The following is a 115,343-nucleotide window of genomic DNA, read 5'->3' on the forward strand; positions in this document are numbered from 1 at the left end:
CACGCTCGACAGCAGTATGATCAAAAACAGCGTTGGCATACCTGACCAAACCTCAATGAATCGTTGCCCCCACAGATCCACCTTACCGCCATAATAGCCCTGGATTGCGCCAGCCATGATCCCCATCACGCTGGAGCACAGGGTTAGCATTAATCCGAACAGGACAGAAATACGTGTGCCGTAGAGGATCCGTGCCAGCACATCACCACCGTTGGCGTCCGTTCCCAGCCAGTTTTGTGCAGAAGGCGGGGAAGGGAAGGGCTTATCAGTGGCAAAGTTAATGCTGGTGGCTCCAAAGCGTATCGGCGCCCACAGGATCCAGCCCCGGTTTTCCAGGCGCTGCTGTAACCACGGATCCTGATAATCAGCCTGGGTCGCCAATGGTCCGCCGAAGTCACTTTCACTGTAGTTTTTGAACAGGGGGAAATACCAGCTACTGTCGTAGCGCACCAGTAGCGGCTTATCATTGGCAATCAGTTCTGAACACAGGCTAAGGCCGAAGAGCAGTAGAAAGATCCACAGCGACCAATAGCCGCGACGGTTATGGCGAAAACGCGCCCAGCGGGCCTGATTGACGGGGCTTAATCGCAACATTAGCGTCCCTCAAAATCAATACGGGGATCGACCAGCGTATAGCTGATGTCGCTGAGGATATTCAGCAGCAGACCGATCAGGGTGAAGATATAGAGCGTGCCAAACATTACCGGGTAGTCACGTGATACGGTGGATTCATAACCCAGTAGTCCCAGACCGTTAAGCGAAAACATCACTTCAATCAGCAGCGAACCGGTAAAAAACATGCTGATAAACGTTGCCGGGAAGCCAGCGATTACCAGCAACATGGCATTGCGAAACACATGTTTCCACAGAATGTTTTTCTCGCTGACCCCTTTGGCGCGCGCGGTGACGACATACTGTTTGCGTACCTCATCCAGAAATGAGTTTTTGGTCAGCATGGTTAGCGCGGCAAAACCCCCAACCACCGTCGCCAGCACTGGCAGGGTAATATGCCAAAGGTAGTCGGTCACTTTCTGATACCAGGGCAGGGAATCAAAATTGGCGGAAACCAGTCCGCGAAGCGGGAACAGGTCGTAATAGCTGCCCCCGGCAAAAAAGACGATCAGTAAAATCGCAAACAAAAAGGCCGGTATGGCATAGCCAATAATAATGAATGCGCTGCTCCAGACATCAAATCGGCTGCCGTTGTGAACGGCTTTGCGGATCCCAAGCGGTATCGACACCAGATAGATAATGAGCGTACTCCATAGCCCCAGCGTGACGGAAACAGGCAGGCTGTCTTTGATAAGCGTCAGCACTGAGGCGCTACGAAACAGGCTGTCGCCGAAATCGAAACGAATATAGTCCCAGAGCATTTTAAAATAACGCTCATGAATGGGCTTATCGAACCCGTAACGGCGAGTGATTTCGGCGATCACTTCCGGGTCAAGACCACGGCCACCTCGGTAATTACTGTCGCTGATATTGCCTACGCCGGTTTGCGCGTGGCTGGCGCGAATGCCTTCACTACCCGCGCCGGGTAATGCCCCGCTTTGTCCGAACTCAATAGCGGCGACGGCCTGCTCAACCGGACCACCGGGGGCAATCTGCACGATAAAAAAGTTGATGGTGATGATGGCCCAAAGCGTTGGGATCACCAGTAGCAGACGTCGAATCAGATAAGCGCCCATTTAGTCTCCCTGCCGTCTGGCTGCTGGCAGTTTCGCCGCTTTGTTAACGTCGTACCACCAGTTGTCGAGACCAATGGTATAAATGGGGCGAATAGCTGGATGCGAAAACTTATCCCACCAGGCGATGCGATCCTCTGCCATAAACCACATCGGCAACATGTAGTAGTTCCAGGTTAATACCCTGTCCAGTGCCCGACCGAGTGGGATTAGTTTGGCTTTATCACCCTGCGCCGCGATGATTTGGTTGATCAGTTTATCAATCACTGGGCTTTGCACGCCCGGGGCGTTATAGCTGGAGTCAATATATTCAGAGGCCCAGAGAATTTGCAGGTCCGAACTTGGCCACGGCATTGCGCGATACAATCTCGGCATCATGTCATAGTCACGACTGCGCAGCCGGTTTGTGATTTGTGAGTTATCAACCTGGCGGATGTTCATTGTAATGCCTAAGCGCTGCAGGTTGTGCTGGAACGGCAGCACCCACTGACTGTTACTGCCCGCCGGGAGCAACAGTTCAAAGCTCAGAGGTTTACCGTTGGCGCTGTTTACGCGCTGTTGTCCCTTAAGTACCCATCCGGCCTGCTCCAGCAAGGCATCGGCTTTCAACAGGTTGTCACGATCGTAGCCATCGCCTTTTGATTTCGGCGGCTGATAAATTTGGCTGAAGACCTCAGGGGGGAGATCTTTTTTCAAGGGCGCAAGTATTACCAGTTCATCTGCATCGGGGTAATTTTTAGCGGCATACTCGGTATTCTGAAAATAGCTGTTGGTCCGGCTCCAGGCGTTATAGAACAGAGCTTTATTCATCCATTCAAAATCAAATGCCAGGGTGATGGCTTCTCGCACCCGTCGGTCGCTGAACACCGGGCGCTGAATATTAAACGCCAGCCAACGCGTATCCTGGGCGGATTCGTTTTTTTGCTCATCTTTGATGATGTAATGATTCGCGAAATTTTTACCGGTATAACGTGTCGCCCAGTTTTTGGCATCGTTTTCAAGACGCAGGTCAAACGCTCCGGCCTTAAACGCTTCAAAGGCGACGTTGTCATCCAGATAGTAGTCGTAGCGGATGGTATCAAAGTTCCAGCGCCCACGGTTGACGGGCAGATTAGCGGCCCAATAATCTTTGACGCGAGAATAGACAATGTACTGACCCATCTTCCATTTCGTGATGCGATAAGGACCGCTGGCGAGCGGAGGCGATGATAAGGGATCGCTGAGCTTATGATCTTTCCAGTACTTCTCTGGCATCACGGGTAATGAAAACAGGCTGAGCATGTCCTCTTTACCCGGTTTGGCTAATTCAATACGTACGGTTAATGGCGCGATCGCTTTTACCGTTGTTCCCTTGTAGACCAGGCGAAATTGCGGCACGCCTTCAGTCATAAATTTGTGGAAGGTGAATGCGACATCGCTGGCAGTAATGGGTGAGCCATCGTGAAAACGCGCTCGCGGATTGATGGCGATTTCTACCCAGGAATAGTCATCAGCATAGCGTGCGCTGTCGGCGATGAGCGGATAATAGCTGCCAGGTTCATCGTCAGAGGTAGTAAACAGCGTATCGTAAAGCGTTTCGGTACGTGCTCCGGGATTACCGCGCATCGCATAGCGGTTGAAGTTATCGAACGTGCCGATGGCGGAGAGGGTGATTTGCCCGCCTTTGGGGGCCGCAGGGTTGACGTAATCAAAGTGATTAAAGTTAAACGCGTACTTCGGTTCGCCCAGTACGGCAAAAGCATAGCTTTCTTTGATGGACTGCGCCTCAGCGCTAAACCCGATGAGGGCGATAAACAGCAGCAATACGCGAGGGATCATTAAAAGCGATTTCCTTTTCCTGCCACAACCCGACGGGCATCATGCCTGAAAGATAAGGGATGTGGCGGCGAGTGAGAGTATATGATTCGCATACTGCGATCACCACGTCGGCTTATTGGGCTGCGCCATCCAACGCACGAAATCAGCAAGTTTTAATGGTCGGCTAATCCAGTATCCCTGGAAAAAATGCACTCCACGATCGCGCAGCCAACGGGCTTGCTCAGGCGTTTCAACCCCTTCAGCAACCGTCAGCATATTAAGACGCTTAGAGAGTGTCAACACGGCGTCCAGAACCGGAGAGGTCAGGGTCTCTGTTCCAATGGCGTTAATAAACCCGCGATCGATTTTCAGGTAGTCAACGGTAAAGCGTTCCAGATAAATCAGCGCGCTATGACCGGTGCCAAAATCATCAATGGCAATTTCAAAACCTGCGGAATGAAGCCATTCAAAAAGCTTTGTGGCCTCGTGTTGATTAAGCATATCCCGTTCGGTGATTTCCAGCACCATCTGGAAATGGTTTGCGGGAAGCGAGGCCTGCAGGTGATGAATGTCGTCTTTAAACGTCTCGCCGTGCAGATGCGTTGGCGCGATATTGATCCCCAATTTTGCTCCAGCGGGTAACACTTTTTGGAGCATCGGTGCGTCCTGGGCTATCAACTTAAAGAGATGCTGGGTCAGCGGGACAATCATTTTCTGGGATTCGGCGTAGTGAATAAAAGCATCCGGAGGGATCTCACCCGTTGTTGGATGATTCCAGCGTAATAACACCTCTACACCTTTCACCTCCAGTGTCTGCACCTCTACCACGGGCTGGTACACCACATAAAACTGGTTATGTTTGATAGCGTTGAGGATATCTTTGCCAGGACGTAAACGGATGGTGTAGATGTAGTACCAGAGAAGAAGCGCGGCAATAATCCCCGCCATGCATCCCAACATAATCGAATACCAAATGTCGGTATAGGTCCACTCATCGGCATATAAACGAATCTGTAGCGGAATACCTTCCACGGTCGCCTGCCGCCAGTGAGAGTGGGGCAGAGCGGAGGCATCAATAATCCGTGATGAAAATGTTGAAATCGCGTTATCACCGACGACTATGGCAATACCGTTAAAATCATCCTGTCGGGCGGTATAAAGCAGATAAGGGGCCAGATTAATATTCAGTGAGGTAAACACGCCGCTATCAGTGAACGATGGGTTCCGGTGCCAAATCATTATCGCCGGCTTGTTCGGCATCATGGGTGTACCGGGGAGTAATTCCACATCAATATTTCTGCTGATATCGAGGCTTGGGACCAGATCTAAAATCGGGGTGAACATTGCGCCCGTTGCGGAGGAGCAGAAAGCAATGCCGTTTTTGACCAGTAAAAATGCGCGAACGTTGAGGCTAAAGGCTGCGCTGGAGGTCAGTTGGGCTGCGACTTGTTGGCAACTGTTGGCGACCAGTGGCTGAAGGTCATCAGTAGTGGATTTGAGATCGGCGAAGTAGCTGCTGACATAATTCTGGATATCGGAAAGGAGCGTGTCGTACTTAATGTCTCGTTTATGCCAGGTCACGAAAAATTGCAGGGTACTCACCAGGAGCGCGACGATAAGCCCCGTTAACATACAGGAAAGCAGGATTTTCTGATTGGATGAAGAGGAGCGTTTAAACATAGTTCCTTATGTTTACCTGAGTTAACCGCTTATTCTGTATGAATATAACCTGAAATGACTCACCTTGTGAGATTTTTCTTAGTCACAAGACAAAGCAAAAAAAAAGCACCGCCGAAGCAGTGCTTTTCAAAATGTCTCATCAGGATAGCCAAGGGATAGCTGCCAAACGAAATTAACTGCGGCTCAGGACCCGGCGAGCTTCGTTGTAACGTTTTTTCCAGTAAGGTTCGTTCATGCTGGAAATGATAACGCCGCTGCTGGTCGAGGCGTGTACGAACTGGTTGTTGCCGATATAAATACCGACGTGACGGCCAGTGGAGCCTGCACGGAACAGAACCAGATCGCCTGTGCGCAGGTTAGTGCGCGAAACGGATTTACCCGTTTCCTGTTGTTCGTAGGTTGAGCGTGGAAGCTCTAAACCAAATTGCTCGCGGAACGTACGTTGTACGAAGCTTGAACAATCAATGCCTTTTTTGGTGCTGCCGCCAAGGCGGTAACGCACGCCTTTCCAGTCAGCATACTGGTCCATAATACGTGATTTAACATCGATATTACGGACCATGTTTTCAAATTCATCCTGAGAGGCTTGCAGTGAAGAGTTATCTCCATTGCCCACAGCATGCGTCTCAGAATGCATATTCCTGGCGGTGTTCGTTGTGCTACATGCAGAAAGCAGAACCGCAACTGCTATCGCGGGTATGCCCCGCAAGATATATCTCAAAATCGGTTGAGATTTGACCATTTTGTTTGTTTTCCCTTGAAGTCCTTAACGATAAATATCGTTATAAAAAATGCCAAACGTGACGAGACTAATTACCATCGCACGATGAGACAATTCTTTAAGGTCAAATCTGTGGCAGAACGCACAAATTTATTCCTGAAGAGAATAATTATCCCGCGAGGCAAAACGAGTTCGAGATTACCCGATCGGTCCGGTCATTGCGAGTGAATTTACGTGATTTCTTATAAGAAAAATTGATACAGAAAGTGAATAACCGGCATTGCCTAAATTAAGAACAATCGGGATAAAAAAGACGCAACCCAATCATTTTAAAGATGAATAAGATGACGGGAGAATGACAGCCAGAATGATGAAATATCGACAAGCATCATCAGGGAATCAGAGTTTTCCCTGATGATGTTAATTACTGTGCGTTATTTGTTTAAAAAATGTTTGTTTTTACCGGGCAGATAATTCGCAAACAGAGTGACTAATCGGTCGCTTAACGGTGTCATTAGCCACCAGGGCAGACCAATCAAGACGACAGTCATGGAACCGATCACGATATCGGTGAGCCAGTGGGCGCCAATCATTATGCGTGGAAAGGCAAAAACCACAGCGATAATAAGGCCGATTATTCCGGCGACTTTTCCGAAATAACGCAGCATAAATGCGGAAAAAATAAGCAGCATCATACCGTGATCGCCGGGGAAACTGTCTCTGGACGCATCTTTAGTCGGAATATGCAGCAGTTCGCTGACGCGATAAATATTATCCAGCATCAGAGTAGGGCTGGCGCGTTTAACGGGAATAAGCGCCTGGCCTAACTGATTTAATACCACTGCGGTGAGCAGCATAACCAGGCCAATAGCGACAATGCGTCGGCGACCTTCCGACGTTTCTTTCAGCCAAAAATGCAGCATCAAGGCGCCCATTGCCAGCAATGAGCACCCATCAAATGCCCGGTTATTGGTGATAGCAACAATCCACAAGAACAGCGGGCTTTCCACCAGTTTCTGGTTAAAGAAGCGGAAAACGCCCGTATCCAATGAAGACCAGATCCCATGTCCGGCAGGAAGATACCAGGACAGAAACAGCGCCAGTCCCGCAATATTGAGTAGGAGAATAAGAGGGTATCGGGTTTTCATCATCGTTTACCATTGCTATAAAAACGAAGGCAACCTTACGCGTTAGCGTCTAAACGAAGTCTCAACAATGCACTCTGTAGCGTATTCCAGTCGGTCTCGGTATCGGCGATGAGTTCAATACGGCTATCCGGTGGCGCGACGTTTTGCGTCTCAATATGCCAGTCCTCTCCCTGGCGGTTAATGCGCACCAGCCCTTCCTTTATACGCATGACACCTTTCACGCGCCCCACGGGGGCAAGACGAGACCATTCCAGCAGACCGATGGTATCGAACACCGTATCGGCGTCAAAAATCCAACCGCAGGCCTGATGGCCCTGGCCGCTGTTCAGGCTGCGCCGCCAGCGCTGCTGTGACGGCAGACTCAATGCCGCCAGTCCCTTTTTGTCTGCATGGCTATGGGCGTGCTCTGCGCTTGCAGGAAGCTCTGCCAGGTTTAGTCGGGGTAAATCCAGTAACTGCCCGTCAATTTGCCCATGGTCGGCATGAACCAACTGGCGATTACCGCCGTAGTGTTGCCACCATGTTTGCAAGGCGTTTTCGCTTTCCGCTGTGGCGCGGTCGGCTTTATTGGCAACAATGATATCTGCGGCGGCCAGCTGATCGCGGAAATTGTCATTGGCGACGCTTTTTTCATCCAGTAACAGCCGGGGGTCAAGAATACAGAGGGTCGCGCGCAGATCGATCCACGGTTCGTAAACCGGTGCGGTGAGTAAATCCAGAATTTGTTTAGGGTGTCCGAGGCCAGTGGGTTCAATCAGCAATCGATCGGGTTTTCCCTGACGCAGCAGCGTATTGAGGCCAACCTGCATCGGTAGACCGTTAACGCAGCACATACAGCCGCCGGGGATCTCTTTTAGTAATGCGCCGCTGTCGGCTAACAGGGCGCCATCAATACCTACTTCACCAAACTCATTGACCAGCACGGCCCACTTCTCTGCGGGATCCTTGTTCGCCAATAGATGAAGAATAGAGGTGGTTTTGCCACTGCCGAGAAAACCAGTGATGAGATTGGTTTTAGTCACAATTACTCCAGAATCATAAATTACCGTAATGGCATTTAACAATCCTGGCGAAAAATGGGGAAAAAGAGAAGGGGGGAGGGGACGAAGACGTGCTTCGTCCTGTTTAATGGCAGAAATCGTTAATTTTTTAACGTTTCAATGACAGCCTGATGCGCACCGTATTGGGCAATACGTTGCCAAGCCTGTTGAATGGCCGCGACAAACTGCGGATTCTGTACGAGATCGGCGGAGAAAATCTCATGCAGCGAAAGCAGGGCGCTGACGCGTTCTGATTCAGTGCTCTGTGCCACCAGAGCGGCAATTTTCTCACTGAGCGGGTCACGAATATCAATCGTAGCGCCTGAATCATCCACACCGCTCACGTAGCGCATCCAGCCTGCGATGCCGAGCGCCAACAGCGGCCACTCGCTTTGACGTGCTAAATGCACGCGGATCCCTTCCAGCATTCGCTGGGGTAATTTCTGGCTACCATCCATCGCGATTTGCCAGGTTTTGTGTTTCAGCGCCGGATTGGCAAAGCGGTCCAGCAGGCTTAAGGCATACTGGTTTAAATCAACATCGGTAATTTGCAGCGTGGGGGCCTGTTCGGTGAGCATCAGCCGGTAAGCGGCTTCACGAAATGCGCTATCCTGCATACAGTCGCTGATGTGCTGGAATCCGGCCAGATAGCCGAGATAAGCGAGAAACGAATGGCTGCCGTTCAGCATCCGCAGTTTCATTTGTTCCCACGGCAAGACGTTTTCAACCATCTGGACACCCGCGGTTTCCCATTGCGGACGGCCACAGACAAAGTTGTCTTCAATCACCCACTGAATAAACGGCTCGCAGCTGATTGCGCAAGGATCGGCAACGCCCAGCTCGTGGGCGATTTCAGCCAGCGACTCTTCGGTGGCGGCGGGAACAATCCGATCCACCATAGTACCCGGGAAACTGACGTGTTCCTGGATCCAGTGCGCCAGCTCAGGAGAGCGTTTTTCCGCCATCCCCAGTACGGCATTTTTTACCACATGACCATTGTCCGGGATGTTATCGCAGGAGAGGACGGTAAACGGCTGCAGTCCACGTTCACGTCGGCGGTGCAGCGCTTCAACGATAATACCGGGGGCGGAGTGCGGTTCAGCCGGTGTCTGCAGATCGTGAATAATACGCGCATTAGAGAGATCTAACGAACCCGTCGCCGGATCGATGCAGTAGCCTTTTTCAGTGATGGTTAACGAGACAATCGCGACCTGAGGCTCGCAGAATTTTTCAATAATGGCCGCCAGCGAATCCAGTGTGGCGTTTAGGCATTCGTTAACGGCACCGATAACAATAGGCTGGTTGCCGTTAGCCCCTTTTTCTAACACGGTAAATAAATGATCTTGTTCGCGAAGCTGACGCATCAGCCGATCGCCACTGAACAGACTGATCTCGCAAATTCCCCAGTCTCCGCCCTGCGCATTCAGCACCCTGTCGGTTAATAACGCCTGATGGGCGCGGTGAAAAGCACCGAAACCAAAATGTACAATCCGCGTTTTTAATTGTTGGCGGTCGTACTGCGGCATCATGACATTTTCCGCCAGTGGCGCTGAGGCAATAGTTTTCATTAAATACACCTGATTAACCATTAATTAACAATGGCAGTATAAAGTTATATGACAGCAAATTGAATTGGTGTGCCTCATTTATCCGGGGAATGTGAGCTGGATCAATCAATGATAGGCCATCTGTTGAACATCTACGGGATGGCTGTATGGTAGTCGTCATTCAGATAGTTTAATTTGGTATAACAACTTGTGGGGTGAAACAATGGAACAAACCTGGCGTTGGTACGGACCTAACGATCCGGTATCGCTTGATGATGTGCGTCAGGCTGGCGCAACGGGTGTTGTGACCGCCTTGCACCACATTCCCAACGGTGAAGTGTGGCCGGTACAAGAGATTCAACAGCGTCAGGCTATTCTGGCTGAAAAAGGGCTGACCTGGTCGGTGGTGGAAAGTATTCCTGTCCACGAAGATATCAAAACGCGTTCAGGCCAGTACCAAACGTGGATTGCCAATTATCAGCAGAGTATCCGTAATCTGGCGACCTGCGGCATCGATACCGTGTGCTATAACTTCATGCCGATCCTCGACTGGACACGTACCGATCTCGAATATCAGCTGCCGGACGGCTCCAAAGCGCTACGTTTTGACCAGATTGCTTTTGCAGCCTTTGAACTGCATATTCTTCAGCGCCCAGGCGCCGCAGCGGATTACACCGCAGAAGAACAACGCCAGGCGCTGAATTACTTCAATGCTATGAGCGATGCCGATATCGAAAAGCTGACCCGCAATATCATTGCCGGCCTGCCCGGTGCGGAAGAGGGCTATACGCTGGATCAGTTCCGTGCGCGCCTCGCTGAATATGACGGCATCAGCAAAGACGATCTGCGCGATAATATGGCGGTATTCCTGCGGGCGATTGTGCCTGTGGCGGAAGAAGTCGGCGTGCGTCTGGCTGTTCACCCTGACGATCCGCCGCGTCCGATCCTCGGCCTGCCGCGCATTGTTTCGACTATCGAAGATATGCAGTGGCTGAAAGAAACCGTCGACAGCATCAATAACGGTTTCACCATGTGCACCGGTTCCTACGGCGTGCGCGCCGATAACGATCTGGTGAAAATGATCGAAACCTTTGGCGATCGAATCCACTTCACGCATCTGCGCTCCACCTGCCGTGAAGATAACCCGAAAACCTTCCACGAAGGTGCGCACCTGCAAGGCGATGTGGATATGGTATCGGTGGTTGCTGCCATCCTGAGCGAAGAACAGCGCCGTAAAAAGGCGGGCGATTTGCGTCCTATCCCGATGCGTCCGGATCACGGACACCAGATGCTTGACGACCTGCACAAGAAAACCAACCCAGGCTACTCCGCGATTGGTCGCCTGAAAGGGCTGGCGGAAGTTCGCGGCGTTGAACTGGCGTTAAAACAAACGCAGTTCCGCGATCTGCTGTAAGGTTAACAACAGGGATTGTGCCGCAGGCGCGATCCCTGAAATTCATCAAGGCTGCGCTAGCGCCTGCTCCAGTACCGACAGCACCTTTTTGATCTGCTGTATCTGCAATCCGCCAAACCCGAAAAACATAACAGCATCGCTGTTCTCCCTACGCCATGCGGCTCCTGAGCCATTTTCAATATCTGGCAGAGTGTCAAAGCGGATCCCTGCCAGCAGGCAGCGCTGTTGCAGCCTGGCTATCATATCTGGGTGTCTGTCAACGCGTAACGAGAGGTGCAGACCCGCCGTTGCGCCAGCGATTTTCCCTGACGGAAACAGAACAGAAAGGCCATCGCGTAACAGATTGAGGCGCGCCGCATAGTTGCAGGCCAGCTTGCTGATGTGCGAGTAAAACACCTGATTTTGCATTAATTCGGCTAAAAATTGCTGCAATAACCACTGACTGCCATTGTTATTGAGTGCTTTCATATTCTTTACTGCCGGGAGCAGTTCATCAGGACAAATGAGATAGCCAAGACGCGTTCCCGGCCCCAGCGTTTTGGAAAATGTCCCCATGTAGATAACCCGGTTGTGATAATCCATAGCTTTCAGTGCAGGAAGGGGGTTCTCGCCATAGGTAAAAACAGCATCGTAGTCGTCTTCAAGGATATAAGCGCCGACGCGCTGCGCCCACGTCAATAATGACTGACGGCGCTCCAGCGAAAGGACGCTTCCCATTGGATACTGGTGAGCCGGAGTCACATAGCAAAGCTGGGTTTCATATTCGGGTAATTTATCTGTTTGCAGCCCGTGGTTATCTACAGCAATTGACGTAATGTCTGCACCGTAATAATTAAACAGATGCCATGCGCCAGAATAGCAAGGGGATTCGGCCACAACGTGGCACTTTTTTTGCTGACTGACGGCATGATGAACAATAAATATTTGACTGAGCAGCGACAATCCTTCCTGAATCCCATTGGTAATGATGATGTTCTCCGCCCGGGTATTAATGCCGCGAGATAAATTAAGGTACCTGGCTAGTTGCTCACGCAGTGAAAATAATCCATTTGATGAATGATATCGGGTAAACAATTGCTCTTTAAGTACGCTTGGCGCGTTATTCCATTTTCGCCAGCTTGCCCAGGGAAAAGCATTGGGATCGGGGACGCCCATCCGGCAGTAGCACTCCCGCCCAGGCTCTGCGTAAACATCGGTAGAGACCCCGGCCGCTTTTGGTGTTACTGGCGGAGAGCCCTGGGGTACGGACACATGCGCTGGGGTTACACGTACAGGCGTGGTGAATATCACCTCATAGCCAATGCCGTGTCGGCTCTTAATTAATCCAGCCGCCATCAGCTTATCATAGGCCATCACTACCGTTATTTTGGCAATGTTCAATGCCTGAGCCTGCTCGCGAATAGAGGGGAGTTTATCTCCACACAGCAAATCACCCCGCTGAATGGCCTGTAAATAAAATTGAAATATCTGCAACTGCAGCGGAGTCCGGCTTTCTCTATCGAGAGTCAGTTTGAGCATGATAAATTCCTTATTTATAGATGGTAATTATATTACGGACTTCTGCTCATTACTATTTGACGAACCTCATAGAGTGGATGCTGTTCCTATAATCTGCATTCGCTGTCTCTATTTTTGATTTTTATTATCCCTTAGCGTGTCGCTATTAAAAAAATGGAGGCAAGCATGTCGTGGATAAGAAAAAACGCACTATGGTGCGCATTCGCCGGGGCGGTAGCAATGGCCCTGGCTATTTGGGGAACGTGGCAAGGCGTTCATTACACCAGTTCTACCGAGTTTTGTTTATCGTGTCACTCGATGCGCACATCTGGCGAGGAGTATAAAACCAGCGTGCATTTTCGTAATGCTTCAGGTGTGCGTGCGGAGTGTAAGGATTGTCATATTCCGCCAGGCATCGTCCCAACGCTGGTTCGTAAAACGCAAGCCTTAAACGACCTCTACCACACCTTTATCTCTCCTTCGATCGATACCCCGGAAAAATTTGCCGCAAAGCGGGCGGAGTTGGCCCAGCGAGAATGGGCGCGCATGAGCGCGAATAATTCAGCGGCGTGTAAATCCTGCCATAGCTACGAGGCGATGGATCACGGCAAGCAATCGGCAAATGCAGCGGCGCAAATGACCGCGGCGGCGGCAAAAGACAGTAACTGTATCGATTGTCACAAAGGCATTGCCCATCACAAACCCGATATGAGCAGCGGTTTTCGCGATCGTTACAAGCAGCTGCAGCGTCAGGGAGAGCAGTTACCCACGGCGACGAAGCTGTATTCGTTAGGCGAAAAATCACTGACTGCGACAGCAGAGAGTCCGGCAGGTAAAGCCATGCTGTACCCGGCAACGCAAGTGCGTGTGCTGAAAAGAGAAGGGAAAAACGTTCAGATAGAGCTGACCGGCTGGCGGGAAAGCAAAGGACGTGGACGGGTGATTACCCAGTATATGGGTAAACGCGTTTTTGCTGCCGTATTAGATGCCTCGCTGATGAGCAATGTGAAGGTTGAGCAAACACAGGTTGATCCGGAGTCACATCAGGAGTGGCAGCAGGTAAGCGTGACAGCCTGGAGTTCGGCGGAGGGGTTTACCGACAATATTGACCCCCTCTGGCAATACGCCGATCAGATGTTGCAATCCACCTGTAGCGCTTGCCACAGCACGCCGCCGCCGACCCGTTATTCCGCGAATGGCTGGATCGCCGGACTGAAATCCATGTCCACCTACTACCGGCTTAATCCGGTGGAAGACCGTACGTTGTTGAAATATCTCCAGACTCACGCCAGCGATATACCTCAACCTAACAATTCAAAAGGATAATTTATGGATATTCATGATTTTAATCCGTCACGTCGACGGTTTTTAAGCGGAATGCTGGCAGTCGGTGCCGTCAGCGCTTTAGGGCCAAATCCACTGATCTCAAAAGTCTGGGCAGCGGGTGAAAACCCGGAGCAATGGATCCAGTCTGGCTCGCACTTTGGCGCTTTTGAAGCCAAAGTCGTGAACGGTGAATGGGTCGATACCCGCTCCTTCAAACATGACAAATACCCCTGCGATATGCTCAATGCCGTTCGGGAGGTGGTCTACAACCCATCGCGCGTGCGCTACCCGATGGTGCGGCTGGACTGGCTGCGCAAGCGTGAAAAGTCAGATCGCAACCAGCGCGGCGATAATCGCTTTGTCCGTGTGAGCTGGGATCAGGCGTTGGATCTGGTTTATGAAGAGCTGGAGCGGGTACAAAAGACCTACGGATCTTCTGGTGTCTTTACCGGGCTGGCGGACTGGCAAATTGTTGGCAAATATCATAAGGCCGGCGGCGCGATGGATCGGGGACTCGGCTTACACGGTAGCTATGTAACGACCGTCGGCGACTACTCGGCAGCCGCAGCGCAGGTGATTTTGCCGCATGTGATTGGTTCGCTGGAAGTTTATGAGCAGCAAACGTCGCTCCCGCTGGTTATCGAAAATACCCAAACCATCGTGCTGTGGGGCTGCGATCCTATCAAGAATCTGCAGATCGAGTTCCTGGTTCCCGATCACGATGCGTTTGGCTATTGGCAGCAGATTAAAGAAGCGGTTGCGCAGGGTAAGATGCGCGTTATCAGCGTTGATCCGGTGCGTAGCAAGTCGCAAAACTATCTTGGCTGTGAGCAGCTGGCGCTGCGACCGCAAACGGATGTCGCGTTATTGCTGGCGCTGGCGCATACCCTGTACGAAGAAAAACTGTATGACGTGGCGTTCATTAACGATTATACCGTGGGCTTTGAACAGTTCTTGCCGTATCTGCTTGGGGAAAGCGACAAGCAGCCGAAAAACGCCGAATGGGCGGCGGAAATCTGCGGTCTGACGGCGGAGCAGATCCGCGACTTCGCCCGCCTGCTGGTCAAAGGCCGGACACAGTTTATGGGCGGCTGGTGCGTGCAGCGTATGCACCATGGCGAGCAGTATCCGTGGATGCTGGTGGTGCTGGCCAGCATGGTTGGCCAAATTGGCTTGCCGGGCGGCGGAGTAGGGTTTGGCTGGCACTATAACGGCGGCGGGACGGTCACTTCTGCCGGTCCTGTCCTGTCCGGCCTCGGGAGCATCAACAATCCCCCGGCCGCGAAATACAAAGCGGATTTCCGCGGCGCTTCAGAGCATATTCCTACCTCGCGAATGATCGATTGTCTGCTGGCGCCAGGCAAAAAGATCGCTTTCAACGGTGAAACATTAACTTTCCCTGATATCAAAATGGCGATTTTCAGCGCCGCCAATCCGTTCCATGCGCAGCAGGATCGTAACCGCATGATCGAAGCGTGGAAGAAGCTGGAAACCGTGGTCGTTCTGGATCATCAGTGGACAGCATCCTGTCGTTTTGCCGATATCGTCCTGCCTGTGACCACGCGCTTTGAGCGTAATGACATTGAGCAGTTCGGTACACACTCGAATAAAGGGCTGATGGCGATACATCAGGTGGTTAAACCGCAGTTTGAAGCGCGACATGACTTTGATGTCTTTGCCGGTCTGTGCAAACGCTTTGGTCAGGAAGAGACATACCGCGAAAAGCGGGATGAAATGCAGTGGATAAAAGCCATTTATGATGAGGGCGCGAAAACAGGAGCGTCCCTTGGCGTGAGTATGCCGAACTTCGAGAGTTTCTGGCAGGGCGAAGGATACATTGAATATCCTGCCGGGAAGCCGTGGGTGCGTCACGGAGAATTTCGCGAACAGCCGGATATCAACCCGTTAGGAACACCCTCTGGTCTGATTGAAATTTACAGCAAAACCATCGCGGGCTTTGCCTACGATGACTGCCCGGGGCATCCGGTGTGGATGGAACCCTTTGAGCGTACCCATGGCAGCAAAACAGATAAATATCCGCTGCATCTGCAGTCCTGCCATCCGGATAAACGTCTGCACTCCCAGTTGTGCTCAAGCGAGGCGTTTCGCAACACCTATGCAGTGGCAGGAAGAGAGCCGCTGTACATGAGCGAGTCGGATGCCCGCGCACGTGGCCTGAAAGCCGGGGATATTGCGCGCGTGTTTAACGCCAGAGGCCAGGTACTGGCCGGGGTGGTGATCAGTCCGGATTACGCGCCTGGCGTCGTCCGGATTCATGAAGGCGCGTGGTATTCGCCGCAGGAAGGCGGGAAAGCGGGCACATTATGCACTTATGGCGATCCGAATGTGCTGAGTGCGGATATCGGTACATCACAACTGGCGCAGGGGCCTTCGGCGCATACGGTGCTGGTCGAGGTGGAGCGGTACCAGGAGAATGCCCCGCAGGTCACGGGCTTTGGCGGGCCGGAGGTTGTGAAAGAGGAGGGGGCAAGTGCAGCATAATCACATTCATCGACAGCGGGCGGCGGTGTACCAGTGGTTTTCGCAACTGCTGTTCCGCGAGCTGGACGAGGAGCAACTCATCCGTCTGGAAAGTGGGGAAAGCCGAAAGTGGCTGGCGTCGTTGACGGCTATCCCTGGGTTATCCGTTGATGTTAAAAACCTGGAACGTAGTCTCGTTCGGGCGCTGCGCCGGGAAAGCCGACAGCTGGAGCTGGCGGCGGACTATGCCTCGTTGTTTTTACTGGCACCTCCTGGCGGCGTTTCTCCCTATGCGGGGCATTATCCGCATACGACCGCGCCTGAAGAACGCAAGGAAATGAATGTGCTGTTAGTCGAGTATGGGCTGACACCGCAGGACAACGAGCCTGCCGACCATATTGCTGTACAGCTGGCACTGATGGCGAGAATGGTTACCAAAAAGGAGACGTTATCGGCGCAATATTACTTTTTGCATCATCACATTATGTGCTGGGCACCCCTGCTACGGGAAAGTTGTTTACACCGGGACGAAGAGGGGGTTTATCCTCAGGCGGTTAACGTCATAACGCATTTTATGCGTGAGGATGAGCTGTATCTGGAATCTCTGTTGGTGGATGATTTTTACCTCAGCAGCCAGGGCTGAAAAGAACAAAGGGACAGCAAATGCTGTCCCTTTTCACCGGTGTCGCAGCAGAAAAGTTAGTCTGCGCGGCCCATATAGCGACGTTCTTCGATATGAATACGTATTTTTTCACCTGCACTCAGATATTCAGGAACCAGGATAACCAGACCGGTGCTCATGGTCGCTGGTTTGTTACGCGCACTTGCTGACGCGCCTTTAATGCCCGGAGCCGTTTCAACGATTTCCAGGTCTACCGTTTGCGGCAGTTCAAGCGCCAGCAGCTGGCCGTCCCAGGTCAGTACCTGCATATCCGGCATTCCGCCTTCCGGGATGAACAGCAATTCTTCTTCGATCTGGTCTTTGGTGAAGGTATACGGGGTATAGTCTTCTTTATCCATGAAGACGTATTCGTTGCCATCGACATAGGAGAAATCAACGCCACGACGGCTCAGGGTGACGGTATCAACGATGTCATCACCTTTGAAGCGCTCTTCAACTTTCAGACCGGTACGAACATCAGAAAAACGCATTTTGTACAGCGTGGCGGCGCCACGTGCGGTTGGTGATTGAATATCAATATCTTTTACAATCAGCAGTTTGCCGTTGTAATTCAGTACCATACCTTTTTTAATTTCGTTCGCTCTTGGCATCGAAAAAATCCTGTAATGAGGAGTGTCTAAAATATCGCGTAAAACTACTCGCGCCGGGGCATTCAGGCAAGCGGAATTGATGCTTTTGCTGGTGCCCAAAAGGTGTTACTGTGCGCTTCCTGCACAATCCGATGGTTTACGATAAAGAGAGTACTGTATGGAATGCCGTCCGGATTGTGGTGCATGTTGCACCGCGCCTTCAATTTCCAGTCCCATCCCCGGCATGCCTGATGGCAAACCCGCTAACACACCATGCGTTCAACTGGATGAATCCCTGCGTTGTAAAATTTTTGCTTCGCCTCTGCGGCCAAAAGTGTGCGCCGGTTTACAGCCCAGTGCGGAAATGTGCGGACAGACGACGCACCAGGCCATGGTCTATCTCATTGAGCTCGAGGCGCTGACCGCACCTTAAACGTCTTTGATGCGCGTCAGACACGCGACGGTGGCGACGATCATCATCAACGCAAACCAGAATACCGCGTGATAGTTCCAGATTTCAGCGGCAATACCCGCCAACGATCCGGCAATAATCCAGCCCACGCGAATGGTATTTGTATAGAGAGTTGTGGCTGAACCCGCTTGTCCCGGCATCAGATCCTGGAAATAGAGCATGCCAATCCCGCCGAGGATGCCGATGTAAATCGCGTTCAGCAGCTGTAAGCCAAGCAATATCGCCGGAGAGTGGGCCAACAGCATGCCGGCATAAAAGAAAAATCCGGCGACAACGGCGATTCTCATCAACAGGCGTTTGCCCAGACGCTTCGCGAAGTATCCGGCAATCAACATGGTTGGGATTTCCATCCCCGCGGCAGTTCCCATCATGATGCCCGCCAGCTTTTCCGGCAGATGCAGTTCGTTGATAATAAACAACGGCATATTAATGATATAGAGACTGTTAGTCCCCCACATTAATGTGCAGATAACAAACAGCAGCAGCGTGTCGCGTCGATTGCGGCGCGGGGCTTCTACCGCGCCTGTCGCGAGAGGCACATTTTTACTCATCGAGGGTAAGAACAGCCAGACCATTACGCCGCAGACAACAAACGCCACCGCCGCGCTGAGGTACATCACCGTAAAGCTAAACCCCATGGCCAGCGCGTAGGCCAGCGGCGGGCCAATCACCCAGGCCAGCGAAACCTGCGCACGTAATATTGAACTGAACATGACGGCTTCCCGACCCGTACGGTCGGCGTGCTCGCGGGCGAGAGCAAACATTTGCGGGTTGGCGGTCGAACCAAAACTGCTGAGGAATACCCCGACAAACAGCAGAATAAAATAGTTACGGTTCCAGGCGAACAGCACGCAGGCCAACATCCCCAGCACGCAGCAAAACACAATCAGGTTTTTGCGATCGCCTTTTTTATCCGAACGTCCGGCCAGAAACTGACTCACCAAAATGCCGATTACGGCGCTACCGGTAAAAAAGAACCCGACCATGCCGGGACGGGCATGGACTTCATCCGTCAGAAAAAGGCTGAGCGTTGGCGTCTGCAACGCACCGGCGATACCCGTCAGAAACGCGACAAGCAGGAACGCCGAAGACGTTAAATCAAACGCCTTGGGTGTGGCGGCTACGGGGGTGTTGTGCATGTTTTGATATCAATAATGTGAAGAGACGCGGAGTTTACGCTGCTTGTCAGAAAATAAACAGGGAGCCAAATCAAAATCGGCATCAAAAATCAAAATAGCATTTCAGTCAGAGAAAGCAGTTTGCTGACGCTGCTGAATCTGACAGGCTGACGCCGTTTTTGCGTCAGCAATTTTTTCTCCTCCGCGGAGAAAATGTGCGTTATCTCTAAATTCAGCAAGTAATTTGTCAACTTTACTTGTGTGCTGAAGAAAAAAGAGCAAGACTTCTTGAAACGTTTCAGCGTCATCTCGCCATAACTGATGGAGTCAGGTGACGCCTTTTTTCTCATGTTAGCTGAATCGTTTCAAATCAGCGGGAGAGGAGAACCATGTTCCAGTTATCTGTTCAGGATATTCACCCGGGCGAACAGGCCGGGAATAAAGAAGAGGCTATTCGCCAGGTTGCCGCTGCCTTAGTGCTGGCAGGTAACGTAGCGGAAGGCTACGTCGATGGCATGCTGGCGCGTGAACAACAGACGTCCACGTTCCTCGGCAACGGTATTGCTATTCCTCACGGTACGACGGACACGCGCGATCGGGTGCTGAAAACCGGCGTGCAGGTGTTTCAGTTTCCGCAGGGCGTGATCTGGGGTGAAGGGCAGGTTGCTTATGTGGCAATCGGCATCGCCGCCAGCTCTGATGAGCACCTCGGTTTACTACGTCAGCTGACGCATGTGCTGAGCGATGACTCCGTCGCTGAACAGCTGAAATCTGCGACCACGGCGGAAGAGTTGCGCGCGTTGCTGATGGGGGAAAAGCAAAGCGAACAGCTGAAGCTTGATAACGAAACGCTGTCGCTGGACGTCGTTGCCAACTCGCTGGTCACGCTGCAGGCGCTCAACGCCGCACGGCTGAAAGAGGTCGGCGCGGTTGACGCCACCTTTGTGGCCAGAGCCATTAATGAGCAACCGATGAATCTCGGTCAGGGGATCTGGCTGAATGACTGTGCTGAAGGCAATGTGCGCAGCGCCGTTGCGGTCAGCCGCGCAGCAACAGCGTTCGATGAACAAGGTGAAGCGGCAGCCCTGCTGGTGACCGTCGCCATGAATGACGAACAACCGGTTGCGGTGCTGAAGCGCCTTGGCGATCTGCTGCTGAATAATAAAGCTGACCGTTTGTTGAAAGCCGATGCGGCAACGGTGCTGGCGCTGCTGACCAGCGATGATGCCTTAACTGATGATGTACTGAGCGCCGAATTTATTGTGCGCAATGAGCATGGTTTACACGCCCGCCCGGGCACCATGCTGGTGAATACGATTAAACAATTTAACAGTGAAATTACCGTGACAAATCTTGATGGAACCGGCAAGCCGGCGAATGGACGCAGTCTGATGAAAGTTGTGGCATTAGGCGTGAAGAAAGGACATCACCTGCGCTTTACCGCCCAGGGTGAAGATGCTGAACAGGCGCTGAAAGCGATTGGCGAAGCCATCGCGGCGGGTCTTGGGGAGGGCGCGTAATGAGCAGACGTGTTGCTACTATCACCCTTAACCCAGCCTACGATCTGGTAGGTTTCTGCCCGGAAATTGAACGCGGTGAAGTGAACCTGGTTAAAACGACCGGTCTGCACGCGGCAGGTAAAGGGATTAACGTCGCTAAGGTTTTGAAAGATTTAGGTATCGATGTAACGGTGGGCGGTTTCCTCGGTAAAGACAACCAGGATGGTTTTCAGCAGTTGTTCAGCGAGCTGGGTATCGCCAACCGTTTTCAGGTTGTACAGGGGCGTACGCGTATCAACGTCAAGCTGACCGAAAAAGACGGCGAAGTGTCCGATTTCAATTTCTCCGGCTTTGAAGTCACCCCGGCTGACTGGGAACGCTTTGTGAATGACTCGCTGAGCTGGCTGGGCCAGTTCGACATGGTGTGCGTCAGCGGCAGTTTGCCGACCGGCGTTAGCCCGGAAGCATTCACCGACTGGATGACGCGCCTGCGCAGTCAGTGTCCTTGCATTATCTTTGATAGTAGTCGTGAAGCACTGGTCGCCGGTCTGAAAGCGGCACCATGGCTGGTGAAACCAAACCGTCGTGAACTGGAAATCTGGGCAGGCCGTAAGCTGCCAGAAATGAAAGATGTGATTGAAGCTGCACATGCGTTGCGCGAGCAGGGTATTGCTCACGTGGTGATTTCACTTGGCGCGGAAGGTGCGCTGTGGGTTAACGCTTCGGGTGAGTGGATTGCTAAACCGCCGTCAGTCGAGGTGGTAAGCACCGTAGGCGCGGGTGATTCAATGGTTGGTGGCCTGATTTACGGCCTGCTGATGCGTGAATCCAGTGAACACACCCTGCGTCTGGCAACCGCTGTTGCCGCCCTGGCGGTAAGCCAAAGCAATGTGGGCATTACCGATCGTCCTCAGTTGGCCGCAATGATGGCGCGTGTCGACTTAAAACCGTTTAACTGACAGCAGGAGAGGCATAATGAAAACGCTGCTGATTATTGACGCTAATCTCGGCCAGGCTCGCGCTTATATGGCGAAAACCCTGCTTGGAGCGGCGGCGCAGAAAGCACATCTGGAAATTATTGATAATCCTAATGATGCCGAACTGGCAATTGTTCTGGGCGACACGCTTCCTGCCGACAGTTCGCTGAACGGCAAAAAAGTCTGGCTGGGCGATATTGGTCGTGCGGTTGCGCATCCTGAACTTTTCCTCAGCGAAGCGAAAGGCCACGCAAAACCTTATAGCGCTCCGGTTGCGACAGCGTCCGTGGCCAGTAGTGGTCCAAAACGCGTGGTGGCGGTGACGGCTTGTCCAACTGGCGTTGCCCATACGTTTATGGCCGCTGAAGCTATTGAAACAGAAGCGAAAAAACGTGGCTGGTGGGTGAAGGTTGAAACCCGTGGGTCTGTTGGCGCAGGCAATGCCATTACGCCGGAAGAGGTGGCTCAGGCGGATCTGGTGATTGTGGCGGCTGACATTGAAGTTGATCTGGCGAAGTTTGCCGGAAAACCAATGTACCGTACTTCTACTGGCCTTGCGCTGAAGAAAACGAAGCAGGAGCTGGATAAAGCGCTGGAAGAAGCAACGCCGTACCAGCCAGCCAGCAAAGCGCAGTCTGCAACCACTGAAGGTAAGAAAGAGAGCGCTGGCGCGTATCGTCACCTGCTGACGGGCGTATCCTACATGCTGCCGATGGTGGTTGCTGGCGGTCTGTGTATTGCACTCTCATTCGCTTTTGGTATCGAAGCGTTCAAGGAGCAGGGTACGCTGGCGGCGGCGCTGATGCAGATTGGCGGTGGTTCAGCTTTCGCGCTGATGGTGCCGGTTCTGGCGGGCTACATCGCGTTTTCCATCGCTGACCGTCCGGGTCTGACGCCAGGTCTTATCGGCGGTATGCTGGCGGTGAGCACCGGTTCCGGCTTTATTGGCGGGATTATTGCCGGTTTCCTTGCCGGTTATGTGGCGAAGCTCATCAGCACGAAGCTGAAACTCCCGCAGAGTATGGAAGCGCTGAAACCGATCCTGATCATTCCGCTGCTCTCAAGCCTGGTGGTTGGTCTGGCCATGATCTACCTGATCGGTAAACCAGTGGCGGGCATTCTGGAAGGTCTGACCCACTGGCTGCAAACCATGGGAACCGCGAATGCGGTGCTGCTTGGGGCGATTCTGGGCGGCATGATGTGTACCGATATGGGCGGTCCGGTTAACAAAGCGGCGTATGCTTTCGGTGTGGGCCTGCTTAGTACGCAAACCTATGCGCCGATGGCGGCGATTATGGCGGCGGGTATGGTGCCTCCGCTGGCCCTGGGGCTGGCAACGCTGGTGGCGCGTCGTAAGTTCGACAAAGCGCAGCAGGAAGGCGGTAAAGCTGCGCTGGTACTGGGCCTGTGCTTTATTACCGAAGGGGCTATCCCATTTGCTGCCCGTGACCCGATGCGCGTTCTGCCTTGCTGTATCGTTGGCGGCGCGATTACCGGGGCTATCTCGATGGCGGTGGGGGCTAAGCTGATGGCGCCGCACGGCGGTCTGTTCGTGCTGTTAATCCCTGGCGCAATCACTCCGGTGGTTGGATACCTGCTGGCCATTATTGCCGGTACGCTGGTAGCCGGTCTCTCCTACGCGGTGCTGAAACGCCCGGAAGCAGAGGTTGTGGCAAAGGCGGCCTGATTTAACGCTGACATCCGGGGCAGAGATTTCTCTGCCCCTTTTTTTATCCATTAAATCTGCCCGGTAGTGTTAACCGGTTCAGGCAATCATTGGCGCGATGATAAAACCAAAGGCAACGCCAGCAATGATCCCGCCAAGCCCTGGCAACATAAACGGATGGTTTAAGACATACTTACCCACGCGCGTTGTCCCGGTGGTGTCGAACTCCATTGCCGCCAGCGAAGTCGGATAAGTTGGCAGAACAAACACGCCGGTCACTGCGACATAGGAAGCCAGAATGGCCCATGTAGGTACGCCGAGCGCGACGGCAAGAGGGATAATCAGCGGCGTGGTGGCTCCCTGCGAATAGAGAAGCGCGCAGGTACCAAACAGCACCAGCGCCAACAGCATCGGATAAGCCCGTAGAATATCGCCCGCGATATCCTTTATCCCCGTTAAGTGGGCATCAATGAAGGTTGTGCCCAGCGTAACAATCCCCAGAATCACAGCCAACGAACTCATACCCGCGCGAAACGTGGATGTCAGGACAATCGCGTCTGTTGATGTTTTGCATAGCACCACCATCAGACATGCGGCAGCTAGCATGCAGATAATGATAATATCCCGGGTATTCATTGCGTTACCTGCATCGAATCCAGGGCGCAATTGAGGGCATGCGGCAAGAATAACGATGACCACCGTTGCCAGCATAAACAGGGCGACTGACAGTCTGGCACCTGGCGTTGTGCTGTTTTGCCCTGCATATTTACGCACCAGTCCTTTTTGCAGGCGTTCCAGATAGACTTCATCATCCTGTAGCTCACATCCCTGACGTGAGGCGATAAAAGCGGCGACCATCGCGGCGACAAATGAGGCAGGCAGACATACCGCCATGACCTGAATAAAGCTGATACCGTTGCCTTCCATAATAGTCAACATAGCGGCCATTGCGGCACTGATCGGCGAACCGGATATCGCCACCTGAGAAGCGACTACGGAGCCTGCGAGCGTACGGGAAGGGCGAATACCTGACTCTTTGGCAACTTCGGCAATCACCGGCAGAGTAGAAAAGACGATGAACCCTGTTCCCGCCATAATCGTCATCGACCAGGTAATAATCGGCGCAATAATATTGATATATTTAGGGTTACGGCGCATAAAATTACCGGCAATGCGAACCAGATAATCCATGCCTCCGGCGGCCTGTAGCGCCGATGCCGCCACCACCACCGTCATAATAATGAGAATAACGTCAACGGGTGGCGAACCAATTTGCAGCCCAAATCCCAGCGTTAAAATAGCCAGCCCCAGCCCGCCGCATAAACCAATACCAATTCCGCCAAGGCGGATACCGAAAAATATTGCGCCCAACACTACGATAATTTCTAGCCAAATCATAATGGCCTCCGCCAGAGAGTAATTTGTAATTAAAATGGGTTTTTATTTAATGCAACAATTAAACAGGTATGGATATTCATTGCGCCAAAAGGTGATTTTTACCCACGCGTTTCTCGTACCATTTAATACCGGCACGAACCAACGAACCGGTTGAATCAATATATTTCTCAGGTGACTTGTTGACTGCTTCGGCAAGAATGACAGGAACTTCAGTACATCCGAGCACGATGACTTGTGCCCCGCGTGAGAAGAGTGCTTCAGCCTGTTCATTCATCAGCGTTTGCGCCCGCTTAGCATCACCAGCTTTTAAGCAATAAATGCTTTCCATCACTTTTTCCTGACTGGATGAGTCAGGGCTGATGCAGGTTAACCCAAGAGATTCTATGCCTTTTTGATAGAGGCCCATGTATAAAGTGGCGTTGGTGGCGAGTAATCCGATTTGCGATTTCCCGCAGTTTTTAACCTCATTGATGGTCGTTTCAACGATACTGAGCAGCTCTGTATGGCAGCACGCTTTTAATTCATTAAACCAAAAGTGGGCGGTGTTACAGGGGATCACAATACACTCGGCGCCAGCATCTTCGAGTTTATGCATATAATCGCGCATTGCCGGAAGTGGGGAATGACCATGATGCATTAACGCGTCGGTTCGGTCAGGAATGTCAGGAATAGATGAAATAATTAAGGGGATATGTTCCTGGTCACGTTGCGCAGCGGTAAAAGTGACGAATTTATTAAACAGATCGACCGTTGCAGCAGGTCCCATACCACCAAGCACGCCAATTAAACCTTTCACGATATATACCTCAATTCACCGATAATTAATATTCAGAGCCGGGTTGTGTCTGCTGATAATGTTTAACAGCAGTGAGACGTGAGGAGAAATGCAATAATGTATGGTTCAATGCAAAAACCGCATGACTGTGGTTTATTGTGTAACCTCAGCAGGCCGGTATTCGGCCAGAGGCTCCGCGTTACGCGGCGGAAAAGCGGTCGTAACCGATAGGGAGAGAAGTATGTTAATGTTAAAAATGAAGCCTTGATGCAAAAAACGAATCACCAGGCGCTAATGATGAATGTCATCTCCGGAACTATTCAGGCATGATGCTTTAAGGCTAATAGGCATATTTAAATATCCGCGTGATAAGCATGAAAAATATTGAGACAAAATGGTTATATGACTTTCTGACGTTGGAGGCATGCCGTCATTTTTCCCAGGCGGCTGAGGAGCGCAACATATCCCAACCGGCATTTAGTCGGCGGATCAAGGCGCTCGAATCAGCCGTGGGTGTGCTGCTTTTTGATCGCACAACGAGCCCACTGCAACTCACGGAGGAGGGCAAGCTATTTCATTCGCAAACCCGTAGTTTGTTGCAACAGCTGGAATGTAATCTGGATGAGCTAAGCGGCCACAATTTACTGGGTGTACCCAATATCAAAATAGCGGCGGCACATTCTCTGTCGCTGACGATGTTGCCCAGATTGGTGCACTCAATGGCGGCCTGGGGTGAGGAGTTTGTCTATCACGTTGAAGCTATTGATGTTGTTCAGGCGGTGAATACTCTGCGCGAGGGGAAAAGCGATTTTATTATCTCCTTTCGGGATGAAGACTTAATGCAGTCACCTTTCTGCGGCTTGAAGGTTTTTGAGTCTGAACTGTACCCCGTGTGTGCTGCTGATGCGCAGGGTAAGGCGTTGTTTGATATCTATCAGTCGCAGGCACCAATTCTGAACTATACCAGCACATCCTACATGGGAAGATTGGTAAACCGTCATCTGGCGGAAGTAGGCGGCATTTCAGCCCGAACGCTGTTTATGTCTTCGATGAGTGAGTTATTAAAAAATATGGCATTGGATGGGCATGGTATCGCCTGGCTGCCGGCGTGGACAATCGTAAACGAACTGCGCGAAAAGCGGCTGGTTTGTCTGCAGACGCCGGAACTGATGGTGCCTATTCAGGCTTATATTTACCGAATGGATACCCGGTTGAATAAAACGGCTGAGCACTTCTGGCGGATTTTGTACAACCATATGCCAGAGGACCTTGTTTCGCTCAGTTGATACGAACCGGATCGTCTGGCGCATCTGAAAAATCTCCGGTTATGCCGGAGTTAAACTCTTTAGACTGCTTGAATTGTGTACTACCTCTCATTTTCTCTTTCCTTTACAGACTGTATCTATAAAAAATTGTGATTCTGTTCATATCTATTGAGTTTAGATCTTGAATATGGATTTACTTTGTCAAAAACACGCTTACTATTAACATGTGTTTGATAGTGAACATGTGCTCTAATAATCTGATGTGTGGCGTTGGTTATTTTTAACGAACTCATTTGTGGCAAGTTAATTGCCAGGGGACGTGCTATGCGTGAAAAGGAATACATAGTAACTATTGGCTCGGCCAATATGGATGTTGCTGGGTATTCGCATGCTTCTCTAAATTATGCGGATTCGAATCCAGGAAAGATAAAATTCACCCCCGGCGGAGTTGGACGTAACATTGCACATAATCTCGCGCTGCTGGGGAAAAATTCATGGTTACTGACTGCGGTTGGTAATGATTTTTATGGACAATCGTTATTGGCGCAAACCAATCAATCCGGAGTTCATGTTGATAAGTGTCTTATCGTTCCCGGAGAGAATACGTCCAGTTATTTATCATTGCTTGATAATACCGGTGAAATGTTGGTTGCCATTAATGATATGAGCATTACCGAACATATTTCAGCAGATTTTTTATCACAGCATCATGATTTTATTCGGCAGGCGAAAGTCATCGTCGCCGATTGCAATATCAGCGAAGATGCCCTGGCATGGGTGCTGGAAAATGCCGGAGAGGTTCCGGTGTTTGTTGACCCGGTATCGGCATGGAAATGCGTCAAAATTCGCGAGCGGCTTGGACAAATTCACACTCTTAAACCCAACCGGCTTGAAGCCGAAACGCTAAGCGGTATTGCGCTTTCCGGGCGTGATGACGTGGGTAAAGTCGCCGCCTGGTTTCATGATCGCGGCTTAAATAGGCTGGTGCTCAGCATGGGCGGTGACGGTGTTTATTACAGTGATATTGCGGGGAGTCGTGGTTGGTCGCTGCCGATTAAAACTCACGTCATTAATGTTACCGGGGCTGGCGATGCAATGATGGCTGGACTGGCTTCCTGCTGGGTAGACGGCATGCCCTTTATTGATTCGGTTCGATTTGCGCAGGGTTGTTCATCAATGGCGTTAGCCTGTGAATATACCAATAACCCTGATTTGTCTGTTGCGAATGTAAGCTCATTAGTGGAGAACACAGAATGTCTGAATTAACTCTTTCCTCTGAATTATTACAAATATCTCCAGAAGTACAGGAAGCATTAAACAGTAAGAAGCCGATTGTTGCACTTGAATCAACCATTATTTCTCATGGTATGCCATTTCCGCAGAATGCCCAGACAGCGATTGAAGTAGAAGAAACTATTCGTAAACACGGTGCGGTTCCTGCGACCATTGCCATTATTGGCGGAATAATGAAAGTTGGTTTAAGCAAAGATGAAATTGAGCTGCTTGGGCGAGAAGGTCATAGCGTTACGAAAGTAAGTCGTCGTGATTTGCCGTTTGTGGTCGCGGCAGGAAAAAATGGTGCAACGACTGTTGCCTCAACCATGATTATTGCCGCCCTGGCGGGAATTAAAGTATTTGCGACAGGGGGAATAGGTGGGGTTCATCGTGGTGCTGAACATACCTTTGATATTTCCGCGGATCTGCAAGAACTGGCGCATACCAATGTCACGGTAATTTGTGCCGGGGCGAAATCTATTCTTGATCTCGGCTTAACTACTGAATATTTAGAAACCTTTGGTGTGCCGTTAATTGGTTATCAAACCAACGCGTTGCCAGCATTTTTCTGCCGTACCAGTCCGTTTGAGGTCAGCATCCGTCTGGACAGTGCGAAAGAGATTGCCCGTGCCATGGCGGTGAAATGGCAAACGGGTCTCGACGGCGGTCTGGTTGTTGCGAACCCCATCCCAGAGCAGTTTGCGATGGCTGAAGAGAAAATTAATGCGGCAATCGATCGGGCGGTAAAAGAAGCGGAAGATCAGGGCGTCGTGGGCAAAGAGAGTACGCCGTTCCTGTTAGCGCGGGTTGCAGAGCTGACCGGTGGTGACAGCCTGAAATCAAATATTCAGCTGGTGTTCAACAATGCGGTACTGGCCTGTGAAATTGCGAAGGAGTATCAGCGCCTCGTCTGACAGAATTTCCCGGGCAGAATGCGGTCGCCCGCGAATATCAAACCTACCAAAACCTGGCGATAACGCCGGGTTTCCTGGCATGAAGGGAATTTCATTATGGATATAATGAGAAGTGTTGTGGGTATGGTGGTATTACTGGCCATCGCGTTTCTGCTGTCAGTAAATAAAAAACGTATAAGTCTGCGCACGGTCGGGGCTGCACTGGTACTGCAAATCGCAATCGGCGGCATTATGCTGTACTTCCCGCCGGGAAAATGGCTGGTTGAACAGGCTGCGCTCGGTGTCCACAAGGTGATGTCATACAGTGACGCGGGAAGCGCATTTATCTTTGGCTCCCTGGTTGGGCCAAAAATGGATGTGCTGTTTGATGGAGCCGGGTTTATCTTCGCTTTTCGGGTGCTACCGGCCATCATTTTTGTGACCGCACTGATCAGCCTTCTCTACTACATTGGCGTGATGGGGCTGTTGATCCGCATCCTCGGCGGTATTTTCCAGAAAGCGCTGAACATCAGTAAGATCGAGTCATTTGTCGCCGTAACGACGATTTTTCTCGGGCAAAATGAGATCCCGGCGATCGTGAAGCCGTTTATTGACCGCCTGAATCGCAATGAGCTGTTTACCGCTATTTGTAGTGGGATGGCCTCGATTGCTGGCTCAATGATGATTGGTTACGCCGGAATGGGCGTTCCGATTGACTATTTGCTGGCGGCATCGTTGATGGCAATTCCTGGTGGTATTTTGTTCGCGCGTATGCTGAGTCCGGCAACTGAAGAATCTCGCGTCACCTTTGAGAACCTGTCATTTACTGAAACGCCACCGAAAAGCATCATCGAAGCAGCGGCGAGCGGAGCGATGACCGGGCTGAAAATTGCTGCTGGCGTGGCGACGGTCGTAATGGCATTTGTCGCCATTATCGCGCTGATTAACGGCATTATTGGCGGAATTGGTGGGTGGTTTGGCTTTGGTCACGCCACTCTGGAAGGGATCTTTGGCTATGCGCTAGCCCCGCTGGCGTGGATTATGGGTGTGGACTGGGGCGATGCGACGCTGGCAGGCAGCCTGATTGGGCAGAAGCTGGCGATTAATGAGTTTGTCGCTTATCTCAACTTCTCGCCGTATCTGCAAACGGGTGGAACGCTGGATGTGAAGACCATTGCGATTATCTCGTTTGCGTTGTGCGGTTTCGCTAACTTTGGTTCGATTGGCGTTGTCGTCGGGGCATTTTCGGCGATAGCGCCACAGCGTGCCCCGGAAATCGCGCAGCTTGGCATGCGCGCGCTGGCAGCAGCAACGCTGTCAAACCTGATGAGCGCCACTATAGCCGGTTTCTTTATCGGGCTGGCATAGCGAAAATAATGCCGGATACGCGTAGCGCCATCCGGCATTACATTTAAGCAGTTTGCAGCAAATACAAGGCGTTATCTGCTGAGAGGGTTGGGTTGTTGATGCTGACGCTGGCTCGCGATAATGCCGCGCAGGCCATGGCAAAGTGAGCGCTTTCACGAAATTCACTACCTTCCAGAAAGCTGTACAGCAATCCCGCCATAAAAGCATCGTCGGCGCCAAAACTGTCTACAACCGTATGCTCAGGAGGCGTCAGTAAAAACTGTTCTCCGTCCTTTTCGCTGCAAAAAACGGATTCATCTTCCAGGCAAACAAAGATTCGTTTTACCCCTTGCTGATGGAGACTATTAACGGCCAGTACGCGATCGGCATCTGAATGAATAGGTTGACCCCACAAAATCGCCAGCTCTTTCTGCGTTGGTTTTAGCGTATGAATACGCGTAAACCAGGTCTTCATTTTTGCCGCTTTGAACTCTGAAACGGTGTCAATGAATACCGGAATATCATCAGCAATAGTAAAGACCCACTCAATGGCTTCGGCAGTCAGATTGCAATCTGCCAGTACGACACCGGAATGGCGGATCAAATCTCGCGAACTGTTCAGTAACTGCGGCGTCAATTGTTGCAGGATATGGGTATCGTTAATTGCCAGTACGGTCTCTTCCTGCTGATTAGCGATCGACAGGTAAGTTGAGGTGTTATGTCCATGCAGGCGTATGCAACTGGAAACGTTAACACCGGCCTGACGCGTTTGTTCCAGCAATGTTTCGCCATAGAAATCACTGCCAACAGCGGAAATTAAGTGGACGTCACGGCCCAGCAGCGCCAGGTTGTGGGCGATGTTGCGTCCCACGCCGCCTGCCGAGCAGTGAATGTTACCGGGGTTAGAGGCAGCCTGAGGATAGTGGATGTCAGCAACACCACGAATATCCATATTGATCGCCCCGACAACCACGCAATAATCCTGTTCGGTAAGGATATAACCTTTACCTTTAATCATGCCTTTACGCATCAAATCCATAATATGCGCAGCAACGCGTGAACGGCTGATCTGCAAAATATCGGCGATTTCATTCTGCTGAATCAACGGATTGCGACGCAGGATCTTAAGGATCTGCTTTTCCCTGTCGTTCATGATTATGCCACCGCTTTTTCTGTTTGCTGGGCTTTCAGCCAGGCAATCTCTTCTGCCCAGATATCCGGATTAATCGTTTCGAGCACCAGCGGAATGCCGTCAAAACGTTTGTCCTGCATGATCCAACGGAAGGCATCGTGGCCAATATTGCCTTCACCTAAGCTGTGGTGACGGTCAACGCGACTGCCAAATGCGCTCTTGGCGTCGTTCAGGTGCATACCGCGTAGGTACCTGAAGCCGACAATACGTTCAAATTCCGTAAACGTCTTTTCGCATTCCTCGACGGAGCGCAAATCGTAACCGGCCGCGAAGGCATGGCAGGTATCAATACAGACACCGACGCGGGACTTATCTTCGACGCCGTCGATAATGGCGGCAAGGTGCTCAAACTTAAATCCAAGGTTGCTGCCTTGTCCGGCGGTATTTTCGATAACTGCCGTAACGCCCTGGGTCTGAGCAAGGGCGATGTTGATGGATTCGGCAATGCGCGCCAGACACTCATCTTCCGGGATCTGCATCAAATGGCTACCCGGGTGAAAGTTCAGCAAGGATAAGCCCAGCAGTTCACAGCGCTGCATTTCATCTATAAACGCATCACGTGATTTTTCCAGCGCATCGCTAACCGGATGACCGAGGTTAATCAGGTAACTGTCGTGAGGCAGGATCTGGGCGGCAGTATAGTGATACTTCTCGCAGGCAGATTTAAAATCATCAATGATTTCGGTGGTCAGCGGCGCGGCACGCCACTGGCGCTGATTTTTGGTGAACAGGGCGAATGCGGTCGCTTCGATTTCTGCGGCTCGAATAGCGGCGTTAGCCAGACCGCCAGCGGCGCTTACGTGCGCTCCGATATATTTCATAAATTTAACCCGCCATACTCAAATACAAAAAGGGAGAGTATAGCGGGTTAATAGAGGTGAGTCGTGATCGTTTATGCCATCAGCGCGTGGATAGCGACGTTAATCGCACCGCCACCCACAATCAGCCAGACAAACAGCAGCAGGGCCATCAGTAACGGTTTGGCACCGGCTTTTTTCAGCGCGCTAACGTGCGTGGTCAGCCCCAGGGCCGCCATCGCCATTGCCAGCAAAATGGTGTCCAGCGTTACCAGCATGTTCACTACTGACTGTGGCAGCAGGTGGAACGAGTTAAAAATTGCGACCACAATGAACAGGATGGCAAACCATGGAATGGTTATTTTGCTCTTCTCACCGCCCGTGGCCGGAGACAGTTGTTTAACGCGTGCGGCCAGGAGGATAAGGAACGGTGCCAGCATCATGACGCGCAGCATTTTGGCAATAACCGCGGCGTTTTCCGCATCCGGGCTAATGGCGTGCCCGGCAGCCACAACCTGTGCAACTTCATGCATGGTGGAGCCAATGTAAATGCCGTAGGTTTCTGGGCTAAACCAGTGTGAAAGCAACGGATACATCGCCGGATACAGGAAGATAGCGATAGTACCGAAGATAACCACGGTGGCGACAGCGACGGTCACTTTACTGGCTTCTGCTTTCACCACTGGTTCGGTTGCCAGCACGGCGGCGGCACCACAAATGCTGCTACCCGCGCCAATCAGCCAGCTGGTGTGACGGTCCAGACCAAATACTTTCTGCCCCAGGAAACAGGCAATCATAAAGGTGCTGCTTAGCGTTAACACATCAATCACGATACCGCTGACGCCGACGTCAGCAATTTGCGCGAAGGTGAGGCGGAAACCGTAGAGGATAATCCCCAGACGTAATAAATGTTGTTTCGCGAACAGCACGCCGCCGTCACAGCTTTTCCAGATGTGCGGATAGACGGTGTTGCCGAGAATCATCCCCAATAAGATGGCTAAGGTGAGGGCGCTGAACCCGGCACCTGCGACGGCGGGAATGGATCCTCCCCATAAGGCGACCCCAGTGATAACTGCACTCAGGGCAAGCCCCGGAATAAAATGCCACGCTGTACGACGATGAGTCTGTAAGGTGAGTTCTGTCATATCCTTCTCCTTTATCTGGGTAAAAGAGTAAGGCGAAGTGGTTTAAAAATAAAATTGATTATATATTTATAATTAATCTATATAAGTGGTATACCCGTGATACTTCAAGTTGCATGTGCGTTGGCTGCGCTCGTTCACCCCAGTCACGTACTTAAGTACGCTCCGGGGGATGCTCTCTCTTGCCGCCTTCCTGCAACTCGAATTATTTAGGGTATAAGTAACGGCTATCCGGTGGAAAACGACTATGCATATCACCCTGCGACAACTTGAAGTGTTTGCTGAGGTACTAAAAAGCGGCTCAACGACCCAGGCATCTGTCATGCTGGCATTGTCGCAGTCGGCGGTGAGTGCGGCGCTTACCGATCTGGAAGGGCAACTTGGCGTGCAACTATTTGACCGTGTCGGCAAACGGCTAGTGGTTAACGAACACGGACGCTTGCTTTATCCGCGCGCGCTGGCGTTACTTGAGCAAACGACCGAAATCGAACAGCTTTTTCGCAAAGATAATGGCGCCATTCGGGTCTATGCCAGTAGCACCATCGGTAATTATATTCTGCCCGCCATGATCGCCCGTTATCGCCAGGACTTCCCCGATTTGCCGCTGGAGCTTAGCGTGGGCAACAGCCAGGACGTGATCAATGCGGTGCTGGATTTTCGGGTAGACATCGGGCTGATAGAAGGGCCGTGTCACAGTACGGAAATCATCTCTGAACCGTGGCTGGAGGACGAACTGGTGGTGTTTGCCGCACCGTCGTCACCGCTCACAAAGGGGCCCGTTACGCTGGAACAGCTGGCTGCTTCGCCGTGGATCCTGCGTGAGCGAGGATCGGGTACGCGTGAACTGGTGGATTACCTGCTGTTGTCTCATCTGCCAAGATTTCAGATGGCGATGGAGTTGGGGAACTCCGAGGCCATTAAGCATGCGGTGCGCCATGGTCTCGGGATCAGCTGTTTGTCGCGTCGGGTCATTGCGGAGCAGTTACAGGCAGGGACGCTGAGCGAAGTTACCGTGCCACTGCCGCGTTTAGTGCGCACACTCTGGCGCGTTCATCACCGGCAAAAACATATCTCCAATGCCATTACGCGTTTTTTATATTACAGCGACCAGGTTGAGTAGGGCGAATAGCGCGCTAACTCTCGTCAGGCCACCCTATCCATAATGGCTGTTACGTCTTAACCGCCTTGTGCCGCCCGTTTTCTGCTTTACTTATAATCCGCGGCCAGTCATGAAGGTCTCTTATAACAGCGCATTTGTGCCGGAAGAATGCCATTTCGTCTGCTACAATCGCGCCTCATTTTTTGGATGGATAGCATTTTCACATGGTTTCCGAAACTAAAACCACAGAAGCGCCCACGCTACGTCGTGAACTGAAGGCGCGTCACCTGACGATGATTGCCATTGGAGGCTCCATCGGTACAGGTCTTTTCGTTGCATCTGGTGCAACTATTTCTGCGGCGGGTCCTGGCGGCGCGTTGTTCTCTTATATCCTGATCGGTCTGATGGTGTACTTCCTGATGACCAGCCTCGGTGAACTGGCTGCCTATATGCCGGTTTCCGGCTCGTTCTCCACTTACGGTCAAAACTACGTAGAAGAAGGCTTTGGCTTCGCGCTGGGCTGGAACTACTGGTACAACTGGGCGGTAACGATTGCCGTTGACCTGGTGGCCGCACAACTGGTGATGAGCTGGTGGTTCCCGGACACGCCGGGCTGGATCTGGAGCGCACTGTTCCTCGGCGTTATCTTCCTGCTGAACTACATTTCCGTTCGCGGATTTGGTGAAGCGGAATACTGGTTCTCGCTGATCAAAGTTACCACTGTAATTATCTTCATCGTGGTTGGCGTGATGATGATTTTCGGTATCTTCAAAGGCACTCAGCCGGTGGGCTGGAGCAACTGGACGACCGGTGATGCTCCGTTTGCCGGGGGTTTTGCCGCTATGATTGGCGTGGCGATGATCGTCGGCTTCTCCTTCCAGGGAACAGAGCTGATCGGTATCGCGGCAGGCGAATCTGAAGATCCTGAAAAGAACATTCCACGTGCGGTGCGTCAGGTGTTTTGGCGAATCCTGCTGTTCTATGTGTTCGCGATTTTGATTATCAGCCTGATTATCCCGTATACCGATCCGAGCCTGCTGCGCAACGATGTGAAAGACATCAGCGTTAGCCCGTTCACGTTGGTATTCCAGCATGCGGGTCTGCTGTCAGCCGCAGCAGTAATGAACGCGGTTATCCTGACGGCGGTACTGTCAGCGGGTAACTCCGGGATGTATGCCTCCACGCGTATGCTTTACACCCTGGCATGCGACGGTAAAGCGCCGCGTATTTTCGGCAAACTGTCTCGTGGCGGTGTTCCGCGTAACGCGCTGTATGCGACGACTGTGGTGGCGGGGCTGTGTTTCCTGACCTCGATGTTTGGTAACCAGACCGTGTACCTCTGGCTGCTGAACACCTCCGGGATGACGGGCTTTATCGCCTGGCTGGGGATCGCGATTAGCCACTATCGTTTCCGTCGCGGTTATGTACTGCAGGGGCACGATGTGAAGGATCTGCCGTACCGTTCTGGCTTCTTCCCACTGGGTCCGATCTTCGCCTTTGTGCTGTGCCTGATTATCACTCTGGGCCAGAACTACGAAGCGTTCCTGAAAGATAGCATTGACTGGGGCGGCGTGATGGCAACCTATATCGGTATCCCGCTGTTCCTGATTATCTGGTTTGGCTATAAGCTGGCGAAAGGAACTCATTTTGTTCGCTACAGCGAAATGAAATTCCCGGATCGCGTGAAGAAATAACAGTATAAAAAGCATAACAAAAACCCCGGCATGATGAGTGCCGGGGTTTTTTTATTGCGCCAGACTTAGAAGCTGTAAGTCAGGCCAACCGTGTAACGACGACCATCGAGAACAGTGTCGTAGGTATCGTAATCGATTTGCTTATCCAGCACGTTATACACGCCAGCGGTCATCAGCAGATCTTTGTTTGCATAATAGCGCAAACCAACATCGACCTGAGTATAGGACGGGGTGCCCTGCGCCATGGAGGTACGGCTCAGGTATTCAGACGTTTTCCCGCGCAGATTCAGACGGCTCCAGAAACCGAGATCCTGCGTGGCCTGCCAGTCCAGCGTGGTGTTGAACATATGCTTTGGCATTTTGTTCAATGGCTGACCGGAGAACTGACCGCTTTTCTGTTCAGATTCCGTGTAAGTGTAATTCGCCGTCCAGTTGATGTCGGAAGTCATCTTCCAGCCGAAAGTGGATTCTACGCCGCGCATATTGGCTTTATCGACGTTAACGCGATCGCTGACGAAGTCATAGTGGGTATTGCCGATGGTACAGGCCGGATCGGAGCTGCTGTTACAGCGGCGCACTTCGGTGATTTTGTCTTTGAAGTCAGTATTGAACAGCGTGACGCCCGCGTTGAGATCGTTGCCGTTATCCCACAGTAAACCGATCTCTTCGCTGAGGCTTTTCTCCGGCTTCAGGTCCGGGTTGCCGACAATGATTCCGTTCAGTCTACCGCCGCCGGTGACCTGTCCCCAACTGGCAGACGACTGGCGCAGATCCGGTGCGCGATAGCCCGCTGAAACGCCGCCTTTTAAGGTCCATTGATCGCTCAGATGCCATACGCCATAACCGCGCGGCGTCCAGTTGTCGCCGTAGTTTTCATCTTTATCCATACGCAGACCGCCAGTCAGCGTGAAGGTATCGGTAACGGCCCACTCATCTTCAGCAAACAGCGCCCAGCTCCAGCGGGTCAGTTTGTTCAGTCCATCAGCAGCTTGCAGCTGGTTGCCGTTATCACTCAGTTTTTCATAACGGTATTGCCCGCCCAACGTCAGGGTGTGCGCCCCAAGGAAGACCTGGTTCTGGTTATTGAAAATCGTGTTGTAGGACTTCATCTGGCGACCTGGGTTTTTGGTCTCTTCCTGCTGGACATAGCTGGTGGAGTTGAAGTCGTCGTAATAACCGCTGTGGGTTAGTGAATACGTTGTGTGCACATACTTGTTTTCGCTTTTACTGTTGGGCTTGCAGCTTCCGTTGCGGCAGCTTTCCTCGGCCATGGATTTGCCTGGCGTACTGTCGCGATCCTGCAGTTCACGTGCGTAATCGAAGTCGATGTCATTTTTATCATCTGGCGTAAAGTTCAGGGTTAAGCCCCCGTTACGCATACGCTGTTCATTGTAGCCATTGAGGATTTTGTCCTCCGCCCGATGAGAGAATAATCCGGTCACTTTCGCGCCGAGTAATCCGTCAATCAGGGGCCCAGACGCATAGGCGTTGGTCTGATAAATATCGCCGGAGTCTCTGTCTTCCTGGAAAGTGGCATCGCCGTGCAGAGAGCCGGTCCAGGCTTTGGTATTCGACACTTTCTTGGTAATGACGTTGATGACGCCGCCCATCGCATCGGAGCCGTACAGAGATGACATTGGGCCACGGATTACCTCGATACGCTCGATGGATTCCAGCGGCGGCAGCCAACCTTGCTCAATACCTGAGTTGTCGCTGTTAGGACGTGTGCCGCGTGTGCTGATGCGTTTACCGTTGACCAGGAAGAGCGTGTATTGCGAAGCCATACCACGAATACTGATATCACTGCTGCTACCCCCGCCGGTGACGACGACGCCAGGGACATCTTTTAGCGCATCGGTAACATCGCGATAGGCTTTGTCCTCAATCTGCTGCTTGGTAATAACAGATATCGAAGCGGGGGCGTCCTGAATTTTCTGTTCGAAGCCGGTGGCGGTAACCACCACGGTGTCTTGTTCAGCGGCATGCCCGAGTGATGGGAGACTGGCGACGCATACTGCGGCAGCTACAGCCTTAACGTGAGGTATAGTCATTTGTATCATTCCATTTAAATGAATTTACCCGGCATACTTCAAGTTGCAGATGCGTTGGCTACGCGCGTTCATACAACTCGAATTATTTAGGGTAACGATCAGCGCGTCATGTGAAAGGCCATGACAATTGTATGTATTTGTCTTTTAAGGACTCTTTTCAGTAAAGAAGCGAATGGATTGTACAAAAGTATGAATGTTTGTAAACACAAATGATAATCGAAATCATTTGTGTTTGATCTTGTTTTGAGGGTAATGCTTTTTAAATCAATAGGATAGTGGAGAAAGAAAAAAGGAGAAAAAGTGAAGGAATGATGGAGATATGAAGAGGGCTGGCGCCCTCACTCAGGCGTTACTTCAACAAATACTGGGCGTGGAAGCGCAGGTGATCCTCAATAAACGACGCAATAAAGTAATAGCTATGGTCGTAACCTGGCTGGATGCGTAGCGTCATTGGCCATGCGGTTTGACGGGCCGTTTCGGCCAGCACCGCGGGTTGCAGCTGATCGGCGAGAAACTGATCGCTGTCTCCCTGATCAATAAGCGTCGGAATCGCGTCTGCGGGCTTGCTGGCCAACATTAACTCGCAGCTGTCCCACTCGGCCCACTGTGATTTATCTTCACCCAGATACGCGCTAAAAGCCTTCTCCCCCCACGGAACGCGGCAAGGATTTACGATCGGTGCAAAGGCGGAAATGCTGGTGTATTTCCCGGGATTTTTCAGCGCCATAATCAATGCGCCGTGACCGCCCATGGAGTGTCCACTGATGGCGCAGCGATCGCTGACGTTAAACTGCGATTGAATCAGTGCCGGCAGCTCATCACGCAGATAGTCATACATGCGAAAATGCGTTGCCCATGGCTGTTGGGTAGCATTGAGGTAAAATGCCGCCCCCTGGCCTAAATCGTAGCCATCATCATTGGCAACCTGTTCGCCGCGCGGACTGGTGTCCGGCATCACCAGTACAATGCCCAGCTCAGCCGCGATGCGTTGTGCGCCGGCTTTAGTCGTGAAGTTTTCATCATTGCATGTCAGACCCGACAGCCAGTACAGCACCGGAGGTGGAGTGTTATCGCGCGGGGGAGGAAGAAAAATACTGAAGGTCATGGTGCAATTTAACGTGGCGGAGTCGTGACGCCAGCGTTGCTGCCAGCCTTCAAAACAGCGGTGCTCTTCAAGCATTTCCATGCGGGGCTCCTTGTTGTGTTGAACCTGAATATGTTTGCGAACTCACCATAATACAGATTATTCATGGCACTGTGAGCAACTTTCACTTCCGCATTGAGCAAACATACTTCATCATCTATATAACTTTACATTAACACTCGACGTCGCCGGGTAGAACGACAAGTGAAATCGCTACGCTGAAAGGCTGTGCCAATTTCAATAATTATCGCGGTGAATACTGGATTATGTGCGCCGCCTCACGCACAATGTTCTGGCTGTGTCACAGCCTAAAAACTTTGCCCCATGCAGGGCAGAGGCGCCCCACCTGCAGGAGAAGAAGAAATGTCATCACTCAGTAAAGAAGCGGCCCTGGTTCATGAAGCGCTGGTCGCGCGTGGTCTTGAAACGCCACTACGCCCGCCCGTGCAAGAGATGGATAACGAAACGCGCAAACGTCTTATCTCGGGCCATATGACCGAGATTATGCAGTTGCTCAATCTCGATTTGAGCGATGACAGTTTGATGGAAACTCCGCATCGCATAGCGAAAATGTATGTCGATGAGATTTTCTCCGGCCTCGACTACGCCAACTTCCCGAAAATTACCGTCATTGAAAACAAAATGAAGGTGGACGAGATGGTCACGGTCCGCGATATCACGCTGACCAGCACCTGCGAACACCACTTTGTTACTATCGATGGCAAAGCGACGGTGGCGTATATCCCGAAAGATTCGGTTATTGGTCTGTCGAAGATTAACCGCATTGTGCAGTTTTTCGCACAGCGTCCGCAGGTACAGGAACGTCTCACCCAGCAAATTCTCACCGCGCTGCAAACGCTGCTCGGGACGAATAATGTGGCGGTGTCGATTGATGCGGTACATTACTGTGTGAAAGCGCGTGGCATTCGCGATGCGACCAGTGCGACGACGACCACTTCTCTTGGCGGATTGTTTAAGTCCAGCCAGAACACGCGTCAGGAATTCCTGCGCGCAGTACGTCATCACAACTGATTAGGGCAGGGACCATGGAGCGTAATGTCACGCTGGATTTTATTCGTGGCGTCGCCATTCTTGGTATCCTGCTTCTCAATATTAGCGCCTTTGGCCTGCCAAAGGCGGCATACCTCAATCCCGCGTGGTATGGCAACATCACCTTATCCGACGCCTGGACCTGGGCGCTGCTCGATCTCTTTGCGCAGGTAAAATTCCTCTCGCTGTTTGCGCTGCTGTTCGGTGCCGGTCTGCAAATGCTGCTCCCGCGCGGCAAACGCTGGATCCAGTCGCGGCTTACGCTGCTGGTTCTATTGGGTTTTATGCACGGTTTACTCTTCTGGGATGGCGATATCCTGCTGGCATATGGCTTAATCGGCCTGATTTGTTGGCGGTTGATCCGTGATGCGCCGTCGGTAAAAAGCTTATTTAACACCGGCGTACTGCTTTATCTGGTGGGCGTTGGCGTATTGCTGCTGCTGGGGGTAATCTCCGGGAGTGAAACCAGTCGTGCCTGGACGCCGGATGCCTCAGCGTTGCTGTATGAAAAATACTGGAAAATAAACGGTGGAATGGAAGCCGTCAGCAATCGCGTGGATATGATGTCCAATAGCTTGCTGGCGCTGGGCGCACAGTACGGCTGGCAACTGGCGGGGATGATGCTGCTCGGCGCGGCATTGATGCGCAGCGGTTGGTTAAAAGGGCAGTACAGCTTGCAGCATTACCGACGCACCGGTGTACTGCTGGTCATTCTCGGGATGGCGATTAACCTGCCTGCTATCGTCGCTCAGTGGCATCTGGACTGGGCATATCGCTGGTGTGCCTTCTTGCTACAAGCCCCGCGAGAGCTGGGCGCGCCGTTGCAAACCATCGGTTACGCCGCGCTGATGTTCGGCTTCTGGCCGCAGCTTAGCCGCTTAAAATGGGTCATTGCCATCGCCTGTGTGGGGCGCATGGCATTAACTAACTATCTGTTACAAACCTTAATCTGCACCACGCTGTTTTACCAGGTCGGCTTATTTATGAAATTTGACCGACTGGAGCTGCTGTATTTCGTCATTCCGGTTTGGGCCGTTAACCTACTTTTCTCCGTCATATGGCTACGTTTTTACCGCCAGGGCCCGGTGGAATGGCTGTGGCGTCAATTAACCCTGCGTGCTGCGGGGACATCATTGCCGCGTACATCCAGATAACGATCTGGATCACATTCATTAACAAAACGGATGTAAGCGCTTTCATTCCTGTGACATCTCTCACGCAGTGCGTTTCATTGTGCTGACAAAATACCCAGCCTGGGGTGTCTGCGGGCAACCGCAATCTAAAACAGGGCAGTGAATATGATCACCATACGTGATGTGGCACGACAGTCTGGCGTTTCTGTAGCGACCGTTTCCCGCGTACTGAACAACAGTGCGCTGGTGAGTCCCGATACGCGTGAAGCGGTAATGAAGGCAGTTACTCTGCTGGGCTATCGACCTAATGCCAACGCGCAAGCGCTGGCGACGCAGGTGAGCGACACGATTGGTGTTGTGGTCATGGATGTATCAGACGCCTTTTTTGGCGCGCTGGTAAAAGCCGTGGATATGGTTGCCCAGCAGCATCAGAAGTATGTCCTGATTGGCAACAGCTATCATGAGGCTGAAAAAGAACGTCATGCCATTGAGGTGTTGATTCGTCAGCGCTGTAACGCACTGATTGTACACTCGAAAGCACTGAGCGATCGGGAACTCGCCGAGTTTATGGATCAGATCCCCGGTATGGTGCTGATCAACCGTCTGGTGCCGGGGTACGCCCACCGCTGCGTCTGTCTAGATAACATCAGCGGTGCCAAAATGGCGACCCGAATGCTGCTGAATAATGGTCATCAACGCATCGGTTATCTGGCGTCAAGCCATCGCATTGAAGATGACACCATGCGCAAAGAAGGGTGGTTAACAGCCCTGAAAGAGCAGGGGATTGTTGCGGCAGAAAGTTGGGTCGGCACCGGTTCGCCCGATATGCAAGGCGGAGAGTCTGCGATGGTAGAACTGCTGGGACGTAACTTACAACTGACGGCGGTTTTCGCCTATAACGACAATATGGCTGCCGGCGCGCTGACCGCGCTAAAAGACAACGGCATCGCTATTCCATTACACCTTTCTATCATTGGCTTTGATGATATTCCTATCGCGCGTTACACCGATCCGCAACTGACCACCGTACGCTATCCCATTGCCTCAATGGCAAAAATGGCGACGGAGCTTGCGCTACAGGGGGCTGCAGGCACGTTAGACCTGGAGGCGACGCATTGCTTTATGCCGACGCTGGTGCGTCGCCATTCAGTGGCGCTACGGCAGAATGCGGCACCGATCACTAACTCATAACGTTGCGCGATGTAACCGCTTTCAATATGTGAGTAAATTCACAGTATATTAACAATGCGATAGCTATGATGACACTGTTTGTTGCGCTGTAACTACTATGTAACGGTGAATAATCACTTTCACCGAGGTAAAGGTGCCTTAAACAAAAATTAAAGCCTGTTTTTGGAGCGTTGCCAGACACGGAAGAAATATTTTTTAAAAGTGAGCTTCGGCGTTCAGTAACACTTCAGTAACGTTCTGCCTGCCGAGCATTTATCTCAAGTACTACCCTGCATAATAAAACCGGAGATACCATGAATAAGAAGGTGTTGACCCTGTCTGCTGTAATGGCAAGCATGTTATTCGGCGCGGCTGCGCACGCTGCTGATACCCGCATTGGTGTGACTATCTATAAGTATGACGATAACTTTATGTCTGTAGTACGTAAGGCTATTGAAAAAGATGCCAAAGCGGCGCCAGATGTACAGCTGCTGATGAATGACTCGCAGAACGACCAGTCCAAACAAAACGACCAGATCGACGTGCTGCTGGCAAAAGGCGTTAAGGCACTGGCGATTAACCTGGTTGACCCGGCAGCGGCAGGCACGGTCATTGAAAAAGCACGCGGGCAGAACGTACCGATCGTGTTCTTTAACAAAGAACCTTCTCGTAAGGCGCTGGACAGCTATGACAAAGCGTTTTACGTCGGTACTGACTCTAAAGAGTCCGGTATTATTCAGGGTGATTTGATCGCCAAACACTGGGCAGCGAATCCGAACTGGGACCTGAACAAAGACGGCAAAATTCAGTTTGTTCTGCTGAAAGGCGAACCGGGACACCCGGACGCTGAAGCACGTACCACTTACGTGATTAAAGAGCTGAACGATAAAGGCATTAAAACTGAGCAACTGCAGTTAGATACTGCAATGTGGGATACCGCTCAGGCAAAAGATAAAATGGATGCGTGGATGTCCGGTCCGAACGCCAACAAAATTGAAGTGGTTATCGCAAACAACGATGCGATGGCAATGGGCGCAGTTGAAGCACTGAAAGCGCACAACAAAACCAGCGTACCGGTATTTGGTGTGGATGCGCTGCCTGAAGCGCTGGCTCTGGTGAAATCTGGCGCAATGGCTGGTACCGTGCTGAACGACGCCAACAACCAGGCGAAAGCCACCTTCGATCTGGCGAAAAACCTGGCTGACGGTAAAGGTGCGGCAGATGGCACTAACTGGAAAATTGAGAACAAAATTGTTCGCGTTCCGTACGTAGGTGTCGATAAAGATAATCTGGCAGAGTTTACCAATAAGTAAATATTCCGTCTTTGGGCGCAATGTCATTGCGCCCTTAATAACGCACTCTGCAAGGCCAACAAGGTATAATTATGGTCAGCACACATACTCAGTCGTCAGGCGAATACTTGTTGGAAATGACCGGCATCAACAAGTCCTTCCCCGGCGTTAAGGCTCTTGATAATGTCAATTTAAAAGTCCGCCCACATTCCATTCATGCCTTAATGGGGGAGAATGGCGCGGGGAAATCAACATTATTGAAATGTCTTTTCGGTATCTATCAAAAAGATTCCGGTAGTATTTTATTTCAGGGTAAAGAAATCGATTTTCATTCTGCTAAAGAAGCGCTTGAAAATGGTATTTCGATGGTACACCAGGAATTAAACCTGGTATTACAACGTTCTGTGATGGATAACATGTGGCTGGGACGCTATCCCACCAAAGGCATGTTTGTCGATCAGGACAAAATGTACCGCGATACCAAAGCGATATTTGATGAGCTGGATATTGATATCGATCCGCGTGCGCGCGTTGGTACATTATCCGTTTCTCAAATGCAGATGATTGAAATTGCGAAAGCGTTCTCCTATGACGCAAAAATCGTCATCATGGATGAGCCAACGTCATCGTTAACCGAGAAAGAAGTTAATCATCTGTTTACCATTATCCGTAAGCTGAAAGAGCGTGGATGCGGTATTGTTTATATTTCTCACAAGATGGAAGAAATCTTCCAGCTATGCGATGAAATTACCGTGCTGCGCGATGGCCAGTGGATTGCGACCCAGCCGCTGGAAGGGCTGGATATGGATAAGATCATCTCCATGATGGTCGGCCGTTCACTGAACCAACGTTTTCCGGATAAAGAAAACAAACCCGGTGAAGTCATTCTGCAAGTGCGTAACCTGACCTCGCTGCGTCAGCCATCGATTCGTGATATCTCGTTTGATTTGCACAAAGGGGAAATTCTCGGGATTGCCGGGCTGGTCGGCGCAAAACGTACTGATATCGTTGAAACGCTTTTTGGTATTCGTGAGAAATCATCGGGTACGATTACGCTACACGGCAAAAAGATTAATAACCACAGTGCAAATGAGGCTATTAACCATGGTTTTGCGCTGGTCACGGAAGAGCGCCGCTCAACCGGTATTTACGCGTATCTGGATATTGGTTTTAACTCGTTAATCTCCAATATCCAAAACTATAAAAATAAAGTTGGTCTGCTGGATAATTCCCGCATGAAGAGTGATACCCAGTGGGTAATTGACTCAATGAGGGTGAAAACGCCGGGCCATCGTACACAAATCGGTTCACTGTCCGGTGGTAATCAGCAAAAGGTGGTTATTGGTCGCTGGTTATTAACGCAGCCAGAAATCCTGATGTTAGATGAACCCACGCGTGGTATCGATGTTGGCGCGAAATTTGAAATTTATCAGCTGATTGCCGAACTCGCGAAAAAGGATAAGGGGATTATTATTATTTCCTCTGAAATGCCGGAGCTGCTAGGTATTACCGATCGTATTCTGGTGATGAGCAATGGTCTCGTTGCCGGAATTGTTGACACTAAAACAACAACGCAAAACGAAATCCTCCGTCTTGCGTCTTTGCACCTTTAAGATTAGGGGCTCCTCATGAGTGCGTTAAATAAGAAAAGTTTTCTTACTTATCTGAAAGAAGGCGGAATTTACGTTGTTCTTTTGGTTTTGCTGGCGATTATTATTTTCCAGGATCCCACTTTCTTAAGCTTACTGAACCTGAGTAATATTCTGACGCAATCCTCGGTGCGTATTATTATCGCATTGGGTGTGGCCGGGCTGATTGTTACCCAAGGGACAGATCTGTCGGCGGGACGTCAGGTTGGCCTGGCGGCAGTCGTGGCGGCAACCTTGCTACAGTCGATGGAGAACGCCAACAAGGTGTTCCCGGAAATGGCTACAATGCCAATCATCGTAGTCGTGCTGATTGTTTGCGTGATTGGCGCCATTATCGGTCTGGTGAACGGTATTATCATTGCTTATCTGAATGTGACGCCGTTTATTACCACCCTGGGTACGATGATCATCGTTTACGGGATCAACTCCCTGTACTACGACTTTGTCGGCGCATCGCCAATTTCTGGCTTTGACAGCGGATTCTCCACCTTCGCGCAGGGCTTTATTGCGCTAGGTAGTTTCCGCCTCTCCTACATCACCTTCTATGCGCTGATTGCGGTGGCGTTTGTCTGGGTGCTGTGGAACAAGACCCGCTTCGGTAAAAACATTTTCGCCATCGGCGGAAACCCAGAAGCCGCGAAAGTGTCCGGGGTCAACGTTGCGCTGAACCTGCTGATCATCTATGCGTTGTCTGGCGTGTTTTATGCCTTCGGTGGTTTGCTCGAAGCCGGGCGTATCGGCTCGGCGACTAACAACCTCGGCTTTATGTATGAGCTGGATGCGATTGCGGCGTGCGTGGTTGGCGGCGTGTCGTTCAGCGGCGGGGTCGGGACCGTGTTTGGCGTGGTGACCGGTGTGATTATCTTCACCGTCATCAACTACGGTCTGACCTACATTGGCGTGAACCCTTACTGGCAGTACATTATCAAGGGCGGCATTATCATCTTCGCGGTCGCGCTGGACTCATTGAAGTACGCGCGTAAGAAGTAATCGTATACCGCAAAAAGCCCGGTGCAGCGTAATCTGTACCGGGCTTTTTTGTCAGCGTTACAACGTTAACGCATGCTCTTTCTCACCGGATTTAAATTTCACCTCACCCAGCTCAATACAGGCTACCGGGCAAACGTGACCACACAGCAGGCATCCCACACATTTTTCTGTGTTGCAGTGCGGTGTGCGGGTTTCCTCATTCCATTCCATCGCCTGATGTCCACCGTCATAACAGGAGATGTAGCAGCGGCCACAGCCAACGCATTTATCAAGATGAATGTTCGGGTAGACGATGTAGCTTCGGTCAAGATCCTCCGCGGGGATGATATTGGCATTGGCAAGACCAACCATCTCCTCCAGTGAGTCAAACCCTTGATCGGCGAGGTAATGTGACAGCCCGCTGGTCATGTCCTCCACAATCCGGTAGCCATACTGCATGATCCCGGTGGTCACCTGCAGCGTGGCCGCGCCTAACAGTAAAAACTCGGCGGCATCTTCCCAGGTCTCAATTCCCCCGATGCCGCTGATCGGGAAATCGCGCAGTTCAGGGTGCATGCGCAGTTGTTGGATAAATCGCAAAGCAATAGGTTTAACGGCCTTGCCGGAGTAGCCGGAAATACTGGATTTACCGTTGACGACCGGCATCCCGATTTTTCGGTTCAGGTCGATATTCGTGATGGATTTAACCGTATTGATGGTCGCGATACCGTCGGCACCTCCGTGTTTTGCTGCCAGAGCCACCTCACACATATCACCAATGTTCGGTGTCATTTTCGCCAGCATCGGCAGGGACGAGCCGCGTTTAACGGCCCGACAATACTTTTCAACCAGCTCAGGGCTTTGCCCGACATCGCTACCCATGGCATGTGAGGTCATTTGCGGGCACGAGAAGTTACACTCGATCATGTCGGCACCCGCGTCTTCAACCAGGCGGGCCAGTTCCTGCCATTGCTGCTCATTTTCCCCCATAATCGACGCAATCAGGACTTTGTCCGGGTAGTCCTGTTTCAGTCGGCGAATTGCGGCCAGATTCTCCTCCAACGGATGCTCGGCAATTTGTTCCATGTTTTTGAAGCCAATAAAGCCGGTATCTTCTTTGGTGAGATGGTCAAAACGTGGGGAGACTTCATTAGCAATAAAGAACCCGATCGTTTTAAAAACAATGCCACCCCAGCCGCTATCATAGGCTTTGGCGCACATTTCATAGCAGTTGCCCACCGGAGAGGAAGAGAGGCAGAACGGGTTGGGGAATTTGACGCCGCAAAAAGTAATAGAAAGATCTTTCGTTAACATGAGCAAGCTCCCTCTAAATAGTGATGAATGGCCTGAGCGGCTTCTTTTCCCGTTTTCACGGCGTAAACAACGGTTTTATCGCCTTTAACAATATCGCCCGCAGCAAACAGAGCCGGATCGGCGGTTTGATAATTGTGCGTATCGATAAGATTGCGCTGTGGCTTTAACATGGCGAAATTATCAAGCTGAGCATGTTGGCCGACGGCGAGAATAATCTGTTCGGCTTCAAGCGTGAGTTCTCCTGGCAGGCGTACGTGCTTAAAGGTGACTCGATTTCCGCTAACCGCCACGGGCGTGAAGCCGTCAATTATCGACACCCCTAAAGCCTGTGTGCTGCTGAATTCTTTGTCGCTGGCCGGGAAGTCGGCGAGTTCTTCACGCGCGACACAGGTGACTGACGGGCAGCCAAGCAGCTTCAACGTACTGGCGACATCCATCGCCACGTCGCCACCGCCGATGATTAATGCACTTTGTGCGACGGTAATATCGCCGTTGGATTGCCGGGCTCGTTGCAGAAAATCGACGGCGATTTCGACGTGATTCGCCCTCTCAAACAGAGGCAACGTTGAACCGTAAGACATCCCTACGGTAACCAGTACGGCGCGGTATTCTGCTTTGAGTTGCTCAACGGAAAGGGCATTGCCGACTTCACAATTGCACTTGATGGTCACGCCCATTTCAACGATACGGGCAATTTCAAGATCCAAAACTGCTTGCGGCAGACGAAACTCAGGAATGCCATAACGCAACCAGCCACCTGGCTGGGCCTGTTTTTCGAAGATTGTGACATCATAACCAAGATTACTTAGCGTTACGCTGGCCTGTAACCCTGCCGGACCCGCCCCGATGATAGCTACCTTGCCGAGCGTTTTTGTTGCCGGCTGATAGATTTTCATTGCGGTCTGCTGTTCAAAATCGGTAATAAAGCGTTGCAGACGTGCAATATCGATAGGTTTATCAATTCCTGAGCGCGTACATCCGCGCTGGCATAATTTTTCGGTTGGGCAAACCCGGGCGCACACCGCACCGAGCGCATTATTTTCGCGGATAGTTTCGGCAGCGCCTTTAAAATTACGAAAATAAATAGAGCGAATAAATTTCCCTGGGTCTGTTTGCGCCGGGCAATCATGACTACAGGGGGCGTCGTGACATAATAAACAGCGAGAAGCCTCTTTTATTGCTAATAATGGGGTAAAAGCAGGCGTGAGCTCATCCAGATAATTTTGTTGTGGCATATTTTCTTCCTTAATGCTTGAGTAAATTAAGGCAAACCGTTAATAACAAAATATAAAAAGTGAAGGCTATTCTTAAGGCTAAGCACTGCAGGAAGAGTATTCTGTGAAAGGATTCACAAATAGAAGATAGTCTGAGGGAAATGCTGGCGGGCAGCATTAATCCCTTACATTGAAATGGTAACTATTATCAAAATATTAGCTATTCTCAAATGCTAATATAAAGGAAAATTCTCTATCGATAAAAGACTAAGTAAATAACCATCCCGAAGGATAAACATCCGCACCCGGCATAAACCAGCACATAAGACCAAAATTGCAGGGGCTCTTGATTGCGATAAGCGTAAACCGGTTCGCGTGCATTCTTTTTAATTTTATCTACGGCCCCAGAACGCCAGCCTTTCCATGCTTCGCGAAAACAAAATACGGGAATGAGCAGAAAGGCCAACACGACGAAAAGGGTTTGTACATCCATGCTTATTTTCCTTGTTTCTTTTGTAATTCGAGTAGTTGTTCAGGCGTGACCGCCGGATATCCCTGTGCATCGTCCGGTACCTGATGCATGGTAGGGATGGGCACCAGCGGGCCTAAAAAGCGGGGTTCACGTTTGAAAATATAGAGATCGGCCAGTGCGCCAAAGCGGGCGCCAAATTCACGTACCCGCACGGTGAGCATATCTTTTGGTGAGGGCACTGCATAGCACTGGGCCTGGATGCCCATATGCAGCGCAATAAACAAGGCGCGCTCACAGTGGAATCGCTGAGTAATAATGATGAAATCGTTGGTATCGAACACCTTGCGGGTTCGTACAATCGAATCGAGCGTCCGGAACCCAGCGTAATCAAGCACGATATCAGCGGGATCGACACCTGCGGCAATCAGATCTTTACGCATCGTCATGGGTTCGTTGTAGCTTTGTTGTGCGTTGTCGCCGCTCAGCAGCAGATAGTTTACCTTTCCGCTGTTATAGGCGTTCAATGCGCCCTGAATGCGGTAGCGGTAATACTGGTTGATGACGCCGGTGCGATAGTATTTCGCCGTGCCCAGGACCACACCGACCTGGCGGTAGGGTAAATCCTGCAATTCGTCGTAGATGTAGGGAGCGGTCTTCCAGCTCATCCACCTGTCGAGCCCAAGCACAGTCAAAAGCAGCAAGCCTACCAGGACTAACAGGCTGTAAAACACGCGCTTTAACATGCAGAAAACTCGTTATTTGGATGGAATTTCAATCAGGCTACTGTACCGGAAGACGTAGCGCAAGAAACAGCAATCTGATTGAGGGGATTTTCAGCAAAACGGCCCTGTTGGATGGTAGCAACAGCAAATCTGGCCGACAACCTCGAGCGATTGCAGGCCAGATAAGCGTAGCGCCAGGCAATTAACCGAGCAGCACGCGCTCAATATTATTGCAGCCCAGCGCTTTCAGGGTAGCGGAGGTCGCATCCCACTGAATCAACGGCGCATCGGCTTTTTCAGCCAGCACAGCACGCTGGATATCCGGGTAGTCATAACCGTTAAGGTTCAACAGGTTTAACGCGCCTTGCAGCGGCGGCAGGGTCGGGTTGAAGGCGGCATTTTCCGCATAGCTACCGCTAAAAATTCGACCATCTTTACATTCCAGCGCCACGCCGCTTGGGGAGTTGCTGTACGGCATATGACATCTGTTGGCGGCGGTGATAGCCGCTTGGGTCAACGCATCGCCCTGCAGCGCGAAGCCGTGATCCTGATCGTCCATCAGCAGCGTTTTAATCTCCAGATCTTTCGGTCCGAAGGCGTCTGGCAGGTAATCGCGCAGCACGTGTGGCGCACGTCCCGGCAGATGAATACGTAAATCCAGTCCGCTGTTCAGTTCGTTCATAAACTGGCGACAGTGGCCGCACGGCGTGTAGTTGACGGTGATGGCGGCGAGCCCTTTTTCACCGCGCAGCCAGGCATGGCTGATGGCGCTTTGCTCGGCATGAACGGTTTGCTGCATGGTCGCCCCCAGGAACTCCATGTTCCCACCGAAGTACCAGGTGCCGCTGATGCCGCGAGAAATTGCCCCAACGTTGAAGTTGGACAGCGGAGTACGCGCGCAGGCCGCAGCCAGCGGCAATAGAGCGAATGCCAGCGCGTCTTCGTCCAGTCCCGATTCGCGTTGCAGCAAAGAGACCTGCTCAGCAGTCAGCATGGCGGGGAAATGCGCATCCGCCAGAACAGGCGCCAGGGCTGATTGCAAGTTATCCGCGAGTTGGGCAAAAGCAGTTTGAAAACGTGGATGCATGGCGATGCCTCATAACAATGTAATGGAATCGTAGTTTACGGGCCTGTTACGGCTTTATATGTGATCCAAATCTCATTGTGTATGCAACTTATGAAACTTAAATTAAAAATGTGCAACGCATCGCAAATAATTAGCCAAAAACTGAAGGTTAACCGACCAGGGCCAGAATAATCGGGAACAGGAATGGGGCGACCAACGAGGTGATAATGCCGCAAATAACCAGCGCCAGAGAGCTAAACGCGCCTTCCTGATAGTCCAGCTCTGCACAGCGTGCGGTACCCAGGGCGTGCGAAGCGGTACCCATAGCCAGTCCACGTGCGGCTTTGGTGCGAATACGCATCGCATTGAGCAAAGTATGACCAAACACAGCCCCGAGGATACCAACAAAAATGACGCACACGGCGCTGATGGCCGGAATACCACCAATGCTGCCTCCCACTGCCATAGCGATAGGCGTGGTTACCGATTTCGGCATGATTGACGCAGCAATTTGCGGCGATGCGCCCATCAACAAGGCGATTGTTGTACCTGTAACCATCGCCACAACGCTCCCCGCAAAGCAGATGGCAATAATTGATTTCCAGCGAGCGCGAATCTGGTGCAGCTGTTCGTATAACGGATAGGCCAGCGCGACCACGGCAGGTTGGAGTAAATCGTTCAGGACCTCACTGCCTTTGAAATAGTGATCGTAGGGAATTCCGGTCAGCATCAGAATGGGAATGATCACCACCATGGCGACCAGTAGCGGGTTCAATAGCGGCATTTTAAATCGTGCAGCCAGCTTACGTGCGCCAAAAAATACCGCCAGCGTAAGGGGTAACGACCACCAGATATACGACATCATTCTTTAGACCCTTTTTGCCCAACGATTTTGCGCTCACCGTGCACAATGTGAGAACTCCAGCTCACCACCAGGAAAACGACCAGCGTACTGATGGTACAGGACACCACCACCGGACCAAATTGTGCACGGAGCAGATCAAAGTACTGCATGATCCCCACGCCAATCGGGACAAACAGCAGGGCCATATAGCGAATCAGCACATAGCAGCCGGGGTTAACCCATTTTGCCGGTAGCACCTGCAAAGCCAGTAAGACAAACAGAATCAGCATGCCGATAATGCTGCCCGGAATGGTGATGGGGAGTAGCGATGCAAGAAAAATACCTGCATAGAGGCAGGCATAAATCAGGACGAATGCGCGCAAATATTGCCAGATAATGTTCAGTGCTTTGCTCATAGTTGAAACCCTTGACGAGACTGATTCATCATACAATTAAACTTCAAAACGTGCTACCGATCACATCATGAATTCTAAGCATAGAAGAAATAGATATCTGGAACATCGGGCGATGGCCCTAACTGTTCACGTTAAACCTGTGCCAGGTAATACAGAAAACGATTCAGGGCGGTCGTGGGTGTTTCATTATTGCGCCAGAACACGCCTACGCTGCCTTTTTGTTCAATCTTCGGCAGATTCAGGATAGCCAGCTGTCCCTGGGCGGCATAACGCTGCGCCAGGCGTAGAGAAAGAATAGAGATCATGTCGCTACTTTGCAGCAGGTTGGTGCTGACGTTTATCGACGCCGACTCAATGATGTTTTCCGGTAGCATGACGCCGTTATCTACCAGCGCGTTGTCAATGCTTATCCGGATGGGCGTTCCCGTCGGCCAGACAATCCAGCGCCAGTTAGCCAGATCATGCCAGGTGAGCAGGGGATATTTTGCCAGTGGATGGTCGGGGCGCGCGACGAAACAGACCGGCTCGGTATACAGCACCTGGTAATTGAGCGGCAACTGAAGCGCCCGGCCACCGACGCGTCCGACCACCACATCCACCGAACCCGCGAGCAGATCGTGCAGCAGCGGGGTCATCACCTTCTCTTCAATATTAAGATGCAAGGTCGGCAGCTCTGTGAGCAAACCCAGTATCGCCTGTGAAACGCAGTCCGTCGCCACCGGCGAGCAGCCAATCTTCAGACTCCCTACCAGGCCTCCCTGCTTAAAACGGGCGATTTCATACTGTGAACGTTCCATATCATTGATCAGGCGTTGGGCATGCTGCAGTAGCAGCTTGCCGCCTTCTGAAGGGCGTAAGCCTTTGCTATGACGTTCAAAGAGTGTGATACCCATCTCATCTTCGAGCTGTGATAACCATTTTGACAACGCTGGCTGGGTGATATTCATCATTCGGGCGACGTGAGTCAAATTCCCCTGTTCGCCCAGCGCAATAAGCGTTTGCAGGTGGTGTAACTTAAGTTTCTGCGCCCAGTTAGCCATTTGCTATAACCTCCAGGTTATGCCTCTGCATGAAAAGCCATTGTACATTTCATCTCCAAACATACAAAGTCGCAACATACCTAAAACAAAACAGACATCTACTCTACCTGCACTGAGGCATTCACTATGACTCAACAACGTGATTTACAAGCACTGATCGATTCCGCCCCCGTCGGTAAGACCCAGTGGCGCGTTATCATTTGCTGTTTTTTGGTCGTCATGCTCGACGGTTTTGATACTGCAGCTATTGGTTTTATCGCGCCCGACATTCGCACCCACTGGCAACTGACGGCCGGAGATCTGGCGCCGTTGTTTGGCGCAGGCCTGCTGGGTCTGACCGCTGGCGCACTGCTCTGCGGTCCGCTATCGGATCGTTTTGGCCGCAAACGGGTGATTGAACTCTGCGTGGCGCTGTTCGGCGCACTGAGCCTGATTTCGGCTTTTTCCCCCGATCTGCAAACGCTGGTTTTTTTGCGCTTCCTTACCGGGTTAGGCCTGGGCGGCGCGATGCCAAATACTATCACTATGACCTCAGAATACCTGCCAGCGCGTCGGCGTGGCGCACTGGTCACCATGATGTTCTGCGGTTTTACCCTGGGCTCGGCGATGGGCGGGATTGTCAGCGCACAGCTGGTGCCGGTTATTGGCTGGAACGGCATCCTGGTGCTGGGAGGCGTGCTACCGCTGATGCTGTTTGTGGCTCTGCTGTTTGCGCTGCCGGAATCCCCGCGCTGGCAGGTTCGTCGTCAGTTGCCGCAAAACGTGATTGCCAGAACCGTCAGCGCCATCACCCGGGAGCGTTATGACAATACCCAATTTTATCTCAACGAGGGCACCGCGATTGCCAAAGGCAGCATTCGCCAGCTGTTCGTCGGGCAACAGTTGCCCATTACCCTGATGTTATGGGTGGTGTTCTTTATGAGCCTGCTGATTATTTATCTGCTCTCCAGCTGGATGCCAACGCTGCTTAACCATCGTGGAATTGACCTGCAGCATGCCTCATGGGTGACCGCCGCCTTTCAGATTGGCGGTACGCTCGGTGCGCTGGTGCTGGGAGTGCTGATGGATAAATACAATCCTTTCCGCGTGTTGGCAGTGAGCTATGCGCTGGGTGCGGTGTGTATTGTCATGATTGGCCTGAGCGAGAACGGCCTGTGGCTAATGGCGCTGGCCATTTTTGGCACCGGCATCGGCATCAGCGGTTCGCAGGTGGGCCTGAATGCCTTAACCGCCACGCTTTATCCGACGCAGAGCCGGGCCACGGGCGTCAGCTGGTCTAATGCGATTGGCCGCTGCGGCGCGATTGTCGGCTCGCTCTCCGGCGGCGTGATGATGGCGATGAATTTCTCATTCGATAACCTGTTTTTCATTATTGCCGTTCCGGCGGCCATCAGCGCGGTGATGCTTATGCTGCTGACGGTTGTTATCCGCCAGTCGGCCTCTGTCCCTGACGCGTTGTCACGCGTAGGCATCGTGAACAAATAAGGAGAATCTCTATGTCAGAACTTAATCAGGATGTTAAGAACAGCCGTCAGCAGTTTTACCAGCATATTTCCGGGCAGAATCTGACCCCGCTGTGGGAGTCGCTGCACCGCCTGGTACCGCCAACGCCGAACGCACATTGTGCTCCTGCATACTGGAACTATCAGGAGATCCGCCCGCTGCTGCTGGAAAGCGGCGATCTGATTGGCGCGAAAGAGGCGATTCGTCGCGTACTGGTGCTGGAAAACCCCATGCTGCGCGGACAGTCTTCAATCACCCCAACGCTGTACGCCGGATTGCAGTTAATCATGCCGGGCGAGGTTGCCCCGAGTCACCGGCATAATCAGTCTGCGCTGCGCTTTATTGTCGAAGGGAAAGGGGCATTTACTGCGGTGGATGGCGAGCGCACCCAAATGCATGAAGGCGATTTTATTCTGACGCCACAGTGGCGCTGGCACGACCACGGCAACCCAGGCAGTGAACCGGTGGTGTGGCTGGACGGTCTGGATCTGCCACTGGTGAATCTGCTGGGTTGCGGCTTTGCGGAAGATTACCCGGAGGATCAGCAGCCGGTCACGCGTAAGGAAGGGGATTACTTACCACGCTACGCGGCCAATATGCTGCCGCTGCGTCATCAGAAGGGTAACTCATCGCCAATTTTCAACTATCGCTACGATCGCAGCCGTGAAGCGCTGCATGACCTGACCCGCATGGGCGACGCCGATGAGTGGGACGGTTACAAGATGCGTTACGTCAACCCGGTAACCGGTGGTTATCCCATGCCTTCAATGGGGACCTTTTTACAACTGTTGCCGAAGGGCTTTTCCTCGCGGATGGCACGTACCACCGACAGCACTATCTATCACGTGGTGGAAGGAAGCGGGCAGGTCACCATCGGCACCGAGATCTTCAATTTTTCGCCAAAAGATATCTTCGTGGTGCCAACCTGGCACGGCGTGTCATTCCAGGCCCACGAAGATGCCGTCTTATTTAGTTTTTCGGACAGACCGGTTCAGGAAGCGCTGGGGTTGTTCCGTGAAGCACGTTATTAATTTGGGAGAGAGAAAATGACGCAATACGTATTCGAACCACAAGCGCCTGTTACCGTTCCGGTCGTTGGCAGTAATGAACAGTTTCCCGTGCGTCGCGTTTACTGCGTGGGCCGCAACTATGCCGCTCATGCGCGTGAAATGGGTTTTGATCCGGATCGCGAACCGCCGTTCTTCTTCTGTAAACCTGCCGATGCGGTGGTTCCGGTGGCGGCCGGTCAAACCCTCGAGCTGCCATACCCGTCGCAGACCGATAACTATCACTATGAGATAGAGCTGGTGGTGGCGATCGGTAAAAAGGGCAGCGATATACCGCTGGAAAAAGCGCACGAATATATCTGGGGCTATGCCACTGGTCTGGATATGACCCGCCGCGACAGGCAGATGGAGATGCGCCAGATGGGGCGTCCGTGGGAAATCGGCAAAGCATTTGATCTCTCAGCCCCCATCGCGCCACTGCATAAAGCCAGCGAAAGTGCGGATGTTAACAACGCGCCTATCTGGTTGCAGGTCAACGGCGACGATCATCAGCGTAGCGATATTCGCCACCTCATCTGGTCCGTTAATGAAACGATTAGCTATCTGTCCGGCTTTTTCGAACTACAGCCGGGTGATTTGATCTACACAGGCACGCCAGAGGGCGTGGGCGCAGTGGTGAAAGGAGATGTGATCACCGGCAATGTAGACGGTTTAACCCCCATCGCTGTGAAGATTGTCTGAGGTGGATGATGACGCTGTACAGTTTCTTTAACAGCTCCGCGTCATATCGCGTACGCATTGCGCTGGCGCTGAAGGGGCTTGATTACCAGACGGTGGGTGTCAACATTCGCATCGGTCAGCAGAACGAGCTGGCCTACCGGCGGATGAACCCGGTAGGGCTTGTACCGACGCTGGTCACTGATGAGGGAGAATCACTCGGGCAGTCGCTGGCGATAACCGACTGGCTGGATGGTCACTTTCCGCAGTCGCCGCTGCTGCCAGCCGACTTCCCGGCGCGCAGCCGGGTGCTGGAAATTGTTTATGCCATCGCTTGTGATATCCATCCCGTGAATAACATGCGGGTACTGCGCTACCTGAGCGAAGAGCTAAAGGTCAGTGAAGAGGATAAAAAACGCTGGTATGCGCACTGGATCCAGCAAGGGTTAAGCGCGGTTGAACAGATGCTGCGCCAGAGTCAGTCGGGGACGTTCTGCGTGGGGGATGCGCCGACGCTGGCGGATTGCTGTCTGATCCCACAGTGGGCGAACGCGTTACGTATGGGCTGTGATCTGAGCGGGTATCCGCGCTGTAAGGCAGTATATGATGCCTGTACCCAGCTTCCGGCGTTTATCGCCGCCGCGCCCGAGAATCAACAAGACAAAATTCCAGCCTGATAAGGAGAACGACAATGGCTAAAGTGACACGCGCAATTATCGTGGGTGGCGGGATTGGCGGCGCGGCGACCGCGCTGTCGCTGGCCCGTCAAGGCATTAAAGTGATGTTGCTGGAGAAAGCGCACGAGATTGGTGAGATTGGTGCGGGCATTCAGCTCGGGCCGAACGCGTTTTCTGCTCTGGACAGCCTTGGCGTGGGTGACGTCGCTCGCAAGCGCGCCGTTTTTACCGATCACATCACCATGATGGATGCGGTAAACGCGAAAGAGGTTGTACGCATTGAAACCGGGCAAGCGTTCCGCGATCACTTTGGCGGTCCTTATGCGGTTATCCATCGGGTTGATATTCATGCTTCTGTCTGGGAAGCAGCACTGGTTCATCCCAACGTTGAGTATCGCACTTCAACTAACGTGGTTGATATTCGCCAGACAGAAGATGATGTGACGGTCTTTGATGAGCACGGTAACAGCTGGACAGCGGATATTTTGGTGGGCTGTGACGGTGTGAAGTCGGTTGTGCGTCAGTCTCTGATTGGCGATGCGCCACGCGTGACCGGGCACGTGGTCTATCGCGCGGTGATTGATTGCGATGATATGCCGGAAGATTTGCGCATTAACGCGCCGGTGCTATGGGCCGGACCGCACTGCCACCTGGTGCACTATCCACTGCGCGGCGGCAAGCAGTATAACCTGGTGGTGACCTTCCACAGTCGTCAGCAGGAGGAGTGGGGGGTGAAGGATGGCAGTAAAGAGGAAGTGCTCTCCTATTTTGCCGGTATTCATGCGCGTCCGCGTCAGATGCTGGATAAGCCGACCTCATGGCGTCGTTGGTCCACCGCTGACCGCGAACCGGTAGAGAAATGGGGGACCGACCGCATTACGCTGGTGGGTGATGCTGCGCATCCGGTGGCACAATATATGGCGCAGGGCGCCTGTATGGCGCTTGAAGATGCCGTCACTCTCGGTAAGGCGTTACAGCAGTGTGACGGCGATGCGGCTGATGCCTTTGCCTTGTATGAGTCGGTGCGTATTCCGCGTACTGCGCGCATCGTCTGGTCGACGCGCGAAATGGGACGTGTGTACCACGCCGCAGGCGTCGAGCGCCAGGTGCGTAATCTGCTGTGGAAAGGCAAATCTCAGGCGGAATTTTATCGTGGTATGGAATGGCTGTACGGCTGGAAAGAAGATAACTGCCTGTTGCCGCGCTGAGCCTCTTTAATCTCCCGAACGGAGGCGCTACCATAGCGCCTCTTTTTTTGCGGGTGACGATATGCGTGTTTTACTGGCGCCGATGGAAGGCGTGCTCGACTCACTGGTGCGCGAGCTGCTGACTGAAGTGAATGATTACGATCTGTGCATCACCGAGTTTGTGCGCGTGGTGGATCAGCTCCTGCCGGCAAAAGTATTCCATCGGCTCTGCCCGGAACTGCATAACAATAGCCGGACGCCATCCGGCACGCGGGTGCGCATACAGTTGCTGGGGCAGTATCCGCAGTGGCTGGCGGAGAACGCGGCGCGCGCGGTAGAACTGGGCTCGTTTGGTGTCGATCTGAACTGTGGCTGCCCGTCGAAGCTGGTCAACGGCAGCGGCGGTGGCGCAACGTTATTAAAAGATCCTGAACTCATCTACCGGGGCGCAAAAGCCATGCGCGAGGCGGTGCCTGCGCATCTGCCCGTGACGGTGAAAGTGCGTCTGGGCTGGGACAACAGCGACAGGCAGTTTGAAATTGCTGATGCCGTTCAGCAGGCTGGCGCCAGCGAGCTGGCGGTGCATGGCCGAACCAAGGAGCAGGGCTATAAGGCCGAGCATATCAACTGGCAGGCGATCGGTGAGATCCGCCAGCGGCTTACCATTCCGGTTATCGCGAATGGCGAAATCTGGGACTGGCAAAGCGCCCAGGACTGTGTGGCTATCAGCGGATGCGATGCGGTGATGATTGGCCGTGGGGCATTAAATATTCCGAACCTGAGTCGTGTGGTGAAGTACAACGAGCCACGTATGCCGTGGCCTGATGTCGTGATGCTATTGCAAAAATATACCCGTCTTGAAAAGCAGGGTGATACCGGGCTGTATCACGTGGCGCGGATTAAACAATGGTTAGGGTATTTGCGTAAAGAATACTCAGAGGCAACCGCGCTGTTTCAGGAAATCCGCGCATTAAACTATTCACCGGATATCGCGCGCGCGATTCAGGCCATTGATATCGCTAAATTGCATTAACACATTAATCGGCCACTGGAGTGGAAGTACTTGTCGATGAAGAATTATTGAGGACATGTGATTCTTGCTCAGGGTTCCGTTCACCTCAGCGGAGTCATTTCTCTGAAGCGCAGATAACCGTGAACGCGCAAGGGAGACTCACGGCGGGAAAATCGTCGCTACGCGATTCATTCGTCTTATCGCCTCATCGATTTTCAGCCGGACCGGGGTCATCGCTGCAACGCACTGACTTCCAGTTAACTCTGTTTTGCTGTTCAGATAAAAAACGCAGGTGGTCAGGTGTGGGCTGGTCCGGCTGAAAATTGCCGACGTGTTTCCGTAAGGCCGGGAGAACCCGCAGGGATGCGGGTTCAGGGCGCGTTTTGCAGGGAGGCTACCTCGCGCCCGGCCCGGTAGCCTGGAGGAATAAACGGAGGGGACCACGAAGTGGCAATTTTCCCGCCGGGAGCCGGGATTGTTAAGGGTACGGCGATAGTACCCTTAACACGTTCACAGGGAGGATCGTTTCAGAGAAGTGAAAAACATAAGGTGAACGTAGCAATACACCGGAGGCAACAAATTCATCACCAACGGAATAACCTTTTTCAAAAAATCATCTTAAACACGCCAGTTACCACCAATAACCCAATCAGAAAAATAACTAAAATAATCCACAGTAAGATTTTCATCAGCGTTCCTTTTTTGGTGAGTTCAGGTTAAGTATAGGAAAGCCTCTGAAAATCTTCCTGTAATGACCTTACTCCGGTTTACGTGCGCTGAGCAGAAACACCATTGGCCGCTCTTTTTCTTCATCCAGCGCCGGGTTTTCAGCAATCTGTTCAGCGGACGGTCCCCATTCATCGACACAAACGATTTCGAATCCGGCAGCTATCAGCGCATTAATCCAGGTCGCCAGCTTACGGTGCTGTTTTTTGACGCCCTCCGCGAACCAGTTACTGATGCGTGTGCCTTCCTGCTGATAATGATTGACCGGCCAGGACTGTTGCCCGGTTTTATCTTTTATCCAACCCTGGTTAAGCGGTGCCGTGTAAATTGGATGCTCGGCAGAGAATACCAACATGCCTCCCGGTGTTAACGACTGGTAAATCGTTACGAATAATCGCGCGATATCGCGCAAATAGTGCAGGGCAAGTGAGCTATAAACCAGGTCAAAGGAATTTGGCGACAGGCAAAGCGTCTCGAGATCTTCACGGCGATAAACGATGCCATTACCCTGCGTCATGCTGTGCGCCTGAGTTAACATCTTTTGTGAAATATCCAGTCCCACTACGCTGGCCGCCTGGTTATCGTGCGCGTAGCGGCAAAACCAGCCATATCCGCAACCCAAATCGAGGATATTTTTTCCCTGTAGAGCGGGGAGCATCGCTTGTATTGTCGGCCATTCTGGCGCACCGTCGAGCCCTTTTACTGAACGGTCCAGTGTGGCATATCCGGCAAAGAACTCGGGATCGTCATAGATATTCTGTGACATAATGTCTCCATCCATAAATTATTAAAATTAATTAATCTAAATTATTTGCTGGGTGTATATTTTTCCGATTATATATTTTTATTGCCAAAGGTGTATTGCCACGCGTAACTAAAAAAGGAAACGCGACAAGTCGTAATCTCAGCACATCTTTTCTTACCTGTGTCTCTCCATGAATCGTAATTCTGCTTTTGTCACGACGGCATTGTTGCCGCTTTTTATTTTGATGTCAGGTTGCGCGCCGATGCATGATGACCGCCAGTCTCTGTCACAGCAGACCCCCGCTGCGAATGTCGATACCACATTGCCTGCGGCGTTAAAAAATGGCTGGCCGGACAGCCAATGGTGGAAGGCATACCATGACCCCCAGCTTAATGCGCTGATTGACAGCACGTTACGAAACTCCCCTGATATGCAGGTCGCAGAACAGCGCATTCAACTGGCGGAGGCGCAGGCTAAGGCTGTGGAGGCGCAGGATGGCCCGGAGATCGATTTCTCTGCAGATGTGGAGCGTCAGAGAATGTCAGCTGAAGGGCTGATGGGTCCGTTTGCCATTACCGATCCGGCCGCCGGGACGACCGGGCCGTGGTACACCAACGGCACCTTTGGTTTAACTGCTGGCTGGAATCTGGATCTGTGGGGTAAAAATCGGGCCGAAGTGACGGCACGTATTGGGGCCGTTAAGGCGCGTGAAGCCGAGCGCGAGCAAACGCGACAGGTGCTGGCGAGTGGTGTGGCTCGTCTTTACTGGGAATGGCAAACGCAGGCCGGGCTGAAAACCGTGTTGACGCAAATCGAAACCGAGCAGCAGAACGTCATTAACGTTGATCGTCAACTGTATCAAAATGGTCTTACTTCTTCGGTGGAAGGTGTTGAAACCGATATCGATTCCAGCAAAACAGAGCAGCAACTGAACGATGTCAGCGGTAAAATGAAGGTAATTGAAGCGCGGTTGAGCGCGCTGACCAACTCGCAGTCCACAGCCCTGAAACTCCATTCGACCCCGCTGCCCGCGGTGGAAAGCCAGCTCCCGTCCCAGCTAGGTTATTCGCTGCTGTCCCGCCGACCGGATTTGCAGGCGGCGCACTGGTACATTGAGTCATCGCTGAGCAGCATTGATGCGGCGAAAGCGGCGTTTTATCCCGATGTAAATCTGATGGCATTTTTACAACAGGATGCGTTACATCTGAGCGACTTGTTTCGCCATTCCGCGCAGCAAATGGGCGTAACGGCCGGGCTGACGCTGCCTATCTTTGATAGCGGCAGGCTGAACGCGAATCTCGACATTACTCAAGCGCAAAGCAACCTGACGGTGGCGAATTACAACAAAGCCGTGGTGGATGCGGTGAATGACGTGGCGCGTGCAGCATCGCAGGTAGAAACACTGGCGCAGAAGAATCAGCATCAGCAGCAGATTGAGCATGATGCACTGCGCGTAGTGGGTCTGGCGCAGGCGCGCTTCAATGCCGGAATTATTGCGGGCTCCCGGGTCAGTGAGGCAAAGATCCCGGCATTACGTGAACGGTGCAACGCTCTGCTTTTACAAGGGCAATGGCTGGATGCCTCAATTCAGTTGAACCGTGCGCTGGGGGGCGGCTACCACGCTTCGTAACGCACCCGCCCGGTAGACATCGCGCTATCGGGCCGTACTTTTGCTGCTGCGTTTTTTTAACCACCACCGAACGCCAGGCACCAGCACAATCACCAGAACCAGCCATATCCAGTGCTTAATATGCTGGTCGAGATTGTGTAGCCACGGCGCAATGACTTCTCCCCCCACATAGCCCAGCGTGGTAAATATCAGCGCCCACGCCAGTGCCCCCAGAATATTCAACGGCAGGAAAATTTTAGGCGGCAAATGACTTGCGCCAATCAGCAACGGGCCGATCACGCGAAAACCATACATAAAACGGGTGCCAATCACGAACAGATAAGGACGGCGCTGGATCATTTTCTGCGCCCGGCGGATTTTGTCGCGATGTTTTGAGAAACGACGCAAAATTTTTCCACCGTAACGACGCCCAAGCAGATACAGCAATTGATCGCCAATCATCCCGCCCAGGGCCACAGAGATAACCACCAGAGGAAATTTAAGTAATCCCTGATGTGCCGCCACGCCGCCCAGCAGGGTAATGGTTTCACCTTCGGCCAAACTGCCAATGACCAATGCGGCGTAACCGTAATGTGCAATAAGACTGTTTATATCCATATGTCTGGATGACCTCCCGACGTTAAGCATACACCCTGTGAATCATCGTGGGGTTTAAAAGCGCTGAATTAGCGGTTCGTCATTTTTGTTGTTGTACAAAAATTAATCCAAAGCTGAATTATACTTGAACTGTTGAGGTCCGGAGCTGACAAGAAGGGGGCGGTATGAACCATGTCTGGGGGCTGTTTTCCCATCCCGATCGTGAAATGCATGTGATCAACAGCGAAAACGAAAGCGTTTCGCATCACTATACCCACCATGTACTGCTGATGGCGGCAATCCCGGTTGTTTGTGCGTTCATCGGTACCACACAAATCGGCTGGGATTTTGGCGATGGCAATATCCTGAAATTATCCCTGTTGACTGGATTTGCAATGGCGATTCTGTTTTACGGGGTGATGCTGGCGGGCGTTGCCGTCATGGGCCGGGTTATCTGGTGGATGGCGCGTAACTACCCGCAGCGTCCGTCGCTGGCGCATTGTATGGTCTTTGCCGGATATGTCGCGACGCCGCTGTTTTTAAGCGGGCTGGTCGCACTATATCCGCTGGTCTGGCTGTGCGCATTAGTCGGGACTCTCGCGCTGTTTTACACCGGTTATTTACTTTATCTCGGTATTCCGACGTTCCTGAATATCACTCGTGAGGAAGGGTTGAGTTTTTCCAGTTCGACGCTGGCAATCGGTGTGCTGGTACTGGAGGTTCTGCTGGCTATTACGGTAATTCTGTGGGGTTACGGCTATCGGTTATTCTGACGGATAAACCTGTCTACGCTGCGTTGTTGACGTAAAAGTCAGCAACGCAGCATTTCGAGACGATTCTCCTGTGGCAGCAAACCTGCCGGATCGCTATGATGCCTGAGCTAGCTTGAGATAATACTTAATCTCTGGCGGTGTGCGTTGTGACGTGCGTGAACCATTATCAGAAATCTCATCATGCTGAAATTCCGAGTTTCATTATTAAGCCTTGCCCTGGTGCTGGCCGTTCCTTTTGCACCCCAAGCCGTGGCGAAAACGGCAACTACCGCAGCGGCTTCTCAACCTGAGATAGCGTCCGGTAGCGCGATGATCGTTGATCTGAATACCAACAAAGTTATCTATTCGAACCACCCGGACCTTGTGCGTCCGATTGCGTCGATTACCAAATTAATGACGGCGATGGTGGTGCTTGATGCACGACTGCCGCTGAATGAAAAGCTGAAAGTCGATATTAGCCAGACGCCGGAGATGAAAGGCATTTACTCTCGCGTACGACTGAACAGTGAAATCAGCCGTAAAGACATGTTACTACTGGCGCTGATGTCATCAGAAAACCGCGCGGCGGCGAGCCTGGCGCATCATTACCCGGGCGGATACAACGCGTTTATCAAAGCCATGAATGCCAAAGCGAAAGCGCTCGGCATGACTCAGACACGCTTTGTGGAACCCACTGGCTTGTCGATTCACAATGTCTCGACCGCCCGTGACTTAACCAAGCTGCTGATCGCCAGCAAACAGTATCCGCTGATCGGCCAGTTAAGTACTACGCGTGAAGATATGGCGACGTTTGCCAACCCTGCGTATACGCTGCCGTTTCGTAACACCAACCATCTGGTATACCGCGATAACTGGAATATTCAGTTAACGAAAACCGGGTTTACCAATGCGGCAGGCCACTGTCTGGTGATGCGCACGGTGATTAACAACAAACCGGTGGCGCTGGTGGTGATGGATGCCTTTGGCAAATATACTCACTTTGCCGATGCCAGCCGTTTACGTACCTGGATTGAAACGGGCAAGGTGATGCCGGTTCCGGCGGCGGCGCTGAGCTATAAAAAGCAAAAAGCTGCGCAGATGGCGGCGGCAGGTTCGGCGAAGGGCGAGCAAACCGCACAGAACTATTAAATAAGATGTCTTATCCGGCCTACGCATAGCGAATGTAGCAGTAGGCCGGGCAAGCAAAGCGCCCCGGCAACATGCCCGGTAGCGCTTATCTTTTTCATATTTACGATTCTTTCCAGAACTTCTGCTTACTCGTTTTCCCAATACCCGGATTCATACTGTTGGTGGGGTCATTCTCACGGTAAAAACGGGTCAAGGTTTCCGGTGCCTGATACAGATGCCCGACGTTATGCTCTGCCGGATACTGCGCCCCACGCTCGCGCAGGAGTTCCAGCATCTGCTCTTTTAGCGCATGCGCATCCACGCCTTTTTTCACGATGTAATCCTGATGGAAAACGTAACACATAAAGTGACCGTAATAGAGTTTGTGCACCAGTTGACTGTCGATCTCTGGAGGCAGATGCTCGTACCATTCGGTGTCGTTACGACGCAGCGCGATATCCAGCGCCAGAATATCTTCCACCTCATCCGCATGTACGGCCTGATAACGAATAGCCGCGCCAGCCGCCGCAAATCGGTGCAAAAACGCCTTGCTGCCTTCTTCCGCCGTACAGGCAAAGAAGTCGCCTTCAGCGGTTTTGAAATACTCGCTTAGCCAGTTTTGGGCTTCAGCCACGCCGCCACCGGCCATTTTTAACAGCAGGTGATGCTCGTACTTATCGCGCCAGCTTTTCATGCGCGCCGGTAAGTGACTGGGGAATAAATGACCAAATTTCTGCATTGCCCGGTCGGTGAAGTGAGGACGGAAAATTTTCACTTTTTCCAGCATCGCATCGGTGCGGCCTTTCAGGGTGAAGAAGAACGGCATTTTGTCGGTGCCGAGCTTGTCGATCATCAGAAACGTATCTTTGCCGTATTGCTCAGCGATATCGTAAATATCGCGGTGCATATATTCACCGGCGACCGGCAGATGCTCGAATTTTGCCAGAATATGACGGCGGATCTCCGTCAGCACCTCTGGCTGGTTGGTGCCGATGTAAAAGACCTGCTGGTTTTTTTCGGCTTCGAAGGTGTCCAGACGCACGGCAAAGACCGCGAGCTTGCCTGCACAACCGGACGATTCAAACAAGCGATCCGGGTCGGCGTTATAGCGTGCGGGCGTGTCTGCGTCGATATCTCTGACACGGGTAACGTAGTCGTGATCGTGCGCGTGACGCCCGTCGTGGCGAACATCGTCATCTCTAATACGCTCGTCATCCAGTTTGCTCAGGATCTGCTCCGGGGTCTGGCCCAGCTCAATACCCAGATGGTTAACCAGCTGTAATTTTCCCTGTTCGTCAATACGCGCAAACAGCGACATCTCCGTGTAGGCCGGGCCGCGCTGTACCAGCGAGCCGCCGGAGTTGTTGCAAATGCCACCGATAACCGAAGCGCCGATACAGGAAGATCCGATGACCGAATGCGGCTCACGGCCAAACGGTTTGAGCGCTTTTTCCAGCGAATAGAGCGTGGTTCCTGGATAGGCCAGCACCTGTTCACCTTTGCCGATGACGTGCAGCTTATCAAGACGCAGGGTGCTGATAATGACAATCTCGCGGTCGTAATCATTACCGCTCGGCGTAGACCCTTCGGTCAGGCCGGTGTTAGCGGCCTGCATCAGGATAATTTTATCCGCGGCGACGCAGGCGCTCAAAACGCGCCACAGTTCTAAAAGCGACCCGGGGAACACGACGGCAAGCGCATCGCCCTGGCCGGAGCGGAATCCCTTGCGATAGCGGGCGGTTTTAGCAGGTTCTGTCAGCAGGTGTGAATGACCCACCAGACGGGTCAGTTCATTCAGGAAAGCTTTATTATCTGTTGTAATGGAAGACATTCTCCACTCCTTGTGGTGGGACTCAATATCAGGAACAAGCATAGCGCTTTGTATGACAATACGCTTTCTCATTCATATTGTCTCTGGTTCGTCTTTTACTGATTCGCGCTGGTTTCGAAAATTAGGAGAATAACCTTAGCTTTCTTTATCTCTCCCGTTTAGTCTTACGGCAAACTGCGGTTTTTGTTATATTTTCGCTGCCTCGTCGGGAAAAAATAAAGAGAGAATCAACATGAAATGGCTATGTTCTGTAGGTGTCGCGGTGAGTCTGGCATTACAACCAGCGTTGGCGGACACTCTGTTTGGTAACCATCCACTGACGCCAGAGGCGCGGGATGCCTTCGTTACCGATTTACTCAAGCAGATGACCGTAGATGAGAAGATTGGGCAACTGCGTTTGATAAGCGTCGGGCCTGATAACCCGAAAGAAGCCATCCGCGAGATGATCAAAGACGGGCAAGTTGGGGCAATTTTTAACACCGTCACGCGCCAGGATATCCGCAAAATGCAGGATCAGGTGATGGATCTCAGCCGCCTGAAAATCCCTCTCTTTTTTGCCTACGACGTATTGCACGGTCAGCGTACCGTATTCCCGATAAGCCTCGGTCTGGCGTCCTCCTTTAATCTTGATGCGGTCAGAACCGTTGGTCGAGTGTCTGCGTATGAAGCCGCCGATGATGGTCTGAATATGACCTGGGCGCCGATGGTCGATGTCTCGCGCGATCCGCGCTGGGGCCGCGCCTCGGAAGGGTTTGGCGAAGATACGTATTTGACCGCCACGATGGGCAAAACCATGGTGGAAGCGATGCAGGGTAAAAGCCCGGCCGATCGCTATTCGGTGATGACCAGCGTCAAGCACTATGCCGCCTATGGCGCGGTTGAAGGCGGCAAGGAATACAACACTGTCGATATGAGCCCGCAGCGTTTGTTCAACGACTATATGCCACCGTACAAAGCCGGACTGGACGCCGGTAGCGGTGCGGTGATGGTGGGGCTTAATTCGCTGAACGGTACGCCGGCGACTTCGGATGCATGGCTGTTAAAAGACGTGCTGCGCGATGAGTGGGGCTTTAAGGGCATTACCGTTTCCGATCACGGCGCGATTAAGGAACTGATTAAGCACGGCACCGCCGCCGATCCTGAAGATGCGGTGCGTGTGGCGATCAAGTCCGGCATCAACATGAGCATGAGCGATGAGTATTACAGCAAATACCTGCCGGGGTTGATTAAGTCAGGTAAGGTGACGATGGCGGAGCTGGACGACGCTGCGCGTCATGTGCTGAACGTGAAATATGATATGGGGCTGTTTAACGATCCGTACAGCCATCTGGGGGCTAAAGAATCTGACCCGCAGGACACCAACGCGGAAAGCCGTTTGCACCGCAAAGAGGCGCGTGAAGTGGCACGTGAAAGCCTGGTGCTGCTGAAAAACCGTCTGGAAACATTGCCGCTGAAAAAATCCGCCACCGTAGCGGTTGTCGGTCCGCTGGCCGACAGCAAGCGTGATGTGATGGGGAGTTGGTCTGCTGCCGGGGTTGCCGATCAGTCGGTAACGGTGCTGACGGGGATTAAAAATGCCATCGGCGAGCAGGGCAAAGTGGTATACGCCAAAGGGGCGAACATCACCAACGACAAAGGCATTGTCGACTTCCTCAACCAGTATGAAGAGGCGGTGAAGGTTGACCCGCGTTCACCGCAGGCGATGATTGATGAAGCCGTTAACGCCGCGAAGCAGTCTGACGTGGTGGTCGCGGTAGTTGGTGAAGCGCAGGGAATGGCGCATGAAGCCTCCAGCCGCACCGATATCACCATTCCGCAGAGTCAGCGTGACCTGATTACCGCGCTGAAAGCCACGGGTAAACCGCTGGTTCTGGTACTGATGAACGGTCGTCCGCTGGCGCTGGTTAAGGAAGATCAACAGGCCGATGCGATCCTCGAAACCTGGTTTGCCGGGACGGAAGGCGGTAACGCCATCGCCGATGTGCTGTTTGGCGATTACAACCCGTCAGGTAAGTTGCCGATGTCTTTCCCGCGCTCTGTCGGACAGATCCCGGTCTATTACAGCCATCTCAATACCGGTCGCCCGTATAATGCCGATAAGCCGAATAAGTACACGTCGCGCTACTTTGACGAAGCGAACGGTCCGTTGTATCCCTTTGGCTATGGCCTGAGCTACACCACATTCACGGTTTCTGATGTGAAACTCTCTTCTCCGACGATGAAGCGTGACGGGACCGTGACGGCCAGCGTGCAGGTGACCAACACCGGCAAACGCGAAGGTGCGACGGTGATTCAGATGTATTTGCAGGATGTTACCGCTTCAATGAGTCGTCCGGTAAAACAGCTGAAAGGTTTTGAGAAGGTGAATCTTAAGCCGGGTGAAACCCAAACCGTTAGCTTCCCAATTGATGTTGAAGCGCTGAAATTCTGGAACCAGCGTATGCAATACGATGCCGAACCGGGCAAGTTCAACGTCTTTATCGGCGTGGATTCTGCCAGAGTGAAGCAGGGCGAATTTGAACTGCTGTAATTGATATCATGCCTGATAGCGTGACGCTTATCAGGCCCGCGAAATCGTACCATCCGGTAAACTCACTTTGGGTTTGCCGGATTTTTTTTATTGTATTATCGCCTTACCGCGAGTAACTCTCAGTGTTACTACCCAATTGCCAGGCTAAGGCTTGATTTTTCGACTATGCTTTTTCCTCAAGTCTCTGAAAAGGGCCGTAAAAGAATGAGGAGTGCAGCATGATAATTTCAAAAGTTTGGGTGGGTTCGCTGGCGTTATTAGCCGCGATCAGCTTGCCCTTACAGGCCGCGTCACCCGTCACGGTCGGTTCAAAAATAGATACCGAAGGGGCGCTGCTCGGCAACATTATTTTGCAGGTGCTCGAAAGTCACGGCGTGAAAACCGTTAATAAAGTACAGCTGGGTACCACTCCGGTGGTGCGTGGGGCAATTACCTCTGGTGAACTGGATATTTATCCGGAATATACCGGCAATGGCGCATTCTTTTTTAAAGATGAGAATGATCCTGCGTGGAAAAATGCACAGGCCGGTTATGACAAAGTGAAAAAGCTGGACGCAGAGCAAAATAAGCTGATCTGGCTAACGCCTGCGCCCGCCAACAACACCTGGACCATTGCGGTTCGCCAGGATGTCGCGCAAAAGAATAAGCTTGAGTCCCTTGCCGATTTAGGCCGTTACCTGAAAGACGGGGGGACGTTCAAACTTGCCGCCTCTGCGGAGTTTATCGAACGGGCTGACGCGCTGCCTGCCTTTGAAAAAGCCTATGATTTCAAACTGAACCAGAATCAGCTGTTGTCGCTGGCGGGGGGGGATACCGCGGTGACGATTAAAGCGGCGGCGCAGCAGACCTCAGGGGTCAATGCAGCGATGGCCTACGGTACCGATGGTCCGGTTGCGGCGCTCGGTCTGCAAACATTAAGCGATCCGCAAGGCGTACAGCCCATTTATGCGCCAGCGCCCGTTGTGCGTGAATCGGTGCTGCAGGACTACCCGCAAATGGCAGAATGGCTACAACCGGTATTTGCCAGCCTGGATGAAAAAACGCTGCAACGGCTGAATGCCAGTATCGCCGTGGAGGGGCTGGATGCGAAAAAAGTCGCAGCAGACTACCTGAAGCAAAAAGGATGGGTGAAGTAACGGAGTTTGCAGCAGGTGGGTGTTTTGTCGAATATTTCAGTAAATCGGGTGCTGTTGCTGCTGGTGTTTCTTACCATCGCGGCGGCAGCGCTTCCTTTCATCAGCTATGCTCCCAATCGCCTGGTTTCCGGTGAAGGGCGTCAACTCTGGGATATCCAACCCGACATGGCATGGGGATTAGCGGCGGCCTGTGTGTTGCTGTTTCTTCTATGCTTTGTACCGGGAAAATCCGGCAATATATTGACGCTTATCGTTAGCCAACTGTTGGTGATTGCGGCGCTGGTCATCGCCGGCACAACGGCAACGTATCTGGCTCAGACGGGTAGCCCGCTGGCCAGAACCAGCCTGGGCAGCGGGTTCTGGTTAGGGCTGGGACTGATGCTGCTGGCAGCCAGTGACGCCATTCGTCGCATCACCGAACAGGCGTCGTGGCGTTGGTTATTGCACGCACAAATATTCATTTTGCCGCTGGTGTTACTGCTCTCCGGTACGTTTAACGATCTTTCTCTGCTTAAAGAATATGCCAATCGCCAGGATGTCTTTAACGACGCCCTGGCGCAGCATCTGACGATTTTGTTCGCTACCGTAGTGCCCGCGCTGCTCATTGGCGTGCCGCTGGGCGTCTGGTGTACTTTTTCTGTCTCCCGTCAGGGGCCGGTATTCGCGGTACTGAACATCATCCAGACTATTCCCTCCGTCGCGCTGTTTGGCCTGTTAATTGCGCCGCTTGCCGGACTGGTGAAGCACTTTCCCTTGCTGGGTTCGCTTGGCGTAGCGGGAACCGGTCTGACGCCTGCGCTTATTGCGTTGGTGCTGTATGCGCTCTTACCGCTGGTTCGCGGCGTAGTGGCTGGATTGAATCAGGTTCCACGCGATGTACTTGAAAGCGCCCGGGCGATGGGGATGAGCGCGCGTCAGCGGTTTATCTCGGTGCAGTTTCCACTGGCGCTGCCGGTCTTCTTGCGCAGTTTGCGAGTGGTGATGGTCCAGACGGTGGGGATGGCGGTGATAGCCGCGCTGATTGGTGCAGGGGGATTTGGCGCGCTGGTCTTTCAGGGATTGCTCAGTAGCGCCGTTGATTTAGTGCTGTTGGGCGTGATCCCGGTCGTTGTGCTGGCTGTGTTGATTGATGCGCTGTTTGATTTAGGGATCGCGCTGCTAAAGGTATCGAATAATGATTGAATTTCGCCATGTCAGTAAAACCTATGGCCAACAAAAAGCTGTCGACGACCTTAACCTGCAGTTAGGAGAGGGCAGCTTTTCGGTATTAATTGGCACGTCAGGTTCGGGCAAGTCTACCACGCTAAAGATGATCAACCGGCTGGTTGAACATGACAGCGGGCAGATCCGTTTCGCCGGGGAGGAGATCCGCAGCCTGCCGGTGCTGGAGTTACGACGGCGCATGGGGTACGCGATTCAGTCTATTGGTTTGTTTCCCCACTGGACCGTCGCGCAGAATATTGCCACCGTACCGCAGCTGCAAAAGTGGTCACGTTCACGTATTGATGACCGAACAGATGAACTAATGGCGCTACTGGGCCTCGAGGCGAGTTTGCGTCACCGTTATCCGCATCAGCTTTCCGGTGGACAACAGCAGCGGGTTGGGGTTGCGCGTGCGTTGGCGGCAGATCCGCAGGTGCTACTGATGGATGAGCCTTTTGGCGCGCTGGACCCGGTCACCCGCGGCGCGCTGCAGCAGGAGATGACGCGTATCCACCGTTTGTTGGGACGTACCATTGTGCTGGTGACGCATGATATCGACGAGGCGCTGAGACTGGCGGAGCATCTGATTTTGATGGATGCAGGAAAAGTTGTGAAGCAAGGCACGCCGCTGTCGATGCTCACTGCACCAGCGAATGATTTCGTGCAAACTTTTTTTGGCCGCAGTGAACTGGGCGTAAGGCTGTTGTCACTGCGTACGGTAGGGGATTTTATCCGTCGCGGCGAACACTCAGACGGCGAGCCGCTGGTGGATGAGATGACGCTACGTGATGCATTGTCGGTGTTCGTGGCGCGTGGCTGCGATGTCTTGCCGGTCGTGACGCCGCAGGGGTTACCCTGCGGGACGCTTCATTTTCGCGATTTGCTTTCGGAGACGCCGACCCGTGAAACGTCTTGCTGATCCATTGCTATGGCTTGTTGTGCTGTTTCTGATCCTGTTGGTGGGATTGCCTCACAGTCAGGCCCTGTTTAGTTCGCTATTTCCGGCGCTGCCGCGTCCCGTGTATCAGCAGGAAAGTTTTACGGCGCTGGCGTTGAGTCATTTTGCGTTGGTGGGGATTTCAAGCCTTATTGCCGTCATCATTGGCACCGGCGCGGGAATAGCGGTAACCCGGCCCTGGGGCGCGGAATTCAGGCCGATGGTGGAAACGATTGCCGCCGTGGGGCAGACATTTCCTCCGGTCGCCGTGCTGGCGATCGCCGTACCGGTGATGGGGTTTGGGCTTGAACCCGCGATTATCGCGCTGATTTTGTATGGCGTGTTACCAATCTTGCAGGCAACTCTGGCAGGACTCGGCGGAATTTCTCCCAGCGTGATGGATATCGCCAGCGGAATGGGCATGAGTCAGGGCCAGCGGCTGCGTAAAGTGGAGTTGCCGCTGGCGGCACCGGTTATTCTGGCGGGAATTCGCACGTCGGTGATTATTAATATCGGCACCGCTACGATAGCCTCAACCGTCGGGGCGAACACGCTGGGCACGCCGATTATCATCGGCCTGAGCGGGTTCAATACCGCCTATGTGATTCAGGGGGCACTGCTGGTCGCGCTGGCTGCGGTGATAGTTGACCGCGGGTTTGAGCGATTAGCGAGCCACCTTACCCGGCACGTAAAATGAATGTGTAGCCTGCCAGCATGACGCCGCCGATACCGCCGATGGCCATCAGCAGGAAGAGGGTAATGACACCGATTTTAGCTGCGCTCATTATGCACTCCTTATGTGAATCTAAGGATTGTACACGTTTGTTAACAGAATATTAAGAGCCGATCCTGGTTGGCTTTAAATACCGAGCGGATAAATATCGTGACCTAACGCGCGCCATTCGTTCAGTTGTTGTTGCTGAGCAGGCGTTTGGCTTTCGCCGCACCAGACCAGTAAGGTTCGGCCTTCAAACAGTTCTGGTCGCAATTGGTTTAGCGAGTGGGCGAGGACGTCAACGCGCCATCCCTGCTGGCTGGCTACCCAACCCTCCAGCCATAAGCGGGTGGTATCATGAATGTTCCAGCCGACAACCAGGGCATCTTTCCCCTGTTTCTTGCGCGCCGAGGCCAGACAAATCGCGATGTAGTTGATGAGGACACCGTCGAGGATCCCCAGTAACGCCTGCAGGATCGGCTGCTGACATTGCAGGCGGCGGCGTAACGGAATGAACAAATGGGTGTTGAGCGTTTGTGCGGGATAATCCTGACCGCGCTCTTTGATCCACATCCTGAGGCTATGCAGATTATTACTTTGCAAATAGCTCAACAGCGTCTCTTGCTGTTCGCGCCAGCCGTTATGCACATCAATGTTCTCATTGCTGAGCAACATTTTTACCTTACTGACCTGAACGCCGTTATTTATCCAGCGTTTTATCTCACGGATCCGGTCGATATCCGCGTCGTTAAACAGGCGATGCCCGCCGTCTGTTCGCTGCGGTTTCAGTAATCCGTAACGCCTCTGCCACGCGCGTAAAGTGACAGGGTTGATATCACAAAGCAAAGCCACTTCACCTATTGTGTAAAGCGCCATCGTCGTCTCACTTATGCTCGCGAGGTCCCAGTTTTACTTTAGACGCTCTTTTGCGAACCAGGTAGTTTTGTCTGTTTTTTGATCAACAAATGGGTGAATTTGTAGTCATGCTCGCGCTTTCGAGTGATCGTTCTCACAAATTCCTTTTTTTTTGCAACACTTCAAAGAAAGTTACGCGCAGCCCATGTATGTTACGCGCTTTTAAGTGATGTGTGGTTGGCAGGTATGTACGAGTTTAATCTGGTGTTGCTGCTGCTTCAGCAGATGTGTGTGTTTCTCGTTATCGCGTGGCTCATGAGCAAAACGCGTTTGTTTATCCCGCTGATGCAGGTCACGATCCGGCTCCCGCACAAGCTGCTTTGCTACGTTACCTTTTCCATTTTCTGCATTTTGGGCACCTATTTCGGGCTGCACATTGATGATTCTATTGCTAATACCCGTGCTATCGGCGCGGTGATGGGCGGGCTGCTTGGCGGCCCGGTGGTCGGCGGTTTGGTCGGCCTAACCGGTGGCTTACATCGTTATTCAATGGGCGGAATGACGGCGCTCAGTTGCATGATTTCGACCATTGTCGAAGGTTTGCTCGGCGGGCTGGTGCACAGCGTGCTCACCCGTCGTGGCCGTACCGATAAAGTCTTTAGCCCACTGACCGCGGGTGCCATTACTTTTGTCGCCGAACTGGTGCAGATGCTGATCATCTTGTTAATCGCCCGGCCGTTTGACGATGCGTTTCGGCTGGTCAGTAATATCGCCGCGCCGATGATGGTGACGAATACCGTGGGTGCAGCCTTATTTATGCGTATTTTGCTCGATAAACGGGCGATGTTTGAAAAATATACCTCTGCTTTTTCCGCCACTGCGCTCAAAGTTGCCGCCTCAACGGAGGGTATTTTGCGCCAGGGGTTTAACGAGGTTAACAGCATGAAGGTCGCTCAGGTGCTGTATGAAGAGCTGGATATCGGTGCTGTGGCAATTACCGACCGCGAGAAGCTGCTGGCATTTACCGGCATTGGTGACGATCACCATCTACCCGGAAAACCTATTTCGTCGTCGTACACCCAACGGGCGATAGAAACCGGAGAGGTGGTGTATGCCGATGGGAATGAAGTCCCTTACCGCTGCTCTTTGCACCCGCAATGCAAATTAGGCTCGACGCTGGTGATCCCTTTGCGGGGGGAAAACCAGCGGGTGATGGGGACCATCAAACTGTATGAAGCCAAAAACCGCCTCTTTAGCTCGATCAACCGCACGCTGGGGGAAGGGATCGCCCAACTGCTTTCTGCGCAGATTCTGGCCGGGCAGTATGAGCGGCAAAAAGCGATGCTCACGCAGTCGGAAATCAAACTCCTGCATGCACAGGTGAACCCCCATTTTTTGTTTAATGCGCTCAACACCATCAAAGCCGTGATCCGACGTGATAGCGAGCAGGCCAGCCAACTGGTGCAGTATCTGTCGACGTTCTTTCGCAAAAACTTAAAACGTCCGTCGGAGATTGTGACGCTGGCTGATGAAATTGAGCACGTTAACGCCTATCTGCAAATTGAAAAGGCGCGATTTCAGTCGCGCCTGCAGGTGACTTTAACGGTGCCAGATGCGCTTTCGTATCAGCAATTACCTGCCTTTACCCTACAACCTATTGTGGAGAATGCCATTAAGCACGGTACCTCTCAGCTACTGGATACCGGCGAAGTGTCGATTACCGCCCGCCGTGAAGGGCAGTATCTGATGCTGGATATTGAAGATAACGCCGGGTTGTATCAGCCAACGTCTGAGGCCAGCGGATTGGGTATGAATCTGGTTGATAAACGACTGCGCGAGCGGTTTGGCGACGATTTTGGCATCAGCGTAGCGTGTGAACCTGACCGCTTTACCCGAATCACTTTACGACTTCCTCTGGAGGAACTGGCATGATCAAAGTGCTGATTGTCGATGACGAACCGTTAGCGCGGGAGAATCTGCGGATCCTGTTGCAGGCGCAAAGCGACATCGAGATCGTCGGCGAATGTTCGAATGCGGTGGAAGCCATCGGCGCGGTACATAAACTGCGTCCGGATGTCCTGTTCCTTGATATTCAAATGCCGCGTATCAGCGGTCTGGAAATGGTTGGCATGCTTGATCCTGAGCATCGTCCGTATATTGTTTTCCTTACTGCGTTTGATGAATATGCGGTGAAAGCTTTTGAAGAACATGCGTTTGATTATCTTCTCAAACCGATTGAAGAGGCGCGACTGGAAAAAACGCTGAGCCGTTTGCGTCAGGAGCGCACGAAGCAGGATGTATCGCTACTGCCGGAGAATCAGCAGGCGCTGAAGTTTATTCCGTGCAGCGGCCACAGCCGAATCTATCTGCTGCAAATGGATGACGTGGCGTTTATCAGCAGCCGCATGAGCGGCGTGTATGTGACCAGCAGCGATGGTAAAGAAGGTTTCACCGAACTGACGCTCAGAACGCTGGAAAGCCGTACTCCTTTGCTGCGCTGCCATCGGCAGTATCTGGTGAATATGGCGCAATTGCGGGAGATCCGTCTGGAAGAAAACGGTCAGGCCGAACTGATTTTACGCAACGGGCTGACAGTTCCGGTAAGTCGCCGTTATCTTAAAAGCCTAAAAGAGGCGATTGGACTGTAAAACTGATACACTGCGCGCCATTGCATCACCGACAGTTGAAGGCTCTATGCTAAGTAACGATATTCTTCGTAGCCTGCGCTACACCCTGAAAGCGAACAATAACGACATGGTGCGTATTCTTGCGCTTGCTGACATGGAATCCACCTCCGCAGGTTTTGATACCTGGATGACAAAAGAAGATGAAGCCGGGTTTATTCGCTGCCCGGATATCATTCTCTCCGGATTTTTAAACGGTCTGATTTATCATCTGCGTGGCAAAGACGAGTCTGCGCCGGAACTGGCGCTTGAGCGTCGTGTTAACAACAACACGGTGCTGAAAAAGCTGCGTATCGCCTTTTCGCTGAAAACCGATGATATTCTGGCCATTATGACCGAGCAGAAGTTTCGTGTGTCGATGCCGGAAATTACCGCCATGATGCGCGCGCCGGACCATAAGAACTATCGCGAATGCGGCGATCAGTTTCTGCGTTATTTCCTGCGGGGTTTGACGTCGCGAGTGCACAAAACGAAAGCGTAAAACGACACTGGCGACCACGATGAATATCGGGTCGCCAGGATGTTATTTCACTTCTTTAAAACCCGCCGATTCCATTACCGTTTGCATTTGCTTCATTCTGATATTTTTATCGGCTTTCTCAGAAAGCTTCATCCCGGAAATTGCCTGCAACGCTTTTATATCGACTTTTTCCATATCGATAGTGACATTTTCCTGCGCGTAGGTATCTGTATAGGTGAGCTTTTCTTCTACGCCTGCAATATTTTGATATTTGGCGCTTAACGCATCGAATACTTTTGCGGCTTCCTCTTTATTGCTGGCGCCGACAGACGCATAGCTGATTTTACTTTCGGAGCTTTGTTTCAGAACTTTGTCACCTTTATAGGTGTAAGAGACGGTGATATCCGAACCGTTAAGATTGGCATTGAATGTTTTCGTTTCTTCTTTATCACCACAACCCGCCAGGGAAAAAACCACAACCGATGCCACGGCGAGAGAAACTAATTTTTGTAACGCTGTCATGGAAACTCCATTTTATGAATATCGAAAGCTAAATAATAATTCTAATGAATATGATGGGGCCGGGCGGCCTTAATAGCAGAGCAGTATAGAATAAATCTAATAGCGATGGCTGAGCAGTCCGAAAATGGAGTGGGGGAGTGTGTTTAAGATTAAAGGTAAATCCCTCAGCAAAAAAAAGCGCTGCAGTTGCAGCGCTCGAGATGTCTGATTTATTTCACCTGTTGGCCAGGTTTTGCGCCTTCGTCCGGGCTTAACAGGAAGATATCTTTCCCGCCAGGACCTGCCGCCATGACCATCCCTTCAGAAATGCCGAAGCGCATCTTACGAGGTGCCAGGTTAGCAACCATAATGGTCTGACGTCCAACCAGGGTCTGCGGATCCGGATAGGCAGAACGAATACCAGAGAAGACGTTACGCTTCTCGCCACCGAGATCCAGCGTCAGACGCAGCAGTTTGTCAGAACCTTCCACAAACTCGGCGTTTTCAATCAATGCCACGCGCAGGTCAACTTTGGCGAAATCGTCAAAGGTAATGGTTTCCTGAATCGGGTCATCCGCCAGCGGGCCGGTTACCGGTGCGGCAGCGGCCTTCACTTCTTCTTTCGACGCTTCCACCAGCGCTTCAACTTGTTTCATGTCGATGCGATTGTAGAGCGCCTTAAAGGTGTTGACCTTGTGACCGAGCAGCGGTTGCTTAATGGCATCCCAGCTCAGCTCGCTGTTCAGGAAAGCTTCTACACGTTCAGCAAGCGTTGGCAGAACCGGTTTCAGGTAAGTCATCAGGACGCGGAACAGGTTGATACCCATGGAGCAGATCGCCTGCAGGTCGGCATCGCGGCCTTCCTGTTTAGCAACGACCCACGGAGCCTGTTCGTCAACGTAGCGGTTTGCCACATCGGCCAGCGCCATGATTTCACGGATAGCTTTACCAAATTCACGGCTTTCCCATGCTTCGCCAATCACCGCAGCAGCGTCAGTGAAGGTTTTATACAACGCCGGGTCGGCCAGTTCAGCAGCCAGTACGCCGTCAAAACGCTTGCTGATAAAGCCTGCGTTACGTGATGCCAGGTTGACTACTTTGTTGACGATATCGGCGTTTACACGCTGAACGAAGTCTTCCAGGTTCAGGTCGATATCATCAATGCGTGAAGAAAGCTTCGCCGTGTAGTAGTAGCGCAGGCTGTCGGCGTCAAAGTGCTTCAGCCAGGTGCTGGCCTTAATGAAGGTACCGCGAGATTTGGACATCTTCGCACCGTTTACAGTCACATAACCGTGTACGAACAGGTTGGTCGGCTTACGGAAGTTGCTGCCTTCCAGCATCGCCGGCCAGAACAGGCTATGGAAGTAGACGATGTCTTTACCGATGAAGTGATACAGCTCAGCGTCGGAATCTTTCTTCCAATACTCATCAAAACTGGTCGTGTCGCCGCGCTTATCGCACAGGTTTTTGAACGAACCCATATAGCCAATTGGTGCGTCCAGCCAGACGTAGAAGTACTTGCCTGGCGCATCCGGGATTTCAAAACCGAAGTATGGGGCATCGCGGGAAATATCCCACTGCTGCAGGCCGGATTCGAACCATTCCTGCATTTTGTTGGCGACCTGCTCCTGCAGCGCGCCGCTGCGTGTCCAGGCCTGCAGCATCTCGCTGAATGATGGCAGGTCAAAGAAGAAGTGTTCGGAGTCGCGCATTACCGGCGTCGCGCCAGAAACGACGGATTTCGGCTCGATAAGTTCGGTCGGGCTGTAGGTTGCGCCGCAAACTTCACAGTTATCGCCATACTGATCCGGAGATTTACATTTCGGGCAGGTGCCTTTAACGAAACGGTCCGGCAGGAACATGCCTTTTTCCGGATCGTAAAGCTGGGAGATAGTACGGTTCTTAATAAAACCGTTCTCCTTCAGGCGCGTGTAAATCAGCTCAGACAGCTCACGGTTCTCTTCGCTGTGCGTAGAGTGGTAGTTGTCATAGCTGATGTCAAAACCCGCAAAATCAGTCTGATGCTCCTGACTCATTTCACCGATCATCTGCTCTGGCGTGATCCCAAGCTGCTGTGCTTTCAGCATGATTGGCGTACCGTGTGCGTCGTCCGCGCAGATGAAGTTAACCTGGTGGCCGCGCATTCGCTGGTAACGGACCCAGACATCAGCCTGGATGTGCTCCAGCATATGGCCGAGGTGGATAGAGCCGTTGGCGTACGGCAGCGCGCACGTTACCAGAATTTTCTTCGCGACTTGAGTCATAGTGGGCAATTACTTCTTTTGTAGTGAAAAGGGCTTTGATAGTACCAAAATGGTAATTACTGCGCCAAGCGATAAGGGCATTTATCCGTAAATGAATAATTGTTGCGGTTGGAGTAAACTACCTGGTGACTATTGTATTTTCAGAACAACAAAAAGGAGTCGGGATGAACGCACAATCCCAGGCCAAATCACCAGAGACCCTGCGCGCGATGGTTGCCGGGACGCTGGCGAATTTTCAGCATTCAACCCTGAAGCATAATCTGACGACGCTTAAAGCGTTGCATCACGTCGCCTGGATGGATGACACGTTGCACGTTGAGCTGGTCATGCCGTTTGTCTGGCAGAGCGCGTTTGAGGACTTAAAAGAGCAATGTAGCGCCGATCTGCTGCGTATTACTGGTGCGAAAGCGATCGACTGGAAACTGTCGCATAACATTGCGACGCTGAAACGCGTGAAAAACCAGCCGGGCATTAATGGTGTAAAAAACATCATCGCCGTCAGTTCGGGTAAAGGTGGCGTGGGTAAATCCTCTACTGCCGTGAACCTGGCGCTGGCGCTGGCTGCGGAAGGGGCTAAGGTAGGGATACTGGACGCCGATATTTATGGCCCGTCAATCCCGACGATGCTCGGTGCGGAAAACCAGCGTCCAACCTCTCCAGACGGTACCCATATGGCGCCGATCATGTCTCACGACCTGGCGACAAACTCTATTGGTTATCTGGTTACTGACGATAATGCGATGGTGTGGCGCGGCCCGATGGCCAGCAAAGCCCTGCTGCAGATGCTGCAAGAAACCTTATGGCCGGATCTTGATTACCTGGTACTGGATATGCCGCCGGGTACGGGTGATATCCAGTTGACGCTGGCGCAAAACATTCCGGTCACGGGGGCTGTTGTGGTGACCACTCCGCAGGACATCGCGCTGATCGATGCGAAAAAAGGCATCGTGATGTTCGAAAAAGTCGAAGTGCCAGTGCTGGGTATTGTTGAGAATATGAGTATGCATATTTGCAGCAACTGCGGTCATCACGAGCCAATCTTCGGCACCGGTGGCGCGCAGAAACTGGCTGAGCAGTATCACACCCAACTGCTGGGACAGATGCCGCTGCATATTTCTCTGCGTGAAGACCTGGATCGTGGTACGCCGACGGTCATCAGCCGTCCTGACAGCGAATTTACCGCCATTTACCGCGACCTTGCAGGACGTGTCGCTGCCCAGCTCTACTGGCAAGGGGAAGTGATCCCGGGTGAAATTGCCTTCCGCGCGGTGTAATTAATAGCGTTAAAAATATTCACCGTATCAATAATGCATTGATGCGGTGAATATATTGGATGAAAAATCTCACTCAATTATTTATCCGGACTGTATAATTCATGTCTTTTTCTGAATAAATACCCTCAATGCATCATTTAAATTGATCAAATTGGTCGAATTAATCTACAATCTCAATTAGCCTTAGCGAGGCAGTTAATCCATAATCTACTGGAAAGACGGCTTGTGTGCTGTTTCCCAACCGGTACAGGAATAATGAACGTAATGAAAAAAAATTTATTCTTGGGAGTTATTACTTTGGCTTATGGAATGAGCGCTTCTGCTTTCGCCACAGATACTGCCACCCTGAATATCAATGGTCGGGTAACTGAACCCACCTGTAGCACTGATGTTGTAAATAACGAAGTGCAGCAACGCTGTGGCAATGCCATTTCCTTTTCAAACGTCAGAGCGGGTGTTTCCAATCCAACAAAAGGTGCGGTAACTGAAATTGTTACTATCACCGGTGACGCTACACGACAAATTGTGATGACGCATTACGATTAAACGTCTTTTATCAGCCATGCATTATTATTGTGAATAATACGTGGCTGATCATTTCTCTGAAGAATTCCATCCCAACAGTTAATCTCGTAAATTTATTAATTTAAAAGAATAAAAAAATCGACTGATTTGTTTCTATTATATTGCGCTTTGCAATTTGTTTTAAATCAATAAAACAACGCGTTTACATTGCGATAACGTTTCTGGTGTGCGAATTTAATTTCACGGGTTAAGTCCTCTTAACCAATAGAAGTTAATTCATTAAGGAATATACGATGAAACGTTCAATTATTTCCGCTGCTGTTCTGTCCGCTGTAGTTATGAGCGCTGGGGCTTTTGCTGCTGATTCTGATCAGGGTGAACTGATTATTACTGGTAAGGTAGTAGGGACCACCTGTAAATTTACAGGGGATACCACTGCGACCATTGGTATGAACCAAATTGGTGCTGACAGATTAAATGCCTTAAGTGCTGGTGGTGTTTATGAAGGATACTCAAATAAAACCACCGTGCCATTGACGGTTGAATGTACAGGAAGTAAAGCACCAAAAATTACTTTCTCCAGTTCTCAATTTGACAGCAATAATAAATATATTACACGAAATACCGCAGCAAATAATGGTGCTGGCTTCACCGTTTACTATGGTGATGATTTTACTAAACAGGTTAACCCCGATACAGGTATTGAGTTATACCGAATCAACTTGAAGATGCAGGCTTGAGAACCTGAAAATTATCATTAATTCGAGATGCCAAAGAGCCTGCGATCTCTGGAAGAGTCACAGTAAAAAATTGGTCTATTGCCGCCTTGAAGTCCCGTTTACTTTTGAAGTAAACGTTGTTCCTCGACTTCTCATTCATTACTTTCCAAAGCCGCTCTATTGGATTGAGGTTTGGGCTGTAAGGTGGAAGATAATGCAGCTCGATATTAAGGACAAATGCCGCATCTCTGACTAAGTCACTACGGTGATATCCCGCACCATCTAAAATGATATGAAGCTTATGAGCTAACGGATAACTCTCTCTTAACTTACAGAAAAAGCGAACTATCGTTTCACTGTTAATGCTCTCATAATCATCAATAATAGTAGCTCCGATATCTGACAGGTTCAGTGCGCCAAGAATGTTCAATCGACTGCGATTTCCCGTTGTTTCAATCACTTTATCTTGACCAGTTCGTATCCAGCCATGAGATATTTTTGTTGATAGGGTTGGGTGAACAGCATCGATAAAGACTATCGATTCATCCTCGTCACAACTTGCCTTTAGCGCTTCGTAAGCATCTATGAAAGCTTGTTGTTTTGCTTCATCAAACTTATGTGGAACGCCTTTCGGTTGCTTGTAGCTAAAACCGTTATGGTGAAGCCATTTGTTCATACCAGAGACAGTGTAATCAAGTCCAAAAGTCTCTTTAACGTAGGCGACAATTTGATGAGTATGAGGATAGGTTCTCTCAGTCAAATGCTCGATTAGGTGCATGGTTTGAGTTGCAGAAAGCTTGCTTTGACTTCCGCCATTTTCAGGCTTAAGTTTTTCAGAAAGAACGTAGTCGCTAAGGTGACGTGCAACGGTGGATTCATGAATCCGAAGAGCTTGTGAAATCATGGTCTGACTCCAGCCTTCAGAAGCCAGCAAAACAGCCTTAATACGGTCGCAAACTCGACTATCACGTTCAATATCGTGCATTTGTTCGAGTTGCAGTTTCTGTTGAGGAGTCAGTGTAATTTTCATGGTTCGTAGCATGATCCTGATTCTAAAAAAAATCAAGCATCTTCAATGATCACGGGTATAACTAAAACTGCGGACAATAAATATACTCTGAACTTTAGCGCACGCTACGCGAAAATTGGTTCTGCCGATGTCTCCGCTGGTGATGTGGCCTCTTCGCTGACGATGACTGTTGTTACTGATTAAGATGACTATCCTGTTTGTCGGCGGCTCCGGCCGCCGATTATTTCCGCAGTAAGGATAATTATAATGAAAAAAATACTCGTGTTTTTACTGGCCGGTACAGTAATGCCTGCGTGGGGCGGCATATACATTTACGGCACCCGTGTCATTTATCCGGCACAGAAAAAAGAAATTACCGTGCAATTAATGAATGAAGGCAGTCGCAGCTCGCTGGTTCAATCCTGGATAGATGACGGAGATACCAGTCTGCCACCCGAAAAAATCCACGTGCCATTTGTAATGAGCCCTCCGGTGGCAAAGGTCAGCGGAGGCTCTGGTCAACAACTGAAAATTAAGCAATTGGCAAATACGCTGCCGAAAGATCGTGAAAGCCTTTTTTTTCTGAATGTGTTAGATATTCCTCCTAATTCTGCGGAATCAGAAGGTAAGAACATGATTAAATTTGCTATGCAGAATCGCATCAAATTTATATATCGCCCGCAGGGTATTGCCGGTGTAGATGAAAAAAGCTTTTCTCGCTTAAACGTCAGAGATGTCAGTGGTGGCATTAATATCAAAAATAATTCTGCCAACTGGATTACTATTCCTGAAATAGTGGGTAATTCAAAAATAAACAGCGAGACAGTGTTACTTGCTCCGTGGTCAGATAAAAAGGTCGTCACCACTACTGTCGTTAATCATTACAAGGTTACTCTTATTGATGATCACGGAAACTACTTAAGTGAAAAAATAAAAACGGAAAGATAGTCAAGGATTGATTATGTCAAAGATAAATTCTATTACACTGTCAATCCTGTCGGTGTTGGCCGCTTCATCCGTATGGGCTGAAGAAGACACGTTTGATACCCACTTTATGATCGGTGGTTTGAATGGTGAGAAAATCTCTCGCTATCAAATTGATGGCGATAAGCCAATGCCCGGTATATATGAAATGGATGTTTATCTTAATAATAAGTGGCGTGGTCGGTACGATATTGATATTAAAGATGATCCCGAACTGACATGTCTGCCCTGGGCACAATTGCAGCAAATTGGTATTCGCACCGGGAACATTAAAACGGATAAACAAGAAGGCTGCGTGCCGCTGCGTGCAGCAGTGCAGGGCGGCAGTGTTAGTTATGACATTGGGGAGTTTATTCTAAATTTAAGCGTGCCTCAGGCGTATGTGGTTGAATATGAACCAGGATATATGCCGCCTGAAACCTGGGATCGCGGGGTGAACGCTTTTTATACCTCTTATTACGCCAGCCAGTATTACAGTAATTATAAACACGGTGGTGATGATAAAAGCAGCTATGTGAACCTGAATAGCGGGTTGAACCTGCTGGGGTGGCAGTTGCATTCAAGTGACAACTATACGAAAGGTAATGAGGGCAACGGCAAATGGAAGAGCAACACGTTATATGTGGAACGTGGTGTGCCGTCGATTCTTGGTACATTGCGCGCCGGTGACATGTATACCGGGGCAGATATTTTTGATGCCGTACGTTTTCGTGGTGTGCGTATCTGGCGCGATATGCAAATGTTACCAAACTCAAAACAGAATTTTACCCCTGTAGTTCGTGGGATTGCCCAGAGCAACGCCCTGGTAACCATCGAACAAAATGGTTTTGTTATTTACCAGAAAGAAGTGCCACCAGGCCCATTTGCTATTGATGATCTACAACTCGCTGGCGGCGGTTCAGATTTAGATGTCAGTGTGAAAGAGGCTAACGGTTCGATATCTCATTATCTGGTGCCTTTTTCATCTGTGCCAAATATGCTGCAGTCGGGCGTATCGAAATATGATTTCGCTGCAGGGCGTAGCCATATTGAAGGGGCTGGCAATCAGTATGATTTCCTGCAAGGGAGTTATCAGTATGGTCTGAACAATCTGCTAACGGTCTATGGCGGTACAATGCTGTCGCAAAACTATTCTTCATTTGTGCTTGGGACTGGCTGGAATACACCCATTGGCGCAGTATCGGTAGACGCCACGCGATCGCATAGCAAGCAGGATAATGGTGATGTTTTTGATGGTCAGAGCTATCAGGTTGCATGGAACAAATATGTCACGCAGACCGGTACGCAGTTTGCACTTGCAGCTTATCGTTATTCCTCGCGGGATTATCGTACCTTTAATGACTACGTGTGGGCGAATAATAAAAATAACTATAATCGCGATAAAAACGATGTTTATGACATTGCGGACTACTATCAAAACGACTTTGGCCGCAAGAACAGTTTTTCACTGAATATAAATCAAGCGTTACCCGAAAACTGGGGATCCCTGGCGGTTAGCGGCCTGTGGCGCGACTATTGGCAACGCAGTGGAAATGGCAAAGATTATCAACTTAGCTACTCTAACGCCTGGCAGCGAGTTAGCTATACCGTTGCCGTGAGTCAAACGTACGATGAGGACAACCACGAGGATAAGCGTTTTAACCTGTATATCTCCATCCCGTTCTCGTGGGGGGACGGTATTTCCACTCCTCGACGCGATCTGTTCGTCTCTAATTCCACGACATTTGATAATGACGGCTTTCAGTCGAATAACACCAGCTTAAGCGGGGTGACGGGTCATCGCGATCAATTCAGCTATGGTGCCAACCTCAGTCAGCAACGACAGGGGAACGAGACAACGGCGGGCGTTAGCATGGTCTGGCGCGCGCCAGTGGCGACTGTAGGCAGTAGTTACAGCCAATCGAATAAGTATCAACAGGCCAGCGGCAATATTCAGGGGGGGATCGTGGTGTGGTCTGAGGGCGTGGCTCTGACTCCCCGGCTTTCAGATACATTCGCCATTGTTAAAGCGCCTGGGTTACAGGGTGCGGCTGTGCAAGGGCATCGTTACCTAACAACCAACAGTAAAGGTTACGCGGTTTACGACAGTCTGACGCCGTACCGTGAAAATATGCTGATGCTGGATCTTTCTGACACTAATAGCGATGTGGCATTACTGGGCAATCGAAAAGGTACAGTACCTTATCGCGGTGCGGTCGTGATGACGGAGTTTGAAACCGATCGGCGCAAACCCTGGTACTTTCTTGCCGAGCGTCCGGACGGCTCTCCGTTATCTTTCGGTTATGAAGTGGAAGATGATATCGGTAATAATGTGGGCCTGGTGGGGCAGGGTAGCCGGTTATTTATTCGCACCAACGATATTCCCGCGTCGGTACGTGTTGCAGTTAATAAACAGCAGGGACAGTTCTGTACAATTACCTTCGATAGGGTGATTGATGAGAATAAAGTCTATATTTGCCGATAAGGATGCAAGATATGAAAGGATACGTATTTTTGATATTTTTGCTGCTGTCATCCTTTGGCGCTGATGCCGGGTGTACATTTCAGACGAAAAATGGCGGGTTAGCGACAATTAATCTGGATATGACATCTGGAACGGCAATAAATCAAATTAATCTCAGTTCCAGTGGCAACATAGTGTGTACAGCCAACAGTGATAGCTTATATTATACAACACCGCTTAAGGATTACATTGTTGCAATTCAGGGGGGCAGCGGCAAGAAGGTTTTAATTAATATCAATCTGACCAGCAATGATTTTCCAGTAAGTGTTGGTAAGAAAACGGTTAGTGCCGGCGAAGTGCTGGATACCAAAAGTTTCACCATCTCAGCAAGATATGTAAATTCAGGGACTATTAAGCAGACAGTATCCGGTGATGCGTTTAGTCTGAGCGACCCGGCAGTAAGTATTACCTCTGATAATTCTTGTACTTCAAACTGGCTAGCTTATCTTTATTGCTGGGTTACCGGACGTTTATCGAGTAATTCAGCTTTTACACAGAATTTAAGCTTTACAGTAACGCATCAACCCACCACGTGTCAGTTTTCATTACCCCGATACGAAATTAAAATGCCAGATACCACATTGAATGAGATGCTCACGGTTAATAATACCAAATCGGGTTCCACAAATCTGGTATTGAATTGCGAAAGTATATATAACGTTACTACCAATCCCGTCACTTTTAAAGTGGTGCGCGGTGACTGGGATGAAAGCGGGAAAATACTAAAAAACACGATAGCGAATGGCGCCAAAGGGGTGGGGTTCCAGATATATAATGGCACCGCGACTTCTCCTCTAAAACAGGGGGATAATCTGATGAACAGAATGACCAAACTGGAAGCAATCAGTAATCAGTACACTTTCCCTATCACTGCGAAATATGTTCGCGTGACAGGGGAATCATTACTGCCTGGTGAAATACAAAGTAAAGTGATATTTGCAGTATCTTATGACTAATTGATTTGCGGGTATTTCACGTACTTTCTTGCTGAAAGTACGTGTTTTTTTCTATTAACGATGATAAAAAATCTCGCCGTCGTAGGCTTTAATGATCTTACCGTCAGCATCGTTGATCAGCACGTACGCACCACCCATGTAGGTCCAGTGGGTACCGGCGGTAGGTGCTGGCAGGTTGCGTTGGTTCCATTGCTTAATCGCATATTCGTCAGTACGGTACAGCGGTGGGACCGTGTCACCAGGTTTAAAATGGGTAAAATCGGCGATGAAACCGCTCAACTCATACTTATCAATTCCGGTGGGAGCAGCTGTTGCGGCCGGCGCGGCCCAGACGACGCTGCTTGCAAGCAGGAGTGCACCCAGCAACATTTTATTCTTCATACCCATCCTCTTTACCTGTTCGGGTCATCAACATCAGTCGTGTATCATTCCTGGCTTATAGGGCATCTGACAAGAACTTTTTTGTGATCACGCCAGTCATTTCGTAAAAAGTGTAAATGAATGTACAGAATAGCTGCAACCTTACCCCGTAATTTCGTGGAGGGCCATGGTGCTGCGCTAATTTACATCATCAAGCGTAGGCAGTATTCTGTTACCGAAACTTGTGTTTCAACGACTCGGGGTGCCCTTCCTGGTGAAGGCTGAGAAATACCCGTACCACCTGATCTGGATAATGCCAGCGTAGGGAAGTCTGACACTGCTCGTGTCCCTTCTTCGCGCGGGCAGGAGCTGAACCATGCAGCCTGACCTGCACAGCCGCACACTCGCGGCTCACACCTTACACCAATTTAGAACGCTTTCCCCTCTCACACACTGCATGACCAACGAGGTCGTGCAAAGCTTTACGGCCAATACGCTGCTGGCGCTGGGCGCATCACCTGCAATGGTAATCGAGCCCGAGGAAGCCAGTCAGTTCGCGGCTATTGCCAGTGCATTACTGGTTAACGTCGGCACCTTAACCCGGGAACGGGCTACGGCGATGCGCGCCGCAGTTGAGCGGGCACAACTTGCTAAAACCCCGTGGACGCTCGATCCCGTTGCCGTGGGGGCGCTGGAGTTTCGTCGTCGCTTCTGTCTGGATTTGTTGGCGCTACAGCCTGCAGCTATCCGCGGCAACGCTTCGGAAATACTGGCTCTGGCGGGTATTAACGGCGGGGGACGCGGCGTGGATACGACCGATACGGCAGCCGCTGCGCTTCCCGCAGCGCAGGCACTGGCTCGTCAGGTTGGGACCATTGTCGTGGTTACCGGCGAAATTGACTATGTCACCGATGGTCAGCGTACCGTCTGGGTGAACGGGGGTGACCCGTTGATGACGCGCGTGGTGGGCACCGGATGCGCGCTGTCGGCGGTCGTTGCGGCCAGTTGCGCCCTGCACGGTGACCGGCTTGATAATGTTGCCTCCGCCTGTAGCTGGATGAAACAGGCCGGACAAATAGCCACTCGACAATCAACCGGACCGGGCAGTTTTGTCCCGGCATTTATTGACGCCCTCTATAACCTGAACGCGCAGGAGCAACTATGAAACGGATTAACGCATTAACGATTGCCGGAACCGATCCAAGCGGTGGTGCGGGTATTCAGGCCGATTTAAAAACGTTCTCGGCGCTTGGCGCTTACGGCTGCTCGGTTATCACGGCGTTGGTGGCGCAAAATACGCGCGGGGTACAGTCGGTGTATCGCATTGAACCTGACTTTGTCGCCGCACAACTGGATTCGGTGTTCAGTGATGTGCGTATCGACACCACGAAAATCGGTATGCTGGCGGAAACGGATATTGTTGAAGCGGTCGCCGAACGTTTGCGTCGCCATCGGGTGCAAAATGTCGTGCTGGATACCGTGATGCTGGCGAAAAGCGGCGATCCGTTGCTGTCTCCTTCGGCGGTTGAAACGCTGCGTACCCATTTGCTACCGCAGGTTTCGATTATCACCCCAAATTTACCCGAAGCTGCGGCGCTGCTCGGGGCTCCCCATGCGCAGACTGAGCAGGAGATGTTAGAGCAGGGAAGGGCGCTGCGGGCGCTGGGTTGCGAGGCGGTGTTGATGAAAGGCGGTCATCTGGAGGATGCGCAAAGCCCCGACTGGCTCTTTACCCGTCATGGCGAGCAGCGTTTTACCGCGCCAAGGGTGATGACCAAAAATACCCACGGTACTGGCTGTACGCTATCGGCGGCGCTAGCGGCGCTGCGTCCGCGCCATGACAACTGGGCACAGACAGTGCAGGAAGCTAAGTTGTGGCTTTCAGCGGCATTGGCGCAGGCCGACACCCTGGAAGTCGGTGAGGGAATTGGTCCGGTGCATCATTTCCACGCGTGGTGGTAATGAGTATACTGGCTGCAGAAACGGCTGCAGGAAAAAGATAAATGGAACAAGCGCATACCCAGCTTATCGCGCAACTGAATGAACGTATTTCCGCGGCAGATAACACGCCGCTGTATATGAAATTTGCGCAAACGGTGAAAAACGCTGTGCGCAGCGGGATTCTGGAGCATGGAAATATCCTGCCCGGCGAGCGCGATCTCAGCCAATTGACTGGCGTTTCGCGAATTACGGTTCGTAAGGCGATGCAAGCCCTGGAAGAAGAAGGCGTCGTGACGCGCGCCCGCGGTTACGGGACGCAGATCAACAACATCTTCGAGTATTCGCTAAAAGAAGCGCGTGGTTTTTCACAGCAGGTGGTGTTGCGCGGTAAAAAACCAGATACGCTGTGGGTTAACAAGCGGATTGTGCCTTGCCCGGAAGAGGTAGCGCAGCAGCTGGCTGTTGCCACGGGGAGTGACGTCTTCCTGCTCAAGCGCATTCGCTACGTAGATGAAGATGCGGTTTCTATTGAAGAGTCATGGGTTCCTGCCCATCTAATTCATGACGTGGATGCCATCGGCGTTTCACTGTATGACTATTTTCGCAGCCAGCATATTTTCCCGCAGCGCACTCGCTCACGTGTCAGTGCCCGAATGCCTGACGCAGAGTTCCAGGCGCACATTCAAATGGACAGCAAAGTGCCGGTGCTGGTGATCAAGCAGGTAGCGCTTGACCAGCAGCAACGGCCCATTGAATACAGCATCAGCTATTGTCGAAGCGATCTATACGTGTTTGTGTGCGAGGAGTAACGCCTCGTGCGTAGGGGCGCAATCGCCCCCGCGATGCCCTACCACCCAGGACGCCACGGCGTTTCCAAGCAGTACCGCGTCAGCCAGCGACCAGCCAGACGCCAGTCCCGCCAGCATGCCGCCAGCGTGGCTGTCACCAGCGCCAATGGTATCAACGACCGCTGTCGCAAATGCCGGTATGCAACCGGAAGTTTGGGTGCTGAAATACCACGCACCGTCTTTATCGTGGCGTACCACCACCGGTGTGGCAAAACGTTGCACCCATTGTGCGCCAAAACCTTCTATATCCTGGCTTAATGCAAACCGCTCGGCGGCAATTTCCGCCTCCTGCCGATTGAGCGATACCAGTGGACGGCAGGCCATAATTCTTGCCAGTAAGGGCTCGGGAATGTCGCCGATGCGTGGGCCAAAATCGATAAACGGCGTCACTTCCTCCAGCCCTTCCAGCCAATGCACCAGCAACTCACCACACGGAGAGGCTAACTGATAGCCCGAGAGATAAACCAGGCTGTGACGTGGGATCTCCAGCTGTGCCAGCCAGTCAGCGTTCCACTGATTTTCGACGCCACTAAAGGACATAAAGGTACGTTCGCCATCCGGCTCGACCAGAGCCAGGCACCAGCCGTTATCGCCTGTGGCGTTATCGATCAGGCTGTGCAGTCCCTCCTTTGCCATCCGGTTGCGGATAATATCGGCCCACACCCCCTGACCCAGCGGTAAAGCATTACTGGCGTCGATACCTAACCGCTTGAGTGCTACGGCAATATTGAGCGCGCAGCCGCCAACGTTCACCCCTTGCTGTTTGAGTTCAATGTCACATCCGCGCCAGGGAAGGGCATACGCATCGGCAATGACATCAATCACCGCCGCACCCACCACCGTAACGGGTCGCTGTGTGCGTAACTGCGGGAGAAGTTGTTGCAGACGCGTGGTGCTCATAGTGCCTCCCGCTGCTCGCGCAGTCGCATCAATCCACTGGTGTAGCGGATAAAGTCCAACTGATTTACCGCATCGAGCTCATGTTTCAATGCCGGATTAATCGCACTTACGCCGTGGAGCGCGCCACAAATGGCAGTTGCCATCGCCCCGATGGTGTCGGTATCGCCCCCGAGGTTCGCGCACAGAATGGCGCAGCGGTTAGGATCGGTCTGCGCCAGCTCAACCATAGCGATGGCGCAAGGCACGGATTCAATGGTACTGGTTCCGGCCCCCACAACCTGATACAACTGCTCGCAGGCAGACTCAATGCCGTCAGCGTTACGGACAATTTTCAGCGCCAGCTCAAGGCGTGCACAGAGCGATGCGCTAAAGGTAGTGATCCTTTTTTGCTGCGCATGCCGGGCAATGGCTGGCAGCGCGTCGACAATCTCTGACCATTTTCCGCCGTCGATAGCGCGTGATACCGCCCACGCGACCACCACTGCGCCAGCAATAGCCAAATCCGATTTATGTGTCGGGCTGGAGGCTAATGCCACATCATCGATAAAGGCATCGAGATCGCGCGCGGGGAGCAGGCATCCCAGCGGTGAAACGCGCATTGCCGCTCCGTTGGTAACGCCGTTATTTTCCAGTTCGGCGACAGGTTTGCCGTCGCGAATGGCTTTTAGCGCAATTTTTGAGGTCGGGCCGAGCACGTTTTTATTAAAAGCATCAAAACGTTCGGCCCAGGCCAGAATATTGCGGCCAATAACGTCGGGTACAATCTCTCCGTCGCACTCAAGCAGGGCATCAGCCAGACACAGCGCCATGGAGGTGTCATCAGTGAACTCCGCCTGGTTAAAATAGCAGGCGGCATTATTCTCCGCAGGGCCGGGCAAAAAACGGTCGATCCAACCGAAATGGGCTTTAACCCGGGTTCTTGGCCACAGTTCCGACGGCATACCCATCGCATCCCCTAACGCCTGCCCATAAAGAGCACCGAGAATACGTTCTGCTTTCATTTTACTTCCCCTTGTTTCAACGCTACATCGCGATCGTCCACCTTAATGGCGGTGATTTCTTTATCTGACTCGCGAAAGAAAATCATAAACATTACGGCAATGACGGCGATCATGACCGCGCCAAATCCCCACATGCCAGCCCAGTTAAAGGTAAGGCCATTCACCGGTTCCTGATAAGCAAACATTTTTTCCATCATCACGCCGCCCAAACGATAACCGAGCAGGCTACCGAATCCCTGACAGCAGAGGGTGATAAGCCCTTGCGCCGCGGTGCGCATATGTACGGGCGCTTTTTTATCGACATAAATGTAGGCTGTGACGTAGTAGAAGTCGTAACTGACGCCGTGCAGCAGAATGCCGAGAAACAGCAGAGCGTAAGTGAAATATTCTTCCGCGCCGCCGTAAACAAAAAATCCGTAGCGGATAGCCGCAGTAATAAGACCAAGCAGCAATACCTTTTTAATGCCAAAGCGTTTGGTGAAAAACGGTAGCGCCAGCATAAAGAAGATTTCAGAGAACTGGCCCAGCGTCATCCAGCCGGTGGCGTTTTTCATCCCGACTTCTGTCAGATAACCGTTGGCAAAGATGTAATAGAACGCCAGCGGCATCGCGAACAGAAAAGAGCAAAAGAAAAAGACGAGGAAGTTCTTATCCCGCAGCAGGATCAGCGCATCCAGACCCAGCATGACCTTGAAATCCATTTTGCCGGTACTTTTCGGCGGCGTATCCGGTAAAAAGAACGCAAAGACGCCTAACAGAGCGGAGCTTCCGGCAGTGATAAGCAGAGGAATATTGGTAGGGGAGATGTCACTATAGCCAAGCATTTGCGGTAAGAAACCGCAGGCCAAACCAGAGGCGATCCAGCCAATGGTCCCCATCACACGGATGCGCGGGAAATCACGCTCAACATCACTGACGTTGGCAAAAGCGATACTGTTGGTCAGCGCAATCGTCGGCATATAGGTCAACGAATAGGCCAGTAACAGCGGGAAAAATCCGCTGAAGGTGGTTTGCTGGGCGGCGAAGTACATCAAAATAGCGCCGACGAACATCAGCACCGCCAGCACTTTTTGCGCGGAGAAAAAACGGTCAGTGACAGAACCGACCAGGATGGGCGACAGGATCGCGGCAATTGCGGTACAGGCGTAGGACCAGCCGATCTCCCCGGCGCTAAAGCCACTTTTACTCAGCCACAGCCACAGCGGTACAAACCAGGCGCCCCAGATAAACCACTCTACAAACATCATGAACGACAGCTTAACTGTAGTTTTCATCTTTAAATCCTTCATGACAGGTAAGGTACGCACTGATAGTACCATTCGATAATACCTTTAAAATACCTTTGAGGTCTAAATTTGACCGCCTTAACATTATTTCTTCCTGAATCGAGCCAGCAGAAGTTGCTGAAAAGTGCGCTAAAGATGGAAAAAAAACGCAGTCGGTACCAGGCTTATTGCTGCCCGCAACAAAGCGGGTCAGGACAATCCACATTCCGGTTTCAAATCGGAACTTACGGGAGCATAGCTATGACTGATATTACGCAGTTGCTTGGCAAAGATGCCGACAACCTTTTACAGCATCGTTGTATGACCATTCCTTCTGACCAACTTTACCTGCCTGGACATGATTACGTCGATCGCGTGATGGTGGATAACAACCGTCCGCCAGCGGTGCTGCGTAATATGCAAACGCTGTATAACACGGGCCGACTGGCCGGGACAGGTTATCTGTCGATTCTACCGGTGGATCAGGGCGTGGAACACTCCGCGGGGGCATCGTTCGCGGCTAACCCGCTGTACTTTGATCCGAAGAATATTGTGGAACTGGCTATCGAAGCAGGGTGTAACTGCGTGGCATCGACCTATGGCGTGCTGGCTTCCGTCTCCCGTCGCTACGCGCACCGCATTCCGTTTCTTGTAAAAATTAACCACAACGAAACGCTGAGCTACCCCAATACGTTTGACCAGACGCTGTATGCCAGCGTAGAACAGGCATTCAATATGGGCGCGGTTGCGGTAGGGGCAACCATCTATTTCGGTTCAGAGGAGTCCCGTCGCCAGATTGAAGAGATTTCTGCGGCGTTCGAGCGTGCTCATGAACTGGGGATGGTCACCGTGCTATGGGCGTATCTGCGTAACTCCGCGTTTAAAAAAGATGGCGTGGATTACCATGTTTCCGCCGATCTCACCGGGCAGGCTAACCATCTGGCAGCCACTATCGGGGCGGATATCGTTAAGCAGAAAATGGCGGAAAATAACGGCGGGTATAAAGCAGTCAACTTTGGCTACACCGACGATCGCGTTTACAGCAAGCTGACCAGCGACAACCCAATTGATCTGGTGCGTTATCAGTTGGCGAACTGCTATATGGGGCGCGCCGGATTAATTAACTCTGGCGGTGCGGCTGGCGGCGAAACCGATCTGAGCGATGCGGTACGTACGGCAGTGATTAACAAACGTGCTGGCGGCATGGGGCTGATTCTTGGACGAAAAGCATTCAAGAAAACCATGGCTGACGGCGTTAAGCTGATTAACGCCGTGCAGGATGTTTATCTGGACAGCAAAGTCACCATTGCCTGATCCCAGTTGGGGTGTCGTCGTGTTAACGCAGTAGCGGACAACCCGGCGGCAGTCTGCAACGTAGCGCTGCGGGCAGGATTTCAATATGAAATTCTTGTCCGCTAAGCGGTTCGCCATCGAGATTAAACGTAATTTCGTGCGGGGCGCGGATATCAAACCACGATGATGCGCCTTCGATGATGTTAGGGTTGTCTTCGGATTGCGTTAACGCCGAAAGCAGCCCTGGCAACAACTCTTCGCCGGTAAAAATACGCAGTTGCAGCAGACCATCGTTGATCAGCGCTGTCGGGCAAAGCTGTTGCCCACCACCGGCCTGACGACCATTACCGATACCAATGACCAGCGCCTTACCCTGCCAGTGAAAATCTTCCCCACGAATGTCGCAGATGTCGGGTTTGAGCGTATCCATGCGCATTAATCCGTGAATAAAGTACGATACGCCACCTAATGCGGCCTTGAGTTTTTCTGGCGTCTCGGTGGTGATGCGTGTGCCGAAGCCGCCGGTCGCCATATTGATAAAACAAGTTTTATCATTGACCTGAACCATATCGATATCAGTCGCATTTCCGGCGATAGCCAGTTTTAACGCCTTATCAAGGGCGTCGGGTATGCCTACGCTGGTTGCAAAATCATTCGCCGTTCCCAACGGTAAAATACCGAGCGCCGGGATATTGCCGCCCTGCAACTGGATCAGCGCCGTCGAGACTTCGTTAATTGTGCCGTCGCCGCCGCCGGCAATCACCGTTGCAACACCTAACTGGCGAGCTTCATCAACGTAGCGTTGTGCGTCGCCTTTTTCCCAGGTAACGCGAACATGGATTTCCACGCCTTCATCGCGTAGCTCTGCAATGACATCACGCAGGGGGAGATTATCAGCACTTTTTCCATTGAGGATCAGTAAACTGGCAGGGAACGCTATCATCCGTTTGCCTCACTTTTTTCGTTTTAACAAGTGTACGCCAGGAATGGGTTTATGGCGTAAGAACTGACTGAAAGCGAAGGCGAAGAGATAAAAAAAGCCGCAGAATGCGGCTTTTCAGATTGGGTGGACGTTACTGTGGGAACCACTGATCGCTGATTTTTTGGTACGTGCCGTCAGCTTTGATTGCGGCCAGCGCGCTATTCAGTTTTTCCAGCAGGGCTTTGTTATCCGGGCGAACCGCAATGCCAAGACCAGTACCGAAGTATTGTGGGTCGGTCACTTTGTCAGTGGCTACGCCTAACTGTGGGTTGGTTTTCAGCCACTCGTTAACCACGGCGGTATCGCCAAATACGCCATCAATACGACCATTTTTCAGGTCGATAATCGCATTCTGATAGCTGTCGTAGGCCACGGTCTTCACTTCAGGGTGTTTGTCCTGCAGGTATTTCTGGTGCGTGGTACCGTTTTCCATGCCAATGCGTTTCCCTTTCAGGTCGGCAAAGGTTTTATAGGTGTCTTTTTTCGCAATCACCAGCGCGGAGTTTGCATAGTAAGGCTGAGTAAATGCCACCTGCTTGCTACGCTCAGGCGTGATGTCCATTCCGGAAATCACCGCATCATATTTTTTGAATTTCAGCGCGGGAATCAAGCTATCAAAAGCATGATTGGTGAAAGTACAGTCAGCCTGCATTTGTTTGCACAGTGCCGTTGCCAGGTCGATGTCAAAACCGACAATTTTATTGCTTGCATCCAGTGACTCAAATGGCGGATAAGTCGCTGATACACCGAAACTAATTTTATCAGCAGCTGAGGCGCCTGCGGCGAAAGTAGCAAGTAATGCGGCCAGTACTAACTTTTTCATGGTGGAACTCCCGTCTGTCAATCTTATGATTATTTACCGTGTCTGCGGCGTGAATTAACAATGCCATTTAATGAATTTATATGCAATAAAAATGATTAACTATTTTTTCTGATATAAAAAAAGACGGACAATTTAGGTTGTTGTCCGTCTTTTTTATTTTGGCTTTATGCATATTCACCGGAGAGTGTACAACGGAAGACGAATCGTAGCCTGATAAGCGTAGCGCCATCAGACATAAAAACCGATTTAATTCCGGTGTTCAAACGCCAGCGCTTTACGTTCGATCAAGCGCATCATCAGCGTCAGCAAACCGTTGACGATCAGGTAAATCACACCCGCCGCGCCGAAAACCATGACGTCATAAGTGCGACCGTACAGCAGCTGACTATAGCCCATGACTTCCATCAGCGTGATGGTGTATGCCAGTGAGGTACTTTTAAACACCAGCACCACTTCGTTGGAATACGAGGAGAGGGCGCGTTTAAAGGCGTACGGCAACAGAATCGCCAGCGTATCCTTCTTACTCATCCCCAACGCTCCACAGGACTGCCACTGGCCTTCCGGGATTGCGCGGATAGCACCGTAGAACAGTTGAGTGGTATAAGCCGCACTGTTTAACGATAGCGCAATTAAGGCGCACAGCCACGGTTCAGAGAGCAGGTGCCACAGTACCGGATACTCCTGTAGCGTCGGGAACTGCCCTGGCCCGTAGTAGATCAGGAATATTTGCACCAGCAGCGGAGTACCGGTAAACAACGTGATATAGGCGCGAACCAACCAGACCACAATCGGCGTTTTTAGCGTCAGGATGACGGTGAAAACCAGCGCCAGCACCAGAGCAACCACGATGGAGGCGACCGTCAGCGTCAGGCTGGTATGCAGCCCTTTTAACAATTCAGGTAAATACTCAAGCATCAGCCTGGTCTCCGCTCAAATCGTGTCGCGCGCAGGTCAATGCGTTTGAGAATGTACTGACTCACCAGCGTAATCACCAGGTAAATAGCCGCCGCCACAATGTACCAGGTAAACGGCTCCTGGGTACGGGTGGCAATGCTCTTGGTTTGCAGCATCAGATCGTTCACGCTGATAAGGCTGACCAGCGCGGTATCTTTCAGCAATACCAGCCACTGGTTACCCAGTCCCGGCAGAGCGTGACGCCACATCTGCGGCATCACCAGGCGAAAGAAGATCGCGGCTTTAGACAAACCCAACGCCTGACCTGATTCCCATTGTCCGAGTGGTACGGCCTTCAGCGCGCCACGCAGCGTTTGCGACGCGTAAGCCGCATACAGCAATGACAGCGCAATCACACCGCACAGGAACGGGCTGACGTCGAAGTTTTCGATCTGCATCTGAACCGGGATTTGTACAACCCCGAGATTGATCGTAAAGCCATCGGCCAGCGTCAGCAGCAGCTGTGAAGAGCCGAAATAGATGAACAGAACCACCAGAATTTCCGGCAGACCACGCAGGATGGTGACCAGAGCTGAACCCGTCCATGCCACCGGACGCCATTTTACTGACTCCCAGACGGCAAAAAACATGGCGAGCGCGAGGCCAATAATCAGCGCACAAACGGCAAGGCCGACGGTCATCCCGGCGGCGCTTGCTAAAGGAAAAAATTCATTCATCAAGTATTACTTCTGGAACCATTTGTTGTAGATGGTCTCGTAAGTCCCATCTTTCTTCACTTTTTCCAGCGCAGCGTTAAATTTCTGCTGCAGCTCGGTATTGCCCTGGCGCACAGCGATGCCCAGACCCGTACCGAAGTAATCTTTATCCGTCACTTTGTCGCCAACAGCGGCCAGCTTTGGATTGTCTTTCAGCCATTCGGTCACCACTGCGGTATCACCAAATACGCCGTCAATACGACCATTTTGCAGATCGAGTTTGGCATTCTGGTAGCTGTCATACGGTACGGTGGTCACTTCCGGATGTTTATCCATGATGAATTTCTGGTGCGTAGTACCGTTTTGTACACCGACTTTTTTGCCTTTCAGCTGGTCAATGCTGGTGTATTTACCCTGTTGGCCAACAAACAGGGCAGAGTTGTCGTAATACGGGGTGGTGAACAGAACCTGTTTTTCACGCTCTGGCGTGATGTCCATACCGGCCATCACCGCGTCAAAACGACGGAATTTCAGGCTCGGGATCAGGCTGTCGAAGGCCTGATTGGTGAAGGTACAGGTCGCGTCAATCTCTTTACACAGCGCATTCGCCAGATCAACGTCAAACCCTACGATTTTGTTATTCGCATCAATAGATTCAAACGGAGGATAAGACGCTTCGGTGGCGAAACGGATGGTTTGGGCTGCGGTAGCGGAAAGGCTAAAACCTGCGATTAGCGCGGCAATCAGAACTTTTTTCATTGTATTGTCCCGAATCTTAGTGAGAGAGATAGTTTTTAAACGCTTCGGTTTGCGGGTTGGCAAAGCAGCTCGCATCCCCAAACTCGACGATATGACCGTTTTCCATATACACCACACGGCTGGCCGTTTTACGTGCAACTTCCACTTCGTGGGTGACGATCACCTGAGTAATGTTGGTTTCCGCCAGTTCACGAATGATGCTGACGATTTGGGCAGTAATTTCCGGATCAAGCGCTGCGGTAGGTTCATCAAACAGCAGCACCTGCGGCTCCATCATCAACGCGCGGGCAATGGCCACACGCTGTTGCTGGCCGCCGGAGAGATGCAGTGGGTAGCGATCGCTGTACGGCTTCAGGCGCAGACGTTCCAGCAATTTTTCGGCACGCGCCAGCGCTTGATCTTTTGTCAGACCCAGTACGCGGCAGGGCGCTTCAATCAGATTCTGCACAACCGTGAGATGCGGCCAAAGGTTGTATTGCTGGAAGACCATGCCCACGTTCTGACGCAGCTCCCGAATGGCTTTGTCTGACGGGGTCTTCGTGAAGTCGAAACGGTTACCCGCAATAGAGAGCGTGCCCGAGCGCGGCATCTCAAGCAGGTTGAGTACGCGCAGCAGCGAGCTTTTCCCGGCTCCACTTGGGCCAAGTAACACCAGTGTTTCACCCTGAGGGCAATCCAGCGTGATATCGAACAGCGCCTGATGTGCGCCGTAGAAGCAGTTAATGCCGTTTAATTGAATACTCATTGACACTCGATACTGGCAGTCTGATAGCTATTGAAGCCGCAGATACTACCTTTGACAGAATAGTTATGCAATATTTATGCGTTAAAAGTTAAATGCAAACCGCATTCTTATCTAAACATAGCACAAAATAGCGGGGCCACCAGTGGGCAAGAATAATTGTCGGCATTCTATGCAGAATGCCAGACAATTTATGGGGGTTATGATTCAGGCGGGTGAATGGGGCGGTTAGCGGTTTTCGACAGACTGGCGCAGCGTCCCGGCTGGCGCGTGTACGCTGCCGCCCAGATAGCGGACATCGTCAACTACCCAGCACTGGCCTTCGCGGATCATCAGCACTTCATCACGCCAGCTTTGGTCACCCTGTTTAAGCTCTACGCGCAGCGGAATGTTGCGTGCATCACTATTCGGAATGGTCGATGCGCTGGCGACGCTGGCACTGTCCGGTAACGTAGCGCGACTAGAGAACGGATCGCTGTTAAACAGATCGCGATGCGCGTTATCACGGCTGGCATCGTTCAGCAGTTTCGCCAGGTTGTCGCTGAGGTACGGACGAAGGGGGGTAATGTCATTGTTTCGGTGCTGAATACGGTAATCATAGAATTGTTGAGCCACGCTGTCTGGCCCGCCTTCTACGCATGAGCCGCTACGCGTGCCGTTATCTTTGTAGGCCGGTGTCACGGTAGTACAGGCGCTGAGAAGTAGTGCACATGGAACCAGCAGAGAGAGTTTCGAGTAGCGCATAATGATTTCCTTATTAGCTTTCTACTATTAGTGTTCTACGTTGATTTACATGTCATACTTCAAGTTGCTTGTGCGTTGGCTACGTGCGTTCACCCCAGTCACATAGTTATCTATGCTCCTGGGGATTCACTCTCTTGCCGCCTTCCTGCAACTCGAATTATTTTGTGTAAAGAATATATCCTTTCAATGATAGTGGATCGGTTCGATAATGCTTTTGAGATCGTGCTCTTAGCGCAAAAAGGAGATTTATCATGCAGTTTTCGACTACCCCTACGCTGGAAGGGCAAAGCATCGTGGAATATTGCGGTGTTGTGACTGGCGAAGCCATTTTAGGCGCGAATATCTTCCGCGATTTCTTCGCCGGCATTCGCGATATCGTCGGCGGTCGCTCCGGCGCGTATGAAAAAGAGCTGCGTAAAGCGCGTGAAATTGCTTTTCAGGAGCTTGGTGAACAGGCAAAAGCGCTCGGTGCTGATGCGGTAGTCGGTATCGATATCGATTACGAAACCGTAGGCAAAGACGGTAGCATGCTGATGGTGAGCGTCAGCGGCACCGCGGTGAAAACTCGCCGATGAAGCGTCTGCTGTCTCTGCTGGCATTAACGCTGCTGCTGGTAGGATGTGCTGGCGAAAAAGGGATTGTCGACAAAGACGGGTATCAGTTAGATACCCGTCGTCAGGCGCAGGCTGCTTACCCGCGCATTAAAGTGCTGGTTATCCATTACACGGCCGATGATTTCGACTCTTCTCTGGCTACGCTGACCGATAAAAACGTCAGCTCGCACTATCTGATCCCGGCAGTGCCGCCGCTCTACCACGGCAAACCGCGTATCTGGCAACTGGTGCCGGAAAAAGATCTGGCCTGGCATGCGGGGATTAGCTTCTGGCGCGGCGCTACGCGAATTAACGATACCTCGATCGGCATTGAGCTGGAAAACCGCGGCTGGCAAAAATCGGCGGGCAGCAAGTATTTTGCGCCGTTTGAACCCGCGCAAATTCAGGCGTTAATCCCCTTGGCGAAAGATATTATTGCCCGTTATGACATAAAACCACAGAACGTGGTGGCCCATGCGGATGTCGCACCGCAGCGCAAGGACGATCCAGGTCCGCTGTTTCCATGGGAAGAACTGGCCGCTCAGGGAATTGGCGCGTGGCCGGATGCTCAGCGGGTGGCGTTTTATCTTGCCGGGCGAGCGCCCGATACACCGGTAGAAACCTCATCATTGCTCGATCTGCTGTCGCGCTATGGTTATGAGGTAAAACCTGAAATGACGCCGCGTGAACAGCGGCGGGTGATTATGGCCTTCCAGATGCACTTCCGCCCGACGTTGTGGAACGGCGTGGCGGATGCAGAAACTCAGGCGATTGCCGAAGCGTTACTGGAGAAATACGGGCAGGGTTAACGCGGCAGCTTGCCGTGGTCACGCAGCCAGGCCGCGGTACGCTCAATCCCTTCATCCAGCGTCACAACGGGCTGATAACCTAATTCTTCCTGAGCGCGGGTGGTATCCAGCGTAAAGTCAAAATTCAGCTTCGAGACGCCGTAATGCGTAAGCTTTGGCTCTTTCGCCGATTTATTGCCTAACCGCTCCATGCTGCGGGCAATCATATCCAGCATCGGGTAGGGCACGGATCGGATACGACAATCAATATTTAGCTCGTCGATGAGTTTCTGCACAATACTGCGCAGGGTGCGATGCTCGCCGTTGGTAATGTTGTACGCACGACCCGACGGCAGATTATCGCAGGCTTGCTGACTTGCCAGCCACATCGCGTGCACCGCATTCTCGTAGTAGGTCATATCCACCAGCGCACTTCCGCCGTGCGGCAACAGAATGCTGCCGTAGTGGTACATCATATGGGCCAGGCGCGGGATAAAAACTTTATCGTGTGGTCCGAACAAGCTTTGCGGACGCAATACCGTAAAACGGGTCTGCGGGTTGGCCTGTGTCAGCAACGCAATCACATCTTCGCCAGCCGCTTTACTGCGGGCGAATTCATTGGCGAAGCGTTGGGGGCGGAAGTCCTCTTTGATATCGCGATGGTGGTGATAATCGAAATAGAGCGACGGTGATGAGATATGAATGAAGTTACGAACGCCCCAGGCCACGGCCCACTCGCCCAGACGGCGGGTTGCGCGAACGTTGGCCAGATCGAAGGCTTCTTGAGTTCCCCATGGTGAGGTAAAACTGGAGCAGTGCCACAGCGTATCGATACCGGCGAGCATCACTTTTGCCTGCGAAGAGACCAGCTCGGTCAAATCGGCATGCACAAACTCTGCGCCCATTTTCTCCAGCAGCTTGCCCATCGCTTCGTTGCGACCGGTAGCTCTGACGCTGACGCCTTTGCTGCATAAAAACTCAACCGCGTTTCGGCCTAAGCCGCTGGTGGCTCCGGTAACCAGTACCTTCATATCAATCCACTGTGTTTAAAAAACGTCGTGCGCATTCTTCCGTGAATTTCGTCTGTATGCAATGGGAAACATGAAAGAATACAGGCTCTTTTTATCATGAGTCTGTGATTTGTTCTGCAAGTTTAGCAATACGCTTCGCCATCCCTCTAAAAATGAACAGATGCGCCGGGATCATCAGCAGCCAATAGAAGAGGCCTGGCATGCCGTGCGGATGCCACCAGGCGCGGACATCAATGCGTCGGTGGTCGCCTTTATCTTCCAGCGTGAAGCTCAGTCGACCCAATCCTGGCGCTTTCATCCCAAACAGCAGCGTCAGCTGTTTTTCTGGCTCAACGATGATAACTTTCCAGCTATCAACGGTATCGCCAACCTGCAACAGAGAGTGTTGCGGTCTGCCTTTCGCCAGCTTATGGCCGACCAGCAGGTCCAACGCCGCGCGCGTTTTCCATAAAATATTGCCAAAGAAATAGCCTTCTTTGCCGCCGAGGCGATTCACCACCTGCCACAGCGCCTGCCGACTGGCGGAGGTTTCAACGCTAAAGCCAGCTTGTTTAGCGAAATAGCCATATTCGGGGCGCCAGCGGGCAAATGCCTGCGCGTCGTAACCCCAGTCGCTGGAATTGACCAGCTTTTCTTCTTCTTTCAACGTGCTGCGGACCGCGTCATCAAAGGCAATCAGCTTTTGCGGGATCAGCGTGCGTAATTCGGTGTCATCGGCCAGCAGGTCGTGTTTTAAACCCTGTATCAGCGCTTTTGCCGTGGTCGGCGGCACTGACGTTATGACGTTCAAAAACCAGACCGAAATCCAGCGGGTAGGAAAGGGGACAGGGATGAGCAGGCGATGTTTACCGCTGACCGCCATAAAATGCTCGAACTGCTCCTGATAGCTCAATACCTGCGGCCCGGCGGCTTCGAGTACGCGGTGTTGGCGTGTAGGATGATCCAACAACGCCACCAGGTAGTACATTAAATTCTCCAGCGCGATAGGCGTGGTACGCGAGCGCACCCAGCGCGGAGGGGTGAGTACCGGCAGGTTGTAGACCATGTCGCGCATCACTTCAAAGGCGGCAGAACCTGCCCCTACGATAATACCCGCGCGCAATTCGGTCATCGGCACGCCTGATTCGCGCAGGGTGTCCGCGGTTATCTGTCGCGCACGCAGATGATCGGATTGTTCATGCCGGGGAGCCTGTAATGAGCTCAGGAAAATAAGCTGTTTGACTGGCGTATCACGTAGCGCATCGCGCACGTTCATTGCTACCTGGCGCTCATGGGCGATAAAATCACCGCCTTCTCCCATGCCATGGACCAGGTAATAGACCGTATCAACGCCGGTCAGCAGCGGCGTTAGGTTATCTGGCCAATTCAAATCGACCTTATGGCAGCTGACGTTGGCCAACTGCTGCTTTTCCAGCCGCTCGATGCGGCGTGCCGCAGCCAGCACCTGATGCCCTTGCTGACTGAGCGCCTGTACCAGATGCTGACCAATGTAGCCACTGGCGCCAAGAACCAAAATCCGTTGCGGCACGCCCATCTCCTTAGCGGGTTAAAAAAGCGCGCCAGTGGGCGACGACTTCAGCAAGCTGTTCACGCGATACGTCCAGATGCATCACCAGACGCACAATCGGCGAGGCGTTAATCAGCACGCCTTGCGCTTTCATGTACTCGCCCAGTGCCGCAGCGTGTTCTTCGCCAACGCGGATAAACAGCATGTTGGTGTCGTGGCGCATGACGTCCGCTCCTGCTTCGCGCAGTTGTTCCGCCATCCAGGCGGCGTTGTCATGGTCTTCTTGTAAGCGCGACACGTTATTTTTCAGCGCATACAGTCCCGCCGCCGCCAGAATACCGGCCTGACGCATTCCGCCACCGGTCATTTTACGCCAGCGAATGGCGCGCTTGATGTACTCGTGGCTGCCGACCAGCAGTGAGCCTACCGGCGTTCCTAAACCTTTGGAAAGACAAATAGTGAACGAGTCGCAGTATTGCGTGACATCTTTTAACTCACAGCCATAGGCGACGATGGCGTTAAAAATACGCGCGCCGTCGACATGCAGCGCAAGATTGCGCTCACGGGTGAATTCCCAGGCCTCTTTCAGATACTCGCGTGGTAGTACTTTGCCGTTGTGGGTGTTTTCAAGACTGAGCAGACGCGTGCGGGCAAAATGGATATCGTCCGCTTTGATTTTTGCCGCCACTTTGTCCAGCGGCAAAGAGCCATCCGGCATGGCGTCGATAGGTTGCGGTTGAATGCTGCCGAGTACCGCTGCGCCACCCGCTTCGTAGAGATAGTTATGCGCGCCCTGACCGGCGATATACTCTTCGCCGCGCTGACAATGGCTGAGGAGAGCCACCAGGTTCGCCTGAGTGCCTGTGGGTAAGAAAATAGCGGCTTCTTTACCAGCAAGCTCGGCTGCGTATTGCTGGAGGGCGTTAACGGTAGGGTCATCACCGTAGACGTCGTCCCCGACCGGGGCGGCCATCATCTCTTCGAGCATGGCGCGACTTGGTCGGGTGACGGTATCACTGCGTAAATCAATCACGGGCATTCCTTTTTAAGTGAGGTAATGCCCTCTGTTTTACCTGAGCCAGTTAGTTTTCGCCAGTTCGATCACTTCATCACCGCGCCCGCTGATGATTGCGCGCAGCATATATAGGCTAAAACCTTTAGCTTGTTCGAGTTTGATCTGCGGCGGGATCGCCAGTTCTTCTTTCGCGACGACCACATCGACCAGCACCGGACCGTCAATCGACATCGCCCTTTGCAGCGCTTCATCAACCTCTGAGGATTTCTCCACGCGAATGCCCGTGATGCCGCAAGCCTCGGCAATCCGTGCGAAATTTGTATCGTGCAGTTCGGTGCCGTCGGTCAGATAACCGCCAGCTTTCATCTCCATCGCCACAAACCCCAACACGCTGTTGTTGAAGACAATAATCTTCACCGGCAGCTTCATTTGCACAACCGACAGAAAGTCGCCCATCAGCATGCTAAAACCGCCGTCACCGCACATTGCGACAACCTGACGTCCCGGTTCGGTCGCTTGCGCGCCGAGCGCCTGGGGCATGGCATTGGCCATCGACCCGTGGTTAAACGAACCGATCAGACGGCGTTTACCGTTCATTTTCAGATAACGTGCCGCCCACACCGTTGGCGTGCCAACGTCGCAGGTGAAGATGGCGTCGTCAGCGGCAAAATGGCTGATCTGCTGCGCCAGATACTGCGGATGAATGGCTTTATCGCTGGGTTTGGCTAAATCATCCAGCCCTTTACGCGCCTCACGATAGTGTTCTAGCGCTTTATCCAGGAACTGCCGATCGGTTTTTTCTTCCACCAGCGGCAGCAGGGTGCGGAGTGTGGATTTAATATCGCCTACCAGCGCCATATCAACTTTACTGTGCGCGCCAATGCTCGCCGGATTGATATCAATCTGAATAATCTTGGCGTCGGTGGGGTAGAACGGGCGATAGGGGAACTGGGTACCGAGCAGGATCAGCGTGTCGGCATTCATCATGGTATGGAAGCCGGATGAAAAGCCAATTAGCCCGGTCATGCCCACGTCGTAAGGGTTGTCGTACTCAACATGCTCTTTACCACGCAGGGCGTGCACAATCGGCGCTTTTATTTTAGCAGCAAACTCAACCAGTTCTTTATGCGCACCGGCGCAGCCACTGCCGCACATCAGGGCGATATTGCTGGAGTAGCGTAGCAGTTGCGCTAGTTTTCTGAGCTCTTCTTCTTCCGGAGTGACCACCGGGAGCGGCGCATGATACCAGTGAGTGCTGGCGCTTTCTGGTGCTGGCTTCAGCGCAACGTCGCCGGGTAATACCACCACGGAGACGCCGCGGTTGAGCACTGCTTTACGCATGGCAATTGCCAGCACCTGTGGGATCTGTTCAGGGCTGGAAACCAGCTCGCAATAGTGGCTACATTCGCGAAACAACTCTTGCGGGTGGGTCTCCTGAAAATAACCGCTGCCTATCTCACTGGATGGAATGTGTGCGGCAATTGCCAGTACCGGGACGTGGTTGCGGTGGCAATCAAACAGGCCGTTAATCAGGTGCAGGTTGCCTGGTCCACACGAGCCTGCGCAGACGGCCAGTTCTCCCGTCAACTGCGCTTCAGCTCCCGCGGCGAAGGCCGCAACCTCTTCATGACGGGTTGGCATCCAGTCAATCGTTCCCATACGATTCAGACTGTCACTAAGGCCATTTAGCGAGTCACCCGTCACACCCCAAATGCGTTTAACGCCAGCTTGTTCGAGTGTTTTAGCAATAAAAGCGGCAACCGTTTGTTTCATGGTTTTCCTTCTCCTTTAATGTGATACCGGTTACAAGTTTAGATGAAGATAATAGTTATGCTTATCATTACCTCTTATTTTCGGCAGGTTTCATTAAGCCTGTATTAAGCGTAGTTTGTTATTGGACATGGTTAAACAAGGAATAAATTCAAATGGTTATAAAACTATTAAATACAGTTAACCGGGTACTGACTCATGAAGATTTTGGCAAGTTTTTGTTACGTATTGCCGTGGGGGGATTAATGCTGTTTCATGGGCTGCATAAACTGTTCGCGGGTATTGATGGCATCAGTGGCATGCTGATAGCGAAAGGTTTCCCCGGCTTTATTGCGTATGGCGTTCTGCTGGGAGAGGTTGTGGCACCGTGTCTGATTATTCTTGGGATCCTGACGCGTCCGGCGGCGTTGGGGCTCGCGTTTACGATGGTGGTGGCATGGCTGATGGTCGGGATGGGTGAAACCTGGTCACTGGATAAAACCGGCGCATGGGCAATTGAAAGTCTGGTGTATTTCTTCATCGGCGCTCTGGCCGTGGCATTTTTGGGCGCGGGGCGTTTCTCCGTTGCCGGAAACTCGGCCTGGCGATAGTTTGCCATCCGAGAATCAAGACAGAGGCGGGGATGCGTTAACCTATCTCCGCCTCGTCATTAACTCTGGCCGCTAATCCATGTCGTCACTGCTCCACAGTTTGTGCCGACGTTTCAGTGCTCGTTGCGTCAATGCCTTTGCCATCGCCGCACCTATTTCAGCGCTAACCACCAGCCCCTGAATAAAGGGACGGTCGTGCATCAACCACGGCAGTCCGCCAAAGGCGATGCGGTTGCGGGCGTTTTCCGGTGCTTGCAGCGTGTAATCTTCGCCGATATCCGGGATCTCATCGCCACAGGCCAGCAGTTGATCGCGTAGCGTTGGGAACGGAATATCTTTGCTCTGCAATGCCCGTTGTCCTCGGGCGTCAATAAATACATCAAATTCACTGCGCTGACCGTGGTGGTAAATGACCGTCCTTTCCTGCTCATTTGTACGCTCATAATCCTTGCCGAGTGCGATGATCTCAATCAGCCCGGCATCGTGCAGAGCCAGCAATCGGCGGATAGATTCAGACGGGATTGCCGCATAGTTATCAATAAAGACGCGCGCCAGTCCGTGCCTGAAACGTTTTTCGTCGCGAGCATCAAGATGAGGAACGATCTCTTCAATAACCTCATGGAGGCGCAATAAGGTATAGCGCCAGGCGACGGTATGTTGTTCATGCTTGTTGCGCTCAACCTCCACCAGGTTACGCCTCGCCCAGTCAAAAGGGTCATGCTTGAGCCTGTCGGCAAAATAGACCTCGGGGAATGTGTCGGCGTTAAGCGTTGCAAGTGCAACCTGTTGGCACCACCCAGGGGCCGCGTCTTGCAGTTGTTGCACAATAAGCCGGAAGATGCGGTCCAGTAATCCGTTTTGGCCCTCGGCAATGGCGTTTTCAATCGCTTCTTGCGTCGCGATATTCAGCGGTTCATAGGGAAGAGGGCAGTAAAAATCCGCTTCAGGCAGCACACCGCTGCGCGACATCAGGGTCAGCTTCAGGTTTTGGCTGTCGGGTTTACGCGTGAACTGCAGTGAACGGTCGGTATTGGTGGTGAAGTTACCATGCTGACTGACCACGGCCATCGCCGCGTCGATAGCGCTTAGCGAGGTGCCCAGAATACCCACTCTGCAAGCGCTAATCTGCGCCTCCATCAGGCCGGTCCACGGACTGGGGAAAAACTTGCGTGCTTGAGCATCAGTTTCTGGCCACAGATGACCGCTGGCGATAGCGGCGAAATCCACTTCGACGGGCTGTGACGCGTGATTGATCCACAGGGAGACCCCAGTCGGGTTTGCTTGCAGGTCGGTGACTTTACTTGATTCATATACGCGAATTGTGAACCCGGATCTTTGCGCTTTATCGACAATGGCTAAAAAACGATCGCGATAATAGTCGCCGAGGATCACCCGGGGCAAAAATTGCCGCTCATGCAACGATGTACGTTCAAGCCGAAACTGCGCCAGGTATTCATCGCTTTGATTCTGTAGCCACGTCAGATAACTGATATAAATCGGCGGGATCTCAATGCTGGCTATATTGGCCAGCATGTGGTCTGCGTTGTTGTCGCTGTTATAAGGCATGCCTACGCCAGCTTCCTCAGCTTGCTCATAAAGCTGTATCTCCAGCGGTTCACCGCGCTCAACGAGGGCATGAAACGTATAAATTCCGGTGGGACCTACGCCGACGATGGCCACTTTTTTCATGGGGATCCTTTGTAGAAAGTTCGACGTGGTAGTCGGGGTTTTGCTTAACCTGTGCCAGGTAAGTGTGGTCGATAATTCGCGAGAGGAAGACGGTATTTTGCCTGGGAGGGGGAAAAAATAGGAATTTTGCAGCGTCTGACAGCATAAAAAAAGGCCACCCGATATAACCGGGTAGCCTTTTGTACATCAGATATCGGCCAATTACGCCAGCACTAAATCACCCTGCGGATGACAGGAGCAAGCCAGCACATAACCTTCAGCAATTTCTGCGTCGGTCAGCGTCATGGTGCTACTGACCGTGTAGTTACCGTCAACCACTTTGGTTTTGCAGCAGCCGCAAACGCCCGCACGGCATGCGGCGACAACCGGCACTTTATTGCTTTCCAGCGCTTCCAGCAGCGTACTGCCTACCGGCGCATAAAACTCTTTTGCCGGCTGCAGTTTGGTGAACTTCAGACCGCTGGTGGCGGCTTCAGCTACCGGGGTGAAGAACTGCTCTTTAAAGAAGCGTGTCACGCCCAGCGCGTTGACTTCTTTCTCGACCAGATCCATATACGGCGCCGGGCCGCAGGTCATCACGGTGCGCGAAGCCAGGTCCGGTACGCTTTGCAGCAGTTCGGTGGTCAGTCGGCCGGAAACAAAACCTTCAGTGGCATTGTTTTCAGCAACTAAGGTCACCGGATACTCGCGCCATTCGTCGGCAAAAATGACATCTTGCGGTGAACGAACGTTAAAGATCACCTGCACATCTGCCTGTGGGCGGTATTTTGCCAACCAGCGACGCATTGACATGATTGGCGTGACGCCACAGCCAGCGGCCAGCATCAGGAACCTGTCTTCCGCTTTATCTTCACAGGTGAATTCACCCATTGCATTGGACAGCCAGATATAGTCGCCGCGCTTCACGTCGCGGGTTAACCACTGTGAGCCTGCGCCATCGTCAATGCGGCGGATGGTCAGCGTGATGTATTCGCTAACGCCCGGCGTTGAAGAAAGGGTGTAAGCACGCAGCGTGTCCGCTGAATTACGTACGCTGACCAGTGCATACTGCCCGGCGCGGTACGGATAATAGTCGTGGCACAGCAACGAAATTGTCCATACATCCGGCGTTTCCTGATGGATGTGATGAACCTGCATCCGCCATGGGCACTGATGAGTTGGCATTGTCATTCTTTACTCCTTACGCGCTCAGCAGTTGCTTCATGTCTTCTTCAACGGTGGTCACGGAACGCAGACCGAACTTCTCGTTGAGAACTGCCAGCAGGTCCGGCGTGAAGAAGCCAGGCGCAGTCGGGCCAGTGACGATGTTTTTCACACCCAGAGACAGCAGGGTCAGCAGAATGACAATCGCTTTCTGTTCGAACCAGGAGAGCACCAGAGACAGCGGCAGATCGTTCACGCCACAGCCCAGTTTCTCAGCCAGGGTTACTGCCAGGATGATGGCAGAGTATGCATCGTTACACTGACCTGCATCGACCAGACGCGGCAGGCCTTCGATATCGCCGAACTCCAGTTTGTTGAAACGGTATTTACCGCACGCCAGGGTCAGGATCAGGCAGTCGTCCGGCACGCTGGTGGCGAAGTCGGTGAAGTAGTTACGTTCGCCACGCGCGCCATCACAACCGCCAACCAGGAAGATGTGACGCAGTTTTTCGCGGCTTACCAGGTCGATCAGGGTATCAGCCGCGCCCAGCAGAGTCTGACGACCGAAACCAACGGTGATCAGGTGCGGAATTTCGCTGTACGGGAAGCCCGCCATCTGCTGAGCCTGAGCGATTACCGGAGCGAAGTTGTCGCCTTCGAGGTGGCTTACACCCGGCCAACCGACGATGCTACGAGTCCAGATACGGTCATCGTAGGCACCAACAGTTGGGTCGATGATGCAGTTAGAGGTCATTACGATTGGGCCCGGGAAGCGGGCAAATTCAACCTGCTGATTCTGCCAGCCGCTGCCGTAGTTACCGATCAGGTGTTTGAACTTACGCAGTTCCGGGTAGCCGTGCGCCGGCAGCATTTCACCGTGGGTATAGACGTTAACGCCGGTACCTTCGGTCTGCTCCAGCAGGTTGTACAGATCTTTCAGGTCGTGACCGGAGATCAGGATGCACTTACCTTCGGTTGCTTTGACGTTGACCTGAGTTGGCGTCGGGTGGCCGTATTTAGTGGTTTCGCCAGCATCCAGAATGCTCATCACTTTGAAGTTCATCTGGCCGATTTCCATTGAGCACTCCAGCAGAGCGTTCATATCGGAAGGCCAGGTTCCCAGCCATGCCATGATTTTGTGGTACTGAGCGTAGATGTCGTTGTCGTACTGACCGAGAACGTGCGCGTGCTCCATGTAAGCTGCCGCACCTTTCAGGCCGTACAGGCACAGCAGACGCAGGCCGAGAATGTTCTCGCCGATGGCTGCTTTGTCTTTGTTCGGGGTAAATTCAGCGGCCTGACGTTGCAGGTCGCCCAGATCGTCGCTGACCAGTTGCAGATCGGCCATCGGGTTAGCGACCGCTGCGTTCGCGTCGATGTTCAGGCATTGCGCTTTCAGGGCGTCGCGCATGGCGATAGCTTCACGGGCATAGCCAACAATACGCGGGGAATCGAAGTTAACGTTGGTCAGCGTGGAGAAGAATGCACGCGGCGCAAAGTTATCAACCTCATGGTCGATGATGCCGTATTCACGTGCCTTAACAGCCCATGCAGACAGACCTTGTAGGGAAGCAATCAGCAGATCCTGCAAATCGGAGGTTTCAGCCGTTTTACCGCACATACCCTGCGCGTAAGAGCAGCCGTTTCCTGCCGGAGTACGGATGGTTTGTTCACATTGCACACAAAACATGGTCACACCTTTTAAAGTTATATTTAATATACATGTTTAAGGTTATGCCTGTGCGCGAAGGGATAAAAGGGATTTCTGCTACAACTTGCAGGGAGATTGATTTAGCGCAATTTTAGCGGTAGATGACTACCGCCAGAGAGGTATCTGTCCTGACTTCAGGCGGAGAAAAACGCCATCAGCAAAGGCACTAACAGACTCAGAATAAAGCCGTGGACGATGGCTGCCGGAACCATCTCCAGACCGCCGCTGCGTTGGAGCACCGGTAAGGTGAAATCCATTGATGTCGCGCCACATAGCCCCAGCGCGGTTGAGCGGCTGCGGCCCACCATTCCAGGAATCAACATAATGGCAATCAGCTCGCGGGCCAGGTCATTAAAGAAGGCGGCGCTACCAATCACTGGCCCGAAGGATTCGGTTAACAGAATACCGGACAGGGAATACCAGCCAAAACCTGATGCCATCGCCAGCGCGGTTTTCAGCGGCAGGCCGAGGATCAACGCATTGATAACCCCCGCCAGCATCGAACTGGCGACGACGACCACCGCAACAATCATCCCCCGGCGATTCAGCACAATTTGCTTTAAGGTCATACCGCTGTTGCGCAGTTGAATCCCGACCAGGAACAGTAAAAAGATTAACGTATATTCGCTGGCTTCGGTGGCGTGCTGCAGAATAGGAAGACCGGTGAGGCCGAGCAGAAAACCCACGACGACGACGCCACAAAGCTGGAGCGATTCAAGTGCCATCGCAATTCGCGAGGGTAGCTTTTCTTGCTTGTGGTTATGTCGCCAGGGCAGTGAACGCTCCAGCCAGAACAGCGCCGCGATATTACACAGCAAAATGACCGTCACGCTGACCGCAGAATAATGAAGAATGGCTAACAGGTTGCTGGCGAGATTATCCAGAAACGCCAAGCTGATACCCATAAAAAAGAGAATAAGGTAGACGATCCAGCTCAACAGGCGATTGATGAGTTTTAATGCAGCCCTGTGCCGAAGCGGAATAAGGTAGCCCACAATAAGGGGAACCAGAATGATTAACAGCCCTGAAAACATGAAAACCAGATCCTTGCTGAGAGTAAGACGAAATGCGCCAGCACACACTACTCAATGCAAAGAAGGGAGTAAAGTTGCAAATAAAAGGAAATATAGCGGGGAAAAAAAGACCTGACTTGCGCCAGGCCTTTTTTGTTATCGATTAATCGCGTTTTTCCAGCAGAGTGCGGTAAATAAGACCGCCGAGGACCCCACCGATAATCGGCATAACCCAGAAGAACCACAATTGTTGCAATGCCCAGCCGCCCTGGAAGATGGCTACGGCGGTACTACGTGCCGGGTTAACGGAGGTGTTGGTAACCGGAATACTGATCAAGTGGATCAGGGTTAACGCCAGACCAATCGCAATAGGTGCAAAACCTGCCGGAGCATGTTTATCGGTCGCACCGTGGATCACTAATAAGAAACCAGCGGTCAAAATAATTTCAATTACGACGGCAGACAGCATTGAATAGCCGCCAGGTGAATGTTCACCAAAGCCGTTCGAGGCAAAACCACTGGCAGTTGCGTCAAAACCAGCTTTACCGCTGGCAATAAGATACAGTGTCGCTGCTGCAACAATACCGCCCACAACCTGAGCGATAACATAACCAATAACGTCTTTTGCCGGGAAGCGACCGCCCGCCCATAAACCGAAGGTCACCGCCGGGTTAAAGTGTCCGCCGGAAATATGACCTACGGCGAATGCCATGGTTAATACGGTCAAACCAAACGCC

103 protein-coding genes, 2 pseudogenes and 1 riboswitch (2 of these 106 only partly in view) are annotated in these 115,343 nt (G+C 52.0%); of the genes and pseudogenes, 51 read left to right on the forward strand and 54 right to left on the reverse strand.

The window, feature by feature from the left end:
- From HV237_RS08370 to HV237_RS08405, 8 genes are all read right to left on the reverse strand, one after another.
- Positions 1-594: the 5' portion of an ABC transporter permease gene (locus tag HV237_RS08370; RefSeq protein WP_047359188.1), read on the reverse strand. It extends 432 nt beyond the left edge of the window; only the first 594 of its 1,026 coding nucleotides appear in the window; it begins with the start codon at positions 592-594; its stop codon lies beyond the left edge, outside the window.
- Positions 594-1,688 carry a microcin C ABC transporter permease YejB gene (locus tag HV237_RS08375; protein WP_016153751.1) on the reverse strand — a complete coding sequence of 365 codons (1,095 nt, stop codon included), beginning with the start codon at positions 1,686-1,688 and terminating at the stop codon, positions 594-596. The genes HV237_RS08370 and HV237_RS08375 overlap by 1 nt, the downstream gene beginning before the upstream one ends.
- Positions 1,689-3,503, reverse strand: coding sequence for an extracellular solute-binding protein (locus HV237_RS08380; RefSeq protein WP_047359187.1), 1,815 nt, complete (start codon positions 3,501-3,503; stop codon positions 1,689-1,691). It abuts the gene before it with no gap.
- A gap of 99 nt (positions 3,504-3,602) precedes the next feature.
- The gene (locus HV237_RS08385) at positions 3,603-5,162 is read right to left on the reverse strand and encodes a cyclic di-GMP phosphodiesterase (protein WP_016153749.1); all 1,560 of its coding nucleotides are present in this window, start codon (positions 5,160-5,162) and stop codon (positions 3,603-3,605) included.
- A gap of 172 nt (positions 5,163-5,334) precedes the next feature.
- Positions 5,335-5,904: a bifunctional murein DD-endopeptidase/murein LD-carboxypeptidase gene (gene mepS, locus HV237_RS08390; protein ID WP_003027474.1), complete on the reverse strand. Its 570-nt coding sequence runs from the start codon at positions 5,902-5,904 to the stop codon at positions 5,335-5,337.
- A gap of 413 nt (positions 5,905-6,317) precedes the next feature.
- Positions 6,318-7,031: a phosphatase PAP2 family protein gene (locus HV237_RS08395; RefSeq protein WP_046275466.1), complete on the reverse strand. Its 714-nt coding sequence runs from the start codon at positions 7,029-7,031 to the stop codon at positions 6,318-6,320.
- A 35-nt stretch (positions 7,032-7,066) separates the two neighbouring features.
- Complete coding sequence (locus HV237_RS08400; protein WP_019077241.1) at positions 7,067-8,053, reverse strand: GTP-binding protein; 987 nt, start codon at positions 8,051-8,053, stop codon at positions 7,067-7,069.
- 119 nt (positions 8,054-8,172) lie between these two features.
- Entirely contained in the window at positions 8,173-9,639 is a 1,467-nt protein-coding gene (locus HV237_RS08405; RefSeq protein ID WP_047359186.1) for a fructuronate reductase, read from the reverse strand.
- A gap of 202 nt (positions 9,640-9,841) precedes the next feature.
- Between HV237_RS08405 and uxuA the strand changes: the two genes are divergently transcribed.
- On the forward strand, positions 9,842-11,032 hold the full coding sequence (gene uxuA, locus HV237_RS08410) for a mannonate dehydratase (RefSeq protein WP_047359185.1): 1,191 nt from the start codon (positions 9,842-9,844) through the stop codon (positions 11,030-11,032).
- A gap of 45 nt (positions 11,033-11,077) precedes the next feature.
- On the opposite strand, the gene HV237_RS08415 is transcribed toward uxuA, so the two are convergent.
- Positions 11,078-12,550: a PLP-dependent aminotransferase family protein gene (locus HV237_RS08415; RefSeq protein WP_016156993.1), complete on the reverse strand. Its 1,473-nt coding sequence runs from the start codon at positions 12,548-12,550 to the stop codon at positions 11,078-11,080.
- 165 nt (positions 12,551-12,715) lie between these two features.
- Between HV237_RS08415 and torC the strand changes: the two genes are divergently transcribed.
- The 3 genes from torC to torD are packed head-to-tail and all read left to right on the forward strand — an operon-like array spanning position 12,716 to position 16,979.
- On the forward strand, positions 12,716-13,855 hold the full coding sequence (gene torC / locus HV237_RS08420) for a pentaheme c-type cytochrome TorC (protein ID WP_047359184.1): 1,140 nt from the start codon (positions 12,716-12,718) through the stop codon (positions 13,853-13,855).
- 3 nt (positions 13,856-13,858) lie between these two features.
- Complete coding sequence (torA, locus tag HV237_RS08425; RefSeq protein ID WP_047359183.1) at positions 13,859-16,357, forward strand: trimethylamine-N-oxide reductase TorA; 2,499 nt, start codon at positions 13,859-13,861, stop codon at positions 16,355-16,357.
- Positions 16,347-16,979 (forward strand): molecular chaperone TorD, encoded by a 633-nt coding sequence (gene torD, locus HV237_RS08430; RefSeq protein WP_047359182.1) that lies wholly within the window; start codon positions 16,347-16,349, stop codon positions 16,977-16,979. The genes torA and torD overlap by 11 nt, the downstream gene beginning before the upstream one ends.
- Before the next feature lie 56 nt (positions 16,980-17,035).
- On the opposite strand, the gene yeiP is transcribed toward torD, so the two are convergent.
- Positions 17,036-17,608 (reverse strand): elongation factor P-like protein YeiP, encoded by a 573-nt coding sequence (gene yeiP, locus HV237_RS08435; RefSeq protein ID WP_016153740.1) that lies wholly within the window; start codon positions 17,606-17,608, stop codon positions 17,036-17,038.
- 157 nt (positions 17,609-17,765) lie between these two features.
- Here yeiP and HV237_RS08440 point away from each other — a divergent pair, with 157 nt between their 5' ends.
- Positions 17,766-18,020, forward strand: coding sequence for a YkgJ family cysteine cluster protein (locus HV237_RS08440; RefSeq protein ID WP_016153739.1), 255 nt, complete (start codon positions 17,766-17,768; stop codon positions 18,018-18,020).
- Here HV237_RS08440 and setB read toward each other — a convergent pair.
- Positions 18,017-19,198, reverse strand: coding sequence for a sugar efflux transporter SetB (setB, locus tag HV237_RS08445; protein WP_047359181.1), 1,182 nt, complete (start codon positions 19,196-19,198; stop codon positions 18,017-18,019). The two genes, HV237_RS08440 and setB, sit on opposite strands and share 4 nt — an antisense overlap.
- A gap of 368 nt (positions 19,199-19,566) precedes the next feature.
- Here setB and fruB point away from each other — a divergent pair, with 368 nt between their 5' ends.
- The 3 genes from fruB to fruA are packed head-to-tail and all read left to right on the forward strand — an operon-like array spanning position 19,567 to position 23,340.
- Entirely contained in the window at positions 19,567-20,697 is a 1,131-nt protein-coding gene (fruB, locus tag HV237_RS08450; protein ID WP_046275459.1) for a fused PTS fructose transporter subunit IIA/HPr protein, read from the forward strand.
- Positions 20,697-21,635: a 1-phosphofructokinase gene (gene fruK, locus HV237_RS08455; protein ID WP_003834544.1), complete on the forward strand. Its 939-nt coding sequence runs from the start codon at positions 20,697-20,699 to the stop codon at positions 21,633-21,635. The genes fruB and fruK overlap by 1 nt, the downstream gene beginning before the upstream one ends.
- Before the next feature lie 16 nt (positions 21,636-21,651).
- Positions 21,652-23,340: a PTS fructose transporter subunit IIBC gene (fruA, locus tag HV237_RS08460; protein ID WP_047359179.1), complete on the forward strand. Its 1,689-nt coding sequence runs from the start codon at positions 21,652-21,654 to the stop codon at positions 23,338-23,340.
- A gap of 78 nt (positions 23,341-23,418) precedes the next feature.
- On the opposite strand, the gene HV237_RS08465 is transcribed toward fruA, so the two are convergent.
- Together HV237_RS08465 and HV237_RS08470 are read right to left on the reverse strand one after the other, a co-directional pair.
- Entirely contained in the window at positions 23,419-24,717 is a 1,299-nt protein-coding gene (locus HV237_RS08465; protein WP_016153735.1) for an anaerobic C4-dicarboxylate transporter, read from the reverse strand.
- A gap of 76 nt (positions 24,718-24,793) precedes the next feature.
- Positions 24,794-25,513, reverse strand: coding sequence for an amino acid racemase (locus HV237_RS08470; protein ID WP_016153734.1), 720 nt, complete (start codon positions 25,511-25,513; stop codon positions 24,794-24,796).
- 353 nt (positions 25,514-25,866) lie between these two features.
- Between HV237_RS08470 and hypT the strand changes: the two genes are divergently transcribed.
- The 4 genes from hypT to HV237_RS08490 all read left to right on the forward strand — a co-directional run bounded on the left by hypT (position 25,867) and on the right by HV237_RS08490 (position 30,293).
- The gene (hypT, locus tag HV237_RS08475) at positions 25,867-26,778 is read left to right on the forward strand and encodes a hypochlorite stress DNA-binding transcriptional regulator HypT (protein WP_019077233.1); all 912 of its coding nucleotides are present in this window, start codon (positions 25,867-25,869) and stop codon (positions 26,776-26,778) included.
- 303 nt (positions 26,779-27,081) lie between these two features.
- Positions 27,082-28,023: a pseudouridine kinase gene (locus tag HV237_RS08480; protein ID WP_016153731.1), complete on the forward strand. Its 942-nt coding sequence runs from the start codon at positions 27,082-27,084 to the stop codon at positions 28,021-28,023.
- Positions 28,011-28,946 (forward strand): pseudouridine-5'-phosphate glycosidase, encoded by a 936-nt coding sequence (locus HV237_RS08485; RefSeq protein WP_019077232.1) that lies wholly within the window; start codon positions 28,011-28,013, stop codon positions 28,944-28,946. The genes HV237_RS08480 and HV237_RS08485 overlap by 13 nt, the downstream gene beginning before the upstream one ends.
- A 96-nt stretch (positions 28,947-29,042) precedes the next feature.
- Positions 29,043-30,293 carry a NupC/NupG family nucleoside CNT transporter gene (locus tag HV237_RS08490; RefSeq protein ID WP_047359178.1) on the forward strand — a complete coding sequence of 417 codons (1,251 nt, stop codon included), beginning with the start codon at positions 29,043-29,045 and terminating at the stop codon, positions 30,291-30,293.
- A 43-nt stretch (positions 30,294-30,336) separates the two neighbouring features.
- Here HV237_RS08490 and HV237_RS08495 read toward each other — a convergent pair whose 3' ends face one another.
- The 3 genes from HV237_RS08495 to HV237_RS08505 all read right to left on the reverse strand — a co-directional run bounded on the left by HV237_RS08495 (position 30,337) and on the right by HV237_RS08505 (position 33,406).
- Positions 30,337-31,425: a sugar kinase gene (locus HV237_RS08495; RefSeq protein ID WP_047359177.1), complete on the reverse strand. Its 1,089-nt coding sequence runs from the start codon at positions 31,423-31,425 to the stop codon at positions 30,337-30,339.
- Positions 31,426-31,427: 2 nt separating this feature from the next.
- A complete protein-coding gene (gene nfo, locus HV237_RS08500; protein WP_047359176.1) occupies positions 31,428-32,285 on the reverse strand; it encodes a deoxyribonuclease IV in 858 nt (285 codons plus the stop codon).
- 71 nt (positions 32,286-32,356) lie between these two features.
- Entirely contained in the window at positions 32,357-33,406 is a 1,050-nt protein-coding gene (locus tag HV237_RS08505; RefSeq protein ID WP_016153726.1) for a YeiH family protein, read from the reverse strand.
- Between the two features lie 244 nt (positions 33,407-33,650).
- Here HV237_RS08505 and yieE point away from each other — a divergent pair, with 244 nt between their 5' ends.
- Together yieE and lysP are read left to right on the forward strand one after the other, a co-directional pair.
- Positions 33,651-34,523, forward strand: a complete 873-nt coding sequence (gene yieE / locus HV237_RS08510; RefSeq protein ID WP_016153725.1) for a DNA-binding transcriptional regulator YeiE — start codon at positions 33,651-33,653, stop codon at positions 34,521-34,523.
- A gap of 203 nt (positions 34,524-34,726) precedes the next feature.
- Positions 34,727-36,196 carry a lysine-specific permease gene (lysP, locus tag HV237_RS08515; protein WP_016153724.1) on the forward strand — a complete coding sequence of 490 codons (1,470 nt, stop codon included), beginning with the start codon at positions 34,727-34,729 and terminating at the stop codon, positions 36,194-36,196.
- A 65-nt stretch (positions 36,197-36,261) separates the two neighbouring features.
- Here lysP and HV237_RS08520 read toward each other — a convergent pair whose 3' ends face one another.
- Together HV237_RS08520 and fghA are read right to left on the reverse strand one after the other, a co-directional pair.
- Entirely contained in the window at positions 36,262-38,247 is a 1,986-nt protein-coding gene (locus HV237_RS08520; protein WP_181541766.1) for a ligand-gated channel protein, read from the reverse strand.
- Positions 38,248-38,596: 349 nt separating this feature from the next.
- Positions 38,597-39,433 carry an S-formylglutathione hydrolase gene (fghA, locus tag HV237_RS08525; protein WP_047359174.1) on the reverse strand — a complete coding sequence of 279 codons (837 nt, stop codon included), beginning with the start codon at positions 39,431-39,433 and terminating at the stop codon, positions 38,597-38,599.
- Positions 39,434-39,754: 321 nt separating this feature from the next.
- Between fghA and folE the strand changes: the two genes are divergently transcribed.
- The 6 genes from folE (at position 39,755) to mglC (ending at position 46,675) form a co-directional block, all read left to right on the forward strand.
- Positions 39,755-40,423, forward strand: a complete 669-nt coding sequence (gene folE / locus HV237_RS08530; RefSeq protein ID WP_003027410.1) for a GTP cyclohydrolase I FolE — start codon at positions 39,755-39,757, stop codon at positions 40,421-40,423.
- 14 nt (positions 40,424-40,437) lie between these two features.
- Positions 40,438-41,595, forward strand: coding sequence for a DUF418 domain-containing protein YeiB (gene yeiB / locus HV237_RS08535; protein WP_047359173.1), 1,158 nt, complete (start codon positions 40,438-40,440; stop codon positions 41,593-41,595).
- 144 nt (positions 41,596-41,739) lie between these two features.
- Positions 41,740-42,765, forward strand: coding sequence for an HTH-type transcriptional regulator GalS (gene galS / locus HV237_RS08540; protein ID WP_047359172.1), 1,026 nt, complete (start codon positions 41,740-41,742; stop codon positions 42,763-42,765).
- A 293-nt stretch (positions 42,766-43,058) separates the two neighbouring features.
- Positions 43,059-44,057, forward strand: a complete 999-nt coding sequence (gene mglB, locus HV237_RS08545) for a galactose/glucose ABC transporter substrate-binding protein MglB (RefSeq protein ID WP_016153719.1) — start codon at positions 43,059-43,061, stop codon at positions 44,055-44,057.
- Positions 44,058-44,128: 71 nt separating this feature from the next.
- Entirely contained in the window at positions 44,129-45,649 is a 1,521-nt protein-coding gene (gene mglA / locus HV237_RS08550) for a galactose/methyl galactoside ABC transporter ATP-binding protein MglA (protein ID WP_016153718.1), read from the forward strand.
- Between the two features lie 15 nt (positions 45,650-45,664).
- The gene (gene mglC, locus HV237_RS08555) at positions 45,665-46,675 is read left to right on the forward strand and encodes a galactose/methyl galactoside ABC transporter permease MglC (RefSeq protein ID WP_003027393.1); all 1,011 of its coding nucleotides are present in this window, start codon (positions 45,665-45,667) and stop codon (positions 46,673-46,675) included.
- A 57-nt stretch (positions 46,676-46,732) separates the two neighbouring features.
- Here the strand turns inward: mglC and preA are convergent, their stop codons facing one another.
- From preA to HV237_RS08595, 8 genes are all read right to left on the reverse strand, one after another.
- Positions 46,733-47,968 carry an NAD-dependent dihydropyrimidine dehydrogenase subunit PreA gene (gene preA, locus HV237_RS08560; protein WP_046275452.1) on the reverse strand — a complete coding sequence of 412 codons (1,236 nt, stop codon included), beginning with the start codon at positions 47,966-47,968 and terminating at the stop codon, positions 46,733-46,735.
- On the reverse strand, positions 47,962-49,203 hold the full coding sequence (locus HV237_RS08565; RefSeq protein ID WP_047359171.1) for an NAD(P)-dependent oxidoreductase: 1,242 nt from the start codon (positions 49,201-49,203) through the stop codon (positions 47,962-47,964). The genes preA and HV237_RS08565 overlap by 7 nt, the downstream gene beginning before the upstream one ends.
- Before the next feature lie 232 nt (positions 49,204-49,435).
- The gene (locus HV237_RS08570) at positions 49,436-49,675 is read right to left on the reverse strand and encodes a DUF2542 family protein (protein ID WP_016153715.1); all 240 of its coding nucleotides are present in this window, start codon (positions 49,673-49,675) and stop codon (positions 49,436-49,438) included.
- 2 nt (positions 49,676-49,677) lie between these two features.
- Positions 49,678-50,397, reverse strand: coding sequence for an outer membrane permeability protein SanA (sanA, locus tag HV237_RS08575; RefSeq protein WP_016153714.1), 720 nt, complete (start codon positions 50,395-50,397; stop codon positions 49,678-49,680).
- Positions 50,398-50,578: 181 nt separating this feature from the next.
- On the reverse strand, positions 50,579-51,463 hold the full coding sequence (cdd, locus tag HV237_RS08580; RefSeq protein ID WP_047359170.1) for a cytidine deaminase: 885 nt from the start codon (positions 51,461-51,463) through the stop codon (positions 50,579-50,581).
- A gap of 148 nt (positions 51,464-51,611) precedes the next feature.
- A complete protein-coding gene (locus tag HV237_RS08585) occupies positions 51,612-52,307 on the reverse strand; it encodes a CidB/LrgB family autolysis modulator (protein ID WP_016153712.1) in 696 nt (231 codons plus the stop codon).
- Positions 52,304-52,702 (reverse strand): CidA/LrgA family protein, encoded by a 399-nt coding sequence (locus tag HV237_RS08590; protein ID WP_016153711.1) that lies wholly within the window; start codon positions 52,700-52,702, stop codon positions 52,304-52,306. The genes HV237_RS08585 and HV237_RS08590 overlap by 4 nt, the downstream gene beginning before the upstream one ends.
- A gap of 131 nt (positions 52,703-52,833) precedes the next feature.
- On the reverse strand, positions 52,834-53,742 hold the full coding sequence (locus tag HV237_RS08595) for a LysR substrate-binding domain-containing protein (RefSeq protein ID WP_016153710.1): 909 nt from the start codon (positions 53,740-53,742) through the stop codon (positions 52,834-52,836).
- A 126-nt stretch (positions 53,743-53,868) separates the two neighbouring features.
- Here HV237_RS08595 and HV237_RS08600 point away from each other — a divergent pair, with 126 nt between their 5' ends.
- From HV237_RS08600 to dusC, 6 genes are all read left to right on the forward strand, one after another.
- On the forward strand, positions 53,869-55,227 hold the full coding sequence (locus HV237_RS08600; protein ID WP_047359169.1) for an aromatic acid/H+ symport family MFS transporter: 1,359 nt from the start codon (positions 53,869-53,871) through the stop codon (positions 55,225-55,227).
- 11 nt (positions 55,228-55,238) lie between these two features.
- Positions 55,239-56,276, forward strand: coding sequence for a gentisate 1,2-dioxygenase (gene gtdA, locus HV237_RS08605; RefSeq protein ID WP_019077221.1), 1,038 nt, complete (start codon positions 55,239-55,241; stop codon positions 56,274-56,276).
- A gap of 15 nt (positions 56,277-56,291) precedes the next feature.
- A complete protein-coding gene (locus HV237_RS08610) occupies positions 56,292-56,993 on the forward strand; it encodes a fumarylacetoacetate hydrolase family protein (RefSeq protein ID WP_016153707.1) in 702 nt (233 codons plus the stop codon).
- 8 nt (positions 56,994-57,001) lie between these two features.
- Positions 57,002-57,646 (forward strand): maleylacetoacetate isomerase, encoded by a 645-nt coding sequence (gene maiA, locus HV237_RS08615; protein ID WP_047359168.1) that lies wholly within the window; start codon positions 57,002-57,004, stop codon positions 57,644-57,646.
- Positions 57,647-57,660: 14 nt separating this feature from the next.
- The gene (locus HV237_RS08620) at positions 57,661-58,854 is read left to right on the forward strand and encodes a 3-hydroxybenzoate 6-monooxygenase (RefSeq protein WP_047359167.1); all 1,194 of its coding nucleotides are present in this window, start codon (positions 57,661-57,663) and stop codon (positions 58,852-58,854) included.
- A 61-nt stretch (positions 58,855-58,915) separates the two neighbouring features.
- Positions 58,916-59,866 carry a tRNA dihydrouridine(16) synthase DusC gene (dusC, locus tag HV237_RS08625; RefSeq protein WP_181541768.1) on the forward strand — a complete coding sequence of 317 codons (951 nt, stop codon included), beginning with the start codon at positions 58,916-58,918 and terminating at the stop codon, positions 59,864-59,866.
- Positions 59,867-60,602: 736 nt separating this feature from the next.
- Here the strand turns inward: dusC and HV237_RS08630 are convergent.
- Positions 60,603-61,337: a class I SAM-dependent methyltransferase gene (locus HV237_RS08630; RefSeq protein WP_047359152.1), complete on the reverse strand. Its 735-nt coding sequence runs from the start codon at positions 61,335-61,337 to the stop codon at positions 60,603-60,605.
- A gap of 169 nt (positions 61,338-61,506) precedes the next feature.
- On the opposite strand from HV237_RS08630, the gene mdtQ reads away from it, so the two are divergent.
- A complete protein-coding gene (gene mdtQ / locus HV237_RS08635) occupies positions 61,507-62,946 on the forward strand; it encodes a multidrug resistance outer membrane protein MdtQ (protein WP_094168620.1) in 1,440 nt (479 codons plus the stop codon).
- A gap of 24 nt (positions 62,947-62,970) precedes the next feature.
- On the opposite strand, the gene HV237_RS08640 is transcribed toward mdtQ, so the two are convergent.
- Complete coding sequence (locus HV237_RS08640; RefSeq protein ID WP_047359150.1) at positions 62,971-63,543, reverse strand: DedA family protein; 573 nt, start codon at positions 63,541-63,543, stop codon at positions 62,971-62,973.
- A 164-nt stretch (positions 63,544-63,707) separates the two neighbouring features.
- On the opposite strand from HV237_RS08640, the gene HV237_RS08645 reads away from it, so the two are divergent.
- Both HV237_RS08645 and pbpG read left to right on the forward strand, forming a co-directional pair.
- Positions 63,708-64,295, forward strand: a complete 588-nt coding sequence (locus HV237_RS08645) for a Yip1 family protein (protein ID WP_016153700.1) — start codon at positions 63,708-63,710, stop codon at positions 64,293-64,295.
- A 180-nt stretch (positions 64,296-64,475) separates the two neighbouring features.
- On the forward strand, positions 64,476-65,423 hold the full coding sequence (gene pbpG, locus HV237_RS08650; protein ID WP_047359149.1) for a D-alanyl-D-alanine endopeptidase: 948 nt from the start codon (positions 64,476-64,478) through the stop codon (positions 65,421-65,423).
- 100 nt (positions 65,424-65,523) lie between these two features.
- On the opposite strand, the gene dld is transcribed toward pbpG, so the two are convergent.
- Positions 65,524-67,233, reverse strand: coding sequence for a D-lactate dehydrogenase (gene dld / locus HV237_RS08655; protein ID WP_016153698.1), 1,710 nt, complete (start codon positions 67,231-67,233; stop codon positions 65,524-65,526).
- A gap of 232 nt (positions 67,234-67,465) precedes the next feature.
- Between dld and bglX the strand changes: the two genes are divergently transcribed.
- From bglX to HV237_RS08680, 5 genes are all read left to right on the forward strand, one after another.
- Positions 67,466-69,763 carry a beta-glucosidase BglX gene (gene bglX / locus HV237_RS08660; protein ID WP_016153697.1) on the forward strand — a complete coding sequence of 766 codons (2,298 nt, stop codon included), beginning with the start codon at positions 67,466-67,468 and terminating at the stop codon, positions 69,761-69,763.
- A 218-nt stretch (positions 69,764-69,981) separates the two neighbouring features.
- Positions 69,982-70,899, forward strand: coding sequence for an ABC transporter substrate-binding protein (locus tag HV237_RS08665; RefSeq protein WP_016153696.1), 918 nt, complete (start codon positions 69,982-69,984; stop codon positions 70,897-70,899).
- A gap of 15 nt (positions 70,900-70,914) precedes the next feature.
- Positions 70,915-72,081, forward strand: coding sequence for an ABC transporter permease (locus HV237_RS08670; protein WP_047359232.1), 1,167 nt, complete (start codon positions 70,915-70,917; stop codon positions 72,079-72,081).
- The gene (locus HV237_RS08675) at positions 72,074-73,021 is read left to right on the forward strand and encodes an ABC transporter ATP-binding protein (RefSeq protein WP_016153694.1); all 948 of its coding nucleotides are present in this window, start codon (positions 72,074-72,076) and stop codon (positions 73,019-73,021) included. The genes HV237_RS08670 and HV237_RS08675 overlap by 8 nt, the downstream gene beginning before the upstream one ends.
- Entirely contained in the window at positions 73,005-73,736 is a 732-nt protein-coding gene (locus tag HV237_RS08680; RefSeq protein WP_019077213.1) for an ABC transporter permease, read from the forward strand. Before HV237_RS08675 ends, HV237_RS08680 begins: the two co-directional genes overlap by 17 nt.
- Here HV237_RS08680 and HV237_RS08685 read toward each other — a convergent pair.
- On the reverse strand, positions 73,717-73,824 hold the full coding sequence (locus HV237_RS08685) for a protein YohO (RefSeq protein WP_003027354.1): 108 nt from the start codon (positions 73,822-73,824) through the stop codon (positions 73,717-73,719). The genes HV237_RS08680 and HV237_RS08685 overlap by 20 nt on opposite strands.
- Positions 73,825-73,898: 74 nt before the next feature.
- On the reverse strand, positions 73,899-74,630 hold the full coding sequence (gene mlrA, locus HV237_RS08690; protein WP_016153692.1) for an HTH-type transcriptional regulator MlrA: 732 nt from the start codon (positions 74,628-74,630) through the stop codon (positions 73,899-73,901).
- 225 nt (positions 74,631-74,855) lie between these two features.
- Here mlrA and HV237_RS08695 point away from each other — a divergent pair, with 225 nt between their 5' ends.
- From HV237_RS08695 to HV237_RS08705, 3 genes are read left to right on the forward strand one after another with little or no spacing between them, the layout of a single operon-like run.
- Complete coding sequence (locus tag HV237_RS08695) at positions 74,856-76,541, forward strand: sensor histidine kinase (protein WP_016153691.1); 1,686 nt, start codon at positions 74,856-74,858, stop codon at positions 76,539-76,541.
- Complete coding sequence (gene btsR, locus HV237_RS08700; protein WP_016153690.1) at positions 76,538-77,257, forward strand: two-component system response regulator BtsR; 720 nt, start codon at positions 76,538-76,540, stop codon at positions 77,255-77,257. Before HV237_RS08695 ends, btsR begins: the two co-directional genes overlap by 4 nt.
- Before the next feature lie 46 nt (positions 77,258-77,303).
- Complete coding sequence (locus tag HV237_RS08705; protein WP_016156965.1) at positions 77,304-77,774, forward strand: DUF1456 family protein; 471 nt, start codon at positions 77,304-77,306, stop codon at positions 77,772-77,774.
- A 42-nt stretch (positions 77,775-77,816) separates the two neighbouring features.
- Here the strand turns inward: HV237_RS08705 and HV237_RS08710 are convergent, their stop codons facing one another.
- Positions 77,817-78,275: a YehR family lipoprotein gene (locus HV237_RS08710; protein ID WP_047359148.1), complete on the reverse strand. Its 459-nt coding sequence runs from the start codon at positions 78,273-78,275 to the stop codon at positions 77,817-77,819.
- A gap of 209 nt (positions 78,276-78,484) precedes the next feature.
- Positions 78,485-80,518: a methionine--tRNA ligase gene (gene metG / locus HV237_RS08715; RefSeq protein WP_016156963.1), complete on the reverse strand. Its 2,034-nt coding sequence runs from the start codon at positions 80,516-80,518 to the stop codon at positions 78,485-78,487.
- Between the two features lie 164 nt (positions 80,519-80,682).
- On the opposite strand from metG, the gene apbC reads away from it, so the two are divergent.
- The 3 genes and pseudogenes from apbC to yehD form a co-directional block, all read left to right on the forward strand.
- Complete coding sequence (apbC, locus tag HV237_RS08720; RefSeq protein WP_047359147.1) at positions 80,683-81,792, forward strand: iron-sulfur cluster carrier protein ApbC; 1,110 nt, start codon at positions 80,683-80,685, stop codon at positions 81,790-81,792.
- Between the two features lie 264 nt (positions 81,793-82,056).
- The gene (locus HV237_RS08725; protein ID WP_047359231.1) at positions 82,057-82,338 is read left to right on the forward strand and encodes a DUF2574 family protein; all 282 of its coding nucleotides are present in this window, start codon (positions 82,057-82,059) and stop codon (positions 82,336-82,338) included.
- A 272-nt stretch (positions 82,339-82,610) separates the two neighbouring features.
- A pseudogene (gene yehD / locus HV237_RS08730) lies at positions 82,611-83,027 on the forward strand (fimbrial protein YehD); the annotation flags it as partial.
- Between the two features lie 7 nt (positions 83,028-83,034).
- Here yehD and HV237_RS08735 read toward each other — a convergent pair.
- Positions 83,035-84,066, reverse strand: a complete 1,032-nt coding sequence (locus tag HV237_RS08735; RefSeq protein ID WP_102595949.1) for an IS630 family transposase — start codon at positions 84,064-84,066, stop codon at positions 83,035-83,037.
- Between the two features lie 57 nt (positions 84,067-84,123).
- Between HV237_RS08735 and HV237_RS26150 the strand changes: the two are divergent.
- The 4 genes and pseudogenes from HV237_RS26150 to HV237_RS08755 form a co-directional block, all read left to right on the forward strand.
- Positions 84,124-84,249 (forward strand): annotated as a pseudogene (locus HV237_RS26150) (fimbrial chaperone protein); the annotation flags it as partial.
- 63 nt (positions 84,250-84,312) lie between these two features.
- The gene (locus HV237_RS08745; protein ID WP_047359146.1) at positions 84,313-84,993 is read left to right on the forward strand and encodes a fimbrial assembly chaperone; all 681 of its coding nucleotides are present in this window, start codon (positions 84,313-84,315) and stop codon (positions 84,991-84,993) included.
- A 13-nt stretch (positions 84,994-85,006) separates the two neighbouring features.
- Positions 85,007-87,493 (forward strand): fimbrial biogenesis outer membrane usher protein, encoded by a 2,487-nt coding sequence (locus tag HV237_RS08750; protein WP_047359145.1) that lies wholly within the window; start codon positions 85,007-85,009, stop codon positions 87,491-87,493.
- An 11-nt stretch (positions 87,494-87,504) separates the two neighbouring features.
- Complete coding sequence (locus HV237_RS08755; RefSeq protein WP_047359144.1) at positions 87,505-88,488, forward strand: fimbrial protein; 984 nt, start codon at positions 87,505-87,507, stop codon at positions 88,486-88,488.
- A gap of 54 nt (positions 88,489-88,542) precedes the next feature.
- On the opposite strand, the gene HV237_RS08760 is transcribed toward HV237_RS08755, so the two are convergent.
- Complete coding sequence (locus tag HV237_RS08760) at positions 88,543-88,875, reverse strand: RcnB family protein (RefSeq protein WP_019077205.1); 333 nt, start codon at positions 88,873-88,875, stop codon at positions 88,543-88,545.
- Between the two features lie 221 nt (positions 88,876-89,096).
- A riboswitch (TPP riboswitch) is annotated at positions 89,097-89,193 on the forward strand.
- 31 nt (positions 89,194-89,224) lie between these two features.
- Between HV237_RS08760 and thiM the strand changes: the two genes are divergently transcribed.
- From thiM to HV237_RS08775, 3 genes are read left to right on the forward strand one after another with little or no spacing between them, the layout of a single operon-like run.
- Positions 89,225-90,013, forward strand: coding sequence for a hydroxyethylthiazole kinase (gene thiM, locus HV237_RS08765; protein WP_046275441.1), 789 nt, complete (start codon positions 89,225-89,227; stop codon positions 90,011-90,013).
- Positions 90,010-90,810 carry a bifunctional hydroxymethylpyrimidine kinase/phosphomethylpyrimidine kinase gene (thiD, locus tag HV237_RS08770; RefSeq protein ID WP_047359143.1) on the forward strand — a complete coding sequence of 267 codons (801 nt, stop codon included), beginning with the start codon at positions 90,010-90,012 and terminating at the stop codon, positions 90,808-90,810. The genes thiM and thiD overlap by 4 nt, the downstream gene beginning before the upstream one ends.
- A 41-nt stretch (positions 90,811-90,851) precedes the next feature.
- Positions 90,852-91,598, forward strand: a complete 747-nt coding sequence (locus HV237_RS08775; protein ID WP_016153677.1) for a GntR family transcriptional regulator — start codon at positions 90,852-90,854, stop codon at positions 91,596-91,598.
- Here the strand turns inward: HV237_RS08775 and HV237_RS08780 are convergent.
- From HV237_RS08780 to HV237_RS08790, 3 genes are read right to left on the reverse strand one after another with little or no spacing between them, the layout of a single operon-like run.
- Positions 91,572-92,537 (reverse strand): PfkB family carbohydrate kinase, encoded by a 966-nt coding sequence (locus HV237_RS08780; protein WP_047359142.1) that lies wholly within the window; start codon positions 92,535-92,537, stop codon positions 91,572-91,574. The two genes, HV237_RS08775 and HV237_RS08780, sit on opposite strands and share 27 nt — an antisense overlap.
- A complete protein-coding gene (locus HV237_RS08785) occupies positions 92,534-93,538 on the reverse strand; it encodes an ADP-ribosylglycohydrolase family protein (protein WP_047359141.1) in 1,005 nt (334 codons plus the stop codon). The genes HV237_RS08780 and HV237_RS08785 overlap by 4 nt, the downstream gene beginning before the upstream one ends.
- Positions 93,535-94,812 carry a nucleoside permease gene (locus HV237_RS08790; protein WP_016153674.1) on the reverse strand — a complete coding sequence of 426 codons (1,278 nt, stop codon included), beginning with the start codon at positions 94,810-94,812 and terminating at the stop codon, positions 93,535-93,537. Before HV237_RS08790 ends, HV237_RS08785 begins: the two co-directional genes overlap by 4 nt.
- 252 nt (positions 94,813-95,064) lie before the next feature.
- Here HV237_RS08790 and fbaB point away from each other — a divergent pair, with 252 nt between their 5' ends.
- Positions 95,065-96,117: a class I fructose-bisphosphate aldolase gene (gene fbaB, locus HV237_RS08795; RefSeq protein WP_047359140.1), complete on the forward strand. Its 1,053-nt coding sequence runs from the start codon at positions 95,065-95,067 to the stop codon at positions 96,115-96,117.
- A 22-nt stretch (positions 96,118-96,139) separates the two neighbouring features.
- Here fbaB and yegS read toward each other — a convergent pair whose 3' ends face one another.
- The 7 genes from yegS to HV237_RS08830 all read right to left on the reverse strand — a co-directional run bounded on the left by yegS (position 96,140) and on the right by HV237_RS08830 (position 101,756).
- Positions 96,140-97,039: a lipid kinase YegS gene (yegS, locus tag HV237_RS08800; protein ID WP_047359139.1), complete on the reverse strand. Its 900-nt coding sequence runs from the start codon at positions 97,037-97,039 to the stop codon at positions 96,140-96,142.
- 130 nt (positions 97,040-97,169) lie between these two features.
- The gene (gene artJ, locus HV237_RS08805) at positions 97,170-97,901 is read right to left on the reverse strand and encodes an arginine ABC transporter substrate-binding protein ArtJ (RefSeq protein ID WP_016153670.1); all 732 of its coding nucleotides are present in this window, start codon (positions 97,899-97,901) and stop codon (positions 97,170-97,172) included.
- A gap of 246 nt (positions 97,902-98,147) precedes the next feature.
- Positions 98,148-98,816: an arginine ABC transporter permease ArtM gene (gene artM, locus HV237_RS08810; protein WP_016153669.1), complete on the reverse strand. Its 669-nt coding sequence runs from the start codon at positions 98,814-98,816 to the stop codon at positions 98,148-98,150.
- Entirely contained in the window at positions 98,816-99,532 is a 717-nt protein-coding gene (gene artQ, locus HV237_RS08815) for an arginine ABC transporter permease ArtQ (RefSeq protein ID WP_046275435.1), read from the reverse strand. Before artQ ends, artM begins: the two co-directional genes overlap by 1 nt.
- 6 nt (positions 99,533-99,538) lie before the next feature.
- Complete coding sequence (gene artI, locus HV237_RS08820) at positions 99,539-100,270, reverse strand: arginine ABC transporter substrate-binding protein ArtI (protein ID WP_003027298.1); 732 nt, start codon at positions 100,268-100,270, stop codon at positions 99,539-99,541.
- A gap of 16 nt (positions 100,271-100,286) precedes the next feature.
- On the reverse strand, positions 100,287-101,015 hold the full coding sequence (gene artP / locus HV237_RS08825; RefSeq protein ID WP_016156950.1) for an arginine ABC transporter ATP-binding protein ArtP: 729 nt from the start codon (positions 101,013-101,015) through the stop codon (positions 100,287-100,289).
- Between the two features lie 225 nt (positions 101,016-101,240).
- Positions 101,241-101,756 carry a lipoprotein gene (locus HV237_RS08830; RefSeq protein ID WP_016153666.1) on the reverse strand — a complete coding sequence of 172 codons (516 nt, stop codon included), beginning with the start codon at positions 101,754-101,756 and terminating at the stop codon, positions 101,241-101,243.
- Between the two features lie 251 nt (positions 101,757-102,007).
- On the opposite strand from HV237_RS08830, the gene HV237_RS08835 reads away from it, so the two are divergent.
- Together HV237_RS08835 and HV237_RS08840 are read left to right on the forward strand one after the other, a co-directional pair.
- Entirely contained in the window at positions 102,008-102,331 is a 324-nt protein-coding gene (locus tag HV237_RS08835; protein WP_001160725.1) for a heavy metal-binding domain-containing protein, read from the forward strand.
- Positions 102,328-103,158 (forward strand): N-acetylmuramoyl-L-alanine amidase, encoded by an 831-nt coding sequence (locus tag HV237_RS08840; RefSeq protein WP_016156948.1) that lies wholly within the window; start codon positions 102,328-102,330, stop codon positions 103,156-103,158. The genes HV237_RS08835 and HV237_RS08840 overlap by 4 nt, the downstream gene beginning before the upstream one ends.
- Here HV237_RS08840 and HV237_RS08845 read toward each other — a convergent pair.
- From HV237_RS08845 to poxB, 4 genes are all read right to left on the reverse strand, one after another.
- Entirely contained in the window at positions 103,155-104,168 is a 1,014-nt protein-coding gene (locus HV237_RS08845) for an NAD(P)-dependent oxidoreductase (protein WP_016153664.1), read from the reverse strand. The two genes, HV237_RS08840 and HV237_RS08845, sit on opposite strands and share 4 nt — an antisense overlap.
- A 94-nt stretch (positions 104,169-104,262) precedes the next feature.
- On the reverse strand, positions 104,263-105,696 hold the full coding sequence (locus HV237_RS08850; RefSeq protein WP_016156947.1) for an SDR family oxidoreductase: 1,434 nt from the start codon (positions 105,694-105,696) through the stop codon (positions 104,263-104,265).
- 10 nt (positions 105,697-105,706) lie between these two features.
- Positions 105,707-106,708: a low-specificity L-threonine aldolase gene (gene ltaE, locus HV237_RS08855; protein WP_019077197.1), complete on the reverse strand. Its 1,002-nt coding sequence runs from the start codon at positions 106,706-106,708 to the stop codon at positions 105,707-105,709.
- 36 nt (positions 106,709-106,744) lie between these two features.
- A complete protein-coding gene (poxB, locus tag HV237_RS08860) occupies positions 106,745-108,463 on the reverse strand; it encodes a ubiquinone-dependent pyruvate dehydrogenase (protein ID WP_016156946.1) in 1,719 nt (572 codons plus the stop codon).
- Between the two features lie 152 nt (positions 108,464-108,615).
- On the opposite strand from poxB, the gene HV237_RS08865 reads away from it, so the two are divergent.
- Positions 108,616-109,050 (forward strand): DoxX family membrane protein, encoded by a 435-nt coding sequence (locus HV237_RS08865; protein ID WP_016156945.1) that lies wholly within the window; start codon positions 108,616-108,618, stop codon positions 109,048-109,050.
- 72 nt (positions 109,051-109,122) lie between these two features.
- Here the strand turns inward: HV237_RS08865 and HV237_RS08870 are convergent, their stop codons facing one another.
- The 5 genes from HV237_RS08870 to aqpZ all read right to left on the reverse strand — a co-directional run.
- Positions 109,123-110,739 carry an FAD-NAD(P)-binding protein gene (locus HV237_RS08870; RefSeq protein ID WP_047359138.1) on the reverse strand — a complete coding sequence of 539 codons (1,617 nt, stop codon included), beginning with the start codon at positions 110,737-110,739 and terminating at the stop codon, positions 109,123-109,125.
- 201 nt (positions 110,740-110,940) lie between these two features.
- Positions 110,941-111,909: an NADH oxidoreductase gene (hcr, locus tag HV237_RS08875; RefSeq protein ID WP_047359137.1), complete on the reverse strand. Its 969-nt coding sequence runs from the start codon at positions 111,907-111,909 to the stop codon at positions 110,941-110,943.
- Positions 111,910-111,919: 10 nt separating this feature from the next.
- The gene (gene hcp / locus HV237_RS08880) at positions 111,920-113,572 is read right to left on the reverse strand and encodes a hydroxylamine reductase (protein WP_016153657.1); all 1,653 of its coding nucleotides are present in this window, start codon (positions 113,570-113,572) and stop codon (positions 111,920-111,922) included.
- A 155-nt stretch (positions 113,573-113,727) separates the two neighbouring features.
- Positions 113,728-114,627, reverse strand: coding sequence for a lysine exporter LysO family protein (locus HV237_RS08885; protein ID WP_016153656.1), 900 nt, complete (start codon positions 114,625-114,627; stop codon positions 113,728-113,730).
- Positions 114,628-114,769: 142 nt separating this feature from the next.
- On the reverse strand, positions 114,770-115,343 hold the 3' portion of the coding sequence (aqpZ, locus tag HV237_RS08890) for an aquaporin Z (protein WP_047359136.1). Its footprint extends 122 nt past the window's final position; the window shows 574 of its 696 coding nt (coding positions 123-696); its start codon lies beyond the right edge, outside the window — the gene reads right to left on this strand; the stop codon is at positions 114,770-114,772.

The sequence above is a fragment of the Citrobacter sp. RHBSTW-00570 genome (assembly GCF_013739755.1).
GTDB lineage: Bacteria > Pseudomonadota > Gammaproteobacteria > Enterobacterales > Enterobacteriaceae > Citrobacter > Citrobacter braakii.

Coding starts and splice junctions, on each gene's coding strand:
- HV237_RS08375 (WP_016153751.1), bottom strand. CDS start 1,688: ATGGGCGCTTATCTGATTCGACGTCTGCTACTGGTGATCCCAACGCTT.
- HV237_RS08380 (WP_047359187.1), bottom strand. CDS start 3,503: ATGATCCCTCGCGTATTGCTGCTGTTTATCGCCCTCATCGGGTTTAGC.
- HV237_RS08385 (WP_016153749.1), bottom strand. CDS start 5,162: ATGTTTAAACGCTCCTCTTCATCCAATCAGAAAATCCTGCTTTCCTGT.
- mepS (WP_003027474.1), bottom strand. CDS start 5,904: ATGGTCAAATCTCAACCGATTTTGAGATATATCTTGCGGGGCATACCC.
- HV237_RS08395 (WP_046275466.1), bottom strand. CDS start 7,031: ATGAAAACCCGATACCCTCTTATTCTCCTACTCAATATTGCGGGACTG.
- HV237_RS08405 (WP_047359186.1), bottom strand. CDS start 9,639: ATGAAAACTATTGCCTCAGCGCCACTGGCGGAAAATGTCATGATGCCG.
- uxuA (WP_047359185.1), top strand. CDS start 9,842: ATGGAACAAACCTGGCGTTGGTACGGACCTAACGATCCGGTATCGCTT.
- HV237_RS08415 (WP_016156993.1), bottom strand. CDS start 12,550: ATGCTCAAACTGACTCTCGATAGAGAAAGCCGGACTCCGCTGCAGTTG.
- torC (WP_047359184.1), top strand. CDS start 12,716: ATGTCGTGGATAAGAAAAAACGCACTATGGTGCGCATTCGCCGGGGCG.
- torA (WP_047359183.1), top strand. CDS start 13,859: ATGGATATTCATGATTTTAATCCGTCACGTCGACGGTTTTTAAGCGGA.
- yeiP (WP_016153740.1), bottom strand. CDS start 17,608: ATGCCAAGAGCGAACGAAATTAAAAAAGGTATGGTACTGAATTACAAC.
- HV237_RS08440 (WP_016153739.1), top strand. CDS start 17,766: ATGGAATGCCGTCCGGATTGTGGTGCATGTTGCACCGCGCCTTCAATT.
- setB (WP_047359181.1), bottom strand. CDS start 19,198: ATGCACAACACCCCCGTAGCCGCCACACCCAAGGCGTTTGATTTAACG.
- fruB (WP_046275459.1), top strand. CDS start 19,567: ATGTTCCAGTTATCTGTTCAGGATATTCACCCGGGCGAACAGGCCGGG.
- fruK (WP_003834544.1), top strand. CDS start 20,697: ATGAGCAGACGTGTTGCTACTATCACCCTTAACCCAGCCTACGATCTG.
- fruA (WP_047359179.1), top strand. CDS start 21,652: ATGAAAACGCTGCTGATTATTGACGCTAATCTCGGCCAGGCTCGCGCT.
- HV237_RS08465 (WP_016153735.1), bottom strand. CDS start 24,717: ATGATTTGGCTAGAAATTATCGTAGTGTTGGGCGCAATATTTTTCGGT.
- hypT (WP_019077233.1), top strand. CDS start 25,867: ATGAAAAATATTGAGACAAAATGGTTATATGACTTTCTGACGTTGGAG.
- HV237_RS08480 (WP_016153731.1), top strand. CDS start 27,082: ATGCGTGAAAAGGAATACATAGTAACTATTGGCTCGGCCAATATGGAT.
- HV237_RS08485 (WP_019077232.1), top strand. CDS start 28,011: ATGTCTGAATTAACTCTTTCCTCTGAATTATTACAAATATCTCCAGAA.
- HV237_RS08490 (WP_047359178.1), top strand. CDS start 29,043: ATGGATATAATGAGAAGTGTTGTGGGTATGGTGGTATTACTGGCCATC.
- HV237_RS08495 (WP_047359177.1), bottom strand. CDS start 31,425: ATGAACGACAGGGAAAAGCAGATCCTTAAGATCCTGCGTCGCAATCCG.
- nfo (WP_047359176.1), bottom strand. CDS start 32,285: ATGAAATATATCGGAGCGCACGTAAGCGCCGCTGGCGGTCTGGCTAAC.
- HV237_RS08505 (WP_016153726.1), bottom strand. CDS start 33,406: ATGACAGAACTCACCTTACAGACTCATCGTCGTACAGCGTGGCATTTT.
- yieE (WP_016153725.1), top strand. CDS start 33,651: ATGCATATCACCCTGCGACAACTTGAAGTGTTTGCTGAGGTACTAAAA.
- lysP (WP_016153724.1), top strand. CDS start 34,727: ATGGTTTCCGAAACTAAAACCACAGAAGCGCCCACGCTACGTCGTGAA.
- HV237_RS08520 (WP_181541766.1), bottom strand. CDS start 38,247: ATGACTATACCTCACGTTAAGGCTGTAGCTGCCGCAGTATGCGTCGCC.
- fghA (WP_047359174.1), bottom strand. CDS start 39,433: ATGGAAATGCTTGAAGAGCACCGCTGTTTTGAAGGCTGGCAGCAACGC.
- folE (WP_003027410.1), top strand. CDS start 39,755: ATGTCATCACTCAGTAAAGAAGCGGCCCTGGTTCATGAAGCGCTGGTC.
- yeiB (WP_047359173.1), top strand. CDS start 40,438: ATGGAGCGTAATGTCACGCTGGATTTTATTCGTGGCGTCGCCATTCTT.
- galS (WP_047359172.1), top strand. CDS start 41,740: ATGATCACCATACGTGATGTGGCACGACAGTCTGGCGTTTCTGTAGCG.
- mglB (WP_016153719.1), top strand. CDS start 43,059: ATGAATAAGAAGGTGTTGACCCTGTCTGCTGTAATGGCAAGCATGTTA.
- mglA (WP_016153718.1), top strand. CDS start 44,129: ATGGTCAGCACACATACTCAGTCGTCAGGCGAATACTTGTTGGAAATG.
- mglC (WP_003027393.1), top strand. CDS start 45,665: ATGAGTGCGTTAAATAAGAAAAGTTTTCTTACTTATCTGAAAGAAGGC.
- preA (WP_046275452.1), bottom strand. CDS start 47,968: ATGTTAACGAAAGATCTTTCTATTACTTTTTGCGGCGTCAAATTCCCC.
- HV237_RS08565 (WP_047359171.1), bottom strand. CDS start 49,203: ATGCCACAACAAAATTATCTGGATGAGCTCACGCCTGCTTTTACCCCA.
- HV237_RS08570 (WP_016153715.1), bottom strand. CDS start 49,675: ATGGATGTACAAACCCTTTTCGTCGTGTTGGCCTTTCTGCTCATTCCC.
- sanA (WP_016153714.1), bottom strand. CDS start 50,397: ATGTTAAAGCGCGTGTTTTACAGCCTGTTAGTCCTGGTAGGCTTGCTG.
- cdd (WP_047359170.1), bottom strand. CDS start 51,463: ATGCATCCACGTTTTCAAACTGCTTTTGCCCAACTCGCGGATAACTTG.
- HV237_RS08585 (WP_016153712.1), bottom strand. CDS start 52,307: ATGATGTCGTATATCTGGTGGTCGTTACCCCTTACGCTGGCGGTATTT.
- HV237_RS08590 (WP_016153711.1), bottom strand. CDS start 52,702: ATGAGCAAAGCACTGAACATTATCTGGCAATATTTGCGCGCATTCGTC.
- HV237_RS08595 (WP_016153710.1), bottom strand. CDS start 53,742: ATGGCTAACTGGGCGCAGAAACTTAAGTTACACCACCTGCAAACGCTT.
- HV237_RS08600 (WP_047359169.1), top strand. CDS start 53,869: ATGACTCAACAACGTGATTTACAAGCACTGATCGATTCCGCCCCCGTC.
- gtdA (WP_019077221.1), top strand. CDS start 55,239: ATGTCAGAACTTAATCAGGATGTTAAGAACAGCCGTCAGCAGTTTTAC.
- HV237_RS08610 (WP_016153707.1), top strand. CDS start 56,292: ATGACGCAATACGTATTCGAACCACAAGCGCCTGTTACCGTTCCGGTC.
- maiA (WP_047359168.1), top strand. CDS start 57,002: ATGACGCTGTACAGTTTCTTTAACAGCTCCGCGTCATATCGCGTACGC.
- HV237_RS08620 (WP_047359167.1), top strand. CDS start 57,661: ATGGCTAAAGTGACACGCGCAATTATCGTGGGTGGCGGGATTGGCGGC.
- dusC (WP_181541768.1), top strand. CDS start 58,916: ATGCGTGTTTTACTGGCGCCGATGGAAGGCGTGCTCGACTCACTGGTG.
- HV237_RS08630 (WP_047359152.1), bottom strand. CDS start 61,337: ATGTCACAGAATATCTATGACGATCCCGAGTTCTTTGCCGGATATGCC.
- mdtQ (WP_094168620.1), top strand. CDS start 61,507: ATGAATCGTAATTCTGCTTTTGTCACGACGGCATTGTTGCCGCTTTTT.
- HV237_RS08640 (WP_047359150.1), bottom strand. CDS start 63,543: ATGGATATAAACAGTCTTATTGCACATTACGGTTACGCCGCATTGGTC.
- HV237_RS08645 (WP_016153700.1), top strand. CDS start 63,708: ATGAACCATGTCTGGGGGCTGTTTTCCCATCCCGATCGTGAAATGCAT.
- pbpG (WP_047359149.1), top strand. CDS start 64,476: ATGCTGAAATTCCGAGTTTCATTATTAAGCCTTGCCCTGGTGCTGGCC.
- dld (WP_016153698.1), bottom strand. CDS start 67,233: ATGTCTTCCATTACAACAGATAATAAAGCTTTCCTGAATGAACTGACC.
- bglX (WP_016153697.1), top strand. CDS start 67,466: ATGAAATGGCTATGTTCTGTAGGTGTCGCGGTGAGTCTGGCATTACAA.
- HV237_RS08665 (WP_016153696.1), top strand. CDS start 69,982: ATGATAATTTCAAAAGTTTGGGTGGGTTCGCTGGCGTTATTAGCCGCG.
- HV237_RS08675 (WP_016153694.1), top strand. CDS start 72,074: ATGATTGAATTTCGCCATGTCAGTAAAACCTATGGCCAACAAAAAGCT.
- HV237_RS08685 (WP_003027354.1), bottom strand. CDS start 73,824: ATGAGCGCAGCTAAAATCGGTGTCATTACCCTCTTCCTGCTGATGGCC.
- mlrA (WP_016153692.1), bottom strand. CDS start 74,630: ATGGCGCTTTACACAATAGGTGAAGTGGCTTTGCTTTGTGATATCAAC.
- HV237_RS08695 (WP_016153691.1), top strand. CDS start 74,856: ATGTACGAGTTTAATCTGGTGTTGCTGCTGCTTCAGCAGATGTGTGTG.
- btsR (WP_016153690.1), top strand. CDS start 76,538: ATGATCAAAGTGCTGATTGTCGATGACGAACCGTTAGCGCGGGAGAAT.
- HV237_RS08705 (WP_016156965.1), top strand. CDS start 77,304: ATGCTAAGTAACGATATTCTTCGTAGCCTGCGCTACACCCTGAAAGCG.
- HV237_RS08710 (WP_047359148.1), bottom strand. CDS start 78,275: ATGACAGCGTTACAAAAATTAGTTTCTCTCGCCGTGGCATCGGTTGTG.
- metG (WP_016156963.1), bottom strand. CDS start 80,518: ATGACTCAAGTCGCGAAGAAAATTCTGGTAACGTGCGCGCTGCCGTAC.
- apbC (WP_047359147.1), top strand. CDS start 80,683: ATGAACGCACAATCCCAGGCCAAATCACCAGAGACCCTGCGCGCGATG.
- HV237_RS08725 (WP_047359231.1), top strand. CDS start 82,057: ATGAAAAAAAATTTATTCTTGGGAGTTATTACTTTGGCTTATGGAATG.
- HV237_RS08735 (WP_102595949.1), bottom strand. CDS start 84,066: ATGAAAATTACACTGACTCCTCAACAGAAACTGCAACTCGAACAAATG.
- HV237_RS08745 (WP_047359146.1), top strand. CDS start 84,313: ATGAAAAAAATACTCGTGTTTTTACTGGCCGGTACAGTAATGCCTGCG.
- HV237_RS08750 (WP_047359145.1), top strand. CDS start 85,007: ATGTCAAAGATAAATTCTATTACACTGTCAATCCTGTCGGTGTTGGCC.
- HV237_RS08755 (WP_047359144.1), top strand. CDS start 87,505: ATGAAAGGATACGTATTTTTGATATTTTTGCTGCTGTCATCCTTTGGC.
- HV237_RS08760 (WP_019077205.1), bottom strand. CDS start 88,875: ATGGGTATGAAGAATAAAATGTTGCTGGGTGCACTCCTGCTTGCAAGC.
- thiM (WP_046275441.1), top strand. CDS start 89,225: ATGCAGCCTGACCTGCACAGCCGCACACTCGCGGCTCACACCTTACAC.
- thiD (WP_047359143.1), top strand. CDS start 90,010: ATGAAACGGATTAACGCATTAACGATTGCCGGAACCGATCCAAGCGGT.
- HV237_RS08775 (WP_016153677.1), top strand. CDS start 90,852: ATGGAACAAGCGCATACCCAGCTTATCGCGCAACTGAATGAACGTATT.
- HV237_RS08780 (WP_047359142.1), bottom strand. CDS start 92,537: ATGAGCACCACGCGTCTGCAACAACTTCTCCCGCAGTTACGCACACAG.
- HV237_RS08785 (WP_047359141.1), bottom strand. CDS start 93,538: ATGAAAGCAGAACGTATTCTCGGTGCTCTTTATGGGCAGGCGTTAGGG.
- HV237_RS08790 (WP_016153674.1), bottom strand. CDS start 94,812: ATGAAAACTACAGTTAAGCTGTCGTTCATGATGTTTGTAGAGTGGTTT.
- fbaB (WP_047359140.1), top strand. CDS start 95,065: ATGACTGATATTACGCAGTTGCTTGGCAAAGATGCCGACAACCTTTTA.
- yegS (WP_047359139.1), bottom strand. CDS start 97,039: ATGATAGCGTTCCCTGCCAGTTTACTGATCCTCAATGGAAAAAGTGCT.
- artJ (WP_016153670.1), bottom strand. CDS start 97,901: ATGAAAAAGTTAGTACTGGCCGCATTACTTGCTACTTTCGCCGCAGGC.
- artM (WP_016153669.1), bottom strand. CDS start 98,816: ATGCTTGAGTATTTACCTGAATTGTTAAAAGGGCTGCATACCAGCCTG.
- artQ (WP_046275435.1), bottom strand. CDS start 99,532: ATGAATGAATTTTTTCCTTTAGCAAGCGCCGCCGGGATGACCGTCGGC.
- artI (WP_003027298.1), bottom strand. CDS start 100,270: ATGAAAAAAGTTCTGATTGCCGCGCTAATCGCAGGTTTTAGCCTTTCC.
- artP (WP_016156950.1), bottom strand. CDS start 101,015: ATGAGTATTCAATTAAACGGCATTAACTGCTTCTACGGCGCACATCAG.
- HV237_RS08830 (WP_016153666.1), bottom strand. CDS start 101,756: ATGCGCTACTCGAAACTCTCTCTGCTGGTTCCATGTGCACTACTTCTC.
- HV237_RS08835 (WP_001160725.1), top strand. CDS start 102,008: ATGCAGTTTTCGACTACCCCTACGCTGGAAGGGCAAAGCATCGTGGAA.
- HV237_RS08840 (WP_016156948.1), top strand. CDS start 102,328: ATGAAGCGTCTGCTGTCTCTGCTGGCATTAACGCTGCTGCTGGTAGGA.
- HV237_RS08845 (WP_016153664.1), bottom strand. CDS start 104,168: ATGAAGGTACTGGTTACCGGAGCCACCAGCGGCTTAGGCCGAAACGCG.
- poxB (WP_016156946.1), bottom strand. CDS start 108,463: ATGAAACAAACGGTTGCCGCTTTTATTGCTAAAACACTCGAACAAGCT.
- HV237_RS08865 (WP_016156945.1), top strand. CDS start 108,616: ATGGTTATAAAACTATTAAATACAGTTAACCGGGTACTGACTCATGAA.
- HV237_RS08870 (WP_047359138.1), bottom strand. CDS start 110,739: ATGAAAAAAGTGGCCATCGTCGGCGTAGGTCCCACCGGAATTTATACG.
- hcr (WP_047359137.1), bottom strand. CDS start 111,909: ATGACAATGCCAACTCATCAGTGCCCATGGCGGATGCAGGTTCATCAC.
- hcp (WP_016153657.1), bottom strand. CDS start 113,572: ATGTTTTGTGTGCAATGTGAACAAACCATCCGTACTCCGGCAGGAAAC.
- HV237_RS08885 (WP_016153656.1), bottom strand. CDS start 114,627: ATGTTTTCAGGGCTGTTAATCATTCTGGTTCCCCTTATTGTGGGCTAC.